Origin of the sequence: Leeuwenhoekiella sp. NPDC079379, assembly GCF_044542075.1 — a bacterium.
Classification (GTDB): Bacteria; Bacteroidota; Bacteroidia; order Flavobacteriales; family Flavobacteriaceae; genus Leeuwenhoekiella.
The window spans coordinates 1-115,343 of the sequence record NZ_JBITTU010000002.1 but is presented as its reverse complement, the minus strand read 5'-3'; the positions used below and the strand labels follow the sequence as shown (position 1 = coordinate 115,343).

Sequence of the window (115,343 nt, the reverse complement as noted above, 5' to 3'; positions counted from 1 at the left end):
ACTAAGACCTGCTCCTTTTCCAAAATACCAGTTATTTGCCTGACTCTGGGCTTTTAATTGTACAACAGAGAGAATAAAGAAAATGTATAGAACATTTTGTTTTAGCGTATTTTTTTTCAACTGCACTTATTTTTGTACAATTTAACCCATTAACATCATAAATAAAAAAACTATCGTCAACAGTATTTTTACTGGGATAAAAGGAGCAATTGCTATAAATCGCGCTTTTTAAGCAATGCGTAAGCGCCATAAATAAAAATAAAAATCCATGCCGAAACAATTACAATCTCGTACCAATGTACCGCGTAATCTATACTTATATCTGCTTGTAATTGTGTAGCTGCTGCTTCAATAAAATTGAGGCGTTGAAAAGGAAGATTTATTAAATTTTTCATCGCTTCAAGCGGAAAAAACTGTACAATTCCATCTGCTAACTCTGCACTGGTTTTCCATCTCAAAATACCATAAATGATATTTTCAAAAATCCACCAGACAAACAAGAAGCCTAGAGCAAATGCAGAACGCTTTACTAAAACGCCCAGAAATAAACAAAAAGAGAAGAAACCTACAAGCTTTAAAAAATAAGCGAGCAGAAATTCCATCTCGCGGGTAACTATACTAAACTCAGTATAATCTGAAAATGAATACCCTAGAATAAGCGTCATTACAAATATGAATAACGTCGAAAGCAACGCAAAAGCAACAACGGTATAGAATTTAGAAAGCATAAATTCTTTCTTACTCAACCCATCAATTAAGTTTTGCTTTAACGTTCTGTTACTATATTCATTAGAAATCATGGAGACAATTACAATCGCCAAAAAGAATTTTAATGTAGCAGCAACCCATGTATTAAAATGCCAAATAAACGGAAAATTAAAAATACCCTGATCTGCAATACGTATTTGAAAATCGCCCAGATTAAACTCTATAGAGGCGATAAGCGCAATGAATGAAAGGATTACGAAATAGGCGATACTCAAAATTTTTGAGGATCTACTGTGTTTTAATTTGTAAAATTCTATGGTAAGTAATCGTAGCATGTAGGTGCTTAGTTTAGTTTGGCTGTAAGTTGTAAAAATTGTTCTTCAAGGCTTTCTTTACGCATAACCAGATGAGAAAGAACAATATTCTTCTCAAATAAATAGCTGTTTAAAGCTTCCGCAGAAAGTGGGTTTTTGAGAAATGCAGTTATTAAACCATTCTCTTCTTTAAGAGATGCAAAATCAGGATGTGTTTCTAAGGCTAAGATAAGATCTTGTTGTTGCTCACAGCGCAATTCAAAAAAGCCATGACTTGCATTTAGTTCATTTACAGGACCAGCGTATAATTTAATTCCGTTTCTAATTATGACCACATGTGAACATACTTTTTCAACCTCATCGAGTAAATGGGATGCAAGAAGAATGGTGGTTCCCCCAGAAGCGATATTCTTTATTATCTCCCGTATTTGATGAATTCCCTGCGGGTCAAGACCATTTGTTGGTTCATCTAGAATTAAAATTTCAGGATCATTTAATAAAGCTGAAGCAATTGCGAGTCGCTGTTTCATCCCTAAAGAAAACGTGCTAAACTTGCTATCCTTACGATCTAAAAGGTGTACGATTTCTAATTTCTCATCAATTTTTTTAGGGTCTACATTTTTAATGGTGCACACTAATTTGAGATTTTGTGCAGCCGTCATATAGGGGTAAAAGTTAGGTCGCTCGATAATTGCTCCTACTTTTTTTAAGGCATTATGCGTAGTGTCGCTACCATCAAACCACTTAAAATCACCAGAAGTTGCGTTTACAACATTAAGTACCATACCCAGCGTGGTAGATTTACCACTACCGTTAGGTCCTAAAATTCCGTAAACATTTCCTTTTTCAATAGTAAAACTCAGATCGTTTACAGCTTTAACTCTACCGTAATGCTTCGTGAGGTTTTTAAGTGTAAGAATTGTTTCCAAAAGCGTAATTTTAAGATTAGCGTACTTTAACAAGACGAGCACATGCCTGTTTTGTTACAGCACTTATTTACCTTTGTACAAATCCCTTTTGACTATGGAAGACAAATTAATGTCACGTAAAAAACCTACTTACCCTATTAATGATACTCTCAAAGAGTATTTGACTAAGTATAATAGGGAAATTAAAATACCTGTATTTTACGAAGATCTTCTGCGGTTTTCTGGCGGAATAAATATTTATGACAAGAATGACAATGACACCTTATGGATAAGTGTTTATTATTCTGAATTTGAGCGCGAGGAACTTGAAGAAAGTTTAAAACGGGTGTATACCATCCTACACTCAGATGGTAGCGAAAGCATGTTACCTTTCTTAAAAGTTGCTGCGATTGACTATTGCACGTTTGGAAACTCAAAACCCTTCCGTATCAAAATAAATAATATCTATAATGATAACTATACCTACTTCTATGTTAAAAAGGCAGACGCCAGTAGAGTTTATGGTCTAGACCTAGAACATATTTTATCTCCTAACCGTATTAACTTTCTGGTTTATAAAGACACGTTGATTGAAGAGCATATAGTAGGAATTCCCGGTGATGTTTTTATTTCTGAATATTTAGACAAATGTGATGATGTGGGCAAAGCCCAACTTGCAAAAGAATTTGTAAAATTTAACGAGCGTTGCATGATACTACTTTTGGGTGATATGCGCTCGTATAATTATGTGGTTATTCCTACTCATGATTTTGATCATATTAAATATAAAATACGTGCTATAGATTTTGACCAGCAGTGTTTTGAAGGAAATTATAAAGTATACAAACCTCATATTTTTAAAGAAAACTTTAAAATGGTTGATCTCGTATCTAACCGTCTGCGTGATAAATCTATAGAGCAATACCGTGAGGAAGAGCGCGCAGTATTGGCTAAACGTATTATAACATCAAAAAACAGATTGCGTAGACTTCTTAAATGTATGAGTCAGGATACCATCTCTACCGAAGAAAACTTACACAACCTTCGTGGTCAATTGTACGAGTACACTATGGATATGAAATTTAAACGAGCCCAATCTATGGGGCAAATTGTAAAAACAGCTCTTGCCTTTGTAAAACGTAATTATGAAGATGTGAGTATGAAGCGAATTATGCAAGCACGATATTAAATAAAAAAACCGGTCAAACGACCGGTTTTTTTATGCTTAAGCATTACACTTTAATAAACGATAGGTTTAAAGTGTTCTTTATTAGTGCTGTGTTTAGAAAAATTAGCTGCGGTTTCTATAAGCGCTAAATGAGAGTAAGCCTGCGGAAAATTCCCGAGTAAACGCTTTGTTTTAAAATCTATATCTTCACTAAAGAGTCCTAGATGATTGCTATACGAGAGTAGCTGATCAAAATAACGAATTGCTTTTTCCTCTTCTCCTATTTTATACAGACTATCAATTAGCCAAAACGTACAAATGGTAAAAGAACTGTTAGGCTCGCCAAAATCATCATTATTTTTATAACGATACATCAAACCGTCTTTACACAACTCCCGCTCTGTAGCTTCTACAGTAGAGATATAACGCGGGTCTTTAGCGTCTAGAAAGCCATATTGCTCCATAAGCAATGTAGATGCATCTAAATCTTCAGAACCGTAGGATTGAGTATAGGCTTGTTTTTTTTCACTCCACGCATTAGCACAAATATCATCGTGTATTTCTTTACGTAGATCTTCCCATTCTCCTAGATTTCCGCGTTCTAAAACACAAGCTATTTTAATGGCCCGGTCTATTGCTACCCAGCAAAGAAGTTTTGAGAAAGTAAAATGACGATCTTCAGTACGCAACTCCCAGATTCCTTTATCTGCTTCTTTCCAGTGTTGTTTTACAATTTTTACAATACCCAGAATAATCATCCACAATTCTTCACTATTGTCTAGTGTAGTCTCAAACTGAACGAATTGCTGATAGATCACCTCCATCAAAATTCCGTAAATATCATTTTGTTTTTGAACATAAGCGGCATTACCTATACGCACCGGAGCAGAATCTTTATATCCAGAAAGATGATCTAAGGTTTCTTCGGTAAGTGTTTTTTCACCATTAATACCATACATAATCTGCATTTTCTCATCTTTGTCTGGCAGTGTATCTATGATAAATTGTAAAAATTTACGAGCAGATTTTGTGTGCCCAAGACTAGAAATTACTCGTATTACCATTGAGGCGTCCCGCACCCAGCAAAACCTATAATCCCAGTTGCGTACCTCCCCTATGGTTTCGGGTAAAGAGGTAGTAGCCGCTGCAAGTACAGCCCCAGACTTTTCAAACGTAAGTGCTTTTAAGGTGAGCGCACTTCGCATTATTTCTTTCTGATACAAACTGTATTTTGTGGTTTTGTCAGACCAGTTCATCCAGTACACTTTTGTACGCTGAAATTTTAAATAGGCCCTATCTAACGACTGTTCCATCAATTTCTCGTGATAAGACATCAAAACAAAAGCGTTGCTTTCTAATGAAATCTTAGCTCCTTCTAATATAGAACTGTGATCTATATCTGTATATAAGTACAGTGAGTCATACTTTCCTTCCTCGGTATAACTCTCTATATAATTTGTTTTATCAACTGTTATAGTCTTATTCTTAGCATACTCTAATTTGGGATCGTACTTACAAATAAATGAAGGCTTACCTTTAACTAATCTAATAAAACGTATTATATCTGGCGGAGCATAAAATTTACCGTCTGGTTTTTCATAACGCGGCATAAAATCAAAAACTTCAAAGGCATCCTCACCATTGTCGTACATAGTACGCAAGATGTTAGTATCCCACATGTATTTTTGGGTAATTGTATAATCATCATTTACATCAAAACTTTGAAATCCGCCTTTCTGCTCATCAAGTAATTTTGCAAAAACTGAAGGAGAATCAAAAATGGGTAAACAACACCAGTCTATTGATCCTTTATCAGATATCAAAGCTGCACTTCTACAATTTCCTATTATTCCATAATTTAAATTATCCATAAATATTTAAAGTTCTAAAGTTCTATTAAACGGGTAGCTTAAAAGCTATTGTTTTCCGAAATTTAAGCATTAACAAAAAAATTAATCCGCTATCTCCCGTTTTTATGAGTAAAACTATCATTATATCAAATCGACTACCCTTACAGTTACAAATTGATAACAAAACAATTAATGCGACTCCAAGTGTAGGTGGTTTAGCTACCGGAATGAAGTCTGTACACAGAGACAGCAACGGAGTTTGGATAGGCTGGACCGGTCTAACCGAAGAAGAAATACCGGCAAATCTGCTTGATGATGTTATCGAAGCAACTATTAAAGAACAATGTATTCCTGTATCACTTACTAAAGAAGATATAGACGGTTTTTATTACGGCTTCTCCAACCGTACCATCTGGCCGCTATTTCATTATTTTATGGAATATACTGAATTTGAAAAACAAAGCTGGCAGAGTTATGTTACCGTAAATGAAAAATACGCAGAAGTTGTTTTAGACAATATAGAAGAAGGAGATACCGTGTGGGTGCACGATTACCAGTTAATGTTGCTTCCGGCAATGATTAAAAAGAAACGCCCTGATGTGCAAATAGGTTTTTTTCTGCATATACCCTTCCCGTCTTATGAAGTATTTAGAACACTTCCGTGGAGAGAGGAAATTCTAAAAGGTTTATTAGGTTCAGACTTAATAGGCTTTCACACCTATGATTATCAGCGTCATTTTTTAAGTTCGGTGTCCCGTATTTTAAGACATGAAGTAGGGTTTAATGAGATTACTTTAAAAGATCGCATTGTTACCGTAAACTCATTCCCAATGGGTATTGATTATAACAAATTTGCTGAAGCAGCGGCAAAACACGATGCTACTAAAAATCAGTCAGAATTACAACGTAGACTTGATTTGCATATAGATACAACCCCAGACGCTAAAATGATTTTATCTATAGACCGTCTGGATTATAGTAAAGGTATTGCCAATCGTCTTAGAGCTTACGAGTATTTCTTAGAAAAGTACCCCGAGTTTAAAGAGAAAGTTCGTCTTGTAATGCTAGCAGTTCCCTCCCGCTCTAACGTTCCACAATACCAATTACTAAAAAAAGAAATTGACGAACTCGTGGGTCGTATCAACGGAAAATTTGCATCGGTAAGCTGGACGCCTATCTGGTATTTCTATCGTTCAATGCCTTTTGAAAATCTCATTGACTTATATACTACTTGTGAGGTAGCACTGTTAACGCCTATACGTGATGGTATGAATCTGGTTGCTAAAGAATATATTGCAACCCGCACAAATCAAACCGGTGTGCTTATTTTGAGTGAAATGGCAGGTGCTGCACAAGAAATGAGTGAAGCTTTGATTATTAACCCTAATAATTTTGAAGAAATAGCAGATGCTTTAAAGCAGGCTATAGAAATGCCCGAAGCAGAACAGGTAAAACGCAATAAATTTTTACAAAAAAGACTGAAACGTTACAATGTAGAAAAATGGGCAGATGATTTTATGACAATCCTTAACGACACAAAACATAAATCTGATATTGTGAAAGCTATACGTATGACTGAAAATCAAGAAAATGAAATGCTTGCTGCTTATAAAGATTCTGAGAAGCGCATCCTATTTTTAGATTATGACGGCACCTTGAGAGCTTTTGTAAACAATCCCGAAGATGCAAGCCCTGATGATGATCTACTCGAATTAGTAAATACCATTCAAGCTAAACCCAATACAGAAGTGGTAATCATTAGCGGCCGGGATCGCCACACCTTAGGAACCTGGTGGCAGGATATCCCAATTACGCTAATTGCTGAGCACGGCGTCTGGAAGAGACCTACAGGAGGCGAATGGGCAGTAACAGAGAATCTAAAAAACGATTGGATGGATACAGTGCGACCTATTTTAGAAAAGTTTGTAGACCGTACTGCAGGTACATTTATTGAAGAAAAAAACTACAGTCTGGCCTGGCATTATCGCAATGCAGATCCTGATTTAGGTGAAATTAGAGCAAGTGAGCTTTCTTCAGTTTTAAAAGAACTTTCTGCTAATAATGATTTGGGAGTTTTAGACGGAAACAAAGTTCTTGAAATTAAAAACAGTACCATTCATAAAGGAAAAGCGGTGACAAAGCATATTTTTGAAAAAGACTATACCTTTCAGTTTGCAATAGGTGATGACTGGACAGATGAGTATATGTTTCAGGATTTGCCCAACGAGGCCTACACTATAAAGGTAGGTTTACAAAAAACGGCTGCAAAATATTATGTAGATGATACCGATCGTGTACGTGATTTATTAAAGAAATTTGCTGCTCAAGACTAAAAAAAAGTAAAATATAATCATGAAAATCGCTTACACTTTTGCATTCCTTTTGTGTTTTGGGTCTTTATTAGCCCAAAATAATGTTCCATCAGAAACAGATTTACGCATCTACGGAATCATTGACGCAGTCTCTGCTACTAATATTGAAAAAGATGTGCGTGCGCTCGCAGATTTTGGCACACGTAACACGTTTAGCGATACTCTTAGTGACACGCGCGGTATAGGTGCTGCCCGGAGATATATTAAAGCAGAATTTGAGAAAACCTCTAAAAACTGCAACTCGTGTCTTGAGGTTTTTTACCAGAAAGATTTAGTTACTCCAGAAATGGGAAATCGCATTCCTAAAGAAACCTATGTTGTAAATGTGGTTGCCATTCAGCGCGGAACAAAATATCCCAATCGTTATGTTATAATGAGTGGCGATATCGATTCGCGCGCTAGCAATACGATGGACTTTGAGACAGACGCTCCCGGAGCTAATGACAATGCCAGCGGTATGGCCGGCACTTTAGAAGCAGCACGTGTTCTCTCTAAATATAAGTTTGAGAACAGCATAATTTATGTAGGACTTTCTGGTGAAGAACAGGGCCTATTTGGTGGGAAAGGTCTTGCTGATTATGCAAAAAGTAAAGGCTGGGATATCATCGGAATCTTAAATAATGACATGATTGGTAACATTGAAGGTGTTGACGGTGTAATTAGCAATCGAGATTTTAGAATTTTTTCAGAGCCCGTTCCCGCTAATGAAACTGAAAAACAACGCAATGCTCGCAGATTTTATGGCGGTGAAGTTGATGGTATTTCACGCCAGTTAGCACGTTATATTCATAAAAATGTATCTGATTATATGCCCGAAATGAACCCGATGATGATCTATCGTTTAGATCGTTTTGGTAGAGGTGGTCACCACAGGCCTTTTAATGATTTAGGCTTCGCCGGAATACGTATTATGGAAGCTCACGAAAATTACACACAACAACATCAAGATATTCGTATCGAAGACGGTATTGAATATGGGGATACAGTAGAACACGTAAACTTTCCTTATGCAGCAAAGCTTACCGCAGTTAACGCGATAAATTTAGCAAGTCTTGCCTGGGCTCCTCCATCGCCGAAAACTGTTGAAATAGGCGGCATTGTTGAGGCCGATGTAAAACTTAAATGGTCTAAAGTTGATGGTGCTGCAGGCTATAAAATCTATTGGAGAGACACTACCTCACCTACCTGGGATCATAGCAGGTTTGTAGGTGATGTTTCTGAAGCAACATTAAATGGTATTGTAATAGATAATTCATTCTTTGGTGTGGCTGCCGTTGGTGCAAATGGTCACGAAAGTCTGGTTGTTTTTCCTAATGCGATACTCCGATAGAAATCTTTAAATAGATAAGTACTTTTACTTTTGAGAATGCTTTTAAAAATGGCTAATTCAAAAATTAATAAAGTCTTGCTTATAAATAATTAGATGCTCATTTTATATTTCAAATCAAAAAACGCTACGCTCTTGTTTAAAACCTTTAGTATTAAAAATTTAATGTCAGCGCTGTTAATAATCTTACTTTTTAGCAGTTGCGCAGAGGCTCAGGCAATACAAAATAAATATACTCGTGCAGACACGCTGCGAGGAAGTATAACTCCAGAACGCGAATGGTGGGATGTAACTCATTATGATTTAGCCGTATCTATTGAACCTGATAAAGAATTTATTTCCGGAGTAAATACAGTCAGTTATGAGGTATTAAAACCTAATCAGACACTTCAAATTGATCTGCAAAAACCTATGAAGTTAATACGCGCGGCTCAAGATGGTAAGACCTTATCTTTTACCAATGAAGGTGCTGCTCATTTTATAACGCTATTAAAAAAACAAAAGAAAGGTGCAAAAAACACATTAGAACTTACTTTTGAAGGTATTCCTGTTGTTGGAGCCAGACTTCCATGGGATGGCGGCTGGACCTGGCAAGAAGATGCCAACGGAAAAACTTTTGCAGCCAATGCAAATCAAGGGATTGGACCCTCTATTTGGTGGCCCAATAAAGATATTCCGTATGATGAGGTTAGTGGTTTAGACTTGCACTTAACCGTACCAAAGGGACTTATGGCTATCGGCAATGGTAAACTAGTTGATTCTACATCTACTAATGAAACTACAACTTATAACTGGACGGTTAAGAACCCTATAAATAGTTATGCAGTAAGTGCAGACGTAGCTGACTATGCCCATTTTTCTGAAACATATACTGGCGAAAAAGGTGTATTAGATTTAAACTATTATGTATTAAAAGAAAATCTAGAAAAGGCAAAAAAGCAATTTAAACAGGTGCCTATGATGCTCAAAGCTTTTGAGCATTGGTTTGGTCCTTATCCTTTCTACGAGGATGGCTACAAGTTGGTTGAAGTGCCCTATTTAGGTATGGAGCATCAAAGTAATGTAACCTACGGAAACCGCTATGAGAATGGCTATTTAGGTCGCGATCTTTCCGGGTCTGGATGGGGACTAAAATTTGATTTTATAATTATCCACGAGTCTGGTCACGAGTGGTTTGCAAACAACATAACTAATAAGGATGTAGCAGATATGTGGGTTCACGAAGGGTTTACTGCGTACTCAGAAAATCTATATGTTGATTATTATTTTGGAAAGGAAGCTTCTGCAGAATATGTAATAGGTACTCGTTTTGCAATTAGCAATGACCGCCCTATTATAGGAACATATGGGGTAGATCAGGAAGGTAGCGGTGATATGTATTATAAAGGCGCTAATATCTTGCACACGTTACGTCAACTCATTGAAGATAACGAAAAATGGCGCCAAATTTTGAGAGGATTAAATACCGAATTCTATCACCAGACGGTTACCTCTGCTCAGGTTGAAAATTATATAAGTAAAGAAAGTGGGATTAATCTAACCCAATTTTGGGATCAGTATTTACGCACTATATTAATTCCTGAATTACAATATAAAATCAAAGAAAACACACTAGAATTTAGATATGTTGATATCGTTGAAGGTTTTGATATGCCGGTTCAGGTTAACGTAAATGGTATAGAAAAATGGATTACTCCAACTGCAGAATGGCAATCTGAATCATTTGAAAAAACTATTACCGATTTTAAAGTAGATCCTGATTTTTATATTGAATCAAGAGAAACAAAATAACATGTCTTATCTACCGCTACTTTATTTCAAAAATGCTGAAGCATGGCGAGCGTGGTTACATTTAAATCACGATTCTAGCTCAGGAGTAGAATTAATTTTCTATAAAGTAGCCTGTGAAGAAGAAAGTATGCGATGGGAAGAGGCAGTAAAAGTTGCGATCTGTTACGGATGGATTGACAGCACGGTACGCAAACTGGATGATAAAAGACGTAAGCAGTATTTCTGCAAACGTAAGCCAAAAAGCGTCTGGAGTGCCGTTAACAAAGGCTATGTAGAAGAACTATATAAAGATGATTTAATTCATCCAAGCGGACATAAGGCTATAATAACTGCAAAAGATAATGGTTCGTGGACAGCTCTTGACAATGTAGAAGAAGGCATTATACCTGAAGATCTACAGGTTGCATTCACTAATAATCCAGAAGCTTTTGACAATTATCAAAATTTCGCAAAGGGATATCAAAAAAGTTATCTCTACTGGCTTAATCAGGCTAAACGTCAGGATACTCGACACAAACGCATAAACGAAATTATTAATTTATGCTTCAACAATAAAAAGCAACGATCTTAATATTTAGGTTATAAAAAAGCCCAGTACAAATGTATTGGGCTTTTTTACATTTAAGTTCATTCAAAATTACTTCACTGAAAATTTAAATGAAGTTTGGCTTTTATAGGTTTCTCCCGGTTTTAATACAGTGCTAGGAAACTCAGGTTGATTAGGTGAATCCGGGTAATGCTGAGTTTCTAAGCAAAATCCGCTTCGGTAGGCATATGTACTTGTGCCACCTTTTTGAGTTAGCGTACCATCTAAGAAATTACCGGTATAAAATTGTATTGCAGGCTCTGTAGTTTCCACTTCAAGAAAACGTCCACTTTCAGAATCGTAGGCAGTTGCTGCAAGTCGCATTTGACCGTCTTCCCCATTTAGTATCCAACAATGATCGTAACCTTTACCTTTTGCTAACTGATCATTCTCAGCATCAATATCAGTTTTAATAAGTTTTGGTGTATTAAAATCAAATGGTGTCCCTTCTACTGTAGCTAATTCACCTGTTGGAATAAGCGTCTCATCTACTGGAAGGTATTGATCTGCATTAAGCATCACTTCGGTATCTAATATTGTTTTATTAAAATCTCCAGAAAGATTAAAATAAGTGTGTTGTGTTAAATTAACCACCGTAGTTTTGTCTGTTTGTGCCTCGTAATCTATTAATAATGTGTTATCTGAAAGCAATGTATACGTAACAGTTGTCTGCAAATTACCGGGATACCCCTGATCACCGTCTTTACTCAAATAGGTGAGCTTTAAGCCTACAGTATCGCCATCTTTTACTTCTTCTGCAGTCCAGATCACTTTATCAAAACCCGCTCCACCGTGTAAACTATTAGGACCATCGTTTGTAGGTAACTGATATTCTGTACCATCAAGACTAAATTTTCCTTTTGCAATTCGGTTTCCATAACGGCCTATAATAGCTCCAAAAAATGGCGGATTGCCGCTCGTATATTGAGCTAAATTATCAAAGCCTAAAACCACATCTTGAAAGGTGCTGTCTTTACCAGGTGCTTTTAAACTTGTTATAATGCCACCATAGGTAATGATGTCAACCTCCATTCCATTTACGTTAACTAGCTTGTATTTATCTACAGTGATACTGTCTAATTTGCCAAAGTCAGTTTTAGTAATAGAAGCTTTGGGCATTTCGGCAACAACTGCCGTTTCTTCTTTCTTAGTATTATTTTTACAATTTACCAGCGAAAGTGTCATTGCCAGCACAACAGGACCGACTAAAAAATTTTTATATATTTTCATAATTCTAATAGTTTAGAAACTTACATCCCGTGTTGAAACAGGTGGTAATAAGCCTCGTTAGCGTTAATGGTATCTTTAAACTCGCGTACACGTGTGCGTTCGTCAATCACTAAAAGCTCAATACCGGCAATATCAGCAAAATCTTCCATAAATTCTGTTGTCACTGCCTGGCTGTACACGGTGTGGTGCGCTCCCCCGGCAAGAATCCAGCTGGTGGCTGCAATATCAAGATTGGGTTTGCAATCCCAAAGCACACGAGCTACGGGTAGATGCGGCAAATCTGCTTCCGGTTTAACAGCTTCAACTTCGTTTACAATTAATCTAAAGCGATTCCCCATATCTACTAATGATGCATTTATTGCAGGACCTTCAGGAGAATTGAAAACAAGACGCGCAGGATCTTCTTTACCGCCTATTCCTAGAGGATGCACCTCACAACTAGCTTTACCATCTGCAATTGACGGACAAATCTCAAGCATATGTGAACCTAAAACGTAAGAACCTTGTGGTGTAAAGTGGTACGTGTAATCTTCCATAAATGAAGTTCCACCTTCTAGTCCTATAGCCATAACTTTCATTGCACGGGTTAGTGCTGCTGTTTTCCAGTCTCCTTCTCCACCAAAACCATAACCGTCTGCCATTAAACGTTGTGTGGCAATACCCGGCAATTGCTTCAGTTCTCCCAGATTTTCAAATGTATCTGTAAAAGCTCCAAAACCTCCTTCTTCTAAAAAGGCACGTAGTCCCAGTTCAATTTTAGCAGCTTCTACTAATGACTCGCGTTGTTCTCCTCCTTCTTTAATTGTTTCGGCTAAATTATATTCCGTTTCATATGTCTTAAGCAATGCATCCAAATCCTCTTGTTTGATCTCGTTGATTTTAGCCACGATATCTGAAGAATCAAAACCATTTACGGTAAAACCAAAACGCATTTGCGCTTCTACTTTGTCTCCTTCGGTTACTGCAACTTCCCGCATGTTGTCTCCAATACGAGCCACTTTTAAGTTCTGAAATTCATTCCATCCTAATGCTACACGGGTAAAAATACCAAGCTTTGCCTGAACACGTTTATCTTCCCAGTGACCTACAACCACTTTGCGTTTTTTACGCATACGTGACATTATAAAACCAAATTCACGATCCCCATGTGCAGACTGGTTTAGGTTCATAAAATCCATATCAATTTCTCCCCACGGAATAGCAGCATTAAATTGCGTGTGCAGGTGGCAAATGGGTTTTTTAAGCAGGCTTAAGCCTTTAATCCACATTTTTGCAGGTGAAAAGGTATGCATCCACAAAATAAGCCCGATGCAGTTTTTACTTCCGTTTGCTTCAAGACATAAGTCTGTAATCTCATTCGGCGTCTTAACGAGGTCCTTATAAATGATTTTAACCGGTATTGCAGCAGAAGCACTTAGACCTTGTGCAATCTCCTGAGAATGTGCTGCTACTTGTTTAAGTGTTTCTTCGCCGTATAAGTGTTGCGTTCCTGTCACAAACCAAACTTCGTATTGATCAATATTATAATTCATGTAATGCTTCTTCTGTTATTAAATAAAATCGTTATGAGAAATAAATGTAAATGCTAACCACAGCAAGACAAATAAATATCCCAGCTGGTTTCAAATGTTTCCAAGGAGTGATATCTACCTGGCGTGTATATTCTTCTTGATATTCGGTTTCTCTAGGGTAGAACTTACTCACTCCAAATAGTATGGCTAATACGAGAACAAAAATAATTCCCATAATATGTAAGAAACTCGGGAAGGCTTCAGCAGCAATTAAGCTCAATTGATCTGCATCTGTAATACCTGCTAGTTCTGCATCAGAAACTGCAGCTCCTGTGATGATAGGTTTAATCACATAAAGGGTAACTAAATAGGTTACCACTGCAAATACAATGGCAATGTTTGCAGATTTTCCTGAAACCCGTTTAGAGAAAATACCCACTAATATAATTGCTAAAATAGGTACACTAAATGAGCCGTTAAGTTCTTGAAGGTAATTAAAAATTCCTCCTTCTACTCCATAAAGTAACGGCGCAATAGCCATTGAGAAAATAGCTAGAAACACACCAAAGGTCTTACCGGCACGCACAACTTGTTTTTCTGAAGCATTACTGTTAAAATATTGCTTGTATAAATCAAGACCAAATAAGGTAACAGAACTGTTTAATGCCGAGTTAAACGAACTTAAAATCGCTCCAAACAAAACAGCCGCAAAAAACCCTACAAAAGCTGTAGGCAATACTGCTTTAACAAGCATAGGATATGCCTCATCTGCGTTTTCTAAATCACCGTTAAAGTATTGAAACGCAATAATCCCCGGAAGTACAACGATAATAGGACCTAATATTTTAACAAAGGCAGCAAGACAAAGACCCTTTTGACCTTCAGCTAGATTTTTTGCTCCTAAAGCACGCTGTATAATGGCCTGGTTTGTTCCCCAATAATAAAAATTTACAATCAACATTCCGGTAAATAAAGTTGTCCACGGCACAGAAGAATTAGGTCCTCCCAGGATTTCAAATTTTTCGGGAAGGTTTGTAGTAAGTACACTCATACCATTTATGATACTGCCGTCTCCGATGGCCATCAAACCAAAAATAGGAATGAGCAATCCACCTATTATAAGCCCCACGGCGTTTATAGAATCTGAAACGGCTACAGCTTTAAGACCCCCAAAAATCGCATAAATACTCCCTATTAAACCTATAATCCAGACCGTAACCCACAATGCACTTTCTGGAGTTAACCCCATACGCTCTGGGATATCAAACATCGTATTAATCGCTAACGCTCCAGAATATAATACTGTTGGCAACATAGAGATGGCATACGCCATCAAGAATAAAATAGATACAATGGTCTTGGTTAGTTTTCCGTAGCGCGTCTCTAAAAACTGCGGAATGGTAGATATACCTCCTTTTAAATACTTCGGAAGCAAAACAAATGCCGTGAAAACCATTGCGATTGCAGCAATTACCTCATAAGCTGCAATTAAAATCCCCTCGCTAAAACCTACTCCGTTTGTACCTATAATTTGCTCGGTAGAAAGGTTAGTAAGTAATAAAGAACCTGCAATTACGGGTCCTGTTAGACTTCGACCGCCTAAGAAATAACCATCAGAGGTAGTTTCATCTGTTTTCCGCGAAGCGAAATACGCAATAACCGCTACTAATAGTGTAAACGCGGCAAAAGTAATTAGTCCCATAAATAAATTTGTAAATGATTAATTATAAAATTTTTAGCAACCCTGACCGTAATACGCATCCTTACCATGTTTACGCTCGTAGTGTTTTTTAATAAGTGAATCTTTCAGCCTTGGAGCATTGGGGTTTATTTGAAGTGTTAATTGCGCCATACGCGCTATTTCTTCGAGCACTTTACTGTTATAAACCGCTTTTGCAGCTGTCTCTCCCCAGGCAAACGGACCATGATTCCCTAAAAGAACCATATTCACCTCCTCGTAATCAAGACCTTTATTTTTAAAACAATCTAATATTTGAATACCGGTATTGTGCTCGTAATTCCCCGCAATTAAATCATCATGCATAGGTGGTGCACACGGGATATCTGCTGTTAAATGGTCTGCATGTGTTGTTCCAAAAACAGGAATATCTAGCTGTGCCTGAGCCCAGGCAACAGAATAGGTAGCGTGGGTATGCGCAATACCACCTACTTTTTCCCAATGCTTATACAAATAAGCATGAGTTTTTGTATCTGAAGAAGGTCTCTTCTCCCCTTCTACTATCGCATTATCGTAATCAACGATAACGATGTCTTGAGGTTTTAAAAGTTCGTAAGGAACTCCGCTGGGCTTAATGGCAAATACTGCATTTTTACGATCTACTGCACTAACATTTCCGAAGGTATAAATAACCAGACCTAAAGCATCTAGCTCCATATTTGCTTCGTAGCATTCTTCTTTTAAGGATTTATACATGCTGTTCTTTCTTCTTTTTAGGTTTAGTTATCTCTTTTTCTACAAAGGCACTCAGCGTTTCATAACGCTCCATCAAATTAGCAAAAGATTCTAAATGCTCGGATTGCGGGTGGTATTCTGCCTCGTAATCGCTTCCCAATTTCTGACTGGCTTCTATTACATTAGCATAAATACCTGCTGCAACTGCTGCGTAAACTGCTGCTCCTAAAGCCGGCGCCTGATCTGAAGCTGCAACCTTAATGGGCACATTTAAGGTGTTAGCAAGCGACTGCATTATAAATTTAGATTTTCGGGCAACTCCACCTATACCTACAACAGTTTTGATCTCTATACCTTCATCGGCAAAGCGGTCCATTATTTTTTTAGAACCAAAACAAATCGCATTTACAAGCGCTTTAAATAAATGTGGTGCTCTGGTTCCCATATTTAAATTAGTCATTGCAGCTTCTAATTCCTGGTTTGCATCAGGAGTCCTGCGGCCATTAATCCAGTCTAAGGCTACCGGGATTGCTTCCTCATCAGGAATAGCTTCTGCGGCATCAGATAATTTTCTGATAAAGTCAGATTCTATTTCGGCTTTTAGTTTTTCTTTTTGTTCTTCGGAAAGTATGCTCGATTGCATCACTAAATTTTCGATTGGCCAGCTCAATACGTCTTTAAACCAAGCTAACAAATCTCCAAAAGCAGACTGACCGGCTTCCAAACCTACAAACCCTGGGATTACAGAACCATCTACCTGACCGCAAATACCTCTAACGGTTTTGTTTGCAGTAACTTCTGGAGAAGAAACGCTGATGTCACAGGTAGAAGTTCCCATCACACGTACCAGCGTATGCTCTTCTACCTTTGCTCCCACTGCTCCTGCGTGTGCATCAAAAGTACCTACAGCAATCACCGTATCTGTTGTCAAACCTAATTTTGCTGCCCAGGCTGCACTAAGTGTACCGGCAACCTCATCTGAAGTATAGGTTTTTGTATAAAGTCGGTCTCTTAAATTTGCCAAATATGGATCTAATTGTCCTAAAAATTCTTCCGGTGGAAGTCCGCCCCAGCTCTCGTGCCACATTGCTTTGTGACCTGCAGCACAGCGGCTGCGCTTAAAATCTGCTAAAGAAGTATTTTCTAAAAGCGTAAAGGTCATCCAATCGCAATGTTCCATCCAGGAATATGCAGCTTGCTTTACCGACTCATCCTCACGCGCAACGTGTAAAATTTTTGCCCAAAACCATTCTGAAGAATAAATACCACCTTCATATTTAGTAAAATCTTCACCACCCCAAGTGCGTGCTAAATGGTTAATTTCATTCGCTTCAGCAATAGATGTATGGTCTTTCCACAACACCATCATCGCATTGGGATTATCCTCAAAACCTGCAGTAAGTGATAAAGGAATACCTTCTTTAGTTACCGGAATAGGTGAAGAACCGGTAGTATCTATGCAAATTCCTTTTACAGCATCTGCAGAAACTCCACTTCTAGAAACCACCGCTTTAATAGTATTTTCAAGACCTTCTAAATGATCTAAAGGATGTTGGCGAAATCGATTTTCTGAAGGTTTACAAAAAAGACCTTCTTTCCAACGTTTGTAATAGCTGACTTCGGTCTCTATCTCAGCTCCTGTTGCTGCATCTATTAAAACCGCTCTTACAGAATCTGAGCCATAATCTAGCCCGATAACATATTCTTTCATAAACTTAAATCTAACTATCTAACAAATCTACTATAAAGAATTTTAAAAATGTATATATGACACTTAACTTTTTTAGATTTTTTTAAGAACTTATAAGGACCTATAAAAAAAATTATTCATCAAACTGTAAGGATATTTATGCTTTTTAAGGAGTATTTTTAATTAAACGCACTTCATAAATACCAGCTGTTTTATGAGGGGATATTGCCTCAAAACGAACGTTTATAACCTTCCCCGTCTTTAAAACTGTATCTGGAATTTTGTAATTTACATCTACAAATCTATCCCCTTCTTTACCATTTAAAACTGAGGTAGTGAGCAATTCTCCATTAACTAAAATATTAAATTCCCGATCGTCATCATTACCATAATAAGTTATGCGTAAGGATTTTGCCTCTAAATCCTTATTCTCTAAATCATAAGCAAACCAGCCTTCAGCATCGCGCCAATGCTTATTTTTATGAACTCCGGTATTTGATCGCTCAAATTGAATATGATGATCTGACTCAGATTGCTGCTCGCCAGGGATTATGTAATCTACCGTAATTTCACGCAAATGAGCTTCTATTTTTTGTTGCTCTTCTAATTCTTGCTGTATAGCTTTTAAACCTTGAGGGGTTTCTTGTTTAAAATAAATTGAATACCGTTTCTCGTGTATTTGATAAAATGGCTGAAGGGTAAGGTTTTTAAATTTTTCAGGATAAAATAAACCCCCGGTTTTAAATTCTAGAGGTTTACCTGCAATCGGTTTTAACTGATCTAGAATTGAACTTCCAGATTCTAAAACAAACATAGGAGCTTCGGTTAGTGGTAAAAAAGGCCCATCTGCTATATGACCACCTCTGCTGTCATCTGCAAACATACCCTGCTGATTATCATCACCGGTAATCGCTGCAAGTACTATAGGGCCATATTTTACCGAAAGATAACCCGATTGATCCGGAATTTCTTCCAAACTTAAATGCATAGGCAATTCCATTTTAATAATATCTCCATCTTTCCAGTTTCGCTGTAGCGGAATATAAGTTCCCGGAGTTGCAGCTATCTGCTGAACTTTTCCGTTTACATAAACTTTTAACCCCCCATTTTTCACCCAATTAGGATACCGAAGCATCAGCGTTGCTCGTTTTTCATTTCGGCTTTGCCAAATTATTTGCGTGCTCGCTTCTTCAGGAAAATTTGTTTTTTGAATCAGTTTCACGCTTTCCTCTTCCCAATCTACTTCTGAGGGAATAAATAGATTTACATAAAGTGAATCTTTCTTTTTAGCATATATAAGTTCGTTATACTTGGTGTGATTTTCCATTCCAGATCCTACACAGCACCAGAAGCTGGTTTCGGGTTGCGAATAGACGCGATATTGCCCGGGACGCATAGGCGTAAAATAAACAAAACCTCCGTCGGGATTTTGAGACGACAAAATGTGGTTATACAACCCACGCTCATAAAACTCAATATAGTTGACCTCTGCAGAATCTTCATACAGCAATTTGCTTAGCTTAAGCATATTATACGTATTGCACGTCTCAGGACCTTGCTCGCTGCTCAACACCTCAGAAAAATCTGTTATGGGGTTAAAATGCTCGCGAACGCTATTTCCACCAATACTTACTGAACGCTTTTGCGTTACATTATTATAAAAATTTGATGCTGCATCGTGAAAGTGTTTAGCTCCACTTAACTGACTGATGCGTTCAAAACCAATAAATTTTGGAATCTGTGTATTTGCGTGCATTCCTGTAAGAACATCTTTATTCTCCGCCATCGGATTTAACAAAGCGTTTTGCGAGAAATCCTGTGCTAATTTTAAATACTTTTCATCTTTAGTTATGTCGTAAACCTCAGCGAAAACTTCGTTGAGTCCACCATGTTCAGACCGTAACATATCTTGTATTTGAGTCTCATTTAAATCTTGGGTAATATCAATAAACCAATTTGTCAACGTGATCAACATCGTTTTTGCCAGCGGAATTTCTGCATGAACCCAGGCATCTTTTAATCCCGCAAATGTCTTATGAATGTTGTAAAGCGGCACCCATTTCTCATTAAGGCTAAAGCTTCCTGCATTAATTTTTCCGTCTTTAATTTCAGTCCAAAGCGCAACGCTACCAGGAACTCCACCTATGTAGCCATTTCCATTTGCTTTCTGAACCTTACTTAATTCAAACAAAGTATAATCAAGAAGTTCTTTAGCCTTTGTATCACCTGTTGAGGCATAATACATAGACAATGCCGAAATATAATGACCAGCGGTGTGCCCGTCAAGCCCCGTATTTTCCCAATTTGTATAGGATTCTGCTTTGGATTCTAAACCTGCTTCCCGTAAAAAAGGAGCTAAAAGTCGGTCTGGATTAAGCTGCTGAATATATTTAAAATCGGTAAGTGCTGCTTCTTTAAAAACACCTGTAGTTACCGAAACCTGATTCAGCGGGAATAACTCAACAGACTGCTGCGCCCATAAAGAAGACATACTTAGAACCAGTATAAATGCGAAATATTTTTTCATATTAATCAAGTACGTTATCTTTTAGAGCTGGCCACCCTTCAACATCCCATTCTAATTCTGAAACTTTAAGTTTTGGAGAACCGTTGTCATTAGCATCATAGGCGTGAAAAATGATATAATCTTTCTCATCAAACGTATACGTGCTGTTGTGACCGGCACCGTACCAGTTTTCATTTCCTTCAATTATAACAGTTCCTTCACCTTCATTTAGCGATTTTCCAATCTTATCAAAATAAGGCCCTGTGACCTTTTTAGAACGTCCTACTACCACTTTATAGGTGCTCTTCTCTCCACGGCAACATAAATCCCAGGATAAAAATTGATAATACCAATCTCCCTTTTTAAATATAAAGGGCGCTTCTAAAAAGGCATCACCGGGATCTGCATCTGCTAAATCAAAAGAGCGTTCCCTACGTGCAATAGTATGCCACTCTTGCGGCTGTGCAATTGCTTTTAAGTCTTCGGAAAGCTTTACCAGCTTGAGTCCGCCCCAAAACGACCCAAAAGCCAGCCAGGGTTTGTTATTCTCATCAAATACCAGATTAGGATCTATGGCATTCCACAAATCACGGTTGGGAATCGATTGAATAATGATACCCTGATCTACCCATTTATAATCAGGATCTTTTGAATCTAAAGTAGTATTAATAGTTAAACCAATTGCAGATGTATTTTTCGCAAATGCTGAAACCGAATAATACAGATAGTATTTACCCTTATGAAACGTTATATCTGGAGCCCAAATGTGATTGTTGAAATTTGCTGCTACCCCATCTGCCCAAATTGGTTCTTCAGTAAAAACCTGTGGCTCATTTTTCCAGCTCTTCAAATCTGGTGAACTAAATACCGAAATACCCCTTCCAGTACAAAAAATATAATAAGTATCCCCTTGTTTTATTGCTACGGGGTCATGAACGCGAATTTCTTGTGAAAACACAGTCGTTGCGATAAAAAGCATTACTCCTGAAAAAACTGCCTTCATAGTTTTAATTTTCAGGCTGAATACCTTCTGAAGTCATTATAATACGCTTAATCGTTCCATCTATATTATAGTATAAACGATCTACACAAACCGAGCGGTGAAAGCTACTTCCATGTGTAGGGATGCTCCCGTTGTGATACACAAAATACCAGTCATCTTTAAACTCAATAATAGATTGATGATTAGTATTGCTATTACCCGCAACCTCATTAATAATCCCTTTAAATTCCCAGGGTCCTGTAAGTGACTTACTCATAGCATAAGCTATCTTCTCTGGGAAATCGTAAGCATATGATAAATAATACCATTCCCCACGCTTGTGTATAAACGGCGCTTCGGTAAATTTTGGAAGGTCAATTGTGTGAATAGGACCATCCATCTCAATCATGTTATCTTTTAGTTTTACATATTTACAAACTTGATTTCCCCAGTATAAGTAAGGCGTACCATCATCATCTATATAAATTGTAGGATCTATATCATCCCAACTAATTTTTGTTTGGGTTGTCATATCGTTTGTAATAAGTGCTTTACCTAAAGCATCTTTAAAAGGTCCTAGCGGAGAATCTGCAACAGCTATACCTATCGCTTTACCGGGATTAGAATCATCGTGCTGTACGGTAACATACCAATAAAACTTACCCGCTTTCTCGATTACCTGTGCAGCCCAGGCATCGCCTCGAGCCCATTTAAAATCTATAGGCTTTAAGGGTACAGGATGCTCTTGCCAATTGACCATATCATCAGAAGAATAGACAAGCCACTCATTCATAATATAGCGTTCTTCATTATCTGGAGCTTGATCGTGACCGGCATAGATGTATACCTTATTATCGTAAATTAGTGCTGCAGGATCTGCTGTATATTTATCTTTTATTATGGGATTGTTATACGACTTCTCTAGAATTTCGTAGAGTAAATTTCCGCGCTCTAGATTAACTTCTTGTGCTATTGCATTAAAAGAAACTAATGCCACTGCCGTTACCAAGGTGTATAATGCTCTACTCATAATTAGTTACCTTCAAGAACAACAACTGAAAATGCTGGTATTTTTATCTCTAATACCCCCTTTTTAAACTTAAAATCTTTAAAACTTTTAGGTTGAATTTTATCCGGGTTTTCAAATGAGTTATGATCTTGTAGTTTATCTGAAATTAAAATGGTAGCCGTAAAATCTTTAATATTCATTTTACCTAAGTCTACAGTAACCGTATTTTCTTTTTTAGCATCAATATTGACCAAAGAAATATGGGTTTTACCTGCGGCATCTTTTGAAGCTGAAGCAGAAATTGCAGGAAGTTTATCGCCGTCTAAAACATAATCTGGTGTATCAATCTCTAAAGGTATTAATTGTGCATCGTGATGTACGGTATACATCTTTAGAATGTGATACGTAGGAGTAAGGATCATTTGCTCTCCTTTTGTAAGGGCTACCGCTTGCAAAACATTTACCGTCTGTGCTAGGTTTGCCATTTTTACCCGGTCACTGTGATTATTAAAAATATTGAGCACAGTACCTGCAATCATAGCATCCCGCATAGTATTTTGCTGATATAAAAATCCGGGATTTGTACCTTCCTGCACTTCATACCACCCGCCCCACTCATCAACAATTAAATCAACTTCGTGCTTAGGATCATATTTATCCATAATGGCAACGTGCTTATTAATCAACTCATCCATAAACAAAGAAGACTTCATTGTCAAGAAGTATTGATTTTCAGTAAAGTCTACATCAGATCCTTTCTTATTCCAATCGATAACAGAGTAGTGGTGCAGAGCGACCCCATCTAGCAATGCTTTAGGTATATTTTTCATTAGGGTTTCTGTCCAATTGTAGTCATCACCATTAGCACCTGAGGCTATACGGTATAATCCATCCTCATTATCCCACGTACCCATAAATGTTGCGTATTGTCTGTATAGATTAGCATAATATGCAGGATCCATATTACCGCCACAACCCCAGGCTTCATTACCTACACCCCAATATTTTACGCCCCAGGACTTTTCGCGTCCATTCTCTTTACGCAAGTCTGCCATAGGACTTTTGCCGTCATGATTTACATATTGAACCCAATCTGCAAGCTCTTTTACCGTACCACTTGCCAGATTACCGGCGAGATAAGGCTCGGTTCCCAATGCTTCACAAAGGTTTAAAAAGTTATGTGTACCGAAACTGTTATCTTCAGTTACCCCACCCCACCAGGTATTTACGATTGCGGGTCTGTCTTCTTGTGCTCCTATGCCGTCCATCCAGTGGTAAGTGTCGGCAAAGCAGCCACCGGGCCAGCGCAGGTTAGGGATTTTAATGGCTTTTAATGCTTCAATTAAATCATTTCTTACACCATCTGTATTAGGAATCGAGCTCTCTTTACCCACATAAAAACCATCATATATAGAACGTCCTAGATGTTCTGCAAAGTGACCATAAATATGTCTGCTAATTACAGGAGCGTCTTTAGTAGGTTGTAGCCGGATTTTTGCCTGCGCATCCTGAGCTTCGATAGACTGTATAAAAAGTAACATTACAAATAGACTTCCTAAAAAATAGATTTTCTTCATAGCAGATTAGTTTTATTTTACCCTTAAACTATTAAGTGTTTTTAATACATTTACAATATACTTAAAGTTATGGTTTAGAATTGTAGATTTTAAAAAAAATAGCTTCGCTTATGTATTATTAATGAGTAATTGCATTTAGAGATTTATATTTATTATTGTATATCTAACGATTACTATACTTTTGTTATATAAAACCAATTATCAAACATTTTCCTCAAAAAATAAAGTATGCTAAATAGTTACAATACTGACGACAAAATACTTCTTGCAGTAGACTGTATCATATTTGGATTTGATCAAGAGCAATTAAAAATTCTTCTTATCAAGCGAAACTTTGAACCGGAAATGGGAAAATGGTCCTTAATAGGTGGGTTTTTAAAAAAATCAGAAACGCTTGACGATGCTGCTAATCGTATCTTATTTGCTCTAACTGGGATAAGCAATATTTATATGGAGCAGCTGTACACCTTTAGCGAAATAGATCGTGATCCTCAAGAGCGTACTTTATCTTCTGCATATTACGCACTAATTAATATTGAAGATAGTGACGAAGATTCTAGCGCTATGTATACCGCAAAATGGTTTAATATTAATGAAGCACCCCGTTTAATCTTTGATCACCAGTTAATGGTTGATCGCGCTATTAAAAGACTTCGCAGACGGGCTAGTAGTAAACCTATAGGTTTTGAACTACTTCCTGAAAAGTTTACTATGCTTCAACTACAACAACTGTATGAAGCTATTTTGAACCAAAAACTAGACAAACGTAACTTCATTAATAAAATTAACAGTCTTGACATTTTAGTAAAATTAGAAGAGAAAGATATGACCTCTTCTAGAAAAGGTTCTTTTCTATATCAATTTGATAAAGAAAAATATGATCAAAACGTTGAAGAAGGATTCATTTTCAAAATTTAAAGATAGTTGCCTATACCCTTTAAAATAGCGTACTTTCTTTAACTGAATTTATAGTGCAATACTCTTTTATACACTTATTTTCTAGGTGCTTTATTAAACGATAATTCTTAAGAGAATGCTAAAGTCTTGTCTTTGTTTAATAAAAGTACATTTCTTTTAAACAAAACTGTAAATTTGTTGAGCCCCAATAGGCTCTTATATCTATGAATGCAGTTAAAACATCGTTTAGCATAAAAGACTTAGAAAGTCTGTGTGGTATAAAAGCACATACTATACGCATATGGGAACGTAGATATAACCTCCTAGAACCAGATCGTTCTGCAACGAACATTCGTCATTATACTTTACAAGATTTGCAAAAATTGCTTAACGTCGTTTTTTTATTAGAACACGACTATAAGATTTCAAAAATTGCAGAAAATTCAACTTCTGAGATTGGTTCTATAGTGGCTGCAATTGTTGAAAATAGTGATCTAGGTTCTAATAGTAATGCCCGCAACTCTCTTAAGATTGCGATGATGAATTTTGATCAAAAATTATTTACTAAAACTTATAAAGGTCTTCTAGAACAGTATAGTTTTAGAGAAATTTTCTTTCAGATTTTTATACCTTTTTTAGAAGAAATAGGACTTTTATGGCAAGCAGGAGTTGTAAATCCTGCCCACGAGCATTTTATAAGTAGTTTAATTAAACAGAAAATTTTACTCTTAATAGAACATCACGATGTAAGTGAGACTACAACAGCCGACAGAACATTCATTTTATTTCTCCCTGAGAATGAGATTCATGATCTTGGTTTAATGTATTTAAATTATGAGATTGTTTCCCACGGTTATAAAAGCATCTATCTGGGACAAAGTATACCTACAGAAAGTTTGAAATATTTAGCAAATAATCAAACCAACGCAAATTTTGTTTCGTATCTAACAGTAAAACCTAGTGATATTAGTGTTACTCAATTTGCCCACGATTTTAATAGCGATATAGAAAATAACGAGGTTCCGTTATTTCTTTTAGGTAGATTGGTTCAAAATGAAGAAACCAATGATTTACCATCTAACGTACAATTAATTAAATCTGTTGAAGCTTTTAGAGCGCTTCTTTAAATTATTACTATGCCCAAAAAAATTGTCATTTTAGGTTCAGGATTTTCTTCACTTGCGGCCGCCTGCTATTTAGCAAAAGAAGGTCACGAAGTTGACCTATATGAAAAGAATAGTTCTTTAGGCGGCAGGGCTCGTCAGCTTAAAAGAGATGGTTTTACTTTTGATATGGGACCATCATGGTATTGGATGCCAGACGTATTTGACCGTTTTTTTGCAGACTTCGGAAAGAAAACAGCTGACTACTATACATTAGAAAAATTAGGACCTGCGTATAGCGTATATTTTGGTAAAGGTGATTACATAACCATTGAAGATACACTTGAAAAAATAAAGAAAACTTTTGAAGAATTAGAACCCGGTAGTGCTGCAAAACTTCAGGAGTTTATAGATGATGCAGGTAAAAATTATGACATCGCTATTAAAGATGTTGTTTACAGACCAGGTATTTCACCATTTGAGTTAGTAACACCTGCTACTATTAAAAAAATAGGATCATTTTTTAGTACCATAAGTAAAGAAGTTCGTAAATCATTTAAAAATAAACGCCTTGTAGAAATTTTAGAATTTCCGGTATTATTTTTAGGAGCTAAAGCTACTAACACACCGGCGTTTTACAGTTTTATGAATTATGCAGATTTCGGCATAGGTACTTTTCATCCTAAAAACGGAATGTTTTCTGTGGTTACTGCAATGATTAATCTCGCCAAAGAACTTGGGGTAAACTTCAATACAGATAGCGAGGTAAGCCGCATAAGAACAGAAGGCACACAAGCTACAGGAATAGTTGTTAATGGTAAAAATATTGAAGCTGACATTGTTTTGAGCGGTGCAGATTATCATCATACAGAGACATTACTTCCTAAAAATTTAAGACAGTATTCTGAAGACTATTGGGAAAGTAAAGTTTTTGCTCCTTCTTCCTTACTTTTTTATGTAGGTTTTGATAAAAAGATTGAAAACGTTAATCATCATACTTTGTTTTTTGATGTGGATTTTGAAAAACATGCGAGAGATATCTACGATGTTCCTGAATGGCCAGACGATCCATTATTTTACGCTAATTTTCCTTCTATAACAGATAGTAGTATGGCTCCTAGAGGAAAAGAAGCAGGCTTCTTTTTAATACCACTCGCTCCTGGCTTACACGATACGCCAGAGTTGAGAACATTATATTTTGATAAAATTATAGACCGCTTAGAAGATTTGACTAATCAAGAGGTTAAAAAAAATATTATATTTAAAGAATCCTTCTGTGTAAATGACTTCGTTGAAGAATATCACTCATACAAAGGGAATGCTTATGGTATGGCAAATACCTTATTACAAACAGCATTTTTAAGACCTAAGTTAAAGAGTAAGAAAGTTACTAACCTATACTTTACAGGTCAACTTACCGTACCAGGACCGGGCGTACCACCTTCATTGATATCAGGTAAGTTAGTCGCAGGATTGATTACAAAAAAAGAATAAGAAAAGAATGAAAGAGATTTTTGACCATGTTTCATTAGCCTGTTCGCAAACAGTTACAAAAATGTATAGTACGTCGTTTTCTACGGCTACCAGAATGCTTGCGCCCAGTATTAGAAAAGACATTCATAACATTTATGGCTTTGTACGTTTTGCCGACGAGATTGTAGACTCCTTTCACGATTATGACAAACAAACCTTATTTACAAGGTTTGAAAATGATCTGGAATATGCTCTTAAAGATAAAATAAGCCTAAATCCTATTTTAAATTCTTTTCAGAAAACATTTCATCAATATAAGATTGAAAAACATCTCATAGACTCTTTTATGAGTAGTATGCGACTAGACCTAAGTAAGAGTAAATACCTCACAGAAGAAGAGTACAAAAATTATATATATGGTTCTGCAGATGTTGTGGGGCTTATGTGTCTTACCGTTTTTGTTCAGGGAGATCGCAAAAAATATGATGAGTTAAAAGAATCTGCAATGAGTTTAGGTTCTGCGTTTCAAAAAGTAAATTTTCTCAGAGATTTAAAAGCAGATCACGAAGAATTAAGCCGTACTTATTTTCCAAACACTAATCTTAATGAGCTTGACGAAGTTTCAAAACAGCAAATTATTGCAGATATTGAAGCAGATTTTGCAAAAGGATTATCGGGAATTTGTAAACTCCCTGTAGAGGCAAAATTTGGTGTTTATACAGCTTATCGATACTACAGAAAACTGTTGAGTAAATTAAAAGATACACCATCACTAGAAATAAAAAATGCACGCATACGTGTGCCTAACTACGTTAAAGCTTCTCTATTAGCGCGTAGTTATGTAAAATATAGATTAAACCTTATTTAAAATGCAAGCACTTCTTTGGATATTAGTTTTTATGCTAACCTTCGGAATTATGGAATTTATGGCCTGGGCAACACACAAATATGTGATGCACGGCTTTTTATGGTCATTACATAGAGATCACCATCATAAAGATCACGGCTCCTGGTGGGAGCGCAACGACTTTTTCTTCATATTCTATGCTCTCGTGAGTATAGGTTGTTTTTTACTTTGGCAATATGAAAATGTATGGATAGGACTTCCTATAGGTTTAGGAATTTTTGCATACGGTTTTGCCTACTTTATGATTCACGATATATTTATTCACCAGCGGTTTAAACTCTTTCGCAATGCCAATAATTGGTATGCAAAAGGAATACGTAGAGCACATAAAATACATCACAAACACCTGGGTAAAGGAGATGGTGAATGTTTTGGAATGCTTGTACCACCACTAAAATATTTTAAAAAATAAATGAGTTTCTTAACCGCTTCTTGGAAAAAACTGTGCTTTGCCAACTATGCGGTAGATCCTAAAATCTTAGAACCCTATTTACCACCTCATACAGAACTTGATTTTTATGAGGAGAAATGTTATGTAAGTCTGGTAGGCTTTCTTTTTGATGATGTTAAATTAAAAGGAATTACAATACCCTTTCACAAACGTTTTGAGGAGGTAAATTTGCGATTCTATGTAAAATACTTTGATGGAAAAATCTGGAAAAGAGGTACTGTTTTTATTTCTGAAATAGTTAATAAGCCTGCAATTGCCTGGGTTGCCAATACACTCTATAACGAAAAATATAGTGTTTATAAAATGCACTACAAGCACGATTTAACAAACGACGAAAATTTCTTTAGCTACGGCGTTTGTTATGAAAATAATTGGCAGCTTCTTCAGGTAGCTACTTCACCTAAACCAAAAACTTACACATCCGGAGGGATCACAGGTTTTATTACAGAGCATTTTTGGGGTTATAGTAAAAAAAATGACAGTCAGACCTGGGAGTATGAAGTTACACACCCACTTTGGAAATCGTATTATGTGTTAGACTATGAAGTCCTTTTTGACTTTGGCGCAATTTACGGGAATCAATTTGACGATTTATCGCATCGAGATCCCGACTCTATACAGTGCATGGATGGTTCTGCCATAACAATTGAGGGTAAGAAACTTCTTAAAGGGTAATTACTGCAAATCTGAAATCTAAGGGATCTAAAGCCTCAAACAACTTTGGAATTAAGGCTTCACCATATTCTAAATAAAACTCAGAAAAATTCATTACGCGCTCCTGTAAATTCTCAGCCGGGAATAACTCGTTCTGAATAGCAGTAAAACGCTGTATATGATCTCCTAGCTTTTTCTTTTGAGCAGTTAATAATCGTTTTTCTAAATGATCTAGACCTTTTAATTGTTTTACTTCCTGTGCTTTTACTGCTCCTAAAAATGATGCATCTGTTTGCTTAGCAATAGTATATAACTCTTCAAATTGCTTGACCAAATGCTCTTTTTGCTTAGAAAAATCTACATCTATGTTTGATATTTTTCTTATTTTTCTATTTACAAGATCATTTTGTTTCAAGAAAACGTCTTCTATAGTTAAATCAAGTTTAGCTAATTTTTGATGTTGCTTTTCGGTAATTAGCAAAGCTGAGTTACGAAGCATTAAAATAGGAAATTCAACACCTACTTTTTCAAAAAACGACTTTAACTCTAGCCAATATGCGATCTCTCCGCCTCCACCTATATATGCTAAATTAGGTAGAATAACCTCTTGATATAAAGGTCGCATAATCACATTAGGACTAAAGTTTTGCGGTGATTCTTCAAGTTTTTGCAATAACTCTTCTCTAGAGAAAGACAGTTCTGTATTATTTACAAAAAAACTTCCATCTTTCTCGATTATACGCTCTCTAGAGTTTTTAGATAAGTAAAACAAATTAATTTCCCGAGCATTAACCTGTACAGGATATCCTTTATTTTCTAGCGAATCAGCTTGTTTTGTGACGAACTCAAATGCGTGCTGCTCGAGTAACTCCTGTTTAATAAAAGGTGCAAAAACACGCTTTAACCCGCTATCATTACCATCTACTATAACCAAACCATAAGCACCAAAAAGGCTGTGTGCTAAATAGCGAGTAGCATCAGCTAGATTTTTGTATTTGATGTAAGCCTCCTCAAATAAATCACAAAGTTCTTTTGCAATTTTGGTAGTGCCAAATTCTGCACATATTAGCTCTAAAATTGTCTCAAGACCTTCAGTATTAAAAAAACCTACTGCTCCTTTATCATTATTCTGTGTGTCTTCACGATTCCATTGAATTTTCTTTCCGTGCAATCTAAAATAATTGATCTCATCAAAATCGTGATCTTCAGTCGCCATCCAATAAACCGGAACAAAATCTGATGTAGGATATTGCTCTTTTAATTTCCGCGAAAGCGAAATCGTACTTATAATTTTATATAAAAAATAAAGTGGTCCGGTAAATAGATTAAGTTGGTGCCCCGTAGTTACTGTGTAAGTTTGCTCTTGACCCAGTAAATCTAATGCGCCATTCACAGATTCTGTAAGGTCTAAATGCGCATATTGTTGCTTTAAAGAGGAAACAAGAACAGCCCTATTTGTTGTTGAAAACTGCTTGTTTTTGAGTTGTTTTTCAAAATTTTCCAATGTAGGAAAATTTGAATAGAAGTCACTTACAGCCTCATGCTCATCGAGATAATCACAAATAAGTTTTGAAAAATAACCAGTTTCTTTATAGGGAAGGTAATGAGTAGACATTGAGTTTTATTTACGGAGCAAATTTAACGGTATCGATGGGTTTAGCCCGCTAAAGTTACGTTAATTAGAAGATATGACTTAATATCTATTTTAGTAGATTTACGAATCAATAATGCTACGATCTTATGAGAATTAAATCACTTATTCTTTCCTTTTTAATTACCTCTATCTGTTTTTCTCAAACTATTAAATCTCCTGAAGAATTTCTTGGTTATAAAATAGGTACTCAATTTTCGAGACACGCAGATGTAGTAGCTTATTTTAATTATGTCGCTTCAAATTCAGACTGGGTAACCTTTAAAGAATATGGTAAAACAAATGAGCGCAGGCCACTTACCTATGCCGTAGTTACGTCACCAGAAAATCAAGCTAATATTGAAACCATACGTACAAACCAGCTTAAAAATGCTGGTATTCAAGAAGGCACTGCAAAAGCTGATAAAGCTATAGTTTGGCTGAGTTATAATGTACACGGTAATGAAGCAAGTAGTACAGAAGCATCTATGCTTACGCTATATGAATTAATTACTGCAAAGAAAGAGTGGCTCGCAAATACGGTAGTAATAATAGACCCATGTATTAATCCAGATGGAAGAGATCGTTATGCTAATTGGTATAATAAAGTAAAAGCTACACCTTACGATACAAACCCCGATGCTGCAGAACACAAAGAGCCATGGCCGGGCGGAAGAGCAAATCATTATCTTTTTGATTTAAATCGTGATTGGGCTTGGGCTACACAGGTTGAAACCCGCCAGCGATTAAAAGTATACAACAGCTGGATGCCTCATATACATGTAGATTTTCACGAGCAAGGTATAAATGAACCCTATTATTTTGCACCAGCGGCAGAGCCTTTTCACGATATTATCACCCCATTTCAAAGAGACTTTCAAACCCAAATAGGTGCAAATCACGCCGACTATTTTGATCAAAATGGCTGGTTGTTCTTTACCCGTGAACGTTTTGATTTATTATACCCCAGCTATGGAGACACCTACCCTACTTATAACGGTTCTATAGGTATGACTTACGAGCAAGCCGGAGGTGGAGCTGCAGGACTAGGTATACTAAAGGCTGATGGTTCTATTCTTACTTTAGTAGATCGCGTAGCTCACCATTTTACAACAGGAATTTCTACAGTAGAAATGGCTTCTACAAATGCTGAAAAATTAAATTTGGAGTTTGCTAAATACTTTAGCAATTCTAATGTAGCTTATAAAAGCTTTACCGTGACAGGTGAAGAAGATCATTTAAAAGCGCTGGCAGATTTATTAGATATTCACACGATTAAATACAATTATACAGGTGAAGGTAAATCTGCCGGTTACAATTATACCTCCGGAAAACAAGAAACTCTAAATTACAAACGTGCTATACAAATAACTACAGATCAGCCTAAAGGAAAACTGGTTCACGTTCTTTTTGAGCCCGAAGCTGCGCTATCAACCCCATTAACTTATGATATTACTGCATGGAGTTTGCCCTATGCTTACGGTCTGAATGCAGTAGGCAGCACAAAATCTGCAGCTAGTAGTTCTGTGAATTCTACTACAACTGTAAAAAATGTAGCAGTAAAAAATGCTGCCGGTTATCTTACAAAATGGAATAGTATGGCTGATGCAAAATTTTTAAGTGCATTAATACAGGCATCTATCAAAGTGCGCTATTCTGAAAAAGCCTTTACAAATGAATCTGTAAATTATCCTGCGGGAACTCTACTTATCACCAGAAGTGATAACAGAGATCTAACTGATTTTGACAACACACTTATCGAAATTGCAAATAAATACAATCGTGTTTTAAAACCTGCAACTACAAGTTTTGCCTCTGCCGGGCCCGATTTTGGTTCGCCAGATGTTAAACTAATAAACAACGTAAAAGTGGCTGTTTTAACGGGAGAACAAACATCTTCATTAAGTTATGGTGCTACCTGCCAGTTTTTTGAACAACAATTGCAGTATCCTGTAACCTCAATAGATGTGGCAGATATAGACCGTATAAATTGGTCAGACTATGATGTTTTGGTGATGCCTAACGGGCGCTATAAAATTTCTGAATCATCGCTAATAAATTTAAAAAATTGGATTCGTAAAGGGGGAAACCTCATTGCTATAGATGGTGCGTTAAAAACATTTGTAGGTGAAGAAGGTTTTGGTCTCAAAGAATCTGAAGCAGACACTAAAAAAGAAACCGACTCATTAGCTGCAAAACTCATACCCTATGCAAATCGTGAAATGGAAAGTTCAAAAAATTTAATTAGTGGTAGTATTTTTAAAACTAGTGTAGACCAGACCCATCCGCTGGCATTTGGCTATGGTGACTCCTATTATAGTTTAAAAATTGGTGACGATGCTTACACACTGCTTGATAGCGGATTTAACGTGGCCTATTTAGGTGACGACCCAGTGAACACATCTGGCTTTGCAGGTAAAAATGCGCTTAGCAAATTAAAAAACAGCTTAATTTTTGGAGTTCAGCCTATAGGTCGTGGTACAATAACTTATATGGTAGATGACCCACTATTTAGAGCTTTCTGGGAAAATGGAAAACTATTTTTTGTAAATGCCCTATTCATTAATAACCCTAATAATTACCGTAACTAATTTGATACTTTCAACCTTAGAACTTAAAATACTGGAGAGTTTAATTCTTCTGGCTGTACTTTTACTATTAAGATACGCCGTTTCTAAACTCGTTGTGAGGCGTTATCTACGTGCTAATTTTGATATTACTCGTAAGCAAATAACTATTAAACTACTAAACACCCTGTTTTTTGTAGTTCTTGGATTTTGTCTTGCCGTAATCTGGGGGCTATCGGGAGCAGATGTAATAGCCGGTATTGGTTCTGTAGTTACAATTTTAGGGGTTGCATTTTTTGCACAATGGTCGCTGTTGAGCAATATCACATCGGGATTAATTTTATTTTTTAACCACCCGCTAAAAATTGGTGATTATGTTGAGATTGTAGATAAAGATTTCCCCATGTCTGGGCGTGTAGAAAATATAACCTTATTCTTTTTACATCTGCGGAATAAAGACAATCATGTTTATACGCTTGCAAATACCATAGTTGCACAAAAAACAATGCGCATCATGAAGCCCGAAGAATACTTTGAGGAAATGGAGCAACTTGAAGATGAAAGAGAAAATAAAAACAGACCCGGAGAAGAATCTGCTATAGACTGATTTATGAAAAAATACCTTATTTGTTTAAGCCTGTTTGCTTTGGCCGTCACTTCGTGTGACACTAATAAAACCAAAGCTGCAAAAACTAAAGAATCAACCCAATTTAAAGTTGATTATGAAACGTATACCTTAGATAATGGTCTTACAGTAATATTACACAAAGACCTATCTGATCCTGTGGTGGCGGTGGCTTTAACAGCTCATGTAGGTTCTGCCCGAGAAAAAGAAGGGCGTACAGGTTTTGCACATTTATTTGAACATCTACTGTTTCTTGAATCTGAAAACCTGGGAAAAGGCGGCCTTGATAAAATGAGTGCACGCGTAGGCGGTAGCGGCGCAAATGGATCTACAAATAGAGACCGTACAAACTATTTTCAGACGGTGCCTAGCGATGCTTTGGAGAAAATGATTTGGGCAGAAGCAGATAAGTTGGGATATTTTATAAACACGGTTACCGAGCCGGTTTTAGCCAAAGAAAAGCAAGTGGTTAAAAATGAAAAACGCCAGAGTTACGACAATCGCCCGTACGGACATCAGAGTTATGTGATTCATAAAAATTTATATCCAAAAGACCATCCGTACAACTGGCAGGTAATAGGTTCTCTTGAAGATTTACAGAATGCTACTTTAGCAGATGTAAAGGAGTTTTACAATCGCTGGTATGTTCCTAACAATGTAACCTTAACCATAGCCGGAGACTTTGATACGGCCGAAGCAAAAAAATGGATAACTAAGTATTTTGGAGAGATACCTAAAGGAAAAGAGATAACGCCTATTGAAAAGCGTATCCCTGTATTAACCGAAACTAAGAATCTCTATTACGAAGATAACTTTGCACGACTTCCGCAGCTTACTATGACGTGGCCTGCCGCAGCAGAATACACTAAAGATTCATATGCATTAGAGGTATTAGCTAATTATTTATCTAACGGAAAAAAAGCACCCCTAAACACGATTTTAGTTGATAGCATGCAAATTGCTTCTAACCCCTCTTTACGCTATTCTGGTTCTGAACTTGCAGGAGAAATCACATTGAGTGTACGGGCAAATGCAGACATTGATCTTGATTCTGTACAACTAGGAATTAAAAGAGCATTCTTAGAGTTTGAAAAAAATGGAATAGCTAAACTAGACTTAGAACGTATTAAAGCAACTCAGGAAACACGTTTTTATAACGGTTTAAATAGTGTTTTAGGAAAAGGATTTCAGCTTGCGCAATATCAAATTTTCGCTGGCAATCCCGGTTTTATTAATGATGATCTTAAACAAATTCAGTCTGTAACTGCAGAAGATGTAAAGGCTGTTTATGAAGCTTATATTAAAAACAAAAACTATATAACGACCAGCTTTGTTCCTAAAGGAGAAGTAACACTTGCTCTCACAAACAGTATACCTGCAGAGGTTGAAGAAGAACAGATTATAAATGGTGCAGAAGACACTTTTGATCCTTCACTTGTCGCAGAGTATAAACGTACATTTTCTTCTTTTGATCGTAGTATAGAGCCAGAATATGGTAATACACCCCAACTTAAAGTTCCTGATGTTTGGACAGATAACTTGCAGAACGGACTTGAAATTTATGGTATTGAAAATACAGAAGTACCTCTTGTAAATTTTTCATTTACTATAGACGGCGGTCAATTAACTGAGCCTGAAACTAAAAGTGGTGTTGCAAATCTGACGGTAGGATTACTTACAAAAGGAACACAATCTAAAACCACAGCAGAGTTAGAAGAAGCTCTTGATTTATTAGGTGCATCTATCTTTGTTAGAACGGGACAAGAAGCAACAACATTAAGCGGTATTACCCTAGCGCGTAACTTTGACAAAACAATGGCCCTGGTTTCTGAAATTTTAGTTCAACCCCGTTGGGATTCTACTGAATTTGAATTGGAGAAGAAGAAAATTCTCACCCGCCTTGAACAACAAAAAGGTGATCCCGGGAGTATTGCAGATCTGGTATTTACTAAGGCAATCTATGGTAAAGATCATATACTTGCTAAAAATATTTTAGGAACTACAGAATCTGTAAAAGCGCTTCAACTTAAAGATTTAAAAGATTATTACGCAACTCTTGTTCCTAATCTAAAACGCGTTGAAGTTGTAGGAAATCTGAGTAAGGCTAAAATCGTGGCTACTTTAGGTAAGGTTTTGCAAAACTGGAAACCTAAAGAAATTACCATCTCAAAACCGCAAATAAATCAGCATATAGAGAAACCCATTATCTATTTTCTTGATGTACCTAATGCAAAACAATCGCAGTTGCGTTTTGGGTATTTGGCATTAGCGGCTAGTGATCCCGATTATTTACCGGCTCAAATGATGAATTATCGTCTGGGTGGTGGTGGCTTTGCTAGTGAACTCACCCAAATGTTACGCGAAACTAAAGGATATACCTATGGGGTTCGTTCTCGTTTTGAAGGATCTGCCTTACCGGGTCCATTTATGATTTCTAGCGGTGTACGAAGTAATGTAACTGCAGAAAGTACGCAACTCGTTCGTAATATTATGAATGCTTATGCCGAAGATTTTAATGAGAATGACCTTGAGCTTACTAAAGGCTATTTTCTTAAAAGCGGTGCGCGTAACTTTGAAACCCCTTCAGCTAAATTGGGTTATTTAGATGAAATCGCTACGCTAAATTTTAAACCTGATTATATTTTAAAACAGCAGGAAACAATAAAAAACATAACACTACCCGAAATTAAAGCATTGGCCAATGAATATGCAGATCCTTCAAAACTGATTTATGTGATTGTAGGTGATGCAAAAACACAGCTTAAAAAAGTACAGGATATGGGACTTGAGGTACAGCTTGTAGATGAAAACCTGGAACTACAAATGCCTTTAAAAAAATAATTTTATTAAACATATACTTTTGAAAACTATTATTGTAGTTTTATAACTATAATAATAGTTTTTATTTGATGAAGGTTTTTTGGTTTTTAGTCCTACTTGTTTCAATTACTGGTTTTAGTCAATCGAGATTAAGTGGCTCTGTCTATAGCGCAAAAGACTCCACTGCTCTGGAAGCGGTTTCAATCTACTTTGACGGTACTACAATAGGCACTATTACAAACAAAGAAGGTCATTTCACTCTTACTATTGAAGCAGGCATAAAAAGTCCGTTAGTGATTAGTATGATAGGTTATGCACCTGTTTATGTATCTGATTATTTTAATACAAATGGAAGAATTCCTGCTATTTATTTAATTGAGAATACAGAACAACTTGATGCTGTTTATTTGGAAAATGATGACTGGTCTCGTAAACGAAAACTCAATGTATTTAGAAAGGAATTTTTAGGTAATTCTCCAGAAGCGCTTCAATGCAAAATACTTAATGAAGATGTTATACGATTGCATTACAGCAAATCGAATATGCAATTGACTGCCTGGTCTAATACCCCCTTAATTATCAGAAATAACTATTTAGGGTACACCGTGCAATACACATTAACCGATTTCTCTGTAGATTATGAGCAAAGTCTTACTTCCGGAATTCAATATGTAACTCTAGTATATTCCGAAGGATTTACTTTTTATAAGGAATTGAAAAACCGAACGAGAAGCAAATATTTAAAGAATAGAGCAGCCTCCTATTCAGGATCTACCTTACATTTTATGAGATCTTTATCGCAAGAACGATTAACCGAAAATAAATTTAAAATCTTCTACAAAAGCTATGAAGTCGCCCCATATTCTCGTTTTAAACTTAAAAAGGAAGAGGGTTTGATGTTTGTAGAACTTCTCGCAGAAAAGCTGACTATTTTATATGATGATGAAGAGCAATCTTTTATTCAAACTAACAGGCCTTTTGTAATTGATGCTTTTGGTAATCATTCACCTGCTACAGCTATAACTATGGGCGGAGTTATGTCTGAACGAAGATTAGCTTTTCTGCTTCCGCTAGATTATAAATTGTAAAAAATGATTGGGCCCTTTATCTTCTAACTATTTAAATACGGGCTCTGCGTACAAATCAAAATCTTCTGCTTCAGTAATCTTAACCCAGGCATACTCACCCGTTTTTAAATAATGTGCTGTCGCATCAATTAAAACCTCATTATCTACATCTGGCGAATCAAACTCAGTACGACCTACAAAATAATTTCCTTCTTTGCGATCGATCACAATACGGTACTCCTGCCCTATTTTCTGCTGATTAAGTTCCCAGCTAATTTGCGATTGCAATGCCATAATCTCATTAGCACGCTCCATCTTCACCTCCTCTGGCACATCATCTTCCAGATTATACGCGTGTGTATTTTCTTCGTGAGAATAGGTAAAACAACCTAAGCGCTCAAAACGCATTTCTTTAACCCAGTCGCGTAATAATTCAAAATCTTCTTGTGTTTCTCCAGGATAACCTACGATTAACGTTGTTCTAATGGTCATTTGTGGCACTTTCTCTCTAAAGGTTTTGAGAAGCGCGTTAGTCTTTTCATACGTTGTACCGCGGCGCATAGACTTCAATAATTTGGTCGAAATGTGCTGTAATGGTATATCTATATAATTACAAACTTTAGGTTCTTCATTCATAACGTCAAGCACATCTTCCGGGAAACCGGTAGGAAATGCGTAATGCAGACGTATCCATTCAATACCCTCAACCTTTACTAGCTCACGAAGCAATTTTGCTAAAGCGCGTTCCTTGTATAGATCAAGCCCGTAATAGGTTAAATCCTGAGCGATTAAGATTAGCTCTTTAATTCCTTTTGCAGCTAGCTTTTCAGCTTCTATAACCAGATTTTCTATAGGTGTACTTTTATGACCACCACGCATCAACGGGATTGCACAAAATGAGCACGGTCTGTCACAACCTTCAGCAATTTTTAAATAGGCATAATTTTTTGGAGTCGTAGTTAAACGTTCTCCTATTAATTCGTGCTTATAGTCTGCACCTAAAGCTTTTAGAAGACCCGGAAGTTCTGTGGTTCCAAAATATTGATCTACATTCGGGATTTCCTTTTGCAAGTCTGGTTTGTAGCGTTCAGATAAACATCCCGTCACAAAAACTTTGTCAACAATACCGTCTTCCTTTTTCTGTACATACTCTAAGATAGTATTTACAGACTCTTCTTTTGCATTTGCAATAAACCCACAGGTGTTGATAACCACAACATTGCCCTCCTCCTCGTGTACTACTTCCTTATTGTTAGCTCGCAGTTGTCCCATCAACACTTCACTATCATAAACGTTTTTAGAGCAGCCCAGGGTTACTACGTTTATTTTGTTCTTCTTTAGGGTTTTAGTACGCATAAGGTTATTTATTTCGGGGCGCAAAGATAAGATATTTTAAACCTTTTTAGTCTTAAATTGATCTAATCTTAAATTCTGTTGATTTATGAAATTTATAGTCGCTTTATTAGGACTTTTGTTGCTTTGGTCGTGTTCTTCAGACACAGATAACATTTATATGCCAGAAACTGAAGAAAACCTGTACTTTCCGCCCCTAACCGGCTCATCCTGGAAAACTTTAAATCCTGTTAATTTAGGTTGGAATACCACCGGAATCACCGAATTAGAAACTTTTCTTACGCAAACAAATACAGAAGCTTTTATAATTCTTGTAAATGGAAAAATTGCTTTTGAATCCTATTACAACGGAAGTGCAGCAACAGATTTATTCCCCTGGAATTCTGCCGGAAAAACACTGACTGCATTTACCGTAGGCATTGCCGAACAGCAAGGTCATCTCAATCTCCAAGATAAAACAACTGATTATCTAGGGCGCGGCTGGACTGCTATGCTACCAGAACAAGAAGACGCAATTACCTTAAGCAACCAACTTACAATGACATCTGGTGGTAATTTTACTACAGGCGACACCGGTTGTTATGAAGCAAATTGTCTCAATTATCGTTCTGCACCAGGTACCGAATGGTATTATTATAACGCCTATTACACCTTACTACAACCGGTTTTAGACGCAGCAACTCCCGCGGGGTTTGACTCCTTTTTTAAAACCGAATTAAAAGATAAAATAGGATTAGACGGTCGCTGGATTACTTTAGGCTACAACAATGTCTATTTTAGTACAGCACGAGGGATGGCGCGTTTCGGGTTACTTAATTTAAATAAAGGCACTTGGGATATCACTAATATTTTAAACACCGAATATTGGCGAAAAATGACCACGACCTCTCAAGAACTCAATCCCAGTTATGGCTATCTCTGGTGGCTTAACGGAAAATCGAGTTATAAACTTCCCGGTTCTACCCAGACCTTCACCGGTAAATTAATTCCCAATGCTCCCAATGATCTTATTGCAGGGCTGGGCGCCAATGATAAAAAACTCTACGTAATCCCCAGTAAAAATATGGTGATTGTAAGACAAGGGCCGGCAGCTGATGAGGAAGATCTGGGACCAACTTCTTATGATAATGAGTTGTGGGAAAAGTTGAAGGTAATATTTTAGCGAATTAAAATTTATGGATGAAAATAGTAAACCACTCCGGTATCTAAACGCATATTACCACTTATGCTGTTTTGAAAAATCTCAAAATTATTCATATCAAAAAATCCTTGCGCCTTAATTCCGTCTCCTAAAGCAATAAACTCTAGACGATTATCTACTGGATCATAAAAAATAGGACGACTAATTATCCTTAGAAAATAATTAAAATCTTTATCATAAGTATTTAGTATATCTCCTTCTGAATTGAGTAAATAAACATAAGGAATATGTCCTCTTTCAATTGAACTTAATATATAATAACCATTGGGTACTACTAAAAATTTAAATATTTTACCTGGATATGTCACTTCTTTTGAATTATCCTCCCAAGTATTAATATTTATTTTTTTGAGAATTTGATTATAACTTAGCTTTTCTTCAATGAAGACTAATTCAGATGTTTCATTTAAAAAAATATAGCTCGAATAATCCTTTAGATCATATAAAGCAAATGACTTACTTAGATTTTTGGTTTCTATAAGTTTATTGTTAGAATATTTCAAAAACTTAACATCATATTCATTATTCACAATAAAAAAGAAATTTGTAGCATCTAAAATTTCTAAGTAGAAGCTGGAACTTGGTAAATCTGTTATAACTAAATTCTCTTCAAAGTCAAATTCTAAATCTTCGCTATTGTAAATCTGATTCAAATCAACCATAAAAGAATATAATTTCCCGCCTTCTTTATCAGTTCTATAAAATAAAACTTTATCACTTTCTGGAAATTTATATGAAGTACTGAAATTATTTTTAATCCTAAATTCCTTAAAAACTTTCGATTTATTATCTCCAATAAAATATCCGCTCCCATCTCGCTGAATCATTACCTTGTAATATATATCCAAATCTGTTTTACCATCATCACTTCTGGAGCAGCTTACAACACTTAAAAAAATTATAAATACTATTAAACAAAATTTTAAATTTTTCAAATACATATTTTTCTTATTCCTCATAATCAATAGGAGTCTTTCTCATTTTAGAAATGGTCTCATAAGCATACGCCAGTTCCAGAAGTTTTGCTTCTGATAAGGTGGGTGCAATAAAAGTAAGTCCCATTGGCTGATGGGTCTCTTTATACCCCATAGGAACTGTAATAGCAGGATACTTCGCCACGGCAGCAAAACCAGCCATATAGTTATTTATAGATAGTACCGCATCGAGATTATTTGCGTTAATAGATTCGTCAAAAAACCGTCTTCCGTTGCGTTCTAAAGTATCTTTAATCGCCGTAAATTCTTCAGCAGAAGCAGAATCGGCAAGTACTCCGTAAAGTAGTCCTTGACCGTACGGCATACGAACTAGAGAATCTTCTTTGTTATACGCGGTAATATCGTTCAAATCTTTTACAGCAAGAGTTTTCGCTCCGTATTGAGAAATATAATCCGGTAAATCTTTTTGCATGTCGAGATTTAATACCCTTAAAAACTGTGGTAAATCAATATCCGGGCGTTGAAGTTCAATTAAAGTGGCACCAGCATCTTTTAAAACATTTACTGCCTGAACGTACAACGTATCTTCATAACTTTTATAATAACCTAAACGCTTTCCTTTTAAAAATTCAGAAGGATTGAGATTTTTTAATACCGAAACATAATCCGTTTTTGGAGCCTTTAAAGAAACTGCTTTAGCATCTTTAGCATCAATACCTGTCATCGCCTGAAGCAAAATTGCATTATCAATAACCGAGCGTGTCATCGGCCCGGGAGTGTCTAGCGTACTGGATATAGGAACGATTCCGCCACGAGAAAGCAAGCCAATCGTAGGTTTTAAACCTACAACCGAATTTGAACTGGAAGGTGAAAGTATAGAGCCACTGGTTTCTGAACCTACTGCAGCTACCGCAAAGTTTGCCGCCATAGAAACCCCACTCCCAGAGCTTGAACCACCGGTATCATGAATTTTCCGGCCGTAAGGGTTTAAGGTTTGGCCACCAATAGCCGAATACCCACTTGGGCAATCGTTACAAAAGAAATACGCCCATTCACTTAAGTTTGCCTTTCCTAAAATAAGCGCTCCGTTTGCTTTAAGTTGTTTGGTTATGAAGGCATCTTCAGCGTTGTTATTTTCAAAAACAACTGCTCCGGCTGTAGTGGGCATTCCCGATGCATTGATATTATCTTTCAACAAAATTGGCATTCCGTGAATAGAATACATATCTACCAAAAGCTTTTCCTGTAAATCAAGCGTTCTAGCCTCTGCAACCACATTAGGATTTAATGCGATAACCGAATTTAAAGATAGGTCATTATTACGATCGTATTTTTTGATTCGGCTTAAATAAAATAAAACCAAATCTTCATAACTCAATTTGCCATCTACTATAGCTCGCTGAATTTCAGGTATTGTTCTTTCAAAAGCTAACATTTTTACTCTGGCATAATCCGCATCAGTAAATTGAGCTAAGTCTTCGTTGAAAGGCTCCCAAAGTTTATCAAAATTCAAAACTCTAGAATCTAAAACCGCAAATTCGCGTTCTTTAACAGTTGTGTCAGTGACAGTCTCTACGGTTGTAACAGAAACAGTGGCAATTGTATTTTCTTTACACGAGATTATTGCGCAAAGTGCTATTAGAAGTAGTATTCTTTTCATATAAATTTTCAATTTTCAACTAAAATACAAAAAGGCATCTCACAAATGTGGATGCCTTTTAAATATTATAAGAGTACTTTAAATTTTAAACTCTAAAAAACGAATCTACAAATTCAATTTTATTAAAAACCTGTAAATCTTCAATACCTTCTCCTACACCAATATATTTTACCGGAATCTGAAATTGATCACTTATCCCGATAACAACTCCCCCTTTCGCTGTTCCGTCTAATTTAGTAACTGCAAGTGCAGTAACCTCTGTAGCTGCTGTAAACTGCTTAGCCTGTTCAAAAGCATTCTGACCGGTAGAACCATCTAAAACCAATAATACTTCATCTGGAGCATCATCAATCACTTTTTGCATAACCCGCTTAACTTTTGTTAATTCATTCATTAAATTAACTTTGTTGTGCAAACGACCGGCTGTATCTATAATAACAACATCAGCATCCATTTTCACAGCACTTTGCACGGTATCAAAAGCTACTGAAGCAGGATCACTACCCATTTGTTGCTTAACTATAGGTACATCTACACGATCTGCCCAAATTTGAAGTTGATCAATTGCAGCTGCTCTAAAGGTATCGCCGGCACCTAAGACCACCTTCAAGCCTTTTTTCTTAAACTGGTATGCAAGCTTCCCTATTGTCGTGGTTTTGCCTACGCCGTTAACGCCTACTACCATAATAACATAAGGTTTTTTTGCAGGAACTGAGAAGTCTGTAGCATCACCACTATTTGTCTCACTCATTAACCCAGCAATCTCTTCTCTTAAGATAGCGTTTAACTCCTCGGTGCCTAAATATTTATCTCTAGATACACGAGCTTCGATACGATTTATAATTTTAATCGTCGTAGCAACACCCACATCACTAGAAACCAGCACATCTTCAAGATTATCTAAAACGTCATCATCAACCTTATTTTTACCGGCAACAGCTTTACCTAGTTTGCTTAAAAAATTAGTATTGGTTTTCTCCAGACCTTTGTCTAAAGTTTCTTTTTTTTCTTTGGAAAATATTTTCTTTAAAAAACTCATCGTATTCAGGATGCATTTGTTAGCACTACAAAGGTATTCTCTTTAAGACTATTTATAAACCTCAAATATTAAAAATACAAAAAGCCGTCACGCAGAGCGTAACGGCTTTGAATATATCTTTTAAAGATATTATTTTTTATCTAAAAACTCACCAACAGATTCTGGAGCCATAACAGCTTCTACGAAAGTGTAAGCACCAGTCTTAGGAGATTTTACCATTTTAATGGCTTTGGTCAAACGTTTAGACCCTGTCTGTAATGTTGCTACTGATTTCTTTGCCATGTCTTATTTTATTTCTTTGTGAACAGTCATTTTATTCAAAATAGAATTGAATTTTTTTAATTCCATTCTATCTGGGGTATTCTTTTTGTTCTTAGTGGTAATATAACGAGATGTTCCTGGTTTACCAGAAGCTTTATGCTCTGTGCACTCTAAAATTACCTGTACTCTATTGCCTTTCTTTGCCATAATTGCTGGTCGTTATACTGTTATTACTTTTTAAGAAAGCCTTTAGCGCGTGCTTCTTTAAGCACTGCAGTAATCCCCTTCTTATTTATATTTTTAAGAGCGGCTGTAGAAATTTTTAATGTTACCCACTTATCCTCTTCTGGAATGTAAAAACGTTTTTTGATTAAATTGGCATCAAATTTACGCTTTGTCTTATTCATCGCGTGAGAAACATTATTCCCTACCATTGCTTTTTTGCCCGTAAGCTCACAAACTCTTGACATGATTCTAAAACTTTATATTGTGTTACTGAAAAACAGGGTGCAAATTTACACAACTTAAACAAGTTGAACAACTTTAAACACTAGTTTTTTAAAATTTCTTTTTGAAGAAGCTCAAAAGCTTTGTTCACACTCTTTGAAATCACACGCTCGCGATGATTACCCATATTAAATTCTACTGAAAAAACTTTAGCGGGAGTGGCTATTCCTATGAATACCGTACCTACTTCTGCTTCAGAATCTCCCTTTAAAGGTCCTGCATTACCAGTTGTTGAGATTGCATAATCAGATTTGTACCAGTTACGCACTGATACCGCCATGGCTTCTGCAACTTCAGCGCTTACTACCGAATGTTTATCTATAAGCTCCTGATCTATTTTTAAAAGCTCAACTTTAGAATGTGTAGCATAGGTAACCATACCTCCTTTAAAATATCCCGAAGCTCCGGGAATTGCGGTAATTGCAGCTGCAATTTGACCACCGGTGCAACTTTCTGCAACTGCCAGTGTTTTATTTTTTGTTTTAAATAAACTTGCTACTACCGCTTCAATAGATTCCCCATCGTCATAGCCAACGATAATATCTCCTATAAGCTCATTTAATAACGTAATCTGTTTATCTAGATTATGATTTAAAAGCACCTTATCTACTCCCTTTGTTGAAAGTCGTAACCGCACCTTACCTAAAGCCGGCAAATAAGCTAATTTAATGTCTGAAGGTAGGTTGTTCTCCCATTCCTCAATAGTATTTGCAATTTCACTCTCACCTACTCCATAGGTCTGCAATGTACGGTGCACAATAAAGGGTCTGCTAAATTCTTTTTGCAAACGCGGTATTATCTCCTCAGTCATTATAGACTTCATTTCAAAAGGCACTCCGGGCATTGATATAAATACCGTGTTTCCAGACTGCATCCACATTCCCGGGGCAGTACCGTAGGCGTTTTTTAATACCGAAGCCTTACTGGGAATCATAGCCTGACTACGATTTGCCGGTAATATAGGCCGGTTAACGTGATGCTTAAATAGGTTTTCAACATGCTCTAAAACCTCAGCATTTTCAACCAGTATATCTTCAAAATATTCACACAACGTGTGCTTCGTAATATCGTCTTTAGTAGGGCCAAGACCTCCCGTTAGGATAACCAGATCTGCAGTTTTTTCAGCAGCCGTAAGGCTGTCTAAAATATGTTGCTTATCATCAGAAATTGAAGATATTTGATACACTTCAACTCCTATTTTATCAAGCTCTTTTGCTATAAATGCGGAATTTGTATCTACAATTTGCCCTATAAGAATTTCATCTCCTATGGTAATAATATGTGCCCGCATTACATCTTCCAGTCTTTGCGCATTTCTACAATCGCATTATTTGTTAATTCTATAATAGTATCTAGTTGAGGCCGTATTACCGAAGTGGGTTTTCCGCTATCTGCCCAGCGCTCCATCGCAGAGATTTCACGTATAAGATCTATCCCAAACATTTCAAGATTAGGTTTCATCTTATGCGCAAATTGATAGGCCATTTTATGATTATCATTATCAATGGCCATTTTCATACTTTCTAAATCTGGCGGGATTTCAGAAAGAAAAGCCTCTACAACCGTTTTCATAAATTCTTTGTCACCACCAGACATATCTTCTAGCTGGTATAAGTCATAATGTGTAGGCATGGTTATTTAATATTTAGGGTGAATGATTCTTTGGAGTTTAGGTATCCGGTTAATTTATCATTTATAGCAACAGGCCCAACTCCTGCAGGGGTTCCTGTAAATAGGATATCTCCTATTTTTAAAGTCATATATTGAGAAACATATGCGATTAACGTATCAATATCATAGACCATATCCGCAGTGTTTCCTGATTGCACAATTTTATCATTTTTTTTCAAATGAAAATCTAAATTGCTTAAATCTTTAAAATTTTCTTTGTCAACCCACTCTCCAATTACTGCAGAGCCATCAAAAGCTTTTGCTTTTTCCCAGGGATATCCTTTAGCTTTGCACTCTCTTTGCAAATCTCTTGCTGTAAAATCTATTCCTAAACCAATTTCATTATAATACTTGTGTGCAAATTTAGGCGCTATATATTTCCCAAGCCTGTTAATACGCACTAACACTTCAACTTCATAATGTACCTCATTTGTAAATTCAGGAATTACAAAGGGGTGTTTTTTAAGTAAAACAGCAGAATCTGGTTTTAAAAAAAACAGAGGCTCTTTAGGAGTTTCGCTGTTTAATTCTTTAATGTGTTCGCTATAATTCTGCCCTATACATATGATTTTCATACGCTAATCTGTAAATAATATTTTAAATGCAGGTGCAGGAAATTTTCCATTTAAAGCACTGCCTTCTGTATTTAAAAGATCTATAGATTTCCACCCATTTATACTTTTATAAAAACATCGGGTAATGGTATTGTTACTGCTCGTTTCGATACCCTTAAAAATTGGTGCGTACCTATCAACCTTATATTCGCGGTAACCGCTGGTGTCATTAACTTTTAATGTGTACGATTCTGAAAATTTATTTTCTTCAATAAAAATATGTTCTACGGAAACAAAAAAACCAGCATCAGGCACATTAACTTTATAGGCGCTTAAATCGAAAGTCAACTTTTGATTTCCTTCCGGCTTTGTAATAATAATATCGCTGTCTAATAAATCTCTTCCAGGTTTTCCATCTTGAGAAACATCTAAGATGCGTAATCTAAAAGTGGCCTGCTGGCTAGACTTTCCTAAAATTCTATAAAACTGAATTTCAATTGCTTTTATAAAGCACGCTTCGTTAAAGTCACTGGGACGTTTATAATACCGCGCTAGTGCTGAAGGATATGCACCACCACTAAAATTACCCAATCCTACAATTTGCTTCCCTCTAAATGAGTTGATACGCTTCTGCTTTTCTAATCTCATTTTATAGAGGGTAACCTCAGAAAGTTCGTTTGTTTTTTGAGTTAATGAAATAGGTTTCTCATTTAATGATATAGCTTTTAATGCTATGTCATTATACCCTACACAACTTATAAGAACAGTTTCACTCTTTAGTTCCTCTTTAATCGTAAACTTAAAATTACCCTTGGCATCTGCTGAAGTACCAATTTTAAAATTAGCAAAAATTAGATTTGCAAAAGGTATTATCTGTTGTGTGTTGGCATCTACTACACTCCCCTCAATAGTTACATTTTGAGCTGCTAATGTTCCGGTAAATGCCACCAAAAGAAGAATAGCGACTTTAAACATTAGATTAAAATAGTTTTGTATTCAGTTTACGCAATTTAATTGCTGTAAGAACTTTTTTTGTATAAAGCGGAAAATCTGCATTTTGAATCCATCCAAAATAACCCGGCTCATTATCTAAGACATCTTCTACCTTTTTACCTTTATGCTTTCCGAAGGAAAAAATCTCCTCATCTTCTTTGTTATAGGCAATAAAGCCAGCAAAATCTGCAAAGCGTTTACGAGCACTAAACTCGGCAAGACTCTTCATGTTATTTTCAAGATCTTCATAACGATCTAACTGTGCCTTTAGGACTTCATAAGTAGCAATGGTATCTGCTTCTGCGCTATGTGCATCTTCAAGATTTTGATTACAGTAAAATTTGAGTGCTGCCGCCAGCGTGCGTTGCTCCATTTTATGAAAGATAGTTTGCACATCAACTGCGTGCCTATTTTTCATATCAAAATCAACTTCTGCACGAAGCATTTCTTCCGCTAAAAGCGGTATGTCAAATCGGTTTGAATTATAACCGGCCAGATCAGAATCTTTAATTAGATTATTAATTTCTGTTGCCAGTTCTTTAAATGTGGGTTTATCTACTACGTCCTCGTCTTTTATACCGTGAACTGCTGTAGTTTCTGCAGGTATAGGTATCGTAGGATTAACCAGCCACGTATGTTTCTCTTCTTTCCCATTAGGAAATACCTTTAAAATAGATATTTCAACAATTCTATCCTGAGCCACATTTATACCTGTAGTCTCCAGGTCAAAAAAACAAATAGGCCTCGTTAAATTAAGATTCATTCTTTATTAATTTAAACGCAAAAGTAAGACTTAGTATTTTTAGTGTAGCTAAAAATTAAAGTAATTCAAAATTAAAACAGTAGAACTAATGGGCGCATTAAACATCTGCTAATAAAATTATTAAACACTAAAATGCCAGAGAAAACTCTGGCATTTTAATTCCTGTATTTTATTTAAAAAATATATTTAAACTTCTCGTGAACTATCCCAAGCTTCTAAATATTGAGCTACACGTTGTACAAATTGACCACCTAAGGCTCCGTTTACAACCCGATGATCATAAGAATGTGATAAAAACATTTTATGTCTAATCCCTATAAAATCACCTTCTGGTGTTTCAATAACCGCTGGGACTTTACGTATTGCTCCTAATGCTAAAATCGCAACCTGGGGCTGATTAATAATAGGTGTACCCATAATGCTTCCGAAGGTACCTACATTAGTAACTGTATAGGTTCCGCCTTGCGTATCGTCTGGTTTTAGCTTACCCATACGCGCTCTATTAGCAAGGTCATTTACCGCCTTAGCCATACCTACAAGATTTAACTGGTCTGCATTTTGTATTACCGGTACGATAAGATTGCCATCAGGTAAAGCTGCTGCCATACCCAGATTTATATTTTTACGTTTTATGATCGTATCGCCATCAACCGAAATATTAATCATTGGGAAATCACGTATAGCTTTAGCTACCGCCTCCATAAAAATTGGAGTAAAGGTTAACTTCTCTCCTTCTCGCTTTTGAAAACTATCTTTAACACGCGCTCTCCAGTTCCATATATTCGTAACATCTACCTCTATAAATGATTGAACGTGAGCCGAAGCTTGTACAGAAGCTACCATATGCTTTGAAATCATTTTACCCATTCGGGTCATTTGAATGATTTCATCTCCACCATTAACCGAAACTGGAGAAACTACTTTTGATGGAGTAGTTGTTGTTTCTGACTTTTCAGGTGCCGATTTTTCTTTAGGAGGTGAAGTCTTTTGTGCTTTACCACTTTTAGAATTCTCTACGTAATTTAAAATATCGTCTTTAGTAACGCGGCCCTCAAGACCTGTACCTTTAATCTGATCTAATTCTTCCTGAGCAATACCCTCTTGTTGCGCTATGTTCTTAACTAACGGAGAATAAAAACGATCTCCATCATTAGAAATAGCTACCGCAGATGCCGTTTTTATTTTTGCATCTTCTACACGAGCAGCTGCATCATTAGCAGCATCTTCAACTTCTTCATTTTCAGTTTCTGGTTCTTCACTTTCAGAATCCTTAGAATCTGGTGCTCCTGTGCTCTCTGAAGAAGTTTCTATAATTGCTATTGTCTGCCCCACTTGCACAACATCATCAGGACCAAATAGTTTTTCTATAAGAATACCTTCTACCTCACTAGGCACCTCACTATCTACTTTATCAGTCGCAATTTCAACCACCGGTTCATCAAGCTCAATGCTATCACCTACTTCTTTGAGCCAGTTTGTTACCGTAGCTTCTGCAACGCTCTCTCCCATTTTCGGTAACTTAAGTTCAAATTTTGCCATATTCGTAATAAATAGATTAGTGTGCTTTATTTTTTGCGAATTTAATAAAAAATTATATTCTAAAATTAGAAAATAATTATTCGCCTACCAGATTTGAATTTCGCCTCGATCTGTTGAAGAATCGCTGCCTGCGATAAAATTACAATTTGAAGGTCGTATGCGGAACCTATTTTGATTGTTTTTTAACAAAGTCATTGCATCAATAATAGCTGTTATTTTTAAGGTTTTTAAATCGAACACAACAAATGAATTTGTGAGCATAGCTTTCTTCACTTGAGCTAAACTAATGACTTCCAACTCCTTTTCTAAATTTAAGCGCATAGTATCTTTTGATTTTAAATCTTCAGATACTAAATAAAAATTAGAAATTGGGGGTTCAGATTTTTTTTTAGATTTAGGTAAGCTATAAGAAATCGAGCTTAATTTTAATACTAATCCCAGAATCCAATCGCTAATTACCCCTTTTGAAAAATGTTTTTTGTGAAATATATGCATTGCGCCAAAAAAGCGCTGAGCGTAAATTTTGTCTTTTATACTGCTTTCTCCTTTAAAATGTACTGCGGTTATCTTACCATAATAATAGTTAGAAAATCCTTTTTTATTAAGCGTATAACTAAGATCTATATCTTCACCGTACATAAAATAATCTTCGTCAAAACCTCCTGAATCCATGTACACCTGCTTTTTAATAAACATAAAAGCTCCTACTAAAACCGGTACTTCACCTATCTCATCCTGCGCTAATTGATTTGCATAATAGGTTGATGTATTACCAGTAAACTTTTGAACTGAAACGTTTATCGTTGGCAGATTGCGCTTACTTTCTGGTAAGTAATTACCGGTGCCATCTATAAGTCGAATACCTATTGCTCCTATATTTGTAACACTCTGAGCAAATTTTAATAACGTTGAAAAACAATTTTCAGGTAGTACTGTATCAGGATTTAATATACAGATATACTCCCCTTTAGCTTGAGCAACACCTTGGTTATTAGCCTTAGAAAAACCGCTGTTTGTAGTATTTGCAATAAGTTTAACATCAGGAAAATACTGCTGTACCATAGATACACTAAAATCTTGTGAAGCATTATCAACAACGATAATTTCAGCATCAATATATTCAAGTGCACGGGTGACACTTTGCAAACAAAGCTGCAAAAAATAAGGAACCTTGTAATTGACAATTATAACCGATAGTGTCATCGGCTAGTTTTTTAGCGAATTTTCAAAAGGAATTCTATGTAAAATACTGCGTCCTAGCGTGACCTCATCTGCAAACTCCAGCTCGTCTCCCACAGCAATACCGCGAGCGATAGTTGACGTTTTTATATTAAATTCTTCCAGCTGTCTGTAAATGTAAAAATTGGTGGTATCTCCTTCCATTGTTGAGCTTAATGCAAAAATCACTTCATCTACAGTACCTGATTTTACTTTTTCGATTAGCGAATAGATTGTTAGATCTTGCGGCCCTATACCATCTAAAGGTGATATTTTACCACCTAAAACGTGATATTGCCCTCTATACTGGCTGGTATTCTCGATAGCCATCACATCTCTCACATCTTCAACAATACAAACTATAGAAGCATCTCGATTAGCGTTTGCACATATCTCACAAATTTCTACATCAGAAATATTGTGGCAGTTTTTACAGAATTTTATTTCGGTACGTAGTTTTACAAGAGCCTGTGCTAATAGTTGAGTCTGATTTTCAGACTGGCGTAGTAAATGAAGTACTAAACGAAGTGCTGTACGCTTACCTATTCCCGGCAATTGCGACATCTCATAAACAGCCTGCTCTAATAATTTAGATGAAAATTCCATAAGCGGTAAAGTTAGCAAACATTTAGAGTAATCAAATCGCTAATAGGTTTTCCTTAACCTAAACCTTCGCGCCAGTTCTTAATCTTAAACCCGAATGTATCGCTAATTTTTGATGCATCTAAAACACTGTAAGCCGGTCTCACAGCAGCAGTAGGAAATTCTGCTGACGTCACCGCTATAACTTTACTTTTTAGGTTATGTTTTTCTACAATGGCCTTTGCAAAATCAAACCAGGTACAACTACCGGTATTGCTAAAATGATAAATTCCTTTTGAAGATGAAGTTAACTGCGGAAGGCATTTAAGTAAAAAAAAAGCAAATTCCTCTGCCCGCGTAGGAGAACCAATTTGGTCATTTACTACGCGTAGTGTATCTAACTTTCCCGCTAGATTCTGAATTGTTTTATAAAAATTTTTACCAAATTCACTATACAACCAGGAAGTTCTAATAATCCAATAAGCACCGATATCAGACTGAAGAATAACTTGCTCACCGGCTAATTTTGACGCACCATAAACCGTAGTAGGTATAGTATTAGCATCAACGGAGTAAGGTTTTGTTTCCAGACCCTTAAACACGTAATCTGTTGAAATATGAATGAGTTTTACATTAAATTCTTCGCAAAATGCAATTAGGTTCTCAACACCATCTCTGTTAATCAAATACGCGTTTTCCTGCTTACTTTCGGCTAAATCTACGTGTGTATACGCAGCTGTATTGATTATAACATCTGGATGAAAATTCTGAAGCGACCTTCGTAAACTTTCCGCATCTGTAATATCTAAAGCCTTACGGTCTGCGTAGTACATTTCATAACCAAAATCTACTGCGGCTTGTTGTATACACTGTCCCAACTGACCGGAAGCTCCTGTAACCAAAACTTTTAGTGATTGTTTAGACATACATCCTATCTATTACAGATTTGAAATCAAGACCTTTAGCATCTTTTTCAGAAAGATTAAATGCTATATTTTCTGGCCAATTATTAATAAAGTTAGGGTCGTCAAATTTTAAAGTAAGTTCAGACTGTGGATTGTAATAATTATCACAACTGTAGGTAAATAACGTATCATCTTCTAAAACTAAAAAGCCGTGTGCAAAATTGCGAGGTACAAATAATTGTCTTTGATTGCTTTCATTAAGCTCTATCGCATAACTTTTGCCAAATGTAGGCTCCTCTTTTCTCAAATCTACAACCACATCAAGAACACTCCCCTGAATAACACGTATTAATTTTGCCTGACTTTGATCGCCTGTTTGCAAATGCAAACCTCTCAAAACATTTTTCTGAGATTTGGATTGATTTTGCTGTACAAAATTGGGTTTTAAGCCTGTATGTTCTAAAAAGGTATTCGCATTAAAGGCCTCAAAAAAATAGCCTCTGGAATCTCCAAAAACCTTGGGCTCCATTAACCAAAGATCTTTAAACCCTGTCTCTATAAATTGCATTAAACTAATGTTTTTAAATAAGCACCGTAAGCAGATTTGCCGTAATTAGAAGCTATTGCAGCCACTTGTTCTTTAGTTATAAAATTCATCAACAAAGCTACCTCTTCTATACAACCTATTTTATATTGCTGGCGATGTTCTATTGCCTTTACAAAGTCTGTTGCTTCATTTAAGGAGTCTATGGTACCGGTATCAAACCACGTCATACCTCGATTCATAATAGCTACCTGAAGCTCTTCTAATTCAAGATATCGATTTTGAATACTCGTGATTTCTATCTCTCCACGCTCTGATGGTTTTACATCCTTAGCAAAAGCTACTGCTCTTTTGTCAAAGAAATACAAACCAGGAATAGCATATTTAGACTTAGGCAGTTCTGGTTTTTCTTCAATCGAAAGTACTTTACCTTGCTCATCAAATTCTACGATTCCATATCTATTAGGATCTTTTACCGGATATGCGAAAATAGCCCCGCCTTTAATTTGAGTTTGGTCTTGTAAAAGTTTACTAAGTCCACTTCCATAGAAAATATTATCTCCTAAAATTAAAGCTACTGAATCACCTCCTATAAAATCTGCTCCTATAATAAACGCCTCTGCTAAACCATTAGGTTGTTCCTGTATGGCATACTCAAATTGGCATCCCAGAGAAGAACCATTTCCTAATAAATTTTTAAAAGCAGTCTGATCTTGCGGTGTAGTTATGATTAATATTTCCTGAATTCCGGCTAGCATTAAAGTGGAAAGCGGATAATAGATCATAGGCTTATCATAAACCGGAAGTAATTGTTTACTTACAGCAACAGTAAGAGGATATAAACGAGTTCCAGAGCCTCCGGCTAAAATAATTCCTTTCATAAAACCTAATTAGGCATTTAAATAATGGGCATCGTAATACAGCTGATAATTACCACTGGTCACATTTTCTAACCAGCTAGAATTTGCAAGATACCAATCTATAGTTAAACGTAAACCTTCTTCAAAAGTTACCGAAGGCTCCCAACCTAAGGCCTTATTAATTTTAGTTGCATCAATGGCATAGCGTTTATCGTGTCCCGGCCTATCTTTTACATAGGTAATGAGCTGTTCACTAGTACCGGCGGGATTATTTAACTTCTCATCCATAATTTTGCAGAGAAGTTTTACAAGATCTATATTTTTCCACTCATTAAAACCGCCTATGTTATAGGTTTCTTTTAATGTTCCGTTAGTAAAAACCTGTTCTATAGCTAATGCGTGATCTACCACATAAAGCCAATCTCGTGTGTAATCGCCATCACCATAAACTGGTAAAGCTTTTTTATGTATGCAGTTATTGATAAACAACGGAATCAATTTTTCTGGAAACTGATTTTGACCATAGTTATTACTACAATTCGTTATTACATATGGTAGGTCATAAGTTTCGCCGTATGCTCGTACAAAATGGTCAGAACCAGCTTTTGAAGCACTGTAGGGTGAATTAGGATCGTAGGCTGTAGTCTCTGTAAACAATCCTTCGGTGCCTAAAGAACCATAAACCTCATCTGTACTAATATGATAAAAGAGGTTTTCAGTAAACGGAGCTTCCCAATACTTGAGACAGGTATTAAGCAAATTTACGGTGCCTATTATATTTGTTTTTACAAATATCAAAGGATCTTTAATAGAGCGATCTACGTGAGACTCTGCTGCCAGATGAATTACCCTGTCAAATTTATAGGTTGTAAATAAAGCATCAAGATTTTCTAAATCATTAATATCTGCTTTGATAAAAGTGTAATTAGTTGCATCTTCTATATCCCTCAAATTCTCAAGATTTCCGGCATAGGTAAGTGCATCAAGATTATAAATATGATCCTGAGGTCTGTTATTTACAAAAAGTCTTACTACGTGCGAGCCAATAAAACCTGCGCCTCCAGTGACTAAAATATTCATAATCGCTCTTTTACCAATTGAAAAATTCGTTGTGCCGCCTTGCCATCTCCGTAAGGATTATGTGCCTGGCTCATTTGATTATAGACGGTCTCGTTATTTAGCAAAATTAGAATTCCTTCTTTTAATTTGTTAGGGTCTGTACCTACTAAAAGCACGGTGCCCGCAGTAATTGCTTCGGGACGCTCTGTCGTATCACGAGTTACTAAAACCGGCTTACCCAATCCCGGCGCTTCTTCCTGCACGCCGCCACTATCTGTAACAATAAAATGAGCCTTATTCATAAGCCAAACAAAGTCAGGATAAGCTAAGGGATTTATTAATGAAATATTAGTAATACCACTTAGGACTTCAGAAACCACACTTTGTACATTAGGATTTAAATGTACCGGGTAAACTAGATGAATATCTGTTCTGCTTAATGCTATTTCATTAAATACTTCGCAGATACCACGCATGCCAGATCCAAAATTCTCGCGACGATGTCCTGTAATTACAATTAGTTTCTTGTCTAAAAACGGAATATCTTTTGCAAATGATGGCGTCTCTTGTTCTACTTTACGCACGGTAGTATGCAGAGCATCAATAACGGTATTACCGGTTACAAAGATGTTTTCTTCTTTTATATTTTCGGCCAGTAAATTAGATTTTGAAAGTTGCGTGGGTGCAAAATGAAAGTCGGTAAGTCTTCCGGTAATTTGGCGGTTCATTTCTTCGGGAAACGGAGAATGTTTATTAAACGTACGTAATCCCGCCTCAATGTGTCCCACTTTTGCCCCCGCATAGAAAGCAGCCAGACTTGCCGCCATTGTAGTCGTAGTGTCACCGTGTACAAAAACAAGATTCGGTTTAAAATCTTCTAATGGGTTTTTAAGCGATTCTAAAACTCTGGAAGTTAAACTGTATAAATCCTGATTTTTTCGCATTAAATCCAAATCATAATCGGGTACAATTTCAAAAAAATCAAGAACCTGATCCAACATTTCCCGATGCTGAGCGGTAATACACACTTTAGTTTCAAAAAACGCTGCATTCTTAAAAGCTGCAATTACCGGAGCCATTTTTATAGCTTCGGGTCTGGTGCCAAAAACAAAAAGAACGCGTTTTTTATCCTTAGAGCCTTCCATCTACTCCCTCTTTTAAAAAGCCTTTAACATCATACACCACGGCGTTATCTGCTTTTAGGACTTCGATATCCAGACTTTCAAATTCGGTATGTCCTACCGCAAGAACAACAGCTTGAAAACGTTTATTTGGTAACTCTTTCAAAAGTTCAAAACCATATTCTTTTTTAACTAAATGCGCATCTGCCTGTGGGTCAAAGACCGAAACATTTGCACCATATTCCTTTAAATCTTTTATAATATCTATTACGCGCGTATTGCGTACATCTGGGCAATTTTCTTTAAATGTAATTCCTAAAATAAGAATCTCGCTGTTTTTTAATTTGATATCCTTCTGAGCCATCAATTTGACAACCTGCGAAGCTACATAAGGCCCCATACTATCATTAAGCTTACGCCCCGCGAGTATAATTTCTGGGTGATACCCTACCTGCATTGCTTTTTGAGCCAAATAATAGGGATCAACCCCTATACAATGACCACCTACAAGACCAGGCTTAAACGGAAGAAAATTCCATTTTGTACCAGCAGCTTCTAGAACCTCTTGTGTATCTATATTAAGAAGATTAAAAATCTTAGCCAATTCATTTACAAATGCGATATTGATATCGCGCTGGGAGTTTTCAATTACCTTAGCTGCTTCTGCAACTTTTATAGAGGCTGCTTTAAACGTACCTGCAGTTATGACTGAAGCATATAATGCATCTATTTTATTTGCAGTATCTTCGGTAGAGCCCGAAGTTACTTTTCTTATTTTATCTACGGTATGGGTTTTATCACCGGGATTTATACGCTCTGGAGAATAACCTGCATAAAAATGCTCATTATATCCTAATCCCGATATTCTCTCAAGAATAGGAATACAAATCTCTTCTGTTACGCCAGGGTACACCGTAGATTCGTAGATTACTATATCACCATCCTTTAAAAAAGTTGCGACAAGTTCGCTGGCTTTTATTAACGGAGTCAAATCTGGAGTATTATTACGATCTATGGGTGTAGGTACTGTAACTATAAATACAGAGACATTCGCAAGATCTTCTGGTGAAGCTGTGCAATAAAGCCCCATCTCTGGTGTATCACGTTCTTTTAATACTGAAAAAAGTATCTGCGTATCAAGCTCACCGGTGTGATCGTGGCCGGTTTTTAAAGCTTCGATACGTGATGTATTTATATCAAAACCTACTACAGAATAACGGGTCGCAAATAAACGAGCCAATGGAAGCCCTACATAACCCAACCCAATAATACCAAGTTTCATTATTATTTATGATTTCAAATTTTTAATATACCAGTCAACCGTTACATTTAAACCTTCCGCCAAATTAAACTCTGGGTTGTAACCTAAAAAATTGCGGGCTTTTGTAATAGAAGCAAGTGAATGAGGTACATCTCCCGCACGTTCTGGCCCAAATACAGGTTGTAAATTTTGCACTTTAGTGTCGTGAATGAGTAGTCTATGTTTTAATAAATTTACAAGTTCTACAAGCGAAGTTTGTGCTGCACAAGCCACATTAAAAATTTCATTTAAAACACAATCACTTGTTGCGGTCAAAGCTAGCAAATTTGCCTGAACGACATTATCTATATACGTATAATCACGGGAAAAAGAACCGTCTCCATTTATTACCGGAGGCTGATGATTAATTAAAGCCTGAAGAAATTTTGGTATTACCGCTGCGTATGAGCCGTTTATATCCTGTCTTGGCCCAAATACATTAAAATATCGAAGCCCTATACTATTAAAATCATAGGTCCTCTTATAAACAGCCGCGTACTTCTCGTTTCCGAGTTTTGTTAATGCGTATGGAGAAAGAGGCTCACCAAATTCGCTTTCTATTTTAGGTAATGCCTTTGAACTGCCATAGGTTGATGAGCTAGCTGCGTAAACAAAGTTTTTTACTTTAGCTTTTCGAGAAGCATCAATAATATTTAAAAAGCCTGTACTATTCACTGCATGAGTAAGAATAGGATTTTCGATACTGCGGGGAACAGAACCCAACGCAGCCTGGTGGCTTACAAAATCACAACCTGTAGCTGCTTTGAGGCAAATTTCATAATCTCTTATATCCCCTTCGATCAATTCAAATAATGGATTATCTATAAAAGCTTCTATATTTTTATGCTTACCTGTAGAGAAATTATCAAGGCATCGTACACGGGCATCTAATTTTAAAAGAGTTTCTATTATATGAGAGCCAATAAACCCGGCTCCGCCAGTTACAAGGATCAACTTATCTTTAAAATTAAAAAAGTCTGAATAGATCATAAGGGGGATGATTTTGTCATCTACGAATATAGACTTTGTCTAGCCTAAATTCAAACTTAACATTTATTAACATAAAGATATAATTACCAATCACTTGGGAAGATTTAACATATTTATCCTGACGTCGTTAAAATTATATTAAACGACAAATACTGCTATTTTATAGGGGTTAACAATGGTAAATTTGAATGAAACAAAAAATACATAAATACTATGAATTATCTCAATCTAGATACAGCTAAAACGAAAAAAACTGTTAATGAATTAAACATATTACTTGCTGATTATCACCTGTATTATCAGAAATTAAGAAATTTTCATTGGAATATAATTGGTGAAAACTTCTTTGATCTTCATATTAAATTTGAAGAAATGTATAACGATACACTAATCAAAATTGATGAGGTTGCTGAGCGCATTTTAACATTGAGATTTCAGCCAATAAGCAATTTGAGCGATTATATTAAAATGTCTGAAATTAAAGAGTCTCCTAGCGAAGTAAAGGATAGTGAAATGATTGAAATTTTACTTGAAGACCACGGCACCTTGCTTGTACAGATGCGTAAGACTGTAGAAACTGCAGATGCTGGCGGCGATGAAGGTACAATAGATCTATTAGGAGCGTACATAAGAGAACTTGAAAAAACAAGCTGGATGTTAGATACTTGGAAAATGAATAAAACTTCGAACCATAAAAAGTCGTAAATTATTAAACAACACTAAAAACACTATATGTATATTTTACAAGAAGCAGCTGACAAAGATTGGGTATTTGCCGGATTTGATTTTCACAAACTAGTAGATAAATTACAGGGATGGGGTGAGAGCTTTATTTTAAGACTTCCCAATTTTGTAATAGCCGTTTTGGTTTTTATCGCCTTTTGGATTTTTGCTAAATATGTTTCAAAATTTGTGCGCAGAATCTTAATGCGAACCGTTAAACAAGATTCTATCCGTGTTATGGCGGGCAAAACTTCGTTTGCTGTCACTGTTCTTGTAGGGTTTTTTGTAGCCTTAGGTATAATGGATCTTGACAAGGTACTTACTTCTGTACTGGCTGGTGCCGGTGTTGTAGGTCTAGCCATAGGTCTGGCGTTACAAGGAACGCTTAACAATACATTTAGTGGTGTTATACTTAGCTTTATGCCCAGACTACAACTGGGTGATTGGGTAGAATCTAACGATTATTCAGGATTCGTAGATGAGATTACCTTACGTAATGTCACATTAAAGCAGTCTGACAATAATTATGTTATTATACCTAACTCTAACATCGTTGATTCTCCTTTTAAAAACTGGAGTCAGACTGCACGATCACGTGTTTTTATAAATTGTGGTGTGGGTTATGAGTCTGATCTAGAGCAAGTAAAAAAATTAACCTTAAAGACATTAGCAGCAGAATTTGAGCAATCTCCCGGCGAGGAAATCGAATTTTTCTATGAAGAGTTTGGAGACAGTTCTATAAACTTTGTTGCGCGTTTTTGGTTTCCGGTTACTAAGCGTAGAGACATGCTGGTAGCACAGGATAGAGCTATTATAGCTATTAAAAAAGCGTTTGATGCTAATGATATAAATATACCATTCCCAATACGTACATTAGATTTTGGTAAAAATAAATTTAGGTCTGAAACTATAAACATTTCAAACGCTAATGGTTCAGATTTTAGCCAGGAAAGCTAATGATTAATATCAAGTATATACTCGTAACTTTATTATTGGTAAGCTTTACTAGTTGCCAAAATTATGGCGAGTTAACTAAAATAGGTAGTCTTACCCGAGATCTTGCTGAGGTTTCGGGTATTGCTACATTTAGCAAAGATTCACTTATATATGCTATCGCAGATCACGGAAATCCCAATAGCATTTACGGTATTACTAAAACCGGTGAAATTAAACGTGAAATCGTAATTAAAAATGCTCCTAATGAAGATTGGGAAGATTTAGCTACAGATTATGCCGGTAACCTCTATATCTCAGATACAGGCAATAATGAAAATGACCGTAAAGATCAATTCATTTACATTCTAAACAACTTTAAAAATTCAATAAAAAATTCTGATACACTTAGTGCTTCTAAAATTGTTTTTACACTTTCTGATCAGAAAAAATACCCACCTAATTTAAGAGACCTTAATTTTGATATTGAAGCGCTTATTTATAAAGATGCTTATCTCTATATGTTCACCCGTAATCGAAGTCGGAATTTTGATGGAGTTACTAAATTATATAAGTTACCGGCACGAGAAGGCGCTTATGAGGCTCAACTTATAGCAAAATACACCGTTTGTGATGATTTAGAAACCTGCTCAATAACGGGAGCATCATTGTCTCCCAACGGAAAAACCCTTATTCTTTTAACGTCAAGTAAAGTGATTAAATTTTCAGGATTTAAAAATGATGATTTTTTCTCCGGCTATGTAGAATCTATTCCCTTCGGAAATACTTCAAGAAAAGAAGGTGTAACTTTTAAGAATGATTCTACGCTGTATGTGGTTGATGAGATAAGAGCTCAAACAGGGGGAAATCTATATGAATTTAATTTATATTAGATTTCTAATTTCAATTTAAGTTGAGATTAGCAGTTACAACAATCTTCTTACAATTTCGTTTTATAGTATTTTAGCATAAAAGCATGCTATACTATGACTTCTGAGCAAATAAAATCTTTACAGGCCGAAAACGAAAAACTTAAAACTATACTCGAAGAACAGAATCAGCGTAAGCAAAAACGCCGCAGTCTGGGTTGGAATTTTCTAAAAAGATCTTCTGGTTATGTATTGGGTTCACAGCTTAAACAAAGTATAGAACGCTTTCTCGAGGAAATGGCAGAACAGCAACGCGTTTCAAGAGAGACTCTTTCAGACTTACTAACAAGTATTATTATACGTCTTACCCGGGTGGGTTTTCTACTGGTAATAACTGCCGTCTTACCTTCTATTCTTCTTATTTTCCAAACCTATTATCTTGCCAAACAAAACACGCTTATTACAGGACAAAGCGAAATGTTTAGCCAGCAAAATAACCGTCTCGATCAACAAACCTATTTACAAGAAGCAGACCGCCGCGGGCAAACTCTTTTGTTAATGGATAATATGCTGAAAGAAATTAATGATGAAGTTGCTCGTGACCCACAGAATAAGTTGAATGATGCCACGGCCGGAAGATTAATTGCTTTGAGTAAAATATTGAAACCGTATCGCTATCTCGAAAATGACAGTTTAACTAAAAACATTGTAAGTCCAGAACGTGGCTACTTGTTAATCTCACTTCTTGAAACAGGAATAAATTTAAGAAACAGTGCCAGATCACGAGCTAATGGAATTCTACTTGAGCGACTCGATTTTACCTATTCTGAATTGCGCAACATCGCGCTTAAAAAGGCAGATTTAATTGAAATAGACCTATCGTTTGCAGATTTGAGAAACTCAAGTTTTAACGGTACAGATTTTGAAAAAGCAACGCTGCACAAAACCGCTATGTCAGATACAGATTTGAGTTACGTAAGTTTCAAAAATGCCAATTTGAGCAATTCAGTTTTACATAATGCTATTCTGGATCACGCCAATTTTCAAAAAGCAGATTTGTCGACAACAGATTTGCGTAATGTAAGTCTTTCTAAAACTATAGTAAAAGATGCAGATTTTACAAATGCGCGAGTAAACAAAACGTTTGAAAGAGATGCAAAAATGCAATTGAATGAAGACCAGAGTTTGTGGCTCTTCGACACCTACATTGTTGAAGAAATTGATGATGATCATTATCAGTTACTTCCTAAAGGAAACTAAAAAAGAGCGTATTCTGTAGAATACACTCTTTTCTAATTCTTAGAAATTGTTATTATTTCTTTCTTAAAAGCTTCAGTTGAAACAAATCTTTACGACGGTCATTAAGGTTATGCACGCTTCCAAATTGATTTAATTCTTTTAGTAAATCTAGATCTACATCTGCAACAAGAATCATTTCTGCATTAGGTGTAGCTTCTGCTTTTACCCCATTAGTAGGAAACTGAAAATCACAAGGAGTAAGTACCATACTTTGTGCGAACTGCATATCCATATTATGTACTTTAGGTATATTACCTACGCTACCTGCAATCGCAACATAGCATTCGTTCTCAATCGCTCGTGCCTGTGCGCAATGACGTACCCGGCTGTATCCATTTTGAGTATCTGTAAGAAAAGGAACGAAAAGAATATCCATCCCCTCATCTGCAAGAATTCTACTTAACTCCGGGAATTCAACATCATAACAAATTAGAATTCCTATTTTACCACAATCTGTATTAAAAGTTTTTAAAACATCACCACCGGTCATACCCCATACTTTAGCTTCGTCTGGTGTTACATGCAGCTTGTAAAATTTTTCAACAGTACCATCGCGCTTGCATAAGAAACCTACATTGTACAGCGTACCGTCTTCTATATAGGGCATACTACCCGTTATAATATTAATATTATAGCTTACAGAAAGTTCAGAGAAACGATCTCTTATGCGTTCTGTGTACTTTGCCAACTCGCGTATAGCATCTGGTTCAGAAAGGTGGTTATATGCCGCCATAAGTGGCGCATTAAAAAACTCTGGGAACAATGCAAAATCTGAGCGGTATCCTGAAATGGTATCAATAAAATACTCTGCCTGCTCAATGAGCTCTTCAAAGTTTTTATAGGTACGCATTTGCCATTGTACCAGCCCCAACCGCACTACTGTTTTAATAGCATTCGGTTTTTTTATGGGTTTTTGATAATAAATGTTATCCCATTCAAGCAAAGCTGCATAATCTTTAGACTGCCTATCCCCTTCCAGGTAATTAGTAATTATTCGTTTTACGTGAAAATCATTACTCAATTGAAAGTCTAATACCGGATCATTAATTTCTCGGGTACGTACTTTTTCTATGTATTGTTTAGGGGTAAGATCTTTTGCATATTGATGATAATTAGGCAATCTACCTCCAAAAACGATACGTTCTAGGTTTAGATTTTCACATAATTCTTTGCGATAATCATAGAGCCTGCGGCCTATACGCATACCTCGATATTGATGTGCAATAAAAATATCTATACCATAAAGTACATTTCCTTTTGGTGTATGGGTACTAAAGGATTCATTACCTGTTATCTGCGCGTAAGTATGTGAGTCTTTAAACTTATCATAATCAACAACAATTGACAAAGCACAACCGGCAATTTCACCATTTACCTTAACTACAACCTGCCCTTCCGGAAAAATAGAAATTAGCTTTTGGAGTTCTTTTTTCTTCCAGTACGGGTCAGGAATATTGGGGTAAACCGCAATCATTATATCCTTCAATTCTTCAAAATCTTTCAGCTTTAAAAACTCAAGGTTAATCGTATCTACGCGATCTGGTTTATCTACGTTATCTATATCTATGTTTTCCATATTTAGTTTTAAGCCTTTCGGCGAAATTTTCAATTAAAAATTAAATCCAAACCCAAATGCTACCCGGTAGCCTTCTTCAGATCTAAAAAGGTTAAATGTACCACTTAATGCATCTGCGCTGTTAACCCAAAAACCTACCCCATATGAGTCGTGCCACATTTGAGAGTTAATACCGGTATCTGACCACACCCTACCTACATCATATCCCGCAAACACCCCTAATTGTAAGGGTAAAAAGCCAGTTTTAAAGGTATCAAAAGCATATCTTAAGTCACCCGATGCAGAAAAAGAACGCTCTCCATTAAATCGTTGAAAACGATACCCACGCAGTCCTGTATTTTGACCTAAAACAGCCGCCTGATAAAACTCTGTATTATCTCCAAATCTAAGTTGACTTCTTACTGTAGATTTTAAAACCAACTTTCTATTTGCGCTTATAGCGTTATAGAAGCCAAGGCTAGGGTTTAAATATGCAAAACGTCTACCTGTTTCTGTTAAGCTATTTGTAAAACCACCATTCAATATAAAATCCATACCACGGGACGGAGCCAGAGCATTGTCTTTACTATGGTACTCATAACTCGCATCTAAAGTCGCAAATATTTTACGCTCGTCTTTAATGACACCTTCAACAGTATCTACAAATCTCAACTCATTATCTGCAATCTCAACTCCTTGAAATAATGTACGCACCGAAAAGGTACTACCATAATCTGAATTCTTAAGTAATCCCACAGAAGCTTCAACCTGGCTCAAACGCACTCTATTGTAATCTAAACCTCTATCATCATCCTGGTTAACAGATCCATTGCCATAACCGAAGAAATTTAAAGCAAAGTTAGGAGTGGTATAACGACCACCTAAAATTAAATTCCAATTATTTAATATTCCTGCAAATTCCCCTTCGTAGCTCAAATCAAATCCACTGGTTGCAAAAAAGTAACCTGCTTTAAAACGGTGCTGTTGTGAAAAAGGATTCTGATTAAATCCCTGTACTGTATATACATCAGACAAGCCAAGGCTAATCCCATTGTCAGGATTGTAGCCAAAAGCCGGTGTGATGATGTTTGTACGTAAAATTTGCTTTTTATAATTATAGGTATTGTAATCGTAAACGTCTGTTAATCTAAAATTTGCGCCACCTTTTTCTTCAATAGTATTAGGTAAGCTCTCGTGGTCATAAACTTTTAAATGTTTACCATTTTTAATCTTATAAACATCATTATTTTGACCGCCTATAATCCGCATAAAAATAGGATCTCTGCCAGATCCTACGACTTCAAAAATATCATCATCATCAAGGCCATAAATCCACAATTGCTTTGTTTCTGATGTTAAATAGGTACGATTCTTAATTAATTCCTCTTTTTCACCCTCTATGATTCTCCAAACCTTTACGGTTGTCTGGTCATTCTCTCGTGTAATTTCAAAATAGTCATCCTTATCTGTACCGGTCACCATTTGCAATTCTGCTAGAAAATCATAAAATGTATTTGCTATTTCAATAAGATTATCTCGACGCCCCTTCAAGCTTTTTTTAATCTCGTCTATAGATTTACCAGAACGTACTTCTACAGGTAGATTATTAAAAGCATCTTCAATGACAGCATCTGTAATATGCTCTTTAATATACGTCGCTTCTGCTACCCATTCTTCACGGTCTGTTTGTTGTGCTAAAGCTCTGTCTAATTTAACACCCGCGTTATTAAACCATTTTATATCATTAAGGTTTTCGTCATATACTTGAAACTGGCGCGCTGCCCCAAATAATGTACGCGCAATATCTAAAATAGCACCATCAAAATTTGTAAAAACCTGATCGCGATCACGAGGAATAGGTACGTAGACGTCTTTGCCGTTTTTATCTTTAAATTCTGCCCAGCGCCACTGGTCATTATGACGATCCCAGTCACCTATAAGCATATCAAACATACGTGCACGTACGTAAGCCTGCTCATCGATAATATTATCTTCGTCACTGCGTAGTTTATTTAAAATATCATCTGTACTCTCAATATCATCTGGATAATTAAAAACTGCACCATCAAATTCTTCTGTAGGGCGCTCAACAATCATATAAAGCTGGTCTCCATAACTTTCATTATATTCCTTCAAAGCGGGTTGCTTAGGCACATAATAAAGTTTAGGATTTGTATTTAATACATTAACCGCACTGCTCAAGCCGGGTATGGCAAAGGCACCATAAGGATGTGCAGCTGTATAAAAATCCTGAATTAATGATTCTGGTAATGTATTTGCTAAATCTTCTTCAACATCTGCATTTTGTTTTAAAATAACTTTTTGCAAAAATTGAACGGCACTCTTACGCAAAGCACGCATATTATACTCTTTACCACTTTTATCTTTAAGTCTCAAAGAAATTGTCTGGTGACCACCTCCTGGTCTCACAACTTCTAGCCCCCCATATAAAGTATCTAGAAGTGCTACCGGTGCAGTTACTTTTTTACCGTAAACATCACGGTAATGTTCTCCCCAAATTTTATCAAAAACATCAGATTTATCTGTTTCTTGTATATTATAAACTGAAGCTTGTATGGTTTTAGGAAATTGAGTTGTTAAACCCGAGTAATCGCTTACTTTTTTAGGCGGAAAAACTTCCTTTTGAAATATAAGCTCCAACTTTCCGGTATCAGCATTGGGGCCAAAAAATCGAACCCACGATGAGCCATCTTTAAACACCGTAAAAACGGAAAAACCTTCATAATCTGAACTGAAGAGACCATCATTACCTAGATATGCGTAAGAAGACTTAGAGCCAGATCCTGATACTATCTGGCGTACTTCCTCATGTTCTATATATTGAAGACCGTGCTCGTGACCTGAAGCATAAATGAGTTTAGGATTACTCTGGCTCAATACACGTAATCTTTTCATCAACTCATTGTATTTCTCATTAAAACGATCTTGCTTAGAAACACCGCCCTGTGTACGTATTTGAGTTACCAGAGAGGCTAATATAGGAAGCGGTATTTTTTGTTGTGAAGGATATAAATGCTTATCTAAAGCAAACTTCCCGCCGTGTACACCATTAGTATACATGGGGTGATGCATTACAATAATAGTTGTTTTTTGTTGGTTTTTCTTAATCTCACCTTCTAGCTCAATAAAAAATTTCTCACGGTCTTTGATGTTATCACACTTCGTATTTATTTTAGGGTTTTTATCCCAATCTTCAAGATACCATTGCGTGTCTATGATGATCATATGAACCTGATCATTTATATCGTAGCTCATTAATGGGCACCCATTCTTAGGCAAGAAGATGTCATCATTATTGGTGATTTCCTTTAGGTAATCTTCTTCCCTATTTAGACCATTTAAACCGTCATTGTACCAGTCATGATTTCCGGGAATAAAAATGGCTTTACCTTCATATTCGGTTAATGACTCTATCTGCGCGTCTAACCTATGTTGCGCAAGAGCTCTGCCCGCATCAGACTTAGGAGGCATTCCTACAGGATAAATATTATCACCTAAAAAGATGGCAAAAGTACCTTTAGTGTTTTCAGTTTTTAAATAATCTCTAAATAATTCCAGACCCACCGTACTTTCTCCTAATTCTGCATCACCGGCGTCACCTATTAAATAGAACGTATTTTCAACTTCTTTAGAAGAAGGAAAAACACCCTGCTTAACATCTGCTTTATATCTTGTCGTATAAGTCGCACACGCTGATAAAACAAGGGATGCAAGAAGTGTTAGAACTATGTTATTTTTTGTCATGAAAATTTTATTGGAAATTCTTTTTTGTACTTTTCCTTCACTTTAATATCCATAAATATATGCCTGAATCTGAAGAAAATGTTTCGAAATCTATTTCAAATGCAGATCAATTTGTTTTAGAACTTTTTAAGGAGAAGCTTCCTAATAGTTACTTGTATCACAATTATAACCATACAGCAAGAGTTGTTAAAAGTACTAAAGAAATCGTCGAAAATTCTCAAATTAATGTTAAACAGAAAGAGGCGCTATTACTAGCCGCATGGATGCATGACACGGGCTATGTTGAGAACAGAGAAAATCATGAGGATGCTAGCATTGAGATTGCTAAAAATTACATGACTTCAGAAAATATTGACAGCGAAGTGCAAAAAATGGTTGTAGAATTAATTGCTTCTACAAAAATGGGTGTTGAGCCTAAAAATGACCTCGAGCGTATTCTAAAAGATGCCGATGCTTCGCATTTTGCAAAGGACTATTACACCCAAACCAGCGAATTTTTAAGGCAAGAATTAATACTTACTAATACTCAGAAATTTTCTCCAGATGAGTGGCGTGAAGAAAATATACAGATGTTTACAAACAAACATCGATTTTATACAGATTATGCCGCACGAAACTGGAAAAGTCAAAAAGATGAAAATTTAATTGATCTTCTTAAAAAAGTAAAAAAGAAAAGAAAAAAATACAAAAAAGAAGAAATTAAGGCGAAGCTAAAAGCTAAATATAAAGATGAAAGCCCAGATAGAGGTGTACAAACGCTTTATAGAACAACCTTACGTAATCATATTAAACTAAGTGATATTGCAGATACGAAGGCAAACATACTACTTTCGGTAAATGCGATAATAATTTCGCTTGCGTTGTCAAATATGATTCCCAAACTAGATGCACCTAGTAACCGTCACTTATTAATACCTACTTTAATTCTTGTTGTTTTTAGTGTAGCTTCAATAATAATGTCTATACTTTCTACCCGCCCTAACGTGACTACCGGTGAGTTTACACGTGAGCAGGTAAAGAAAAAACAGGTAAATATTTTATTCTTTGGTAATTTTCATAAAATGAAATATGATCAATATCAATGGGCGATAAATGAAATTATCTATGATAAAGACTACATCTATGAAGCCCTTACTAAAGATTTATACCTCTTAGGAGTTGTTCTCAATAAGAAATACATGCTTTTGAGAAAAACCTACACTGTCTTTATGGTAGGTATAATTGTATCTGTAATCAGCTTTATAATGGCGTTCTGGTTAATCTAGAATTTCCATTAAATCTTCATAAGTAATTGTCTCTTCAGCTCCCTTACGAGGGAGCTTTGACGTATATAAAACCTCAACACGTATTGCTTTGAGGCCTACTACTCCCTGAACATCTTCTAACTCAACATATTCTATTTGCGGGCCTAAATATTGTTTACGCTGTAGATATTTTATATATCGTGTATATTCTTCGGCATCAGAATCCTGAGAATAGATTATAGCAATTTGTCCTTTTTGAGTTACGCGCTCATCAGTTCCCTTAACTAAAGCTTTATCAATACGCTTTTTGATAATTTCATAACGCGCATTGTACGTTCCGTCAACATCAAATTTCTTTTCATCCATTCTATATCTAATAGACAATGTGGTACTAAATACAAGTATGAGAGAGGCTGCATCTAATTGTAATTCTGCACCCTCTTGTTTGTGATAAAAATTATTTTCCATCTCACACATCGTGCACAGTTGCCAAAGTCTTAAATTATATAGATATACTTTGTTGAATTTATTATTAGGTGTCATAGAGGCACCTATGTAAATGTTATGATCTACCCCATCTGTCTTATACCGCTCAAAATAATGCGGAAAAATAAGCTGTGCTTCCTGTTGTCTGCGATCTAGAAAAGTTGCCATATTCTGGTTAATCAACTGTACCGTATCATCATAATTTTTACGGTTTCTGTAAATCAAACCAGTTTCTGTATTAATGGCTTCTTTATAGTTATTGATAGCTTCTTTTAATTCAGGAATATTTGTAGTTAAGTGGTTTAAGAGTGGATTTACTTCTGACTGAAGTAATGAAAACACCTCATTCTCTGCACTAGCATTTAATGTTTTTTCTATATTAAGCGTAAACTCTTCTATTCTAAATTTAACCTGCTCATATATAGGCATAGGTGCAACTTCTAAAGCAAGATTTAATATAGAATCTACCATATTAAGCTGAATCAGAATATCTTTTTGAATTGATTTGTTTCGCTCATCTGAAGAACCTACAATATCAATCTGACCGTATAATGGGTATACATCTTCAAAAGAAATATCTTTAAAAGAAGCAAATTTACCATTATCTTGATTAGCTATAAATCGCTTAGCTTCTTCTTCAAAAACCCATAATACACTAGGATGTATACTAGTACACTCACTTTGAATTACAGCTTTAATTCTATTTTCTAAATCAAAACGCTTCCGTTCTAAAGTTGATACTAAAAAAGGCATCACCTCATCAAGCTTAGTTGCGTTTAAACTATGTAATTTATTACGCTCTCCTGATGCTAACTCTAGTATACCTAGAAGTTTATTTCCTTTTGCTATAGGAGCCAGAATACAGCTTTGTATATTTTGGCTTAATAGATTTTCGGCAAGTAAACTATGATCACTTTTTTCTGCATATTTTTCTGTATCTGGTATTACAAAATATCTTTTATCGCGCACTAGGGCGTTGTAAGAATTTTGACACATACAATTATTACACTTGCTATTGATCTCGTCATTTAAAATAAAGCTCTCTGCAAGATTATCATCCATCTTGACGAAACTGTCATTTTCAGAATTAAATTCTGTAAAACCTACACGAAGATTAGGTATATTAAAGATGGACTGAAAAATCTCAGTAAAATGCTTTACACTCCCTTCTTTGAAAGATTTGTCAGACAGCAAAGTGCTTTTTAAATCAGATATAGAATCATCTATAGTTACATCTGTAAGACTCATAATTGCAATCCCTTTCATCTTCCAACTCTTCGGTGGAAAATATTTTTCCCACATCTCAAAATCATCAACACTGTCAATTAATTCTTCAGCTATTTCTTGAGTTATTTCAACTGCATTTTCAGTAGGCTCCAGATAAATGAAATCTGCATTCATAGTAGCCCGGTAACTTCTCCATATTCCATTTTTTTCAGGAATATCATAATACATAGGTTTGATAAAATCTATGTCGTAATCATAATAAGTATTTAAAATAATCACACAACCCATTATGTATAAAGACTCTTCATCTAAATTGCGTAACTCAAATTTAAAATCTGGTCCTGCATTTTTCAATATAGAAGAGAAACGCTTTGTAGGGTTAAATAAAACATTGTGAAATGGTATTGAAGCAGACTTTATCTCATTCCTTGTAAGAACTGCCGGAAATAAATTATCGAGTAATATCGTAGTCGCCTCTTTATATTTATCGAGATTATCAAAATCATCAATACCCTCAATAAGCTCTGGATAGCCACCAGCGTAATCTATAATTGACTGTAAGTAGTTTTTATTAATTGTGCTCTTAGATTGTTCCATACGTTTTTTTAGCATCTCTAAAACCTTAGAGAAACTTAACTCAACTGTAAATGGAAAATTCTTTAGATCATTCATGTTCAACACAATTATATATATAAAGTAATCAAAATTTTAATGAAAATACTTCTGAAGTTAGTCTTTAACAAACAATTAAACTTACAAATAGTAGTTGTATTCTTTTCAAAAATCGAGCCTAAACTAAAACACTAGCTATCACCCTTAAAAAATTACAAAATCCCGTATATTGCAGCCTTAATTTAAAAATTAACAAATGAACAAATTTTGTTTAGTATTAGCGGCTGCGCTATTACTTATATCTTGTACTAAAGAGGCTGATTTTAAGATCATTGGTACTACTCCAGATATTGAAAATGGTACTAACGTATTTCTTCAAAAAATAGATGAAAACAATAGACTTGCGAATGTAGATACTACCGTAGTCAAAGAGGGTAAATTTAGTTTTGACCCAGAACAGGTAAGTAGTCCAGAAATGCTAATTCTAAGTTTTGAAAATTTACAAGGCAATATTATTCTTATTGCTGAAAATCTAGAGATTACCGTAGATGCGTATAAAGACAGTCTTTATACTTCTAAAATTAAAGGTGGCGCAGAGAATGACTTTTTTAAAGTTTACTATGATGATGTAGTAAGCTCTAATAAAGAGAAACAAAAACTACAACAAGAAGGATCTATGGCTATGCAAAGTGGGGACACCACTAAAGTTGCTGTTATTCGTAATGAGTTTGAAGCCATTAACAACGCAGATAAACGCAGACGTATAAAATTAGTTGAAGAGCACCCTAGTGAATTTGTAAGTGTCATTATTTTATCTGACCTGGTAGGTACACGTATTATAGAGGCAACCGAAGCTGAACGCCTATTTAATAGTCTTGATAAGAGTCTTCAAGAAGCAGACAAAGGTGTAAAATTAAACGAAATGATTGCTCAGCTTAAGGCTGCAGAAACAGCTGCAGCTCAGGCGGAAGTGGGTAACAAAGCGCCAGATTTTACTGCTCCCACCCCAGAAGGTTCTCAATTGTCTTTAATTGAAGCTATGGGTAAAAAATATACAATTATAGATTTCTGGGCAAGCTGGTGTAAGCCGTGTCGTGAAGAAAACCCCAATGTAGTTGCAGTATATAATAAATACCACGAGAAAGGACTAAATATTATTAGCGTTTCACTTGACCGCGCAGAAGCTAAAGAAAAATGGTTGACCGCTATTGAGAATGATCAGATGAACTGGTTTCACGTTTCTAATTTAATGGAATGGCAGGATCCTGTAGCTCGTAAATATGGAGTAAGTGCTATACCGGCGACTTATTTAATTGACGAGAATGGTATTATCATCGAAAAAAATCTCAGAGGAGAAGCTCTTCAAACAAAAATGCAGGAGCTTTTGGGCGAAAGTTAAATACCCATCTACTCAAAATTAATAATCCCCTTAGTCTCGTGAATAAGGGGATTTTTTTGCTTTACAAAGACGCTTAATATTAGTCTGAAGTTTTAAACACCTGAAGTTTATCATTATTATTACCTACAAGAATATAATCGCTCTCTTTAATTCGTATAGGCAGTAGTTTTTTCACGTCTCCCCTTGCAAAGAACCCTGATGTTTGAATACTTTCTGATTTAAAATTACCGAGGCCATCGCCTAAAAGTAAAACACCGGTACCACTGTCTGCGCGGGGTGTCTCTATTTCTGAACCAAACATATTTCCGGCTACAACTGCATCTAATTTTCCATCTACATTAAAATCTGATATCACAATATCAGTTATAGGAGCGAGTTGTGCGGCAACTGGTAATTCGTGAATTACAAACGAGTTATTCTTATTTTCTAAATACACAGAAGCAAACGTATTTGATATATAATGTAGAGAGTTCTCCAACTCCCCCTTTCCATAAACCTCGTCAATCTCTAAAGAAGCAAATATATCATACTTTTTTATTTCGGTTTTAAGGCTGGGGATTTGTTCTGAAGAACAGGAAAAACCGCGTAGAGGATAATGCTTGTCACCGTCATAGTAACCCAACACTATATCGCCTTTTCCATTGTCGTCAAAATCGTTGTAATAGATATCAAAGGGTTTTGAGGCTACGGTCTGATACTTATAATTTTTACCCAAATTACCTAATATATAATCATCATCTCCATCATTATCAAAGTCTGCTTTTTCAATACTAAACCACCACCCTGATGTAGCCGCTAAGGTTTCATCCACCTTTTTTATTAGTCTATTATTTATATTTTCAAATAAAGTTATTGGCATCCACTCGCCTACGACAAGTAAATCTAAATCTCCATCTTTATCAAAATCTGTAAATACGGCATCTGTAACCATACCCAAATCTTTTAACTGCGGAGCAAATTCTGAAGTTCCATTACGTAATACTCCATTTTCATTAATTAAAAGTGCACTGGTTGCGGGAAGCGGGTATTGGTGTGGCTTTAACCTCCCTCCTACAAATAAATCTAAATCTCCATCCCCATCATAATCTCCCGAAATAACCTTAGACCCACTTTCTAAACCTGAATTTGCCACACTACTTTTCAAAAAATTTCCTCGAGTGTCGTTTAAATAAAAACGATCTTCATAAAAAGAATCTCCAGCATCTTTTTCATTACCGCCACTCACTACATAAAGATCTAAAAAGCCATCGCCGTTGATATCTACAAATAAGGCATCTAGATCTTCATGTGCTAGATCTGCCTCTAAATCTTTAGCTATTACCTTAATAAAGCTACCTTCTTTAGTTTGTTTAAATAAAGAAGCAGAAATACCGGAAGCTCCACCTACAAAAATATCTTCAAGACCATCATTATTAAAATCTCCCTTTGCTAAGGCCGGACCAAATTGCGATAATTTATGAGGGAGTAAAACTTGTTCTTCAAAATCATCATAACTATTTTCAGGTGTTTTAATTTGCAAAGGAAAAGTTGATGTTACATCTTGAAAATATGTTTTTGAAGCTTTGAAAGTTTCCGCTCTAGGTAAAATATTTTTGGCATATTGCATATCAACAGTAATTTGTTGATTTGCTTGTAAATTATACAGACGAGATTCTTTTCCGCTAGGCCAATTGACTATAACGCTATCTACTACAGTTATTGAACCCAGCCCAAAATGTGCTACCTGCTCACTAGTAGAATAGATACCACGTACATTAGTCATTTCTTGTAGTTGTGAGTGTTCACCATTATACAACGTTACCCGAGTGCCAAGAATCGTTGTATTCAGAGAATCCACAGGTTTAATTCGTATGTAATTAGAAGCCTCTTTTTTATCTGAATTATTTCTGTAGATAAAAGCCTCTGTATTAATGTTATTTACAACAAGATCAAGGTCACCATCATTGTCTAAGTCAACATATGCAGCACCATTAGAAAATGAAACTTGATCGAGACCCCAATTCTTTTGAGATTCTTCAAAGTTGAGATTACCTTTATTTTTAAATGCGAAATTTTCTAGAGGCTTAGATGGAATAAGCTTCAAAACATCTTCAATTTTTAGAATATCCCAAATAGAGGTTATACCACCCCCATCTGGATGTTTTTGAACCCAATCGTAACTCACTTTATTTACATGAGCTGCAACTGCTTTATCTGCATCTGTATTACGAATATCTCTTAATAATCCGTTTGTGACATAGGCATCTTTTAAGCCATCATTATCAAAATCTGCAATTAAATTTGCCCAACTCCAATCTGTCGCTGCCATACCGGTATATTGACCAATATCACTAAAACTTCCGTTACCATTAGAGAGTTGTACTGTATTATACATATATTGATAATAACCACCATTGTCAACAACTTTCCAAAACGACTTGGGGTTCATCCCGCTCATGTTTGATTTAAGTCTAAAATTGTCTTTAGCTACCATATCTACTACAAAGACATCTAGTAAGTTATCATTATTTAAATCAGCTACATCAACGCCCATACTGTAATAGGGAATATGCATAAATGCATCTTCCATTTTATTTGTAAAGCTGCCATCTTTATTATTAATAAATAGAAAATCTGGTGCAGCAAAGTCGTTAGAAACGTACAGATCTGTCCAACCATCATTATTTAAATCGCTTGCAGAAACACCGTTAGGAAATCCTGAAATTGCAACTCCTGCTTGTTCAGAAACCTCTTCAAAAAATTGTCCGTTTATATTTTTATAAAGTTTTATATGATACTCCTGCTTCTTTAAATCTGCACCAGAATATGGGGAATAACTGCCGGGATTAGGAGGCTGTGTTAACAAGAAAAGATCAAGAAACCCATCCTTATTATAATCTAAAAAAGTAGCGTGTCGTGTACGCTGTTTGTCTGCAACACCATATAATTCTGCTTTTTCAGTAAAGGTGTTATCCTGGTTATTTATGTAAAGTAAGTTAGCTCTTAAATCTGGCTCATTATCATACAATTCTCTACTTACGTAAATATCATCATAGCCATCATTATTGACATCTGCAACAGTTACACCGGTTGACCAGCCTCCATCAAATATAATTCCTGCCTCATTAGTGATATCCTGAAATTTAAAATTTCCTTCATTTAGATAAAGCACATTTGATACCAGATTACCTGCAAAAAAGAGATCCTGCAGACCATCATTATTGATATCAATGACACCCACTCCTGCTCCACCATAAAAATTTGCATAGATCAATATATTTTTAGTCTGTGAGTCGTTTACATTATTTATAAAATTCACTCCTGTCTTTGCTGGGGGTAAAAGATCAAAAAGTGCAGACGATTGTGCATTTAAGTTTTTAACTGAAAAAAGAAAAGTGGCAGTCAACATCCCAAATAATAGTACTCTACATTTCATATCAAAACAATTATTTAAAGTCTAATTTATAAAAAAAGGAGGGCTGCCGCCCTCCTTTGAAATCTTAATTATAAAGTAATCGCAAGAAGACGTTTATTAATTAACATCCCACCATACTTTTACAGTCCAGGTGTCTCCACCCATACCTGATGCAGCTGTATTATAGTTTTCAGGATTATTAGTTGATTCTGAAGAAGGATATATCTGTCTCACAGGAATCATTCCCTGAGAAAAATTACCTACATAATTAACAGGTTGTAAAACTGGATAGTTAGATCTTCTCCAGTTAGACCAGGATTCTACAAAATTACCTAATAGACCGGTTGTTGCCCAGTACTGCGTATTTATCATTTCTAATGATGCTTCTTCAGAAGAAAGATCTAACGGATTATCTGTAGCGTAAGTTGTTATAACTCCCGGTGCAATAGTACCTCCTCCAAATTTACCTATAGTAGTAAGTGCGCCCGTAAGGGCATTAGCATAATAACTAGAAGCTGTGCCTGATACATTGTACCCTCTCACTGCTGCCTCAGCTAACAGAAGTTGTGTTTCTGCATAGGTAAGAATAAAAATAGGCGCATTAAGGTTTCTATACATTCCTGTGGGTCTAGAATAAGCTCCTATAACCGCTGTATCATCTCCTGTTCCTGTAGGGCCCGGGTAGTTTGTTGTAGTAGAAATATCTGTTGCTCCACCGTTAATATCAAAACCATTTGGTAAACCTAATTGATTTGCCGGTGCAGAGTTACCTGCAAGACCAAAGGTTTGATTTGCAGCTAAGCCTGCTTGAGGAACTTCTGCTATAATAGATAATCTAGGGTCATCTGTAGATTTTAAAAAGTCTATCATTACATCAGACCATCTAACCTCATAAAGGTCTGCTGCTGTACCTAAAGCAGCGGCATTACCATTATTAAAACCTGTAGAATTATCTGTAGCTATAACAGCCTCATCATCTGCTGATGCAAATACACCACCTGCTGCTGCTTTCTCAATATAAGTCTGAGCTAAGGTCTCATCAACCTCAACTAAACGCATAGCCATTTTTAGCATTAAAGAATAACCAAATTTTTTCCATTTAGCAATATCTCCTTCATAAATTATATCGCTAGTAGGCTTATCTCCAGAATCATCTAAACCGCTTATGGCAGTATCTAAGTCTATTAATAATTGAGGATAAACATCTTCCTGCTTGTCATAAATAGGTCTTGAAATGCCTGATTGAAGTTGTAATGCTTCAGAAAAAGGTATGTCTCCATAAATATCAGACATATATGCAAAAGACATCACTTTAACAATAACTCCTATTTTAGAAAGATTTTCAAATCCTTTTAAGTCTGAAAGGCGCGACATTTCTGCTACTTCAGATGCCACTCTATAATTATCTTCCCAGATACGACCTGCATAATCATTTGTACTACCTGTAGGCACATATTTGTCTGCATTGCTGTAATAATTAGCAACCGTAGATGTAGAAGCCATTAATTGTACCCACATAGATTGAAATAATACAGGGCCACGGTATCCTACAGTACTATTAGCATACTTATAAATTGCGTCTGGTAAAATAAGATTAGGATCAAAAATTTCTTCTGATGCCTTATCAGGATCTGTATTTACATCTGTAAAATCACTATCACAAGAGCCCAAGCCCAGAACTAGTGCAGCTGCTGCTATTTTTATATATTTTTTCATTTTATTTAATTTTGAAATTAACATTCAGACCTATAGAACGTGAGGAAGGTAAACTACCTCCTTCAATACCAATGAAGTTTATAGTTGATCCAAAACTACTTTCGGGATCAATATTATCTGATTTACGCCATAGAATAGCTAGGTTTCGTGCAACTAATGATATATCTACACCTTGAAAGAAGTTCATATTTTCAAATAAACTTTCTGGTAATGAATAACCAAATGTTAGTTGGCGCAGTTTTATAAAATCTCCATCTACTACACTTTTGCTATTTATACGTTGTATCTCGGTTTGATAAAATGTCTGTGCATCTACAGTTACCCCATTATTTGTGAAGCCGGTTTCACGACCCGGTAAAGTAGCCTTACTTAAACCATTAAAACGTGCGTAATATTCTGTAGCAGAAAGCACCTTATTACCATAATTGAAGTCAACTAAGAAAGATAAATTGAAGTTTTTATAACTAAAGTCGTTATTGAAACCACCATAAAATTTAGGCAATACTTGACCATATGATTTTAGCTCGCCTCTTACAGGTAGACCTTCAGAGTCATACATAATACTGCCATCTGCATTATAAGCATAGTCGTAAGCACGTATTTGAGGACCCGCCTCACCTACTACAAATGCTGTCACTGCCTGGCCGGTCACGGCTCGGTTTGTTCCTAGATTAATAGGATTATTATTAGCATCTGTTTTTAAAACTTCATTTTTAATAGATGTTAAATTCACAGATGTATTCCATCTAAAATTTTCATTTCTAATAGGTGTACCGGTAAGTAACACCTCTAGTCCCTGGTTTCTAATAGATCCTGTTGCTACTACACCAGAGTCAAAACCAGAAGCTGAACTATAATTTGCTCTCTGAATTTCATCGTGAGACGTTTTAGTAAAATATGCTAAATCTAATCCCAGACGATTGTTGAAAAACTGTAAATTTAATCCTGCCTCAACCTCATCTGTAGTAAAAGGTTTTAGTAATAGGTTAGGTAAAGAATTAGGAGTTGATCCTGTAGGAACACCATTTATAGAGTTTCCTCCCGAATAATAAAAACTTGTTTGGTAAGGAGAACCGGGTTCACCGCTAGTAACGGCATATGATGCTCTAAACTTCGCAAAATTAAGGGCGTCTATATTTAAGAAATCGTCAAATATAAATGCAGCGGTCACCGATGGTGTAAAGATGCTATTATTATCTTCAGGTAATGTAGTGTATACATCGTATCTACCAGTGGTTGTAATCGTTAAGTATTTTTTATAGCTAAAATCAAATGAATAAAAACCAGAATGAACTTCTTTCTCTTCATAATCATATGACCTTCCTATATTCACAACATTTAAAGGAGAATATAAGTATGGAAAAATAAAAGGTCCTCCACTTACTCCTACTGTTTCAAATTTATTTTTTCTTAGAGTACCCCCTACAAGTGCATCTACTTCAAAGTCTTCAGTCAAACTAAAAGTAGAACCAAAAATCCCATCAAAGTTAAGTTCAGAACGGGTTGACTGGCCTTTACCATCAAGACTTCCAAACGCATTTGCACCAGATAAATAACCTAGTCCAAAAGGATTTACGCTAAAAAACTTATCATTAGATGTATCATTACCTAAACGAAGTAATGCATATGTATTATCTGTAAAACTATATTTAGTTGATAAAATGGAAATTAAACGTCTTCTTGAAGGATCATTTACACCTTGATTTGTTATAAAATATGGGTTTGTGGCAAATGCATTGCTAGCAAATACAATTTCACTACCATTCTCATCAAATCCCGGAGCAAAAATACTTTGACTCACGTTAGGTGCTAAAAACAAGAAGTTATTTGGATTCTTAGGTCCATCACTCAAAAACGATTGATTATCATAGCGCTCATCTGTATAATTTACAGTAGCAGAAACATTTAATTTATCTGTGATATTTTGATCTGCTGTAAGATTAACCGTAATACGGTCTAAACCACTGTTAGGAACTATAGATTCTGAACTTAAATTTGATAACGAAAGTCTGAAAGCCCCATCACCAATGCCTTTAGACACAGATAATGTATTTGTAAATGTATTTCCTGTTTGATAGAAGTCTATATAACTATCATTAGTTTTACTATAGGAGTACGTATTTCCATCATAACCTATAATATCTGAACCATCTAAACGAGCACCCCAGGATCTATCGTTGGTTGCTAAAGAACTAGATGCGTTATTAGGTTTTGTACCTTGAATACCTTGACCGTAAACAGACTGAAAATTTGTATTATCAATTGCTTCTTCAACTGTAAAATTGGTATTAAACGTAATGTTATAATCTCCCTTTTTAGCTTTTTTAGTTGTGATCATTATAACACCGTTAGAAGCTCTTGCCCCATATAATGCAGATGCAGACTGTCCTTTAAGTACAGTCATCTTTTCAATATCATCAGGGTTAATGTTTCCTATACCATCACCAGCATCAGAACCACCCCACTCACCCGCAGAACCACGTTGAGTATTATCCATAGGTACACCATCAATTACAAATAGTGGTGAAGTAGAACCTCCTGCAGTACTTGCCACACCTCTAAGTAATATCTTGGCTGTACCACCGGGGCCACTATTAGTCTGTTTTACAACAAGACCAGAAACTTTACCAGACAAGCCATTAGCAACGTTAGTTTCACGAGCTTGGGTAAGACCTTCTCCGCCTACTTCGGTCACTGCGTAACCTATTTTACGCTGATCTTTAGTTATACCTAATGCAGTTACAACAACTTCGCTTAGTTGTTGTGCATCTTCCTGCATCTTCATATTAATTGTATTCTTTCCGCCCACCGTAATATCTTGAGACAGAAAACCAAGAGAAGAAAATGTAAGTACAGCGTTCTCAGTAGTTAGGTTAATAGTGTAGTTTCCATCAAAATCTGTAGAAGCACCATTACTTGTACCCTTCTCGATCACATTTGCACCCGGAAGCGGCATACCGGTATTGTCTGTTACCGTACCGGTAACGGTTTGCGCTACTACTCCTTGCATAAAGAGAAGCAAAACAAACCCAAGCATGTACTTTAGCTTTATATTCATCTTGTTTAAGTTTGAGTTAATTAATTATTAAAATTTTAATTCACAATAAAGTTGTTCATAAATCAATATTGAAAGAAACAATTTCGACATATAACATCTGCGGATAGGCTAATGACATTTCAATTGAAACAAAAGGGGCTGAAGTAGAAAAAGTTTGTAATAGATATAGTGCTAAAAGAGCTTTTTGAAGTTATATATAGACACGTTTGGTCAAATAATTAATCATTATTTAACAAACTAGAATTATAAAACAGTTCGTTTAAAGAATTGTTTCAGTCACTCTTAAGAAGATCTAGAGCTTCTTCAGGTGTATTAACTGGTATTTTACATGCGTAAGATGTGCAAACATAAATCCAGGTTTCATTTTCCTCAAACCTGTTTTCAAAGAGTTTTAATTCTGATTCTTGTTGCGATGCATATATGAAAGCATTTGTAATAGGCATACTATAAAGTTCGCGTAACTTAGGCAACGCATCTAACCCAACAACCACAACCTCAAAGAAAGGCCGGGAATTAAAAAGTGTTAGCGTATTCCACAACCCATAATTTGCGGGGTAATCAATTAATGACTCTTGTGCACCTTCTAACATTAAAATATACTGATTAAGCATTTTCTCGTTAGAAAGCAATGTGCCTAAATTAAATAATGAAAATGCCATAACAGCGTTTCCCGAAGGCAATACTCCATCGTCTAATTTATAAATTGAAGTAAGTAATTCTTCGTTTGTTGAATACTTATAAAACCTATGAGATGTGTCTAAAAAATGAATACGTACTTCCTTTTCAAGCTCTAAAGCAGTATTTAAATACTGTTGATTAAGGGTTACTTCATATAGATTTAGTGATGCTCGCAATAAATAGGCATAATCTTGAAGGTATAAATCAGACTGCCCATTGCTGTTTACAATATGCTCTACATTTTTTTTACCCGTAACGTCTTTAATTAAATAACCATAAAGTTTTTCAGCCTTCACTAAAAAATCATTGTCTTCAAATGTTTTATAAGCATCTATATATGCAGTAACTAAGAGTGAATTCCAAGATGTAATTACCTTAGTATCTAAATCTGGTTGCTTTTTCAAATAGAATGCGTCACGTAAATTCTGTATCCATTTAGATTTGAGCTTTGAGAATTGAGATGTTGTTAATTTGTATTCTTTTAAAATGATTGCTTCACTATCTAAATCTGGAATAAGTAGCGTTTTACCTTTAGTATCGTTAAAATCAATTGCGTAGTATGTACTAAAAACAATTAACTCATCTGCCGGAATATTTTTTCGTAATTCATCAAAACTCCATAAATAACTTCCTCCTTCTTCGCCGTTTGTATCTGCATTAAGAGATGCTGCATACCCACCATCTTCATTCTTCATTTGTTGTTCTAAAAAAGAAAATGTCTCGTAAACTTTTTTCTTATAGATAGAATCTTTAAAGATGCGATAGGCTTTAGAAAAGGTGCTGATAAGCTGTGCATTGTCGTAAAGCATTTTCTCAAAATGTGGGAGTTGCCATTTACTGTCTGTACTGTATCTAAAGAAGCCTCCTCCTACATGATCCCATAATCCCTTATTTGCTATCTGATTTAGAGTTAATTTCAAAAATTCTTTAGCTTCATTATCTGTGTATGACACAACATAATCAAGTAGAAAATCAAGATTTACCGGTTTTGGGAATTTATCTTCAGAACCCTCTCCCCCATTTTTTAAATCCCAATTTGTCTTGAGTTTATGAACAGCCAAATCAAGCGATTCTTTATATGATTTACCAGGCAAATTTGTATTTGCTATTATCGAATTTGATTGTACTCCAGAAACAATCTGCGCTGAAATACTTTTTACTTTTTCAGGATTTTCTTTATAAAGTTTTAAGATCTGACTTAAAGTTTTTATCCATTCATCTTTAGGTAAATAAGTGCTTCCATAAATTGGGCTTCCATCAGGAAGTAAGATCATATTTAAAGGCCAACCGCCACTCCCTTTTATAAGCTGAAGCGCAGTCATATAAACCTGATCAACATCTGGTTTTTCTTCCCGATCAACTTTTATAGAAACAAAGTTGGCATTCATAAATTCAGCAACCTCATCATTTTCAAAAGATTCTTCATTCATCACGTGACACCAATGACAAGAAGAAAAACCTATGCTCAAGACAATAAGTTTATTTTCTGATGTAGCTTTATCAAAAGCCTCCACATTCCAAGGGTACCAGTTTACAGGATTATATGCATGTTGTAATAGATATGCACTAGATTCTTTTATTAAGGCGTTTGACTTCTTTGCTATTGGAATCCTATCCTGAGCAACGATGCCTTTAAAAGAGACTATTAACGAGCATATTAATATATATATAAACCGTAGTTTAAAATTTGTATAGTACAACCAGGAGTATTTAAAACGCATACCGGGAATTAATTCTTTGATCTAAAAAAACCCGAGTCATTACTGAATCGGGTTTATATATTGGTTTTAAAGGTTTGCTAAGCTTCCATAGAAGCCTGCACTCCTGCAGATAACCTTTTGTATGTTCCATTCTCAAGACGCTCTCTAATTGCAGCAAACGCAACTAAAGTTTCTTCAACATCTTCTAATGTATGAGAAGCTGTAGGTATTAATCTCAATAAAATTAATCCTTTAGGTATTACAGGATACACCACTATTGAACAGAAAATACCGTGATTTTCACGAAGATCTTTTACTAAAGCCATTGCTTCAGGTATACTACCTTTTAAGTATACGGGAGTCACACAACTCTGTGTAGTACCTATATCAAATCCTCGTTTTTTAAGACCGCTTTGTAAAGCATTTACATTCTCCCACAACTTACTGCGAAGTTCTGGCATAGAGCGCAACATATCTAAACGTTTTAACGCACCTACAACTAACTGCATCTGCAATGATTTTGCAAACATCTGAGAACGTAAGTTGTACTTTAAATAATCTATTATTTCTTTATCTGCAGCAATGAAGGCTCCAGTACTTGCCATAGACTTAGCAAACGTTGCAAAATAGACATCTATTTTATTCTGTATCCCTTGCTCTTCTCCAGCTCCAGCACCTGTTGCTCCTAATGTACCAAAACCGTGAGCATCGTCAACAAACAATCTAAAATTGTATTTTTCTTTAAGCTCAACAATTTCCTTTAAACGACCTTGCTCACCACGCATTCCAAAAACACCTTCTGAAATAAGAAGGATTCCTCCACCAGTTTGCTCTGCAAGTTTGGTTGCACGTTGTAAATTCTTTTCGATACTTTCAATATCGTTGTGCTTGTAGGTAAAACGTTTACCCATATGCAGGCGTACACCATCTATAATACATGCGTGTGCATCAACATCGTAAACGATAATATCATCCTTAGAAACTAAAGCATCTATGGTAGAAACCATACCCTGATAACCAAAATTTAAAAGGTAGGCCGCTTCCTTATTTACAAATGCAGCAAGTTCTGTCTGCAATTGCTCGTGTAATGTAGTGTGACCGCTCATCATACGTGCTCCCATTGGATACGCCGAACCATAATCTGCAGCTGCCTCAGCATCTACTTTACGTACCTCGGGATGGTTTGCAAGACCTAAGTAGTCATTAATACTCCAGGTAATCACATCTTTACCTCTAAATTTCATTCTGTTAGAAATAGGCCCTTCTAATTTTGGGAACACAAAATATCCCTCTGCTTGCTCTGCCCATTTACCTAAAGGACCTTTGTCCTTATAAATTTTGTCAAATAAGTCTCTCATACATCAATATTCCTACAATAACACATTACTATGCTTCTTGTAATTCATTCTAATTTCTTATCAATTTAAGGATTATGTATTTACAATGTCGCCTAAAATAAACCTATAAATAATGTGCGAAAATACACTATTTTACAAATTCAATCTTATCAACAGCAATTTCGTTTTGACTATCAAAGAAGCCCTGCTCATTCATCCAATCATCGCTATAAATTTTACTCATATAACTTCTACCGTGATCAGGAAAAATAATAACTACTTTACTATTTTCGTCAAATTCTCCGTGCTCTGCCATTTGTAAGGTTCCCTGTAAAGCAGCACCACTTGTGTAACCCACAAACAACCCTTCTGTTCTTGCTATTCTACGTGCAGTATGCGCACTATCTTCGTCAGAAACTTTCTCAAAATAATCTATCGCATCAAAGTCTGTGGCAGATGGAATAAGATTTTTTCCCAATCCTTCTATACGATATGGATAAATCTCATTTTTGTCTAGTTCCTTAGTCTCGTGATATTTTTTAAGTACACTTCCAAAAGCGTCAATACCCAAAATGCGAATGTTTGGATTTTGTTCTTTTAAATAACGTGCTGTACCAGATATTGTTCCACCTGTACCACTGCACGCCACTAAATGTGTTATTTTCCCTTCTGTTTGTTCCCAAATTTCGGGACCCGAAGACATGTAATGCGCTTCAGCATTTAATTTATTAAAATATTGGTTGATATAGACAGAACCCTCTGTCTCACTGTGAATACGTTTTGCTACCTGGTAATACGATCTGGGATCATCTGCGGCAACATTTGCAGGACAAACATATACTTTAGCTCCCATTGTACGCAACGCATCAATTTTATCTTTTGAAGATTTTGAACTTACGGCAAGAATACATTTATATCCTTTTATGATACTCACCATTGCTATACTAAACCCCGTGTTACCAGAAGTAGTTTCAATAATTGTATCGCCAGGCTTTAAAATACCTTTGCGCTCTGCATCCTCTATAATATATAATGCTATACGATCTTTAGAAGAATTACCCGGATTATAAGCCTCTACCTTAGCAAAATAAGATCCCGGAAGGTCTTTTGTAATTCTGTTTAATCGTATTAGGGGAGTGTTCCCTATCAACTTCAAGACGTCATTATAAACGTTAAGGTGTTCTTTCATAGAAGAATAATCGTTTCGAGTGCTCTTTTAGTATTTCCTAAAACCGTTATTTAAACCTTGCAAATTTACAGGAAATATTTGAATTACTTGGTTTTTCCTGCTAAATCAATTAAAAATGCATAATCCTGTGCAGTCTCTTTTAGTGCTTCAAATCGTCCTGATGCCCCGCCGTGTCCTGCATCCATATTTGTATTGAAGTAAATTTTTGTATTTGCAGTATTTTTATCCCGTAGACGAGCAACCCATTTAGCCGGTTCCCAATACTGTACCTGGCTATCGTGATAACCTGTCGTCACCAGTATATTTGGGTATTCCTGAACTTTAACCTGATCATACGGTGAATAAGACTTCATATAATCATAATACTCCTTATCATTAGGATTTCCCCACTCATCATATTCTGATGTGGTAAGTGGTATACTATCATCAAGCATGGTAGTAACTACATCTACAAAAGGTACTGCTGCAATAATGCCGTGATATAGGTGCGGTGCCATATTTATTACAGCTCCCATAAGCAAGCCCCCGGCAGAACCACCATAAGCATACAAATTGTCACTACTCGTATACCCCTCAACAATCAAATATTCTGAGCACGCTATAAAATCTGTAAAAGTATTCATCTTGCGCAACAGTTTTCCGTCTTCATACCAATGACGTCCCATATATTCTTCGCCTCGTATATGCGCGATTGCAAATATAAAACCTGCGTCAAGTAAACTTAAACGTGATGTAGAAAAGGAGGGATCTGTAGTAATACCATAACTTCCGTAGGCGTATTGTAAGACAGGATTTTTTCCATCTAATTGAATTCCTTTTTTATAGACTAATGATATTGGCACTTTTACACCATCTTTAGCTGTAGCCCATATTCGCTTAGACTCATAGTTTTCTTTGTTAAATGCTCCGCCCAGCACTTCAATTTCCTTTAAAACTTCTTTCTCTTTTGTAACCATATTAAAAGAGATTACAGAAGGTGGTGTATCTAAAGAATTGAAGGAATAGCGTAAAAAGTGCGTGTCAAAATCTGGGTTTATCCCCGTATATGCTGTATAGGTCTCATTATCAAATGGCAGGTAATAATCTTCTGTACCATCCCAGCGCTTTATATTTATTTTATTCAACCCATCATTACGCTCCTCTACAACCAGAAAATCTTCAAAAATCTCAACATCTTCCAGTAAAGTATCTTCTCGATGTGGTATTACATCAACCCAATTCTCTTTTGAAGTATGAGAAACGGGTGTTTTCATTAATTTAAAATTGGTCGCATTGTCTTTGTTAGTGACTAAATAAAAATAATCTTCAAAATGCGAGACACTATATTCTAACCCTCTAGTACGTTTTTGTAAAATCTTAAATTCAAAATTAGGACCTTTAGCTTCTGCATATAAATACTCTGTGGTAAGCGTACTTGAAGAACCTATAAACAAATATTCCCTAGATTTAGATTTAAATACACCTACATCAAAAGTTTCATCTTTTTCTTCAAAAACTAAAATATCTTCAATAGCTTCTGTACCTAAAACATGTTTAAATATCTGACTACTTCTCAAGGTTTGCGGATCTTTACGCGTATAAAAAATAGTTTTATTATCACCGGCCCACACCGCTCTACCTGTGGTATTCTCAATACGTTCAGAATACAGTTCGCTAGTATTTAAATTTTTGAATTGAAGTGTATATTGCCTGCGACTAACGGTGTCTATACCAAAAACGGCAATTTCATTATTTTCTGAAACTGAATATCCCGCTTGATTAAAATACGAGTAGCCTTGAGCCATCTCATTGTTATCAAACATTATTTCCTCTGGCGCGAGCATCAATTCTTTTCTTCGGCAATAGAGTGGGTAGTTTTTTCCTTTTTCGTATTTCGTGTAATACCAATACCCATTATACTTGAAAGGCACACTCTCGTCGTCCTCCTTAATTCGGGCTTTCATCTCCTCAAACAACTTTTGTTGTAGCGGTTTTGTATGCGCCGTCATCTCTTCGTAATATTTATTTTCGGCTTCTAAATAGGCAATGACTTCTGGGGCATCTCGCTCATTCATCCAGTAATATTCATCTATACGTATGTCACCGTGTTTTTCTAACTCGTACGGGATTTGTTTAGCATCTGGTGGTAAAATGAGATTTTTCAATGTGTTCTTCAATTTATTAAGAGTTTGCAAAAGTACAGGTAATCCTAGATATCTTAAGCATTTTTTAAATATTCTTACACTAAAGTTAGCCTACTAAATTTGTACTTTTGAAACTTAATTTTAAATGAATATTATGTTTGGAGATATGATGGGCATGATGGGCAAAATCAAAGAAGCTCAGCAAAAAGCCGAAGACACAAAAAAACGCTTAGAAACGGTATATATTGATGAGAAAAGTAGCGATAACCTCATCGAGGTTAGTGTTAGCGTTGCAGGAGCTGTAAAAAAAATAGAGATTAACGATGAACTTCTAAGTAATAAAGAACAATTAGAAGACTATCTGATTTTAACTCTAAATAAAGCTCTAGCACGTGCGAAATCTAGTTACGATCAAGAATTAGCTGCTGTTGCTAAAGAAGGAATGCCAGATATTCCCGGTCTAGATATGTTTAAATAAGAAATGCTGCAAACTGTAATACATTACAGCTTACATTTTATAGCACCTGGGTTAATTGCCTGGGTGTTTTTTAGAAAAAACTGGAAAAAAGCCTGGTTGATTATGCTACTAACGATGGCTGTAGATCTTGACCACCTAATGGCAAATCCAGTCTTTGATCCCAATCGATGTAGTATAAATTTTCATCCACTACACACCTACTGGGCCATTGCAATATATCTGGTTCTTGTTATTTTTCCTAAAACCCGCGTGGTTGCCATAGGACTTCTATTTCATATGGTCACAGATTATCAGGACTGCCTGTGGCATTAGCGTTATCTTCTTTAAATTATGATTAAAAACTTACATCACACCGCCATAATTTGTTCAGATTATAAAAAATCTAAACATTTTTATACTGAAGTTTTAAATCTTGAAATCGTCAAAGAAACCTATCGCGCAGAACGGAAATCTTACAAATTAGACCTCGCCTTAAATGGAAACTATATTATTGAATTGTTTTCATTTCCCAATTCGCCTCAACGCACCTCCAGACCAGAAGCTTGCGGACTAAGACACCTTGCATTTTCAGTAGAAAATATTGAATCTGCAGTTGAAGAACTGCAATCTAAAGGAATATCAACTGAGCCTATACGCATAGACCCTAATACCAGGAAACGTTTTACCTTTTTCTCAGACCCAGATGATTTACCTTTAGAACTTTATGAACTATAGACTGCCGTTTCTTGAGCTTTAAATAATTCTCCTACCAGTTTATAAGATTTCAATCGTGCTGCGTGATCGTAAATATGAGAAATCACCATAAGCTCATCTATTTGAGTTTCTTTTTTAAACTGCTCAAGCTCCCTAGCTACCTTTTCTTGCGAACCTATAAAACTGTAATGCATCATTTGTTCAATTTGCATTTTTTCGAGTTCACTCCATTCTCCTTCCATAGTATTTACAGGTGGAGATAATGGCTTTCTGGTATTTCTAATTACGCCCAACATAAATCGTTTTGCACTGGTCGCTAAACGCTCTGCTTCTTCATCTGTATCTGCTGCAATTACATTAACGCAAGCCATCGTGTAAGGCTTATCCATTTGTGCAGACGGTTGAAAATTTTGATGATATAAACGTAGTGCATCATGTAGATGCGTGGGCGCAAAATGACTGGCAAAAGCATAAGGCAAACCCTTTTTACCTGCTAACTCTGCACTAAAGGTGCTTGATCCTAAAAGATAAATGGGTATATCTAAACCCTCTCCAGGTGTAGCGCGCACCGGGGCTGTAGCATTGTCTATCGAAAAATAGGTCTGCAACTCATTAATATTATCAGGAAAATCCTGCACAGTCTCTTGTCTATACCTTCTTAAAGCCATTGCCGTACGTTGATCTGTACCAGGAGCTCTTCCTAAACCCAGATCTATGCGACCGGGATACATAGTCTCAAGAGTGCCAAATTGTTCAGCTACAACTAAGGGTGCGTGATTAGGAAGCATTACGCCTCCAGAACCTACACGTATTGTTTTTGTATTTCCTGCGATATGCCCTATTAATAATGTGGGTGCAGAGCTTGCAAGACTATCCATATTATGATGTTCAGAAATCCAAAATCGGGTATATCCTAAATTTTCGGTGTGTTTAGCTAAATCAACACTACGATTTATAGCTTCAAAAGTAGAAGCACCCAGTACTATAGGAACTAAATCTAAAACTGAAAATTTAGTATTTTCTAATCTGTTCTGTGCATTATTTTTCATTGCTAATGAGTCGGTATAATTGAAATTACCTTACTAGAATAAACATATCTTCGGTTTTGAATTTCACTTAGAGTGGTCGTTTATTAGTTATATCCGTTCAGTATTACTAGCTTAGATTTTGTCAAAATGGCCTTTCTAAGATCAGGATACTTTTCTTCTATCTAAAATTTTCGGCTTACTACAAAAATGACTGAGTCATATCACAATTACAACGATGAGCTAGAATTAATAGCTTAGAACTACGATAACATTTGAATAATTTATAAAGACCTATTGCGCAAGTAATCTTAATTTACAATAGAGCTGAAAAAGACAGAAACTAAGGAAGTTTTAATAGGATATTGATGAGATGATGATATCACTTTAAGAACTTATACCTTTAGTTTTAAAGAAATAAAAATATCGCGAAGTCACTTATAAAAATTGATAATGATATAATTCTAATGAGTTTTTGATGAGATTACTAATAATGTTCAAAGACCATTTTTAAAAGCAATACAGAATCTAAATATAGTGAGCTACCCCTCTCGAAATAAGAGAAATCTCAATTGAAATTAGACATAAAAATTCTTAATTAGCCTACAAACAGTAGAACTAAATGCATTTACTAAAATTTTAACTTGTAAATTTTAACTATAATCGATAAAGTCAATAAATTACTCTTCAAAATACTAGTTCAAGCTACTAATCTAGATTATTTTTACAATAAAAATTAATAACTAATAATCAAGGAGTTAATCAACTATTAATAGTTGCCCGTTACTTTCTTAAACATATTAAATGAAAAAAAAGAGACCCTCTCTAAAAGATATTGCTGAAGTTTTACAAGTATCAACAACGACAGTTTCTTTTGTACTTAATGGAAAAGGAGAAGAAAAAAAGATTTCAAAGCAACTCATTGCCCGAGTAGAAAATTATCTGAAAGAAATAAATTACAAGCCCAATCTTGTAGCAAGAAGCCTTCGCACCGGCAGCTCTAGAGTACTTGTATTTATGGTAGAAGATATCAGCAACTATTTTTTCTCTAAAATAGGTCGTATTATTGAGGATATCGCTTACAATAATGACTATAGAGTTCTTTTCTGCAGTACCGAAAATAATACAAAACGCACTCAGGATTTGATTCAACTTTTTCAAGAACGTCAAGTAGACGGTTTTATAATCGTACCTCCCACAGGAATTGAATTAGAAATACAAAATCTAATTGAGAATGACACTCCGGTTGTTCTTTTTGACCGAAAAATTAATACTCTAGATGTTGACTCTGTAACCTTAAATAATTACGAAGGCGCCACAGAAATCACAGAACATTTAATTGATCAAGGCTACAGCAAAATTGCCTTTATCACTATAGATCTTGATCTTATACAAATGGATGACAGACGGAAGGGTTATTTATCTGCAATGGAAGAAAACGATCTAAAACCAAACATTTTAGAAATTCCCTACAATACTGCAAATGCAGAAAAATGTAACGCAGCTATTACCCAGTTTCTTTTTGATAATCCTCATATTGATAGTATCTTTTTTGCAACTAACTATCTTGCTCAAAATGGCCTCAGAGCAATCTCAAGACATAATGACAAATTAATAAAGTTTTTAGGCATTGCATGTTTTGATGACAATATCTTTTTTGAAATGTACTCGCCATCTATCACAACTTTTGCACAACCCATAGAGCAAATGGGAGCTCAACTAATGGAAATTATGTTAGGTCACTTAGGTGACAAAGAAAATACTAAGACTAAAAAGGCTCATATTCTAAATGGCAAACTCATAAAAAGAGAATCTTCTTTACGAAGAGAATCTATAAAACCGTAGATTTTAATCAATTTCTTTTTTTGAGAAGCTAGCTTTCTTTTGCTCATAAATCGTATTAAGACCTCTGGTAAATGTATCTAGTTCACGGGAGACAGTTTGTATATAATGGCTGTATTCCCTTATTTTGTAGTCTGTAAGATGTTCCTTTTCTTCTTCAATTAAATTTGATAATCCTAACAAGTTTGTAACCGGACTTCTTAAAATATGTGATATATCAAAGCTTATCTGCTCCATGGCACGTTGATATTCTAATTGTTGTGTTATATTTTGAAAAGAACCAAACCAGCCATTTTTCTGGCCGTTAAAATAACAAGGATTACCCTTAGCTAGGTACCACTGTATTTCACCCTTATCATTTAAAACCCTAAACTCAAATCTAAATGAGGTCTGATTTAAGCAGGCCTTTTTAAGATCTGCCTGAAAAATGATACGATCTGTTGGATATACATATTTTAGAAAGGCTTCTGGTTTATTAATTATAAGTTCAGGCTCTATGTCCTTATGCAGATTTTTTATTCCCTTACTTACAAACTGGAAGTTAAATGTAGACCTACTTAATTCAAATTGAAATAGCACCCCTGGAGCATAATCTGTAATTTGTCTTAAGTATTTTGCATCATAATTTATTTTACTCTGCTGTTCAATAAGTAATTTTCGAGAATTAAAATGATTCATAACTTTCTTAGAAAGAATTCTTAGTGATTTAACCTTATCATCTGTAAGATGTCCAGGTTTAGTATCAAATACGCAAATCGTACCTAATACAAATCCATTAGGAGATATTAAAGGGGCGCCTGCGTAAAAACGAATTTTTGGTCCGTCCACAACCATTGGATTATCCTTAAACCTTGAATCTAAGAATGTGTCGTTAATCACTAAAACTTCAGTAGGCTTTTCAAGCGTAAATTTACAAAAGGAAATGTCGCGTGGAGAATCTACAATATCAACACCAACCTTTGCTTTAAACCAATTTCGATCCTTATCTAATAGACCTATCAATGCAATAGGTTTATCACAAATTACAGAAGCTAAAAATGCCAAGTCATCAAATACTTCTTCTTCGGGAGTATCTAAAATATGGTAGTCAAAAAGCTCTGACAATCTCTTGATCTCATTCATATAATTATGATTTAGGGCTTACTTAAATTTAGTTAATCAATTAGCACTAAAATAACTTCATCGATTACTAAATCAATTTTGTCGATACTAAAATTTCGAAATAGTGATTTTAAACAAGTAAAATTTTACATATATTCTTGTCTAAAATCATATTAGACTCTCATAATCGAGATACACTATTCACAATTAGCTTTAGCCTGAGAACTAAAAGTTGATCGCTAAATAGAAAATCCTGTTTTATGATCTATAATTCCCACTTTAGACATATTTTTGCAGCGTGAAAAATGTAATTATCTTATTTGCTTTTTTAATGGTATTGCGACCTGCATTTCCATTTATGGAGTATATAATTGATTATGATTATATAAGTACCGTTCTTTGTGAAAACAAAGAAATTCCTGAGATGAATTGTAATGGTAAATGTTACCTTATGAATGCCCTCGCTGAAGCTTCAGAGAAAGAATCTAGTCAAAAAAAGAAAAATAATTCTGCTTCTGTAGAGCTTCTACCATTTATCGTTATAGATTCTAGTTTTGATCTTTCAACAGAATACACAGAAAAGACTCCCGTTCAATTTCCAATTGTTTCAGGATTTTTAATATCTCAAACCTCATCTTCCCTTTTTCGACCTCCCATTACTTAATTAGAAATACACACTTTTTTCTAATTAAATAATATACTCCATGAGCATTTTAAAAAAATCGCTTGTAGCACTCTATATATTAATTACAGCATTATCCTGTAATAAAAATTCAGAACTACAAAATGAATACAACTCTTTATTCAAAGAAGTTATCGCTGTACATGACGAGATCATGCCTAAGATGAATGAGCTTTCTCAGCTACAGGAACAAATAAAAACTGACACTATTGTCTCTGCTGAATTAAAAAATGAAGTCTTAATAAATCTACAAGAATCTGATGATCGCATGATGTCCTGGATGCACAGTTTTACAGACGAATATGTGAAACAGCGTACTCCTGTAGCAAAAATGTCTACTCAAGAACTTAAAAGTGGTATTAAAGGGCTTGAGGCAGAACTTGAAAAAGTAAACAATCTCAAAGATTTTACCTATGAGAGCTTAGAAGCAGCACAACAAGTTGTAACTAATAAATAAGCTTTCTTGAAATTTTTCTGGCCTCTTTTTGCCGCTTTATTAATTATGCGGCCTGTCGTACCTGTATTTGACTATATTTTCAATTATGATTATATAGCAGATGAGTTATGCGTCAATAGAGACAAACCAGAACTCAATTGTAATGGTCGGTGCTATCTTATGCAAGCACTGGCTGACGAGGCTTCAAAGAAAAAAAATGCCGAAGAGCGAGGTGCTAAAAATAATCTAAGCCTTAATATTACTTACTTCATCAATCACAATTTAAATTGGGAGTTTGACTTCGTAATTATTGAATCAAAGAATATAGCTAAAGACACCTATATTCTCTACGACTCTTCAAATTTTAAAGGCAAACTCATAAAGCCGCCCATTACATTCTAAATTATATTAAATAGTATCACCTATCGCTTTTCTCAACTTGAAAGAGCGGATTGAGTGATTCACAAATTTGAATTTAAAATCAAACGTATCCTGTTATGGATACTATTCAACTTATATAATTTTAGAATGAAAACTTTTAAAACATTTAAATATCTAGTTTTAGGACTGGGGCTTATTATAACCTCTTGCTCATCTGAAGATGATACGACAGAAAATCTATCAGGCACTAATAATCTTGTTATAGAATTTGATAATAGTGTTAATGGAGATGATTTATTACTTAACTCTTCTACCTATACAAATGGTAATAGTGAGACACTTAGCATAACTCGTTTTAATTATATCGTAAGTAACTTTGTACTTATAGATGCTGCCGGTAATGAATTTACGTACCCTAAAGACGAGAGCTACTTTGTAGTAAGCGAAGAGATTAATCTCAATGAAGTAGTGTTGAAAAACATACCTGCGGGTGAATATGTTGCACTACGTTTTGGTGTAGGTGTAGATCAGGAAAAATATCTTCAAGGAGCTGATGGTCAAGGAGAGTTTCTGCAAGTAGCCGAAACCACAAATATGATGTGGTCCTGGCAAGCCGGTTATAAGTTTTTAAACTTTGAAGGCACTTTTACATCTTCTACTGTTACTGAAACGAAAGACTTTAAAATACATATGGGAAGCCACGGTAGTAGTCTTGACAATTACAGAGAACTTACCGTAAACCTACCTACAAAAGCCCTTGTTAGTACTAATTTAAGCCCTATTGTACATCTTGAGGTAGATGCAAATCAAATTTTAGATGGTCAAAATAAAATCTCACTCTCAGAGAAATCTGTTGTTATGGTTGATGAGGTTAAAAGCCCACAAATTGCAGTAAATGCCGCTGCTATGTTTCGCGTAGATCACGTGCATAATGGTGAAAATCACGATCATTAATTAATACTCAAAGTGCGGTGTTTAGCGCACCGCACTTAATATTTAAGTTATGAGAAAATTAATTAAGTATGCGTATGTATTGTTGGGAATTTTAATATTTATGTCCTGCACTACAAATGATGATTCAGAATATAGTGAATTAGATGAAAACCTGGAGCTAAATATTCCTGCTAATTTTCCTGAAATGAGTTATAACCTAACCTCAAATCCTCCAACAAAGAATGGGTTTGAATTGGGTAAAAAATTATTCTATGATGGAAATTTATCTGCAAATGGTTTTATCTCATGTGGTTTTTGTCATGAGCAAAGTTCTGCATTTACGCATCACGGTCATCAGTTTAGTCACGGTATAAATGATCTTGAAGGTACGCGCAATACACCTGCAATTCAAAATATGGCATTCTTATCTGAATTTGCCTGGGACGGCGCTACTTCGCACTTAGACTTATTTCCTATAATACCTATCACAAATGAGGTAGAAATGGGTGAAACGCTCTCTAATGTGTTAGCAAAACTTAAAAACGATAGTGAATATCAACGTCTGTTTGCTTCAGCATTTACAGATGGTGAAGTAAATAATGAAAATTTTCTCAAAGCACTATCTCAATTTATGGTGATGATGATTTCATCAAATTCTAAATATGACAAGTATGTGCGTAATGAAGAAGGTGGTGACTTTTCAGCAATAGAGAAAACAGGTCTTGATCTTTTTAAATCAAAATGTGCTAGTTGTCATAAAACCGATTTGTTTACAGATAGTGCATTTAGAAATAATGGACTCCCTCCCTATCCAGATATAAATGATGTAGGAAGAGCTGAGGTAAGCGGTAGTGTGGCTGACAATTATAAATTTAAAGTACCAAGTCTGCGCAATGTTGCTTTAACAGCTCCCTATATGCACGATGGGCGTTTTGGGAGTTTAGCGTCTGTTCTCAATTTTTACAATTCAGGTGTGCAGGACTCTGAAACCTTAGACCCTATTTTAAAACAAAACGGCAAACTAGGTATTGCTCTAAATGCAGAAGATCAAAAGGCGCTAATTGCTTTTTTGCAGACTCTAACAGATACCGAATACATAAACGATAAACGTTTTTCAGAATATTAATGATATAAGATGAATTTACACATACATAAAATAATAGTACTCAGTTTATTTTTAGCGATATCATCTTCTGGCATAGCTAAATCAACTACCACTTTAGATTCACTAAGTTTAGATATAAATCCGTTTTATAAATTCACCTCAGAAGATTGTGATTTTTGTGGATGCGGAAGTTCTGGTGGCGGTATGGGATACGGCACGGTAGGTAATGAAAATTTTATAGGCGTGAGATACATATATCAACAGTATCAATCTCGTGACGGTATTTTTAATAATTCGCCTTGGGTAGAAGAGAATTTTAATACGCTTCAATTATGGGGAAAGATCCCCGTAACTAAAAAATTAAGTTTGACCGCAATTCTACCCTACCATTTCCACAACCGCAATTTTGCAGATAAGACCTCACAAAATATAGAAGGAATAGGAGATTTAAGCATTCTAGGATTCTATTCCTTAATAACCCCAGTACCTGATGGTTTATTTGAAAATCAACAATCAAAATACAAACACAGTTTAGAAGTAGGTGGTGGTTTTAAATTACCTACAGGAGCGTATAATCGCTCTAATAATGAAGGTAGTGTAAACCCAAGTTTTCAAGTAGGTACAGGAAGTTTTGATTACATCCTCGCGGCGAATTACTCGGTAGGATATAAAAATTGGGGATTAGGCTTTATGACAAATTATACTATAAAAACCGAAAATAAGGAGGATTATCATTTTGGAAATCAATTCATTTATGGTTTAAATCTGTCTAAAGTGTACAATACCTTGAAGATTGATAAAATCATACCATTTATAGGTCTTGCAGGTGAAGTATATTCTGAGAATAAAAGTTATGGCTTGACTGTGCCAGATACCGAAGGATCAGTATTATTCAGTAGAATAGGTACCGAACTTACCCTTAAAAAATTAAGCGCAGGGATAAATGTTATGCTTCCGGTAAGTCAGAATTTAAATTCAGGTAAGGTTGAGGCTAAATACCGCCTGGGAGTTCATTTAAATTACACCTTATAATTATTAATTACTTACTTTCTTATTAAAAGTATAAAAGCCTTAAAGCCATTTTTGAATAGCTTTAAGGCTTTTTTAATGGCTATGAAATATAAACTCTACACAAAAGCTTTCTCCGTACTCTAAATCCATCTGAAAAGTATTTATACAGACAATTAATAAAATTTAAATACAACTCTTCAAAACTTCTAAATAGGCATCAAAATCTGCATTCTACATTTACAATGAAATACTTTCTTATAAAATTGGAAAATTAAAACAACTGAATGCTATTTATATTAGAAAAGGTTTTAAACTAAAAAAGCCTGTTAATCTAAGATTAACAGGCTTTCTATCTCCCACTTTAGAGTAGTTCTGTACGAATGGTTCAGAAAGAATTATGAATTTGAAACCAACTGAATTGCATCAACGTGTACCTTTCTTCTGCGAAAGTGAGAATTTGATGTTGCAGGCTCATTCTTTCTTAAATTGAAAAGAAAAATCCCTGACTACAAAATCAAGAATGCTCTTTTATATCAATTTATTTCGTTCAAAAAACATTTTTAAAGTATTCTTCAACACCAGCTAAACTTACTCGCTGTCTGTAAATTTTATAGAATAAAATACTAAAAGCTACTACTATAATCAGAATTACAATTTTGTCTTCAAAACCAAAACCAGCCTGTTCAATTTTAACCTCTTGTAATTCATTATTTTTTGATTTCAATTTAATTTTAAATTCATTCGAATCATTAAGTATAAATTGATTTTTTTTAAAATTCTCTTTTAAAACAACAAGCACAGATTGACTTTTAAAAATATCAGAGAAAATCATACTAGAAATTTCTAACTCCTTAAGATCTTCCTGTATTCCGGTAACTTCAAATGTAACTTTAGATTCGTGACCTAATTTTACAGAACCATTTTGAAAAAGTACTACTTGTCCATTACTATTGATTTTCAAAGTATTACTAATATGTTGAAGTAAAAACTCTTTAAAAGCTTCCGGAGTTTCGTATGGAGTTTCAGAGTAATTAGCCTGAACCTCCTGTTTAAAAGCTGCCAAAGATGCACTAATCTGCAATAACCAGACATTTTTTGATTTCTCAACTAAAACCACACTCGAAGCTTCGGTTTGATGTGCAAAACCGGTTAATGTGAATAAAAATAATATTCCCGCTAGTATATGATTTTTCATAATTATTTAGTTTACAAAGCGTAAGCTCCTTTAAGTCCATTTATAAAGTTGTTGTTACCAGCTGCATCTACATGATAATGATAACCTCTAGTATTATCGCTATGACCGCGATACTCGTCCAAATCTAATGGTGAACTTCCATCTGTATTGTTCATTGCATAAATACCGTGACCGTCCAGCGCATAGCCTATCAAAGCTGCATGGTCGTCTGCCTGTTCTACTTCTGTACTAAAACCTGTCGCCGCGTGATAGTGATATCCCTGATGCACATTGATGTGTCCACCGGCATCATCAAAAGGAGCAAGTGTGTAGGCTCCTAAAATATTATCTACAGGTGCAGGAGCAGAAAATTCCATCCCATTGAGTGCGACGCCACGTGTCGAAGGCACATTAGAACTACCAGGAGGTCCGCCAGGCCCGGTTGTAAAAAGTATCCCTGCGTTTTGAAGTACCGGTGTGATTGGGATAGTAAACGTTTGGGTAATTTCTGTAATGTAAGAAGGAAGACATTCTACACAGAAATTTTCATATTGTTCGCCCACATTGGGATTTGCTGCGTTGATACAATCTTCTTCAGTTTTAGTTACATATATATCCCCATTTTCGTCATACATTAACCAGTTAGAATCGTTGTAAAATGTGGCCATATTTTTAATAAATGCTCCATCAACATCATATACCTCACCTCCATCAAGCCAGATCCCTCCGGCATCTGAATCATCATCAATAGTGGTGGGACACCATGGTCCCATAGAGTGGTCTGAAGGTGTGCTATTAGTGACGATTTGATAACAATCTGTTACCGTACCATCTGAAAGTGTACACGGGACCGTTGTAATACTTACTCCTGTAAAATTAGATTCAAGCATATCTACCACTTGAGTATTTGAATCTAAATTCTCATCGCCAGTATCCTCATCACTCCCACTGCACGCTAAATGCGCTATAATTGCCACGGTTAAAGCGACTATCTTATATTTAAAACTGAATATTTTCATTGGACTTATTTTAGTGTTAATAGCTTGATTTGAGTAATTTAATGTCTGAAATAAGCTGATTTACAGACACTTTATTTAATCCGTTATATATACCTCTTATGTTTTTATTCTTATCTACAAGCACAAAATTTTCGGTATGTAAGAATTCATTTTCTCCTTTTACCACTCCTAAATCTTCTTCTGCGAAATACGCTTTGCGTCCCAGTTTGTAGATTTCAGATTGATCCCCGGTAACCAGATGCCATTTGTTTTTGATTACTCCATTTGCCTCAGCATACTCTTTTAATATAGCAATGGAATCGTAGTTTGGTGTAACCGAATGTGATAGCAATAAGATATCATCATCATCTTTAAACGCATCCTGCACCAGAAGCATATTTGATGTCATCTGCGGGCAAATTCCCGGGCATACGGTAAAAAAGAAATTTGCAACGTAGATTTTGTTTTCAAAAGTTTGCTCGGTAATGGTATCGCCCATTTGATTAATTAATTTAAAAGCAGGTATCTGATGAAAATCATTCAAAGAATCTGAATTTTGACCGAACCAAACAGGCGTGTAGGTTGCTTCCTGATAATATGGAAGCACCTCAGTACGAGTCGCTATATTATCTTTTTGATTGGTATCTTTAGCACAACTTACTAACATCGCCAAAGCTCCCAGTAATCCAATTAATTCATTTCTGTAAAATTTCATCTTTCAATTGATAACAAAGGTTAGCACGCTTTAAACCAAAATTTCTGCCGTTTCTAGCCTCGTAGTTTATATAAATTTTTCCGTTCGGTAACCAGGCTTGTTGCATACCTTCTTCTTTACCAGATGCCAATTCTCGTTTTTTTGCCAATCGCCCGGTATCATACCATTCCGTTTGAGTTCCATTGAGAACACCATTTTCATAATTGGCTTTAGAAGCCAACTGACCATTATCCCACCAACTTTTATAAATTCCCACTAGACGGTTTTGTTCATATATAAACTGCGAACGTAAAGCTCCCTTTTCTGACCAGCGTTTACCAATACCTTGTCGCTTTCCATTAGTAAATCCCAACCGTTCTGCTACTGCACCAGTATTATAGTATTTGACAGAAAACCCATTGTATGGTGTATTCTGATAGTACCAAACACCTTCCAGTTGATTTAAAATCAAATCATTATATGATACTTCCCGACTATTTATTGCTTCCTTTTGCGTTTGATTAACGTTATTTTCTGTTTTGGAATTATACGCTCCAATCAACAGCATCAAAAAAAAGGTGGTGATGTAAAAAACCTTTTTCATAATCTATCAATACCCCTGATACGGCCCGGCAAATGCCAGATATGAACCTGTGGTAGAATACATTTCATTAATAATATGATAATGATACTCTGTTTCCCCACCTGTATATTGCGTCGAAGAGTTGTGCCCGCCTGAAACATCAAGATCGGTTGGATACGTGCCGGTCGAACTGCATTTTCTACCATAAAGAAATACACCATCTAAAAGAATGCCTACCAGATTATTATCGTCATTAGTAAAAGCTTTAGGCTCCAGATGATAATGATAAACCCCCGGGCCGATGTGCGCTCCAGTCCAGTCGAGACTGGCTGCCGCCTGCGCTAAGGGCCCGTTACCTTCCTGATCATTGAATATTGAAGAACCACTTACAGCGATACCAATTGTGTTCAATTGAGTGTCAATTTGATTGCCGGAAAGATCTGGAGTTGCATCTACCCGAATACTGGTCGCATTGTTATTGCTAGACATAATGCTGGGGGTAACCTCAACACCAGGCTCATCTCTGTAAAGTTCATTACCCTCTCCCCAATACACAGTCTCGTGATTGGGTAAGCCGGTGGTCTCAATTACCACCTCTGAACCGTCAAGGTAAATAGTTACAGCATCTTTATTAAATACTGAAAACGCTTCGTGAAGTTCTGTTACAACGTTCTCTTCAGATTCAGTATCAAGATAAGAATCGCTACTGCACCCTGTAAAATACATTGCCAAAACTGCCAATGAAACATAATATTTGAAATTTGTTATCATAATTCGTGCTATAATTAAAAATTAAACCTACTTACCTCTGCCACCACGCTGGCCTCCTTGTTGACCACCACGCTGCGGTTGTGGAGCGTTTTCTAGTTCCTCTTTAGAGATAAAACCATCATCATCGGTATCAATCTTAGCAAAATCCTGAGCGAGTGGTCCTTTTGCCTCTTCTTTTGATAGTTTTCCGTCTTTGTTAGCATCCATTTCTGAAAGTAACTGAGTAGCCGTTGGTCGGCCCTGACCACGCTGGCCACTCTGAGTATTTGAGCTTGTGTCTTTAGCACTGTTGCAAGCTGTAAGCGAAGTCATTACCAGTACACAGCCAATTATTTTTAATGCAATACGATTTTTCATAGTGTTGTTGTTTAGAGTTATTTATAATAATTGTGGCGTTAGCCATTTAATTCCAGATTGAGTTTGAGGGACAGTTCTTCTGTTTTTTCTCTTAAACTTTTTGCGATCTTTAGTTGAATTTTGGTTTGTAACAAATCATTGATTATGGAGTTTTGATACTCCTTATTATTTAATAATCCTTTATAATCAGATTCCTGTACATATGATTTGATTCGTTTATAAGTTGCATTCTCAGGTAACATATCTACTAGGGAGAGATGCTTTTCTAAGAGGGGTTTCAATTTATTTTCTGTAATATTTCTCAGTTTCACTTCCTGCTCCATAAACTCATTTATATGACCAGGATATTGAGCTATTAAAATTTTTAAGGAATCGCTTTCTATAAATTGAAATTTATCAGTTGAATTAATAGAACTAAGCGCCTCATCGCTAAGATTAGAATTTTTGAATCTCATCTCAATAATTACACTTTTTGCCTCATTACTCAATTGTTCTTCCTGCAACCCCACATATGCCAATGACTTCTGTAAATTTGTAGCTGTACTCGTATATCTTAAAATAGCGCTATCCAGAACAATTAGATTGGTATGGAGTTCTTCATAAAGACTCTCATATATTTTTACCTGCACAATTTCACTTTTCCGTATTTCGTTGAGATTGTTGATTTTCCAGGCTATTAGAATACCCAGTACAATCAAAACAATCTCTCCAAAAGCGTAGACGATGTAATTCTTGAACTTCCCATCGAGAATCATCTTTCTTCTGAGTTTTCCGAAAAATTTCATCTGCTTATTTTTTTTATGTTGTTTTTAAAACCCACTATTAAGAGGTTTTTGCTCGTTATGAAATACACGTTGTTAGAAGATGATACTTAAAATGTGGAATGGTTAATTCAAATGATGAGCTACTAATCTTTTCTATTTTTCAGTAAATGTATTGGCTTTACAAACACAGTTTTATAACAATCAGTGAATGGGTATTTCTATTAAGTGAAGCCGCTATATGTTTCAGTTAAAAAAAAAGTTTATTATAAATTTGAAAGATTCGAGTAGCTGTGTACACAAGTCCCACTATCTTATTTTAATGATCGTGATGGGGCGGAATATGATTTGCTGGTGGTCTTTGTCCATTTGATGCTCCACCCTGGCCTGGTGGCGGGCCGTGCGGCTCTTCTTCAAACTCTCCCATTAAACAGCGAGGTACATAGGGATATGCGTCTGTAACCAGATAGGCATAGGTACCGTTGATCTCAGTTCCATTGCAGGCATCCAGGTCTCCAAGCCCGTCAACAAATTCCCAGTCTGAGACAAATGTGCCGTCTATATCGCTATCTGCGATGGCTACATCTATATGGTTTCCTGGTCTATCGTAAGAACACTCTTCTCCCTCACGTGTTTCGTCGTACAGTCTAAAACTTGGCGTATATGCACCACTTTTTGAGTAGTAAATAGAAAAACCATCTTTGGCAAATCCTATATGAACTAAATCTTCTCCCTTATCAAATTTTTCTATCATAGAAGTAGGTGTGCCGTGATAGTGATAAGCGCCTGTAGGCTGTACGTGCGCATTGTTCTTGTCCAATCCCATTGCAATAAGGTCTTGTTTAGCTTCTACACGATAACGTTCACCACTTTCACAAACAACCATCTCAGCCGTTTCGGGTTCAAATTTCACCCCGTTTAGGGCAAATCCAGGCTCTCTTACCCACTTCGCTTCTCCAATATATTTAGGTAAGAGAGGTATAGTATATGTTCTATTCTGGGCAGATATAGTATTCGGGTTTCCTGAGTTTGGAAAAGTGCCTGTTTCGTGATTAGGTAAGGCATTGGTCACTATTTTACGGGTATTATTTTTTACTGTTACCACTGTTTTGGTACCGTACTGCTTGTCTACTAGGGTATAGGAGCCAAAATAATCTGTATCATTATGCGAATGACTATTTTCTCCGTGCGAATGCATTGCTACATCGTGACTGTGTGAGCTGGTGCTTATATCATTTTTACAGCCTACAGTAAGAGCAAGTACTACTAATACAGAGAGTGTAGAGAGTGTTACTTTTTTATAAATGCGTTTCATAATTTATTCTTTGTTTAGACAATTTTTTTTAATGAAACCCCACAATTACTTGCGGGGCATCCATCAAAAAAACTAATCAATCAAATCAATCTTAATTATTATCTCGTTTTTTCCTTTTGGGTTTAGGAGCCTTTTCAAATTCTTCTTTTGTGATGTATCCATTTTCATCGGTATCAACATCTGCAAAAATTTCTTTGAGTGGCCCTTTAACTTCAGCGACAGAAAGTTTACCATCTTTTCCTGAGTCCATCTGTTCTAAAAGTTGCTCAAACGTGGGTGGTTCCTTACGCTCACGTTCTTGACCTTGTGCGCTGGTCACTGCTCCAATACCGATAGCTAAAAACACTGCTATTACAGCTTTTGATTTATATAATGTGTCCATATATTTTGTTTTGATTGTTCTCTATTAAGACGTCAAAGTTGGGCATTAGTTGTATGCACATAACCACCTTTAAGCGAAAGGGTTTATATTTTCAGTGAATTGTCTTTCCTGTTCTGCGGTTTAGAATAGTTGACCGCTCCAAACAGGCAATTTTCAGTATAGAGTCTATTTTAATTTGCTTTATTTGTGGTATGAAACGATTTTATAGGTTTATTTTTCAAGTTTGTTTTTGGCTTTTTGTCTGGATTATAATAGGAATATTAGCAGATGTAGACTATAGATTTATAGCTAGAAATGGAGTGACTTTTATTCTACAAATTCTACTCCTCGCAGGGCTTATATATTATGCAGTGCCTAGACTTTTGTTTGAGAAAAAATATCTTCAGTTTTTTGTTATCACAGTTCCGGTGATTCTTATAGCGGCCTTTTTTGCTGCACAGACAGCCCCGCCGCCTTTTGACAAATCAATATTTCTACCGGCGGGAGGTCCCCCACGCGGTATACTTGGGCGATATCCCATAGATCTTTTGATATTGTCAATTTCCAGCATTATCGCGGTTGTTTTGGAAACATTTATATATGCTCAAGAAAAAGAAAAGAGTATTGCTTTAGCTAAAGCGGAGTTAATAGAAAGTGAATTGAAAATGCTCAAAATGCAGATCAATCCGCACTTCTTGTTCAATGCGCTCAATAACATCTACGCACTTTCGGTAACAAATTCTGACAAAACCCAAGAAAGTATCAGTACCCTTTCTGAGATGTTACGCTATGTAATTTACGATTGTGAGCAACCCAAAGTACCCTTGCAGAAAGAGCTAAATTATATTGAAAATTATATTGAATTATTCAAGCTTAAGAGTAGTAAGGGCTATAATATCGCTTTCGCGAAAGCGGTAAAAAACGAAACTACTCTCGTCGCACCAATGTTATTTGTACCTTATATTGAAAATGCCTTTAAGCACAGCGGTATAGAAAAAGGAGGAGGTAGCTTTGTAAACATAGCACTTCAGCAAGAAAAAAATAAAATCACATTTATGGTAGAAAATAGCAAACCTGAAGAGCCTTCTATAACCGATGCGCAAGGCGGAATAGGATTGCCTAATGTTCAAAAACGTCTTGAGATCCTGTATCCCAACCAGCATACATTGACTGTAAAAAATAAAGCTACTTTTAAGATAGATCTGATAATTAATATTTGAAAAATGGTAAACTGCATTAGTATAGACGATGAAGAATTAGCCAGAGAACTGCTTAAAACCTATGTCGGGAAAGTGGACTATTTACAGTGGAAAGGGTCTTTTGAAAATCCTTTAGAAGCACTAAGTTTCTTAAAAGATAATAAAGTGGATCTTATATTTTTAGATATTCAAATGCCCCAATTGAATGGTACCGAATTTGCAGAAATCGTTAAAAAGACTGGCGTACACATCATTTTTTCAACCGCCTATTCCGAATATGCACTGCAAGGTTTTGAACTAAATGCTCTTGACTACTTGTTGAAACCTGTTACCTTCAAACGTTTTTTAAATGCCGTTGAAAAATTTCCGAAGAATGAAAAAGATATAGAAAATTCTATTGTCGTAAAATCTGGATATGATCTTTACAAAATAAGTCTCGAGGATATCATTTACATACAAAGCGAAAGTGAATATGTAAGTTATCACCTCAAAAACGGCAAGAAAATCCTGGCGAACCAATCGCTCAAAAACTTAGAGTCTTCATTACCGAAAAATTTTTTACGTGTACATAGGTCCTATATTGCTAACAAAGATAAAGTAACCGGTCTCAAAGGAAGGGATTTATTGCTTTCGGAAACAATCATACCTGTTAGTGACAGCTATTTTGAGGACGTTAAGAACGAATTGTTTTAGCAGTTTTTATGACATCTTTCAGTTTTTTCAATTTCCGTAAAATAGTAAGTGCTCGTTTTTATTTTACCAATTAATAAAAAAAACCCTAATTTTTCAATTAGGGGTTTCTGCTATAAAAAATTATTTAGTCCATTCAAATTTTTCAAAAGCCTTATCAAGCGGGGTTGCAGCTATATGATTTGTATAATTGCTTATAACTTTTTGAGATAATCCTAAAATGATATCAAGCAGATTTCGCTGTGTATAAGTTGAAGTAGCCTGGGTAAAGTACACCTAGTCCTACGACAAGACACCCGGTATTTTTAAACTGGTTAAGGATGATGATCCCAAATTGATTTAATACAATTGCGCTTGAAATGTTCTTAACTGAAAATCCGCTTCACGGAAACTTAGAGATTTACAAAGACTTGCAGCATTTGTAGGTGCGTTTTATTTATCACATAAAAATCAAAAAGTTGCCGTAAAGGAGGCTATTTCCGAATTCAAAAAATGGTCAACTAGACAGCTACCAAATAAATCGAGTGATACTTTCTTTATAGATGGTAAAAATTATAATCACATTATTGCTCATTTCATTAAGAAACTAGTTCTCTGGGCTGAATCTAACTACGGCACACTGCAAAAGGCGAGCAAGGTGCTTGATCGTTCAGAAAGCGCCTTAAGAAAGGATAAAAGTATGGAGCGATTATTTAAGAAATAGCTTTAAAAGCTTTCAAATCTAACTAGACAATAGCTCAAAGTCTTTAGAAAGATATACTTCCAGCTCATCATAAGGTATAATCGCCCAATCTAGAAAGCTACATGAAGCTTTATTTGAGAATGAAAATAATATACCTTTTTTAGTCAATACATAATCGGGTAAAACCCAAGTATCAACAGTATTTAAATCACAAATGGTCGATTTAATTCGTTGGGGATATAAAGTTTTTAATATGGAAAAGACTTTGGGAGCAAAAACTTCTTTTCTGTATGTATAGGTCTGCATCATTGAATTAGAAGCGGTATTAATTGCATTCCTATCAAACCAAACTATAGCTTCTAAAGCTACAGACTTTCCCTGGTTAATATCCAAGTTGAAAAATTGCTGAGTTTTAGCAATTTCTCCAGATTGGTAAATAACCGTTTTTACAACTCTAAAGCTTATAATTTTTGAATTAAAGAACATAATCTCAGATTCAAATTTTAAATCTGTCCGTTTAGGATTTAATTGAAAATACTCAAAAATATAAGACAATTGCAACGCTTGTAAAGCAGTATTTACTGAATCATATTTAGAGATATTTGGCTGCTGTTTTAGTCTAAATAGTGTTATTCCAGATTGTTTTTCTGTATACCAAGTAATACCGGGAACAGGAGTATGTTTTTTAATTTTTAGTTGCTCTAGTTTGAGCATACCTATTTTATAAGCATTGTATACATCTAATTGATTTTCTAAAGAATAGTTATAATTTGCTGATGCACTGTCTAGCTTAATTGGGTTTAATATAATAGGTATTTTTGCTTTAGCGTCTTCTCGCCAATACCCTTCCCAGTCCCCGTTATCTTGTTCTCTGATTACAAGATTTAGAAGTTCTTTATTATTTTTAGCCAATGTAAACTGCCACATATCATCTACCTGAATTCCTTCTAAAGCGTGATCTTTTTTATCATCTTCAAAAAAATAATTTAAGTAGCGTATGGGGGATTCATCATAACAGTTAATTCGTATTACTATAGAGCGCTCCCCTACTGCTCCCTGTAAAAAAATAACTTTGTCTACATGGGTTTTCAGTATACCTGCATTTAAAAAACAGGTACCAAAGACTAGAATTGCTAAATTTAAAAATAGGAACTTCATTTTAAAATACAGGATCTCTATAGTTTACTAAGATTATTTATAGGTTTTACTTAATACAGAGGTTGAATAAGACCCATAGGCATCTATTGTATTGACCTGAATTTCATAAATAGCATTTAAAGTGACGTCAAAATCTGCTACTGTTGTTTCTGTTTGATTTTCTTTAGATAATATAATGGTATTGTCTTCTTTAACCACAACACTGTATTTTAGTTCGCTAGCCTCCGAATCTTCATCTGCACCTACCCAAGATAAGGTAGCCATTTGTGTTGTCGTATCAATATCAAAACTAATAACTGCAGCATAAGGCACATAATTTCCTACAGGGTTACCCGGAGTTGTAAATGAATGGGTCTCACTACTACTTTCCCCATCAGCATTTGTTGCTACTACCGTCCAGGAATAAGTTTTACCTTTATCTAAAATACTCGTAGTGCTAGTACCCGAAATTTGCTTACTTACCACCTCTGTTCCAGATTGAGCAATCTTTAATATGTAAGCAGTAGCATATGTACTTTTTTCCCAAGAAAAACTAATTTCAGCTTTAGTATCATCGCTATTAACTGCAGCAAATGCTGTACACTGTTGGCCATTTTCAGGTAGTGTTAAAGCCGCCTTAGTTGGTTTATTTTCGGCAACAGGATCTGGCTCCGTAGGTGGATCTACGGGTGAATCTGAATCTCCTCCACAAGAGATTGTAAATGCCATCACAATAACTAGAATTATAAATTTTGATGTTATATTTTTCATTTTAATATCACTTTAAAAGTTTGTACTTCGGCATCTTGCTTAATCTTAAAAATATAAGTTCCGGCATCGTAATCACTCAAACTTATAGTCTGAGTAGTTGCTGCATCTCTTTCAATCAATAAGCTACCTGTAGCCGTGTAAACTTGTATAATACCAGTTGTAACCGCATTGATATGCACGAGGTCTGATGTAGGATTGGGATACAGCGTTACAGACGGACTAATTATAAAACTGTCTTCTACGATGCCCTGACAGTCACTGCTAGTTGCTATAACAATCTTGTTTGTTTCTTGCAACAATGCATTATCTATTGCGATGGTCGAACTTTTAGAACTTTCTGTGATATATGTTTTTGATATTCCGTTGATTGTAATATCATACTCGGTGCTACCCGAAACCGTATACGTAATATTAGATTTGGTTTGTACTCGTTTTGCTTTGACTGCTGAAATTTCATTAACCATAACTCCAAAACTTTGCTTAAAATCTATGCTGCTAATTTCAACAGTTATGTCATAATTTCCTGCAGCCAGATTATTTTTTTCCCAGTTGGTAGAGGTATTCATCTCCACATCAGAGAATACTTGAGCATCACCACTACCTTGCACCGTAATTGTATAGATAAAACTATCCATATCTGTAGCAACTCGAATACTCCCATCTTCTTTGTCAGGACAGCTAGGTGTTTCAACGTATACCGTAATTGTTGGTGACATACGTCGAAACACCACATCTGTCTCTGCCTGGCTAATTTGCGGACCTGTATTGCCCGCTAGATCTTTATAATTTATCATAAATGGTATAGAACCCTCGGTATCTGTTGATAATGCCGTATAGGTTGCTTCAAATTGATTTGTAGCTGTATTAGTTACCGTTACTGATTGTCCTGCAATCGTAACTACAGGCATTTCTATAGATTCTGAAGCTGTAAAATTTAATGTGACAATATCTCCTGCTTCAGCATACGCTGAATTTGTATTGCTTGATACTAAGGTAACCGCAACTAGTTTTGGATTTGTTCGGTCATAGGTTACGCTAGATTCGTCAGAAGTTTGAATAACGGCAACTCCGTCATTCCCTGCCAAGTCTTTAAATTGAATATTAAAAGGAATTATACCTTCTACATCTGTGTCTGTAAGCTCATAAGTTGCCTCATATTTGTTTTCTCCCACAGCGGTTGCAGCAACCGTTTGACCTGCGAGTGTGGTTATAATATCGGTAATCGCTTCTGAAGCTGTAAAACTTAATGTTACGGTTGATCCATTTTTGGCGTATGCCAAATTAGTAGCATTTGATGTTATAGAAACAATACTGAGCGTAGGTTTTGTATAATCTAAAGTATATACTTCGCCGGCAGTAAATCCGGTTTTAAGTTGATTACCATCTGCATCTACGATGTCTGTTCCAGTAGATTTTACATCTAGTCGTACCGTTCCTTCACCAGTTAAATTAGTTAATACAACATCATAAGAAGACTCATTTACAGGATTAATTGAGGCAATAGTTCCTGTAATATCTCCAATAGTTGTAAGTGTAAAATCTGTTAAATCTACCCCGGTTACTTCTGCTGTAAAGTTTATATTAAAAGTAACCTCATTAGCATTAGTAGTAATAGATGCTGGAGATTTTCGGGAAATATCTGATACTAATAATGTTGATTCTCCTGCAATTACAATTTTATCTGTTGGTATATTGTTTACATCCATATCATAACCTATATAATAACTGGTATTAGGAGGTTGATTGTATGCTGAATTTTGCCAGGCAATTGCTGTACGGTATTGCGGATCGTGCATTAATGTAGGAATGCGATACTCGGTGGGCATATCAGTTGTAAAAATTACCAAAGCTGTATTGTCTGATCTGCGGAAGATAATTTCTTCACGCCAATCTCCCAAAATATCTGCCATAAGCGACGGATTACTTTTGGTACTGTTATTTGAAGATATAGGTGCTGCATTATAAATAGTAAATAATCTGCTTGACCATTTATTTACATAATCCCACTTATCAATATAAGTCCTGTCATAAATCTCTCTACCTAAATCACCATCCCACCAAATTCCAAAATTATACGAAGGCTTATTGGTACTTATAGGGTTTCCTTTGGCATCGTAAACATGCGCACCTGAAGATCCCCACATCTCGTTACCTTTATAATTGGGGTCAAGATCTGCAGACATAGAACGCCCTACATCACCTGTAGTTGCTACACCCCAGTTTGTTCTTCCTGTTTTTGCATCGTATTGTCTAAGTCCCATACCATCGTAATTACCGGGAGACTCAAGGTTGATCCAAATTTCTTGTCCTGGTGAATCCAAATCCATATCGGTCATATGCAAGGCATCACCATGACCCATACCGTAGGTCCATAATGGTGTACCGTCATCATTAATAGCACTCGAACCATTAATAATCTCGTCTTTACCATCACCATCTACATCACCTACAGTCATTTGATGGTTACCCTGACCAGAATATGCATCATACTCAGGATGCGCCGGGTCTTTGCTATCAAAAATCCATCGCAGAGTTAATTTGCCATCACGCCAGTCATACGCTGCGCGTACTAATTTATTATAATAACCACGTCCTGCTATTAAGCTGGGACGTGCTCCATCTAAGTAAGCCACAGCAGACACGTAACGATCTTGACGATTACCATAATTATCTCCCCAGTCTGATACATTTGCACGAGCAGGTTCATAGGAAGTAGTAGCCATTGCAGCACCGGTTAATCCATTAAAAACCGTTAAAAATTCGGGTCCTTCCTGCACCCATCCATTGAAGTTGCGATAATCTACAGTAGCATCACCTATTACGGTGCCTTGCCCATCAATAGTACCGTCTGCCGTTTTTAATATTATTTCGGCTTTGCCATCACCATCAAAATCGTACACCATAAACTGATTGTAATGTGGACCAGCATTTACATTTATTCCTAAATCTATTCTCCACAAGCGCGTACCGTCAAGTTTGTAACAATCAAAAATTTCTTTACCGCTGTATCCCCCTGCATTATCATTTACTCGTGTAGGTTGCCATTTTAAAACAATCTCATAGATTCCATCTCCGTCAACATCTCCCACCGATGCGTCATTGGCTGTATAGGTATATATATCTCCATTAGGTAAAGTACCGCTGGGAGGCATTTGTATAGGAACCGATAGTTGATTTTTTGACCAAACATAAACAAGATCTGTCTCTATACCTTCTTCCCCGTTTATAATAGGTTTTATACTATAATTATTATTGTTGGAAGTTGTGTTGTCAACGTAGTTAGTAGAGTTTGTAATAGGATTTGGATTGATTTTCACACTATTGCGATATACATTAAAACTTATATCTTTTGGGTCTGTCCCCAATAACCTCCAACTTAGATAAACCTCATTGCTGGATTTTTGAACCGCAACTAGACCACGAGTTAAAAACTCTACTTGTTTAGCAGTCGTTACAGGGAGATCAGGTTCTGGTAACGTACTTAACCGCACTGTATTACCATAAGAGGCATTTCCCCCATTTATAGCATATGCTCTTAAATAGTAAAAAGTTGCTGGGCTTAGATTAGTAAGATTTACGGTAAAATCTCCTATACCTCCAGATCCCTCAGTCTCTTTAGAATCCTCAATTGTGGGCTTTGAATTGGATATACTATAAACCACTCCTCTTTCGGTAATTTCATTTCCTCCATCAGAAGTAATATTACCTCCGGTTTTTGCAGTAGTCGGTGTAATTGCAGTAGGTACATGGGTAAATAAAATTGCTGGAGGTGGTGGGGGGACATACGTTCTTACAATAGGAGTATTTTCTCCATTTGTATTTCTTTTTGTATAAATAATATAGGGATTGGGCGCATTATTTATAGCTAGAGCAAGATTACCTAATGCTTCGTCTACCCCACGAGAAGCCAGTTTATTTTCTAATTCTGTCCAGGTGCTTGTACCCACAGCGAGTTTACGTACACGTGCTACTTGTGCATAAGAACTGCCTTCATATTTATCAACGATAGAACAGTATAAATTACCTTCTGCGTCAGGTATTAAACTGATTTCCTGACCATCTCTGGATGAAAGACTGGTTTTTGAACTCCACGAATCAGCACCTTTGTCGTATATAACAGCTGTTGCTTTGTTACCATTAGATATATCAAAACTTACAATACAAAGTTTATTATCATCAATATTTGCAATACGCGTCTGTCGTACAGGCGCTATAGGATTGGGATTTACACGTTCTTCCCAAACAGTGCCATTAAAACTAAATAATGCCATTGTACCTGTAGTATCACCCGTACCATTTAATCGAGAACAAACAACCCACGGCTTATCTGCAGCATCAAAAGTAAGACTCAAGGAGACTGCAATACCTCCAAAAATAGGTGTAGCACCTACAGTTTCCCAAGAAGTTCCATTAAACTTCCTTACATAGGGCTCTAATCCTGTATCACTAAAGGCTGCATAAATCACATTAAAAGAATCGAAAGCAATAGAATACCGCTGACCACTAAATTTTGAGCTGGCTTCACTTACATTGCCCTCAGATGCATATAAATTATCTGCAACATCATTAAGCGGATTCCAGGTTTCAGCTATATAATCAAATTTTTTAACTGCAAGTTTTCTGGAGTTTGATATATCAATATAAGATACATACAGTTCTCCTATGGAGTTTGAATGAATTCTGGTAAATGAAACATTAGTAGCGAGGTCATCTCCTACCTGCTCCCAAGAGCCATCTGCAAGTCGTTTTTTTACTTTACCTACTCCGGCTTCAGTAAAAACAGCGTAAGGTATAAATGTAGATCCGTTTTCTACAAGCGCTATATCTGTATAAGTACTAGCAACAGCAGAAATTTCTTCTTCATTACCTAAAACTGTCCATTCTTGAGCAACTGCTGAAAATGAAATAAATAAAAATACCAGTATTAGTAAAAATGGAGCTTGAAGAAATTGAATTGATAGGGTAATTTTCTTTTTCATATTTAGAACTCTCTTAAATTAACAAATGATGGATCTATGATTTAATAAACGCTGCTTACCGCAACAACTATATCGATTGCGAATATCACATAGAGTATTTTTACTATTTACCAATGATTATTAGACAGAATAAACTTTCAACTATTAAACTAAAGGTTATTAATAGTAAGAAAAGCTTATAAGCTACACATTTTCAACAACAAGGCTAAAGTACTTTAATTAGTAAATGGAAGTATCCTGTTGTAACCCGTAATCGATTACATAAAGTGCTTGTTGGATATGTTTAGTAATATCATCTTAAAATCTGAATCATTTATTTGCCCACCATATAACTCCTTTAGTTTATCAGGTTATGGAACAAATGATTAAAGACTTTTTGTAAATTTTATTTTACATAGGTATTTGCCGGTTCTAAATGTTGTGAATGAAGTTGCCACCATCAAGATTCTATAGAGCTTCTCCCTCAAAATTTTAATATTCCCCGGGGGAGCATCAACGTATCATCTACAGAAAATAATCGCAGTTCATCAAGTGGAAAATCAGTCGAATAATAGAACTGTTTAAATAGTATGTTGTCATTTCCATTGTAGACTTCCCCTTTTTAGGACACCTTAAAATTCGATAAATAGTTATTATTTAGTTCAGGTTTGATGAAGAATTTAAATTCTTCATCAAACCTAGGCATA

At 35.8% G+C, this 115,343-nt stretch carries 94 protein-coding genes and 2 pseudogenes (1 of these 96 running past the window's edge); 34 read left to right on the top strand and 62 right to left on the bottom strand.

Annotation, left to right across the window (positions count from 1 at the left end; genetic code table 11):
- From ACIGAM_RS03990 to ACIGAM_RS03980, 3 genes are all read right to left on the bottom strand, one after another.
- On the bottom strand, nucleotides 1-120 hold the 5' end (the start) of the coding sequence (locus tag ACIGAM_RS03990; protein ID WP_396510175.1) for a T9SS type B sorting domain-containing protein. 2,610 nt of this gene lie to the left of the window's left edge; the window shows 120 of its 2,730 coding nt (coding positions 1-120); its start codon is at nucleotides 118-120; the stop codon falls past the left edge of the window.
- Between the two features lie 92 nt (nucleotides 121-212).
- Nucleotides 213-1,043: an ABC transporter permease gene (locus ACIGAM_RS03985; RefSeq protein WP_396510174.1), complete on the bottom strand. Its 831-nt coding sequence runs from the start codon at nucleotides 1,041-1,043 to the stop codon at nucleotides 213-215.
- Nucleotides 1,044-1,051: 8 nt separating this feature from the next.
- Entirely contained in the window at nucleotides 1,052-1,951 is a 900-nt protein-coding gene (locus ACIGAM_RS03980; RefSeq protein WP_396510173.1) for an ABC transporter ATP-binding protein, read from the bottom strand.
- A 94-nt stretch (nucleotides 1,952-2,045) separates the two neighbouring features.
- Here ACIGAM_RS03980 and ACIGAM_RS03975 point away from each other — a divergent pair, with 94 nt between their 5' ends.
- Complete coding sequence (locus ACIGAM_RS03975; protein ID WP_028375843.1) at nucleotides 2,046-3,119, top strand: hypothetical protein; 1,074 nt, start codon at nucleotides 2,046-2,048, stop codon at nucleotides 3,117-3,119.
- A 50-nt stretch (nucleotides 3,120-3,169) separates the two neighbouring features.
- Here the strand turns inward: ACIGAM_RS03975 and ACIGAM_RS03970 are convergent, their stop codons facing one another.
- Nucleotides 3,170-4,969 carry a glycoside hydrolase family 15 protein gene (locus tag ACIGAM_RS03970; protein WP_396510172.1) on the bottom strand — a complete coding sequence of 600 codons (1,800 nt, stop codon included), beginning with the start codon at nucleotides 4,967-4,969 and terminating at the stop codon, nucleotides 3,170-3,172.
- Nucleotides 4,970-5,073: 104 nt separating this feature from the next.
- Between ACIGAM_RS03970 and ACIGAM_RS03965 the strand changes: the two genes are divergently transcribed.
- The 4 genes from ACIGAM_RS03965 (at nucleotide 5,074) to ACIGAM_RS03950 (ending at nucleotide 11,009) form a co-directional block, all read left to right on the top strand.
- The gene (locus tag ACIGAM_RS03965; RefSeq protein ID WP_028375845.1) at nucleotides 5,074-7,281 is read left to right on the top strand and encodes a bifunctional alpha,alpha-trehalose-phosphate synthase (UDP-forming)/trehalose-phosphatase; all 2,208 of its coding nucleotides are present in this window, start codon (nucleotides 5,074-5,076) and stop codon (nucleotides 7,279-7,281) included.
- 19 nt (nucleotides 7,282-7,300) lie between these two features.
- Complete coding sequence (locus tag ACIGAM_RS03960) at nucleotides 7,301-8,650, top strand: M28 family peptidase (protein WP_396510171.1); 1,350 nt, start codon at nucleotides 7,301-7,303, stop codon at nucleotides 8,648-8,650.
- Nucleotides 8,651-8,812: 162 nt separating this feature from the next.
- Nucleotides 8,813-10,438, top strand: coding sequence for a M1 family metallopeptidase (locus tag ACIGAM_RS03955; RefSeq protein WP_396510170.1), 1,626 nt, complete (start codon nucleotides 8,813-8,815; stop codon nucleotides 10,436-10,438).
- Nucleotide 10,439: 1 nt separating this feature from the next.
- Complete coding sequence (locus ACIGAM_RS03950) at nucleotides 10,440-11,009, top strand: YdeI family protein (RefSeq protein ID WP_396510169.1); 570 nt, start codon at nucleotides 10,440-10,442, stop codon at nucleotides 11,007-11,009.
- A gap of 66 nt (nucleotides 11,010-11,075) precedes the next feature.
- On the opposite strand, the gene ACIGAM_RS03945 is transcribed toward ACIGAM_RS03950, so the two are convergent.
- The 9 genes from ACIGAM_RS03945 to ACIGAM_RS03905 all read right to left on the bottom strand — a co-directional run bounded on the left by ACIGAM_RS03945 (nucleotide 11,076) and on the right by ACIGAM_RS03905 (nucleotide 23,942).
- Nucleotides 11,076-12,254 carry an aldose epimerase family protein gene (locus ACIGAM_RS03945; protein ID WP_396510168.1) on the bottom strand — a complete coding sequence of 393 codons (1,179 nt, stop codon included), beginning with the start codon at nucleotides 12,252-12,254 and terminating at the stop codon, nucleotides 11,076-11,078.
- Between the two features lie 20 nt (nucleotides 12,255-12,274).
- Nucleotides 12,275-13,786: an L-arabinose isomerase gene (gene araA, locus ACIGAM_RS03940; protein WP_396510167.1), complete on the bottom strand. Its 1,512-nt coding sequence runs from the start codon at nucleotides 13,784-13,786 to the stop codon at nucleotides 12,275-12,277.
- A 31-nt stretch (nucleotides 13,787-13,817) separates the two neighbouring features.
- Nucleotides 13,818-15,467, bottom strand: a complete 1,650-nt coding sequence (locus ACIGAM_RS03935; RefSeq protein ID WP_396510166.1) for a solute:sodium symporter family transporter — start codon at nucleotides 15,465-15,467, stop codon at nucleotides 13,818-13,820.
- Between the two features lie 33 nt (nucleotides 15,468-15,500).
- Complete coding sequence (locus ACIGAM_RS03930; RefSeq protein ID WP_396510165.1) at nucleotides 15,501-16,199, bottom strand: L-ribulose-5-phosphate 4-epimerase; 699 nt, start codon at nucleotides 16,197-16,199, stop codon at nucleotides 15,501-15,503.
- A complete protein-coding gene (locus ACIGAM_RS03925) occupies nucleotides 16,192-17,889 on the bottom strand; it encodes a ribulokinase (protein ID WP_396510164.1) in 1,698 nt (565 codons plus the stop codon). Before ACIGAM_RS03925 ends, ACIGAM_RS03930 begins: the two co-directional genes overlap by 8 nt.
- Before the next feature lie 145 nt (nucleotides 17,890-18,034).
- The gene (locus tag ACIGAM_RS03920; RefSeq protein WP_396510163.1) at nucleotides 18,035-20,395 is read right to left on the bottom strand and encodes a beta-L-arabinofuranosidase domain-containing protein; all 2,361 of its coding nucleotides are present in this window, start codon (nucleotides 20,393-20,395) and stop codon (nucleotides 18,035-18,037) included.
- A gap of 1 nt (nucleotide 20,396) precedes the next feature.
- The gene (locus ACIGAM_RS03915) at nucleotides 20,397-21,377 is read right to left on the bottom strand and encodes an arabinan endo-1,5-alpha-L-arabinosidase (RefSeq protein ID WP_396510162.1); all 981 of its coding nucleotides are present in this window, start codon (nucleotides 21,375-21,377) and stop codon (nucleotides 20,397-20,399) included.
- Nucleotides 21,378-21,381: 4 nt separating this feature from the next.
- Nucleotides 21,382-22,386: a glycoside hydrolase family 43 protein gene (locus ACIGAM_RS03910; protein WP_396510161.1), complete on the bottom strand. Its 1,005-nt coding sequence runs from the start codon at nucleotides 22,384-22,386 to the stop codon at nucleotides 21,382-21,384.
- 2 nt (nucleotides 22,387-22,388) lie between these two features.
- Nucleotides 22,389-23,942 (bottom strand): alpha-N-arabinofuranosidase, encoded by a 1,554-nt coding sequence (locus tag ACIGAM_RS03905; protein ID WP_396510160.1) that lies wholly within the window; start codon nucleotides 23,940-23,942, stop codon nucleotides 22,389-22,391.
- A 228-nt stretch (nucleotides 23,943-24,170) separates the two neighbouring features.
- Between ACIGAM_RS03905 and ACIGAM_RS03900 the strand changes: the two genes are divergently transcribed.
- The 6 genes from ACIGAM_RS03900 (at nucleotide 24,171) to ACIGAM_RS03875 (ending at nucleotide 29,448) form a co-directional block, all read left to right on the top strand.
- Nucleotides 24,171-24,860: an NUDIX hydrolase gene (locus ACIGAM_RS03900; RefSeq protein WP_396510159.1), complete on the top strand. Its 690-nt coding sequence runs from the start codon at nucleotides 24,171-24,173 to the stop codon at nucleotides 24,858-24,860.
- A gap of 203 nt (nucleotides 24,861-25,063) precedes the next feature.
- Complete coding sequence (locus ACIGAM_RS03895; protein WP_396510158.1) at nucleotides 25,064-25,966, top strand: MerR family transcriptional regulator; 903 nt, start codon at nucleotides 25,064-25,066, stop codon at nucleotides 25,964-25,966.
- Nucleotides 25,967-25,975: 9 nt separating this feature from the next.
- On the top strand, nucleotides 25,976-27,436 hold the full coding sequence (locus tag ACIGAM_RS03890) for a phytoene desaturase family protein (RefSeq protein ID WP_396510157.1): 1,461 nt from the start codon (nucleotides 25,976-25,978) through the stop codon (nucleotides 27,434-27,436).
- A gap of 7 nt (nucleotides 27,437-27,443) precedes the next feature.
- Nucleotides 27,444-28,283: a phytoene/squalene synthase family protein gene (locus ACIGAM_RS03885; RefSeq protein ID WP_396510156.1), complete on the top strand. Its 840-nt coding sequence runs from the start codon at nucleotides 27,444-27,446 to the stop codon at nucleotides 28,281-28,283.
- Between the two features lies 1 nt (nucleotide 28,284).
- Nucleotides 28,285-28,734: a beta-carotene hydroxylase gene (locus ACIGAM_RS03880; protein ID WP_396510155.1), complete on the top strand. Its 450-nt coding sequence runs from the start codon at nucleotides 28,285-28,287 to the stop codon at nucleotides 28,732-28,734.
- The gene (locus ACIGAM_RS03875; RefSeq protein WP_396510154.1) at nucleotides 28,735-29,448 is read left to right on the top strand and encodes a YqjF family protein; all 714 of its coding nucleotides are present in this window, start codon (nucleotides 28,735-28,737) and stop codon (nucleotides 29,446-29,448) included.
- Here the strand turns inward: ACIGAM_RS03875 and bshC are convergent.
- On the bottom strand, nucleotides 29,438-31,042 hold the full coding sequence (gene bshC / locus ACIGAM_RS03870) for a bacillithiol biosynthesis cysteine-adding enzyme BshC (protein WP_396510153.1): 1,605 nt from the start codon (nucleotides 31,040-31,042) through the stop codon (nucleotides 29,438-29,440). The two genes, ACIGAM_RS03875 and bshC, sit on opposite strands and share 11 nt — an antisense overlap.
- A 125-nt stretch (nucleotides 31,043-31,167) precedes the next feature.
- Between bshC and ACIGAM_RS03865 the strand changes: the two genes are divergently transcribed.
- From ACIGAM_RS03865 to ACIGAM_RS03850, 4 genes are all read left to right on the top strand, one after another.
- The gene (locus ACIGAM_RS03865) at nucleotides 31,168-33,648 is read left to right on the top strand and encodes a M14 family metallopeptidase (RefSeq protein WP_396510152.1); all 2,481 of its coding nucleotides are present in this window, start codon (nucleotides 31,168-31,170) and stop codon (nucleotides 33,646-33,648) included.
- The gene (locus ACIGAM_RS03860; RefSeq protein WP_396510151.1) at nucleotides 33,608-34,231 is read left to right on the top strand and encodes a mechanosensitive ion channel domain-containing protein; all 624 of its coding nucleotides are present in this window, start codon (nucleotides 33,608-33,610) and stop codon (nucleotides 34,229-34,231) included. The genes ACIGAM_RS03865 and ACIGAM_RS03860 overlap by 41 nt, the downstream gene beginning before the upstream one ends.
- A gap of 3 nt (nucleotides 34,232-34,234) precedes the next feature.
- A complete protein-coding gene (locus tag ACIGAM_RS03855) occupies nucleotides 34,235-37,090 on the top strand; it encodes a M16 family metallopeptidase (protein WP_396510150.1) in 2,856 nt (951 codons plus the stop codon).
- 68 nt (nucleotides 37,091-37,158) lie between these two features.
- Nucleotides 37,159-38,157, top strand: a complete 999-nt coding sequence (locus tag ACIGAM_RS03850; RefSeq protein WP_396510545.1) for a carboxypeptidase-like regulatory domain-containing protein — start codon at nucleotides 37,159-37,161, stop codon at nucleotides 38,155-38,157.
- A gap of 27 nt (nucleotides 38,158-38,184) precedes the next feature.
- On the opposite strand, the gene rimO is transcribed toward ACIGAM_RS03850, so the two are convergent.
- Nucleotides 38,185-39,492 carry a 30S ribosomal protein S12 methylthiotransferase RimO gene (rimO, locus tag ACIGAM_RS03845; protein WP_396510149.1) on the bottom strand — a complete coding sequence of 436 codons (1,308 nt, stop codon included), beginning with the start codon at nucleotides 39,490-39,492 and terminating at the stop codon, nucleotides 38,185-38,187.
- Between the two features lie 85 nt (nucleotides 39,493-39,577).
- Between rimO and ACIGAM_RS03840 the strand changes: the two genes are divergently transcribed.
- Nucleotides 39,578-40,651, top strand: coding sequence for a serine hydrolase domain-containing protein (locus ACIGAM_RS03840; protein ID WP_396510148.1), 1,074 nt, complete (start codon nucleotides 39,578-39,580; stop codon nucleotides 40,649-40,651).
- Between the two features lie 11 nt (nucleotides 40,652-40,662).
- Here the strand turns inward: ACIGAM_RS03840 and ACIGAM_RS03835 are convergent, their stop codons facing one another.
- From ACIGAM_RS03835 to ACIGAM_RS03735, 21 genes are all read right to left on the bottom strand, one after another.
- Entirely contained in the window at nucleotides 40,663-41,625 is a 963-nt protein-coding gene (locus ACIGAM_RS03835; protein WP_396510147.1) for a hypothetical protein, read from the bottom strand.
- A gap of 13 nt (nucleotides 41,626-41,638) precedes the next feature.
- A complete protein-coding gene (locus ACIGAM_RS03830) occupies nucleotides 41,639-43,285 on the bottom strand; it encodes an amidase family protein (RefSeq protein WP_396510146.1) in 1,647 nt (548 codons plus the stop codon).
- An 85-nt stretch (nucleotides 43,286-43,370) separates the two neighbouring features.
- Nucleotides 43,371-44,324, bottom strand: a complete 954-nt coding sequence (ftsY, locus tag ACIGAM_RS03825) for a signal recognition particle-docking protein FtsY (protein ID WP_396510145.1) — start codon at nucleotides 44,322-44,324, stop codon at nucleotides 43,371-43,373.
- Between the two features lie 129 nt (nucleotides 44,325-44,453).
- On the bottom strand, nucleotides 44,454-44,606 hold the full coding sequence (locus ACIGAM_RS03820; protein WP_396510144.1) for a DUF4295 domain-containing protein: 153 nt from the start codon (nucleotides 44,604-44,606) through the stop codon (nucleotides 44,454-44,456).
- A gap of 3 nt (nucleotides 44,607-44,609) precedes the next feature.
- Nucleotides 44,610-44,792, bottom strand: coding sequence for a 50S ribosomal protein L33 (gene rpmG, locus ACIGAM_RS03815; RefSeq protein ID WP_128758670.1), 183 nt, complete (start codon nucleotides 44,790-44,792; stop codon nucleotides 44,610-44,612).
- Nucleotides 44,793-44,815: 23 nt separating this feature from the next.
- A complete protein-coding gene (rpmB, locus tag ACIGAM_RS03810) occupies nucleotides 44,816-45,055 on the bottom strand; it encodes a 50S ribosomal protein L28 (RefSeq protein ID WP_028375872.1) in 240 nt (79 codons plus the stop codon).
- An 80-nt stretch (nucleotides 45,056-45,135) separates the two neighbouring features.
- Nucleotides 45,136-46,383 carry a competence/damage-inducible protein A gene (locus ACIGAM_RS03805; RefSeq protein ID WP_396510143.1) on the bottom strand — a complete coding sequence of 416 codons (1,248 nt, stop codon included), beginning with the start codon at nucleotides 46,381-46,383 and terminating at the stop codon, nucleotides 45,136-45,138.
- Nucleotides 46,383-46,724: an Hpt domain-containing protein gene (locus tag ACIGAM_RS03800; RefSeq protein WP_028375874.1), complete on the bottom strand. Its 342-nt coding sequence runs from the start codon at nucleotides 46,722-46,724 to the stop codon at nucleotides 46,383-46,385. Before ACIGAM_RS03800 ends, ACIGAM_RS03805 begins: the two co-directional genes overlap by 1 nt.
- A gap of 2 nt (nucleotides 46,725-46,726) precedes the next feature.
- A complete protein-coding gene (locus ACIGAM_RS03795; RefSeq protein WP_396510142.1) occupies nucleotides 46,727-47,338 on the bottom strand; it encodes a fumarylacetoacetate hydrolase family protein in 612 nt (203 codons plus the stop codon).
- Nucleotides 47,339-47,341: 3 nt separating this feature from the next.
- Nucleotides 47,342-48,292 carry a carboxypeptidase-like regulatory domain-containing protein gene (locus ACIGAM_RS03790; RefSeq protein WP_396510141.1) on the bottom strand — a complete coding sequence of 317 codons (951 nt, stop codon included), beginning with the start codon at nucleotides 48,290-48,292 and terminating at the stop codon, nucleotides 47,342-47,344.
- 4 nt (nucleotides 48,293-48,296) lie between these two features.
- The gene (locus ACIGAM_RS03785) at nucleotides 48,297-49,073 is read right to left on the bottom strand and encodes an exonuclease domain-containing protein (RefSeq protein ID WP_396510140.1); all 777 of its coding nucleotides are present in this window, start codon (nucleotides 49,071-49,073) and stop codon (nucleotides 48,297-48,299) included.
- 186 nt (nucleotides 49,074-49,259) lie between these two features.
- Nucleotides 49,260-50,612 (bottom strand): dihydrolipoamide acetyltransferase family protein, encoded by a 1,353-nt coding sequence (locus ACIGAM_RS03780; protein ID WP_396510139.1) that lies wholly within the window; start codon nucleotides 50,610-50,612, stop codon nucleotides 49,260-49,262.
- A gap of 84 nt (nucleotides 50,613-50,696) precedes the next feature.
- Nucleotides 50,697-51,815 carry a glycosyltransferase family 2 protein gene (locus ACIGAM_RS03775; RefSeq protein WP_396510138.1) on the bottom strand — a complete coding sequence of 373 codons (1,119 nt, stop codon included), beginning with the start codon at nucleotides 51,813-51,815 and terminating at the stop codon, nucleotides 50,697-50,699.
- A gap of 3 nt (nucleotides 51,816-51,818) precedes the next feature.
- The gene (gene recR / locus ACIGAM_RS03770; protein ID WP_396510137.1) at nucleotides 51,819-52,436 is read right to left on the bottom strand and encodes a recombination mediator RecR; all 618 of its coding nucleotides are present in this window, start codon (nucleotides 52,434-52,436) and stop codon (nucleotides 51,819-51,821) included.
- 53 nt (nucleotides 52,437-52,489) lie between these two features.
- Entirely contained in the window at nucleotides 52,490-53,338 is an 849-nt protein-coding gene (rfbD, locus tag ACIGAM_RS03765; protein ID WP_396510136.1) for a dTDP-4-dehydrorhamnose reductase, read from the bottom strand.
- Complete coding sequence (gene rfbC, locus ACIGAM_RS03760; protein WP_396510135.1) at nucleotides 53,331-53,885, bottom strand: dTDP-4-dehydrorhamnose 3,5-epimerase; 555 nt, start codon at nucleotides 53,883-53,885, stop codon at nucleotides 53,331-53,333. The genes rfbD and rfbC overlap by 8 nt, the downstream gene beginning before the upstream one ends.
- Nucleotides 53,885-54,742 (bottom strand): glucose-1-phosphate thymidylyltransferase RfbA, encoded by an 858-nt coding sequence (gene rfbA, locus ACIGAM_RS03755; protein ID WP_396510134.1) that lies wholly within the window; start codon nucleotides 54,740-54,742, stop codon nucleotides 53,885-53,887. The genes rfbC and rfbA overlap by 1 nt, the downstream gene beginning before the upstream one ends.
- A 9-nt stretch (nucleotides 54,743-54,751) precedes the next feature.
- Nucleotides 54,752-55,801 carry a dTDP-glucose 4,6-dehydratase gene (rfbB, locus tag ACIGAM_RS03750; protein ID WP_396510133.1) on the bottom strand — a complete coding sequence of 350 codons (1,050 nt, stop codon included), beginning with the start codon at nucleotides 55,799-55,801 and terminating at the stop codon, nucleotides 54,752-54,754.
- A complete protein-coding gene (wecB, locus tag ACIGAM_RS03745; RefSeq protein ID WP_396510132.1) occupies nucleotides 55,798-56,925 on the bottom strand; it encodes a non-hydrolyzing UDP-N-acetylglucosamine 2-epimerase in 1,128 nt (375 codons plus the stop codon). Before wecB ends, rfbB begins: the two co-directional genes overlap by 4 nt.
- Nucleotides 56,912-58,183: a nucleotide sugar dehydrogenase gene (locus ACIGAM_RS03740; protein ID WP_396510131.1), complete on the bottom strand. Its 1,272-nt coding sequence runs from the start codon at nucleotides 58,181-58,183 to the stop codon at nucleotides 56,912-56,914. The genes wecB and ACIGAM_RS03740 overlap by 14 nt, the downstream gene beginning before the upstream one ends.
- A 6-nt stretch (nucleotides 58,184-58,189) precedes the next feature.
- The gene (locus ACIGAM_RS03735) at nucleotides 58,190-59,191 is read right to left on the bottom strand and encodes an SDR family oxidoreductase (protein WP_396510130.1); all 1,002 of its coding nucleotides are present in this window, start codon (nucleotides 59,189-59,191) and stop codon (nucleotides 58,190-58,192) included.
- Between the two features lie 213 nt (nucleotides 59,192-59,404).
- On the opposite strand from ACIGAM_RS03735, the gene ACIGAM_RS03730 reads away from it, so the two are divergent.
- The 4 genes from ACIGAM_RS03730 to ACIGAM_RS03715 all read left to right on the top strand — a co-directional run bounded on the left by ACIGAM_RS03730 (nucleotide 59,405) and on the right by ACIGAM_RS03715 (nucleotide 62,976).
- Nucleotides 59,405-59,896 (top strand): Dps family protein, encoded by a 492-nt coding sequence (locus ACIGAM_RS03730; protein ID WP_396510129.1) that lies wholly within the window; start codon nucleotides 59,405-59,407, stop codon nucleotides 59,894-59,896.
- A 27-nt stretch (nucleotides 59,897-59,923) separates the two neighbouring features.
- A complete protein-coding gene (locus ACIGAM_RS03725; protein WP_396510128.1) occupies nucleotides 59,924-60,871 on the top strand; it encodes a mechanosensitive ion channel family protein in 948 nt (315 codons plus the stop codon).
- Nucleotides 60,871-61,740, top strand: a complete 870-nt coding sequence (locus ACIGAM_RS03720; protein ID WP_396510127.1) for a hypothetical protein — start codon at nucleotides 60,871-60,873, stop codon at nucleotides 61,738-61,740. Before ACIGAM_RS03725 ends, ACIGAM_RS03720 begins: the two co-directional genes overlap by 1 nt.
- Nucleotides 61,741-61,833: 93 nt before the next feature.
- Nucleotides 61,834-62,976: a pentapeptide repeat-containing protein gene (locus ACIGAM_RS03715; RefSeq protein ID WP_396510126.1), complete on the top strand. Its 1,143-nt coding sequence runs from the start codon at nucleotides 61,834-61,836 to the stop codon at nucleotides 62,974-62,976.
- A 52-nt stretch (nucleotides 62,977-63,028) separates the two neighbouring features.
- Here ACIGAM_RS03715 and ACIGAM_RS03710 read toward each other — a convergent pair whose 3' ends face one another.
- Together ACIGAM_RS03710 and ACIGAM_RS03705 are read right to left on the bottom strand one after the other, a co-directional pair.
- The gene (locus tag ACIGAM_RS03710; RefSeq protein WP_396510125.1) at nucleotides 63,029-64,591 is read right to left on the bottom strand and encodes a bifunctional GNAT family N-acetyltransferase/carbon-nitrogen hydrolase family protein; all 1,563 of its coding nucleotides are present in this window, start codon (nucleotides 64,589-64,591) and stop codon (nucleotides 63,029-63,031) included.
- 33 nt (nucleotides 64,592-64,624) lie between these two features.
- Nucleotides 64,625-68,335 carry a metallophosphoesterase gene (locus ACIGAM_RS03705; RefSeq protein WP_396510124.1) on the bottom strand — a complete coding sequence of 1,237 codons (3,711 nt, stop codon included), beginning with the start codon at nucleotides 68,333-68,335 and terminating at the stop codon, nucleotides 64,625-64,627.
- Nucleotides 68,336-68,394: 59 nt separating this feature from the next.
- Between ACIGAM_RS03705 and ACIGAM_RS03700 the strand changes: the two genes are divergently transcribed.
- Nucleotides 68,395-69,600: a Pycsar system effector family protein gene (locus tag ACIGAM_RS03700; protein WP_396510123.1), complete on the top strand. Its 1,206-nt coding sequence runs from the start codon at nucleotides 68,395-68,397 to the stop codon at nucleotides 69,598-69,600.
- On the opposite strand, the gene ACIGAM_RS03695 is transcribed toward ACIGAM_RS03700, so the two are convergent.
- Nucleotides 69,592-71,964, bottom strand: coding sequence for a GAF domain-containing protein (locus ACIGAM_RS03695; protein WP_396510122.1), 2,373 nt, complete (start codon nucleotides 71,962-71,964; stop codon nucleotides 69,592-69,594). The two genes, ACIGAM_RS03700 and ACIGAM_RS03695, sit on opposite strands and share 9 nt — an antisense overlap.
- Before the next feature lie 196 nt (nucleotides 71,965-72,160).
- Between ACIGAM_RS03695 and ACIGAM_RS03690 the strand changes: the two genes are divergently transcribed.
- Complete coding sequence (locus ACIGAM_RS03690) at nucleotides 72,161-73,303, top strand: redoxin domain-containing protein (RefSeq protein ID WP_396510121.1); 1,143 nt, start codon at nucleotides 72,161-72,163, stop codon at nucleotides 73,301-73,303.
- 79 nt (nucleotides 73,304-73,382) lie between these two features.
- Here the strand turns inward: ACIGAM_RS03690 and ACIGAM_RS03685 are convergent, their stop codons facing one another.
- From ACIGAM_RS03685 to ACIGAM_RS03655, 7 genes are all read right to left on the bottom strand, one after another.
- Nucleotides 73,383-76,718, bottom strand: a complete 3,336-nt coding sequence (locus tag ACIGAM_RS03685; protein WP_396510120.1) for a VCBS repeat-containing protein — start codon at nucleotides 76,716-76,718, stop codon at nucleotides 73,383-73,385.
- 96 nt (nucleotides 76,719-76,814) lie between these two features.
- Entirely contained in the window at nucleotides 76,815-78,413 is a 1,599-nt protein-coding gene (locus ACIGAM_RS03680) for a SusD/RagB family nutrient-binding outer membrane lipoprotein (protein WP_396510119.1), read from the bottom strand.
- Nucleotide 78,414: 1 nt separating this feature from the next.
- Nucleotides 78,415-81,471, bottom strand: coding sequence for a SusC/RagA family TonB-linked outer membrane protein (locus tag ACIGAM_RS03675; protein WP_396510118.1), 3,057 nt, complete (start codon nucleotides 81,469-81,471; stop codon nucleotides 78,415-78,417).
- Nucleotides 81,472-81,743: 272 nt separating this feature from the next.
- Nucleotides 81,744-83,870 carry a thioredoxin domain-containing protein gene (locus tag ACIGAM_RS03670; protein WP_396510117.1) on the bottom strand — a complete coding sequence of 709 codons (2,127 nt, stop codon included), beginning with the start codon at nucleotides 83,868-83,870 and terminating at the stop codon, nucleotides 81,744-81,746.
- 77 nt (nucleotides 83,871-83,947) lie between these two features.
- Nucleotides 83,948-85,207: an aminotransferase class I/II-fold pyridoxal phosphate-dependent enzyme gene (locus ACIGAM_RS03665; protein WP_396510116.1), complete on the bottom strand. Its 1,260-nt coding sequence runs from the start codon at nucleotides 85,205-85,207 to the stop codon at nucleotides 83,948-83,950.
- 127 nt (nucleotides 85,208-85,334) lie between these two features.
- Complete coding sequence (locus tag ACIGAM_RS03660) at nucleotides 85,335-86,375, bottom strand: PLP-dependent cysteine synthase family protein (RefSeq protein ID WP_396510115.1); 1,041 nt, start codon at nucleotides 86,373-86,375, stop codon at nucleotides 85,335-85,337.
- Between the two features lie 83 nt (nucleotides 86,376-86,458).
- Nucleotides 86,459-88,519 (bottom strand): S9 family peptidase, encoded by a 2,061-nt coding sequence (locus ACIGAM_RS03655; RefSeq protein ID WP_396510114.1) that lies wholly within the window; start codon nucleotides 88,517-88,519, stop codon nucleotides 86,459-86,461.
- Between the two features lie 133 nt (nucleotides 88,520-88,652).
- Between ACIGAM_RS03655 and ACIGAM_RS03650 the strand changes: the two genes are divergently transcribed.
- The 3 genes from ACIGAM_RS03650 to ACIGAM_RS03640 are packed head-to-tail and all read left to right on the top strand — an operon-like array spanning nucleotide 88,653 to nucleotide 89,690.
- Nucleotides 88,653-88,976: a YbaB/EbfC family nucleoid-associated protein gene (locus tag ACIGAM_RS03650; protein WP_396510544.1), complete on the top strand. Its 324-nt coding sequence runs from the start codon at nucleotides 88,653-88,655 to the stop codon at nucleotides 88,974-88,976.
- Nucleotides 88,977-88,979: 3 nt separating this feature from the next.
- Nucleotides 88,980-89,288 (top strand): DUF6122 family protein, encoded by a 309-nt coding sequence (locus ACIGAM_RS03645; RefSeq protein ID WP_396510113.1) that lies wholly within the window; start codon nucleotides 88,980-88,982, stop codon nucleotides 89,286-89,288.
- 18 nt (nucleotides 89,289-89,306) lie between these two features.
- Nucleotides 89,307-89,690 carry a VOC family protein gene (locus tag ACIGAM_RS03640; protein WP_396510112.1) on the top strand — a complete coding sequence of 128 codons (384 nt, stop codon included), beginning with the start codon at nucleotides 89,307-89,309 and terminating at the stop codon, nucleotides 89,688-89,690.
- Here ACIGAM_RS03640 and ACIGAM_RS03635 read toward each other — a convergent pair.
- Complete coding sequence (locus ACIGAM_RS03635) at nucleotides 89,678-90,718, bottom strand: LLM class flavin-dependent oxidoreductase (RefSeq protein ID WP_396510111.1); 1,041 nt, start codon at nucleotides 90,716-90,718, stop codon at nucleotides 89,678-89,680. The two genes, ACIGAM_RS03640 and ACIGAM_RS03635, sit on opposite strands and share 13 nt — an antisense overlap.
- Before the next feature lie 780 nt (nucleotides 90,719-91,498).
- Between ACIGAM_RS03635 and ACIGAM_RS03630 the strand changes: the two genes are divergently transcribed.
- The gene (locus ACIGAM_RS03630) at nucleotides 91,499-92,539 is read left to right on the top strand and encodes a LacI family DNA-binding transcriptional regulator (RefSeq protein ID WP_396510110.1); all 1,041 of its coding nucleotides are present in this window, start codon (nucleotides 91,499-91,501) and stop codon (nucleotides 92,537-92,539) included.
- A gap of 3 nt (nucleotides 92,540-92,542) precedes the next feature.
- On the opposite strand, the gene ACIGAM_RS03625 is transcribed toward ACIGAM_RS03630, so the two are convergent.
- Complete coding sequence (locus ACIGAM_RS03625) at nucleotides 92,543-93,658, bottom strand: GAF domain-containing protein (RefSeq protein ID WP_396510109.1); 1,116 nt, start codon at nucleotides 93,656-93,658, stop codon at nucleotides 92,543-92,545.
- A gap of 310 nt (nucleotides 93,659-93,968) precedes the next feature.
- Between ACIGAM_RS03625 and ACIGAM_RS03620 the strand changes: the two genes are divergently transcribed.
- From ACIGAM_RS03620 to ACIGAM_RS03595, 6 genes are all read left to right on the top strand, one after another.
- On the top strand, nucleotides 93,969-94,301 hold the full coding sequence (locus tag ACIGAM_RS03620; RefSeq protein WP_396510108.1) for a hypothetical protein: 333 nt from the start codon (nucleotides 93,969-93,971) through the stop codon (nucleotides 94,299-94,301).
- A 40-nt stretch (nucleotides 94,302-94,341) separates the two neighbouring features.
- Nucleotides 94,342-94,776 (top strand): hypothetical protein, encoded by a 435-nt coding sequence (locus tag ACIGAM_RS03615; RefSeq protein ID WP_396510107.1) that lies wholly within the window; start codon nucleotides 94,342-94,344, stop codon nucleotides 94,774-94,776.
- 6 nt (nucleotides 94,777-94,782) lie between these two features.
- Nucleotides 94,783-95,157 (top strand): hypothetical protein, encoded by a 375-nt coding sequence (locus ACIGAM_RS03610; RefSeq protein ID WP_396510106.1) that lies wholly within the window; start codon nucleotides 94,783-94,785, stop codon nucleotides 95,155-95,157.
- A 126-nt stretch (nucleotides 95,158-95,283) separates the two neighbouring features.
- The gene (locus ACIGAM_RS03605) at nucleotides 95,284-96,090 is read left to right on the top strand and encodes an MbnP family protein (RefSeq protein WP_396510105.1); all 807 of its coding nucleotides are present in this window, start codon (nucleotides 95,284-95,286) and stop codon (nucleotides 96,088-96,090) included.
- Between the two features lie 49 nt (nucleotides 96,091-96,139).
- Nucleotides 96,140-97,195 carry a cytochrome-c peroxidase gene (locus tag ACIGAM_RS03600; RefSeq protein WP_396510104.1) on the top strand — a complete coding sequence of 352 codons (1,056 nt, stop codon included), beginning with the start codon at nucleotides 96,140-96,142 and terminating at the stop codon, nucleotides 97,193-97,195.
- A 9-nt stretch (nucleotides 97,196-97,204) separates the two neighbouring features.
- Nucleotides 97,205-98,206: a transporter gene (locus ACIGAM_RS03595; RefSeq protein WP_396510103.1), complete on the top strand. Its 1,002-nt coding sequence runs from the start codon at nucleotides 97,205-97,207 to the stop codon at nucleotides 98,204-98,206.
- 526 nt (nucleotides 98,207-98,732) lie between these two features.
- On the opposite strand, the gene ACIGAM_RS03590 is transcribed toward ACIGAM_RS03595, so the two are convergent.
- The 9 genes from ACIGAM_RS03590 to ACIGAM_RS03550 form a co-directional block, all read right to left on the bottom strand.
- On the bottom strand, nucleotides 98,733-99,380 hold the full coding sequence (locus ACIGAM_RS03590) for a DUF6702 family protein (RefSeq protein ID WP_396510102.1): 648 nt from the start codon (nucleotides 99,378-99,380) through the stop codon (nucleotides 98,733-98,735).
- Between the two features lie 11 nt (nucleotides 99,381-99,391).
- Nucleotides 99,392-100,378 carry a YHYH protein gene (locus tag ACIGAM_RS03585; RefSeq protein ID WP_396510101.1) on the bottom strand — a complete coding sequence of 329 codons (987 nt, stop codon included), beginning with the start codon at nucleotides 100,376-100,378 and terminating at the stop codon, nucleotides 99,392-99,394.
- A 16-nt stretch (nucleotides 100,379-100,394) separates the two neighbouring features.
- Nucleotides 100,395-101,072: an SCO family protein gene (locus tag ACIGAM_RS03580; RefSeq protein ID WP_396510100.1), complete on the bottom strand. Its 678-nt coding sequence runs from the start codon at nucleotides 101,070-101,072 to the stop codon at nucleotides 100,395-100,397.
- The gene (locus ACIGAM_RS03575) at nucleotides 101,053-101,655 is read right to left on the bottom strand and encodes a toxin-antitoxin system YwqK family antitoxin (RefSeq protein WP_396510099.1); all 603 of its coding nucleotides are present in this window, start codon (nucleotides 101,653-101,655) and stop codon (nucleotides 101,053-101,055) included. The genes ACIGAM_RS03580 and ACIGAM_RS03575 overlap by 20 nt, the downstream gene beginning before the upstream one ends.
- Nucleotides 101,656-101,661: 6 nt before the next feature.
- Nucleotides 101,662-102,405: a YHYH protein gene (locus tag ACIGAM_RS03570; RefSeq protein WP_396510098.1), complete on the bottom strand. Its 744-nt coding sequence runs from the start codon at nucleotides 102,403-102,405 to the stop codon at nucleotides 101,662-101,664.
- 27 nt (nucleotides 102,406-102,432) lie between these two features.
- Nucleotides 102,433-102,762: an EF-hand domain-containing protein gene (locus tag ACIGAM_RS03565; RefSeq protein WP_396510097.1), complete on the bottom strand. Its 330-nt coding sequence runs from the start codon at nucleotides 102,760-102,762 to the stop codon at nucleotides 102,433-102,435.
- 38 nt (nucleotides 102,763-102,800) lie between these two features.
- Entirely contained in the window at nucleotides 102,801-103,547 is a 747-nt protein-coding gene (locus ACIGAM_RS03560) for a DUF6090 family protein (RefSeq protein ID WP_396510096.1), read from the bottom strand.
- A gap of 295 nt (nucleotides 103,548-103,842) precedes the next feature.
- The gene (locus ACIGAM_RS03555) at nucleotides 103,843-104,838 is read right to left on the bottom strand and encodes a YHYH protein (protein ID WP_396510095.1); all 996 of its coding nucleotides are present in this window, start codon (nucleotides 104,836-104,838) and stop codon (nucleotides 103,843-103,845) included.
- A gap of 91 nt (nucleotides 104,839-104,929) precedes the next feature.
- Nucleotides 104,930-105,220: an EF-hand domain-containing protein gene (locus ACIGAM_RS03550; protein WP_396510094.1), complete on the bottom strand. Its 291-nt coding sequence runs from the start codon at nucleotides 105,218-105,220 to the stop codon at nucleotides 104,930-104,932.
- Between the two features lie 191 nt (nucleotides 105,221-105,411).
- Between ACIGAM_RS03550 and ACIGAM_RS03545 the strand changes: the two genes are divergently transcribed.
- A complete protein-coding gene (locus ACIGAM_RS03545; RefSeq protein WP_396510093.1) occupies nucleotides 105,412-106,419 on the top strand; it encodes a sensor histidine kinase in 1,008 nt (335 codons plus the stop codon).
- 3 nt (nucleotides 106,420-106,422) lie between these two features.
- Entirely contained in the window at nucleotides 106,423-107,091 is a 669-nt protein-coding gene (locus ACIGAM_RS03540; RefSeq protein ID WP_396510092.1) for a LytR/AlgR family response regulator transcription factor, read from the top strand.
- Between the two features lie 120 nt (nucleotides 107,092-107,211).
- Here the strand turns inward: ACIGAM_RS03540 and ACIGAM_RS03535 are convergent.
- The 5 genes and pseudogenes from ACIGAM_RS03535 to ACIGAM_RS03515 all read right to left on the bottom strand — a co-directional run.
- Nucleotides 107,212-107,328, bottom strand: a pseudogene (locus tag ACIGAM_RS03535) (carboxymuconolactone decarboxylase family protein); the annotation flags it as partial.
- Between the two features lie 481 nt (nucleotides 107,329-107,809).
- The gene (locus ACIGAM_RS03530; protein WP_396510091.1) at nucleotides 107,810-108,928 is read right to left on the bottom strand and encodes a hypothetical protein; all 1,119 of its coding nucleotides are present in this window, start codon (nucleotides 108,926-108,928) and stop codon (nucleotides 107,810-107,812) included.
- Nucleotides 108,929-108,961: 33 nt separating this feature from the next.
- Nucleotides 108,962-109,678: a hypothetical protein gene (locus tag ACIGAM_RS03525; protein ID WP_396510090.1), complete on the bottom strand. Its 717-nt coding sequence runs from the start codon at nucleotides 109,676-109,678 to the stop codon at nucleotides 108,962-108,964.
- Nucleotides 109,675-114,657, bottom strand: coding sequence for a T9SS type A sorting domain-containing protein (locus tag ACIGAM_RS03520; RefSeq protein ID WP_396510089.1), 4,983 nt, complete (start codon nucleotides 114,655-114,657; stop codon nucleotides 109,675-109,677). Before ACIGAM_RS03520 ends, ACIGAM_RS03525 begins: the two co-directional genes overlap by 4 nt.
- Nucleotides 114,658-115,120: 463 nt before the next feature.
- Nucleotides 115,121-115,234: pseudogene (locus ACIGAM_RS03515) on the bottom strand (DUF6876 family protein); the annotation flags it as partial.
- Nucleotides 115,235-115,343: the final 109 nt, after the last annotated feature.

What these genes read in the sequence shown, in the direction of transcription:
- ACIGAM_RS03575 (WP_396510099.1), bottom strand. Translation starts at nt 101,655, where the DNA reads ATGAAAAAGGTTTTTTACATCACCACCTTTTTTTTGATGCTGTTGATT.
- rfbC (WP_396510135.1), bottom strand. Translation starts at nt 53,885, where the DNA reads ATGCAATTTATAGAGACAGGGTTTAAAGATCTTTGGTTAATGGAGCCC.
- ACIGAM_RS03925 (WP_396510164.1), bottom strand. Translation starts at nt 17,889, where the DNA reads ATGAAAGAATATGTTATCGGGCTAGATTATGGCTCAGATTCTGTAAGA.
- ACIGAM_RS03695 (WP_396510122.1), bottom strand. Translation starts at nt 71,964, where the DNA reads ATGAATGATCTAAAGAATTTTCCATTTACAGTTGAGTTAAGTTTCTCT.
- ACIGAM_RS03560 (WP_396510096.1), bottom strand. Translation starts at nt 103,547, where the DNA reads ATGAAATTTTTCGGAAAACTCAGAAGAAAGATGATTCTCGATGGGAAG.
- ACIGAM_RS03730 (WP_396510129.1), top strand. Translation starts at nt 59,405, where the DNA reads ATGAATTATCTCAATCTAGATACAGCTAAAACGAAAAAAACTGTTAAT.
- ACIGAM_RS03635 (WP_396510111.1), bottom strand. Translation starts at nt 90,718, where the DNA reads ATGAAAAATAATGCACAGAACAGATTAGAAAATACTAAATTTTCAGTT.
- ACIGAM_RS03545 (WP_396510093.1), top strand. Translation starts at nt 105,412, where the DNA reads ATGAAACGATTTTATAGGTTTATTTTTCAAGTTTGTTTTTGGCTTTTT.
- rfbA (WP_396510134.1), bottom strand. Translation starts at nt 54,742, where the DNA reads ATGAAAGGAATTATTTTAGCCGGAGGCTCTGGAACTCGTTTATATCCT.
- ACIGAM_RS03880 (WP_396510155.1), top strand. Translation starts at nt 28,285, where the DNA reads ATGCAAGCACTTCTTTGGATATTAGTTTTTATGCTAACCTTCGGAATT.
- ACIGAM_RS03910 (WP_396510161.1), bottom strand. Translation starts at nt 22,386, where the DNA reads ATGAGTAGAGCATTATACACCTTGGTAACGGCAGTGGCATTAGTTTCT.
- ACIGAM_RS03820 (WP_396510144.1), bottom strand. Translation starts at nt 44,606, where the DNA reads ATGGCAAAGAAATCAGTAGCAACATTACAGACAGGGTCTAAACGTTTG.
- ACIGAM_RS03945 (WP_396510168.1), bottom strand. Translation starts at nt 12,254, where the DNA reads ATGAAAATATATAAAAATTTTTTAGTCGGTCCTGTTGTGCTGGCAATG.
- ACIGAM_RS03705 (WP_396510124.1), bottom strand. Translation starts at nt 68,335, where the DNA reads ATGACAAAAAATAACATAGTTCTAACACTTCTTGCATCCCTTGTTTTA.
- ftsY (WP_396510145.1), bottom strand. Translation starts at nt 44,324, where the DNA reads ATGAGTTTTTTAAAGAAAATATTTTCCAAAGAAAAAAAAGAAACTTTA.
- ACIGAM_RS03985 (WP_396510174.1), bottom strand. Translation starts at nt 1,043, where the DNA reads ATGCTACGATTACTTACCATAGAATTTTACAAATTAAAACACAGTAGA.
- ACIGAM_RS03520 (WP_396510089.1), bottom strand. Translation starts at nt 114,657, where the DNA reads ATGAAAAAGAAAATTACCCTATCAATTCAATTTCTTCAAGCTCCATTT.
- ACIGAM_RS03680 (WP_396510119.1), bottom strand. Translation starts at nt 78,413, where the DNA reads ATGAAAAAATATATAAAAATAGCAGCAGCTGCACTAGTTCTGGGCTTG.
- ACIGAM_RS03800 (WP_028375874.1), bottom strand. Translation starts at nt 46,724, where the DNA reads ATGCCTACACATTATGACTTATACCAGCTAGAAGATATGTCTGGTGGT.
- ACIGAM_RS03530 (WP_396510091.1), bottom strand. Translation starts at nt 108,928, where the DNA reads ATGAAGTTCCTATTTTTAAATTTAGCAATTCTAGTCTTTGGTACCTGT.
- ACIGAM_RS03915 (WP_396510162.1), bottom strand. Translation starts at nt 21,377, where the DNA reads ATGAAGGCAGTTTTTTCAGGAGTAATGCTTTTTATCGCAACGACTGTG.
- ACIGAM_RS03780 (WP_396510139.1), bottom strand. Translation starts at nt 50,612, where the DNA reads ATGGCAAAATTTGAACTTAAGTTACCGAAAATGGGAGAGAGCGTTGCA.
- ACIGAM_RS03890 (WP_396510157.1), top strand. Translation starts at nt 25,976, where the DNA reads ATGCCCAAAAAAATTGTCATTTTAGGTTCAGGATTTTCTTCACTTGCG.
- ACIGAM_RS03540 (WP_396510092.1), top strand. Translation starts at nt 106,423, where the DNA reads ATGGTAAACTGCATTAGTATAGACGATGAAGAATTAGCCAGAGAACTG.
- ACIGAM_RS03630 (WP_396510110.1), top strand. Translation starts at nt 91,499, where the DNA reads ATGAAAAAAAAGAGACCCTCTCTAAAAGATATTGCTGAAGTTTTACAA.
- ACIGAM_RS03685 (WP_396510120.1), bottom strand. Translation starts at nt 76,718, where the DNA reads ATGAAATGTAGAGTACTATTATTTGGGATGTTGACTGCCACTTTTCTT.
- ACIGAM_RS03605 (WP_396510105.1), top strand. Translation starts at nt 95,284, where the DNA reads ATGAAAACTTTTAAAACATTTAAATATCTAGTTTTAGGACTGGGGCTT.
- ACIGAM_RS03885 (WP_396510156.1), top strand. Translation starts at nt 27,444, where the DNA reads ATGAAAGAGATTTTTGACCATGTTTCATTAGCCTGTTCGCAAACAGTT.
- ACIGAM_RS03585 (WP_396510101.1), bottom strand. Translation starts at nt 100,378, where the DNA reads ATGAAAATATTCAGTTTTAAATATAAGATAGTCGCTTTAACCGTGGCA.
- ACIGAM_RS03600 (WP_396510104.1), top strand. Translation starts at nt 96,140, where the DNA reads ATGAGAAAATTAATTAAGTATGCGTATGTATTGTTGGGAATTTTAATA.
- ACIGAM_RS03715 (WP_396510126.1), top strand. Translation starts at nt 61,834, where the DNA reads ATGACTTCTGAGCAAATAAAATCTTTACAGGCCGAAAACGAAAAACTT.
- ACIGAM_RS03920 (WP_396510163.1), bottom strand. Translation starts at nt 20,395, where the DNA reads ATGAAAAAATATTTCGCATTTATACTGGTTCTAAGTATGTCTTCTTTA.
- ACIGAM_RS03965 (WP_028375845.1), top strand. Translation starts at nt 5,074, where the DNA reads ATGAGTAAAACTATCATTATATCAAATCGACTACCCTTACAGTTACAA.
- rfbB (WP_396510133.1), bottom strand. Translation starts at nt 55,801, where the DNA reads ATGAATATTTTAGTCACTGGAGGCGCAGGTTTTATTGGCTCGCACGTA.
- ACIGAM_RS03710 (WP_396510125.1), bottom strand. Translation starts at nt 64,591, where the DNA reads ATGGAAAACATAGATATAGATAACGTAGATAAACCAGATCGCGTAGAT.
- rfbD (WP_396510136.1), bottom strand. Translation starts at nt 53,338, where the DNA reads ATGTCTAAACAATCACTAAAAGTTTTGGTTACAGGAGCTTCCGGTCAG.
- ACIGAM_RS03895 (WP_396510158.1), top strand. Translation starts at nt 25,064, where the DNA reads ATGAATGCAGTTAAAACATCGTTTAGCATAAAAGACTTAGAAAGTCTG.
- ACIGAM_RS03525 (WP_396510090.1), bottom strand. Translation starts at nt 109,678, where the DNA reads ATGAAAAATATAACATCAAAATTTATAATTCTAGTTATTGTGATGGCA.
- ACIGAM_RS03665 (WP_396510116.1), bottom strand. Translation starts at nt 85,207, where the DNA reads ATGAGAGACTTATTTGACAAAATTTATAAGGACAAAGGTCCTTTAGGT.
- ACIGAM_RS03785 (WP_396510140.1), bottom strand. Translation starts at nt 49,073, where the DNA reads ATGAATCTTAATTTAACGAGGCCTATTTGTTTTTTTGACCTGGAGACT.
- ACIGAM_RS03670 (WP_396510117.1), bottom strand. Translation starts at nt 83,870, where the DNA reads ATGCGTTTTAAATACTCCTGGTTGTACTATACAAATTTTAAACTACGG.
- ACIGAM_RS03580 (WP_396510100.1), bottom strand. Translation starts at nt 101,072, where the DNA reads ATGAAATTTTACAGAAATGAATTAATTGGATTACTGGGAGCTTTGGCG.
- ACIGAM_RS03955 (WP_396510170.1), top strand. Translation starts at nt 8,813, where the DNA reads ATGTCAGCGCTGTTAATAATCTTACTTTTTAGCAGTTGCGCAGAGGCT.
- ACIGAM_RS03970 (WP_396510172.1), bottom strand. Translation starts at nt 4,969, where the DNA reads ATGGATAATTTAAATTATGGAATAATAGGAAATTGTAGAAGTGCAGCT.
- araA (WP_396510167.1), bottom strand. Translation starts at nt 13,786, where the DNA reads ATGAATTATAATATTGATCAATACGAAGTTTGGTTTGTGACAGGAACG.
- ACIGAM_RS03735 (WP_396510130.1), bottom strand. Translation starts at nt 59,191, where the DNA reads ATGATCTATTCAGACTTTTTTAATTTTAAAGATAAGTTGATCCTTGTA.
- recR (WP_396510137.1), bottom strand. Translation starts at nt 52,436, where the DNA reads ATGGAATTTTCATCTAAATTATTAGAGCAGGCTGTTTATGAGATGTCG.
- ACIGAM_RS03900 (WP_396510159.1), top strand. Translation starts at nt 24,171, where the DNA reads ATGCTAAATAGTTACAATACTGACGACAAAATACTTCTTGCAGTAGAC.
- ACIGAM_RS03625 (WP_396510109.1), bottom strand. Translation starts at nt 93,658, where the DNA reads ATGAATGAGATCAAGAGATTGTCAGAGCTTTTTGACTACCATATTTTA.
- ACIGAM_RS03675 (WP_396510118.1), bottom strand. Translation starts at nt 81,471, where the DNA reads ATGAATATAAAGCTAAAGTACATGCTTGGGTTTGTTTTGCTTCTCTTT.
- rimO (WP_396510149.1), bottom strand. Translation starts at nt 39,492, where the DNA reads ATGCGTACTAAAACCCTAAAGAAGAACAAAATAAACGTAGTAACCCTG.
- ACIGAM_RS03555 (WP_396510095.1), bottom strand. Translation starts at nt 104,838, where the DNA reads ATGAAACGCATTTATAAAAAAGTAACACTCTCTACACTCTCTGTATTA.
- ACIGAM_RS03565 (WP_396510097.1), bottom strand. Translation starts at nt 102,762, where the DNA reads ATGAAAAATCGTATTGCATTAAAAATAATTGGCTGTGTACTGGTAATG.
- ACIGAM_RS03790 (WP_396510141.1), bottom strand. Translation starts at nt 48,292, where the DNA reads ATGTTTAAAGTCGCTATTCTTCTTTTGGTGGCATTTACCGGAACATTA.
- ACIGAM_RS03725 (WP_396510128.1), top strand. Translation starts at nt 59,924, where the DNA reads ATGTATATTTTACAAGAAGCAGCTGACAAAGATTGGGTATTTGCCGGA.
- ACIGAM_RS03650 (WP_396510544.1), top strand. Translation starts at nt 88,653, where the DNA reads ATGTTTGGAGATATGATGGGCATGATGGGCAAAATCAAAGAAGCTCAG.
- ACIGAM_RS03740 (WP_396510131.1), bottom strand. Translation starts at nt 58,183, where the DNA reads ATGAAACTTGGTATTATTGGGTTGGGTTATGTAGGGCTTCCATTGGCT.
- ACIGAM_RS03645 (WP_396510113.1), top strand. Translation starts at nt 88,980, where the DNA reads ATGCTGCAAACTGTAATACATTACAGCTTACATTTTATAGCACCTGGG.
- ACIGAM_RS03950 (WP_396510169.1), top strand. Translation starts at nt 10,440, where the DNA reads ATGTCTTATCTACCGCTACTTTATTTCAAAAATGCTGAAGCATGGCGA.
- ACIGAM_RS03850 (WP_396510545.1), top strand. Translation starts at nt 37,159, where the DNA reads ATGAAGGTTTTTTGGTTTTTAGTCCTACTTGTTTCAATTACTGGTTTT.
- ACIGAM_RS03795 (WP_396510142.1), bottom strand. Translation starts at nt 47,338, where the DNA reads ATGAAAATCATATGTATAGGGCAGAATTATAGCGAACACATTAAAGAA.
- ACIGAM_RS03700 (WP_396510123.1), top strand. Translation starts at nt 68,395, where the DNA reads ATGCCTGAATCTGAAGAAAATGTTTCGAAATCTATTTCAAATGCAGAT.
- ACIGAM_RS03865 (WP_396510152.1), top strand. Translation starts at nt 31,168, where the DNA reads ATGAGAATTAAATCACTTATTCTTTCCTTTTTAATTACCTCTATCTGT.
- ACIGAM_RS03660 (WP_396510115.1), bottom strand. Translation starts at nt 86,375, where the DNA reads ATGAAAGAACACCTTAACGTTTATAATGACGTCTTGAAGTTGATAGGG.
- ACIGAM_RS03975 (WP_028375843.1), top strand. Translation starts at nt 2,046, where the DNA reads ATGGAAGACAAATTAATGTCACGTAAAAAACCTACTTACCCTATTAAT.
- bshC (WP_396510153.1), bottom strand. Translation starts at nt 31,042, where the DNA reads ATGTCTACTCATTACCTTCCCTATAAAGAAACTGGTTATTTTTCAAAA.
- ACIGAM_RS03935 (WP_396510166.1), bottom strand. Translation starts at nt 15,467, where the DNA reads ATGGGACTAATTACTTTTGCCGCGTTTACACTATTAGTAGCGGTTATT.
- rpmB (WP_028375872.1), bottom strand. Translation starts at nt 45,055, where the DNA reads ATGTCAAGAGTTTGTGAGCTTACGGGCAAAAAAGCAATGGTAGGGAAT.
- ACIGAM_RS03615 (WP_396510107.1), top strand. Translation starts at nt 94,342, where the DNA reads ATGAGCATTTTAAAAAAATCGCTTGTAGCACTCTATATATTAATTACA.
- ACIGAM_RS03875 (WP_396510154.1), top strand. Translation starts at nt 28,735, where the DNA reads ATGAGTTTCTTAACCGCTTCTTGGAAAAAACTGTGCTTTGCCAACTAT.
- ACIGAM_RS03640 (WP_396510112.1), top strand. Translation starts at nt 89,307, where the DNA reads ATGATTAAAAACTTACATCACACCGCCATAATTTGTTCAGATTATAAA.
- ACIGAM_RS03775 (WP_396510138.1), bottom strand. Translation starts at nt 51,815, where the DNA reads ATGACACTATCGGTTATAATTGTCAATTACAAGGTTCCTTATTTTTTG.
- ACIGAM_RS03690 (WP_396510121.1), top strand. Translation starts at nt 72,161, where the DNA reads ATGAACAAATTTTGTTTAGTATTAGCGGCTGCGCTATTACTTATATCT.
- ACIGAM_RS03595 (WP_396510103.1), top strand. Translation starts at nt 97,205, where the DNA reads ATGAATTTACACATACATAAAATAATAGTACTCAGTTTATTTTTAGCG.
- ACIGAM_RS03550 (WP_396510094.1), bottom strand. Translation starts at nt 105,220, where the DNA reads ATGGACACATTATATAAATCAAAAGCTGTAATAGCAGTGTTTTTAGCT.
- ACIGAM_RS03840 (WP_396510148.1), top strand. Translation starts at nt 39,578, where the DNA reads ATGAAATTTATAGTCGCTTTATTAGGACTTTTGTTGCTTTGGTCGTGT.
- ACIGAM_RS03805 (WP_396510143.1), bottom strand. Translation starts at nt 46,383, where the DNA reads ATGCGGGCACATATTATTACCATAGGAGATGAAATTCTTATAGGGCAA.
- ACIGAM_RS03905 (WP_396510160.1), bottom strand. Translation starts at nt 23,942, where the DNA reads ATGAAGAAAATCTATTTTTTAGGAAGTCTATTTGTAATGTTACTTTTT.
- ACIGAM_RS03830 (WP_396510146.1), bottom strand. Translation starts at nt 43,285, where the DNA reads ATGAAAAGAATACTACTTCTAATAGCACTTTGCGCAATAATCTCGTGT.
- ACIGAM_RS03855 (WP_396510150.1), top strand. Translation starts at nt 34,235, where the DNA reads ATGAAAAAATACCTTATTTGTTTAAGCCTGTTTGCTTTGGCCGTCACT.
- ACIGAM_RS03860 (WP_396510151.1), top strand. Translation starts at nt 33,608, where the DNA reads ATGCCCTATTCATTAATAACCCTAATAATTACCGTAACTAATTTGATA.
- ACIGAM_RS03570 (WP_396510098.1), bottom strand. Translation starts at nt 102,405, where the DNA reads ATGATAACAAATTTCAAATATTATGTTTCATTGGCAGTTTTGGCAATG.
- rpmG (WP_128758670.1), bottom strand. Translation starts at nt 44,792, where the DNA reads ATGGCAAAGAAAGGCAATAGAGTACAGGTAATTTTAGAGTGCACAGAG.
- ACIGAM_RS03620 (WP_396510108.1), top strand. Translation starts at nt 93,969, where the DNA reads ATGGTATTGCGACCTGCATTTCCATTTATGGAGTATATAATTGATTAT.
- ACIGAM_RS03720 (WP_396510127.1), top strand. Translation starts at nt 60,871, where the DNA reads ATGATTAATATCAAGTATATACTCGTAACTTTATTATTGGTAAGCTTT.
- wecB (WP_396510132.1), bottom strand. Translation starts at nt 56,925, where the DNA reads ATGGAAGGCTCTAAGGATAAAAAACGCGTTCTTTTTGTTTTTGGCACC.
- ACIGAM_RS03590 (WP_396510102.1), bottom strand. Translation starts at nt 99,380, where the DNA reads ATGAAAAATCATATACTAGCGGGAATATTATTTTTATTCACATTAACC.
- ACIGAM_RS03960 (WP_396510171.1), top strand. Translation starts at nt 7,301, where the DNA reads ATGAAAATCGCTTACACTTTTGCATTCCTTTTGTGTTTTGGGTCTTTA.
- ACIGAM_RS03930 (WP_396510165.1), bottom strand. Translation starts at nt 16,199, where the DNA reads ATGTATAAATCCTTAAAAGAAGAATGCTACGAAGCAAATATGGAGCTA.